This is a genomic window from Vibrio pomeroyi, assembly GCF_024347595.1.
In the GTDB taxonomy this organism is placed as follows: domain Bacteria; phylum Pseudomonadota; class Gammaproteobacteria; order Enterobacterales; family Vibrionaceae; genus Vibrio; species Vibrio pomeroyi.
In genome coordinates this window covers 173015-288357 of sequence record NZ_AP025507.1, presented here as the reverse complement: position 1 = coordinate 288357, position 115343 = coordinate 173015, and the positions used below count along the sequence as shown (strand labels likewise).

Below are 115343 nucleotides of genomic sequence, written 5' to 3'. Positions count from 1 at the left end.
AAGTCAGGTCAGCTAGAGAACGGTCTTACCTATCATGTTTATCCTGATCATGAAGAGTCTGTTTCTGTACGTTTAGTCGTGCACGCGGGTTCGATTCAAGAGACTTCTCAACAGGAAGGTTATGCTCACTTTGTCGAGCACATGGCATTCAATGGCAGTAAAAACTTCTCTCAAAACGATGTAATCCGTCTGTTTGAAGATGCCGGTTCTAGCTTTGGTGCGGATATTAACGCCTACACCTCTTATGAAGAGACGGTATACCAGTTAGATTTGCCCGATAACATCGAGTTGCAGTCTGCCTTGACGTGGATGCGTGATGTGGGTGATGGCCTAGACATCGCAAGCTCAGAAGTTGAAAAAGAGAAAGGCGTGATTCTGGGTGAGTTTCGCATGGCTCGTCTTGATGACAAGTCATTCGGAGAGGTATTTTATGACCACTTGATTGAAGGCGGTCCGTATGAATCTCAAGATGCATTGGGCTCGAAAACATCGGTTGTAGAGGCAACGCCGCAAGGCTTATCTGACTTCTACCAAACTTGGTATCAACCTCAAATCGCCGAGTTAGTGATTTCAGGTGATGTAGACATCAAAACCTTGATTCCATTGATTGAAGAGAAGTTTTCAAGCTGGGAGCGTGGCGACACCCCGAGACCAGAAAAGCAGAAAATGACCTCGTTCAATGAAGGTGATTATGTTGAATACGCAGGAAGAGAAGCACCGAGCATCACTCTGACGTTCAACCGCGGTTTAGATAGAGTTGAAACTCATGCTCAACAGCATCAACGTTGGTTAGATGAAACCGCACAACAAATCATTCAACAGCGACTCGAAGCAGTATTCAATGATGCAGCGCTGCCGACGCAATGGGTAGCGTCCGATAACTATCGAATGGGTTCTCTGAATTATTCTTCAATCAGTGTTGGCTTCCCAGCAGGAGGCCGCGAAGTTATCCAACAAGAGTTGCTTTCTACATTGGCATCACTGCGTGACTTTGGCGTGTCGAAAACGGATATCGTTGGCGAGCAGCACTACTACCAAGACTTACTGGATAACATCGAGCATGACTGGGACAAAATGGACAGCGTTGATCACGCGAACTACAAAGCCAGTGCGCTTGTGACTGATCGAATCGTCCAATCTCAGAAAGACTATCAAGCTAGTTTAGAAACCTTCATTGCGAACCTAAACCTTGAGGCGATTAACGACAACATCAAAGACCTGCTTTCTGATGATTACTTCCTTGTTATCGGATTGGATGATTCTGAAGACAGAGCTGCGATCATCGACTCGCTAGATAGTTTAAAAGCGACTTACAGCGAAACGGGAATACAGCCGCTCGCGATTGCGACAGCGAGTGCTTTTGCTGTACCAAGTTCGCAGGGCGAGGTTGTGCTTGCGGAACAAATGTCTGTCGACCCATACATCCAAAAGTGGACGTTAAGCAATGGCATCGACATGTGGTACCTGCGTGATTATGTGGCAGGTGATGATGTTGGTGTGATGTACATGAGCCTCGGCGGAAAAGCCGCTTTGGATCCAAACTTATACCCAGCGGTCGAGGTTGCGTTACCCACTTTCGCTCGAAGCGGTGTTGGTGAATTTACGGGTTCTGAGCTTTTAGCGTACTTGGATCGTGAAAATATTCGTGCTGATTCCTTCATTGGCAACACTCGTCATGGTATTGAATTTAATATCACTAAAGACGGCCTTGAAGACACGTTTTCTGCGCTTTATACCTTCATCATGGCTCCTAAAATTAACCCTGAGCAATTAGACGCGGTGAAGCAGGAGTTTGCACAGGGGCAAGAATCTTTCTTAGACAGTCCTGTTGGTCAGTTTGAACGAGCAATCAACCAGAACATCTATGGTCAGGACAGTGGTCACCTGTTTGTTGATAAAGAGCGTGTTGAAGCGGTTTCTGTGGAAGACATCGCTAATCTTCATCAGCAGTTGTTTGGTCAAATGAGACATAACCAATTGGTGGTCGTGGGTGACATCGACCCTAGTGTGTTGAAGCCTTTAGTTCAGAAATATCTAGCTTCGATTCCATTGGAACAAGCGGCTGTGCCGGACTTTAAGGTGGCTTACAAGCAGCCATCAGAATCACGCATTGATCTCGCCATCAACAATGTGAACAGCGCAGAGTACGTCTTACGAGTCATCTCAGAGCCAGCAACCGAAGCCGGTCAAGGAGCAACGGCAAAAGATATCTTCACGGAAAGCTTGCTAGAACGCCTGTTGGCGACTCGTTTAGATACTTATATTCGTGAAGAGTTGAGCTTGGATTACTCGCCTTATACGTATTCAGCGTCTGCAGACGGCGAGCTGAGTCATGAGTGGGTCATCGGTGCGATGATAGCGCCTGAAAACGTTGATGAAGTGGAAGTGGCGATCGATAAGGTGATTGCAGACCTTCTACAAGGTGTCTCTGAGGAAGAAATGCGAGCGGTTGTGAAACAGTTTGAAGCTGACTTCACGCCTCTTGAGATGAGCTCTATTGACCAAGCGTGGTATGTGTCTCGTTATCTACTTCATGGTTACGACATCGAAGCTTTGTCGCAAGTTGAGGGTGTTGCGAGGTCGATTACTGCGGAAGATATGAATGTGTTAGTTCAACGCATTTTTGGTGACAATAGCCGTAAAGTTAAGAACATTATGCGTCCTAAACTTTAATAATTACAATTGCTTAATTCCTACATTATTTAAAGCCAAGCCTTGTTGCTTGGCTTTTTCTTTTCTTTAGAAAGACGGCGCTTAATCGGTTGCATCGTATCATTTTCTAAAAAAATGTTTTAAATCAAGACAGCGTTTCATTTGTATTGTAGATTGACGATCTACGAGAATGTTGTTTGGATATTAGATTGCTTAAACTGGGTACCCGATTAGTCTTAATGTTGTTTTTACTGAGCTTTGGCTTAGTGAATTCTAACGGCTATTCGTTTCCTTCTAAGCCGTTTCAAATCGACTCAGCTCAACAGCAATCCTTCGCAAACAAACAGTCTTCTGCGGAAAAACAATGTAAGCAAGCCGCGGTTGATGATCCATCAGCCTATTTAGAGTGCGATAAAGTTCAGTTGGGTGCCGCGTCCGTTGGCGACAGTTCTAACTACCACGATACTGAATCGAGCCTTCAAGCGACCACTTACCGACGTATATTAACCAATGAGCAAGAAAGCGGGGCCGATCTAGAGCCTTCTTATCATCTGCTTATCGATTTTTCTCCTCCTTCTTTGCTGGCCTCTCTGTTGGTCAACACACCTCTGTTGGATCAAAAACAGCACTGGACCAGTATTGTGAGTTCTCCATCTTCCCGGCTCTCTGGGTGGAAAGAGGGCAACATACAATATTCCCACTTTCGAGATCTTCTTAGCTAATCGTTTGACCCCAAATTGGTCGTTTCGATGGTCATTTGTGCCCGTTGAATCCGCCAGTTAATCAGATATAGCGACACATAATTTTAGCCTCACTATCGTTCAATTAGCTTGTTCTGGTTGCCGCTAGTGGTCGCTCGTGTTCGCAAAACATTAGTTCAAATAAGAGATCTTGACTGTGAAAAAGCGCATTCCAAGAAAACAAATCAACCACTACGCAAAGTGGAAATACGTGGTGCTTATCGCCACCATCATCATCATGGTTCTAAGTGCTCTACCTTCTTGGTATGGCGAGAACGCTTCGGTTCAAATCAGTAATCGTTCTGAGCAAACTATCGACGCTACTCAGGTAACTCAATACCTTGCGAGCGAAGGCATCCAAGCCAAATCAGCCTTTCAAAAAGACAAACGTTTAGTGGTTATCTTAGAAGATGCCGAGCAACAAGCGAAAGCCAAAGAAGTGCTTAATGAGCGCCTATTAGACAACGCAACTGTAGCTCTCGCGATGGAGCCAGCAGCACCAAAATGGTTGACTGATATGGGCTTCGCACCGATTCAGCTAGGCCTTGATTTACGTGGTGGTGTGCAGTTCTTATTAGAAGTGGATATGGAGCCGGTTTACCACGCACAAGCGCAAGCTATGGTCGATGAGATCACCAGCGAAGTGCGTTATGCCCGCGGTAAAGTGGTGAACAACCAAGTGGAATTCAATTTCCGCACTGACGCGGATTTCGAGAAAGCACAAAAGCTGATCCGTGAAGAGTTCCCGCAATGGCTACGTGATAGCTCAGACAAAAAGCTGACTCTAACGCAATCTGAAGATGAACAAAGAACGCTACGCAACCTAACGGTTCAACAAAACCTGCAAATCATGCGCAGTCGTATTGAAGAGCTGGGTATCACAGAGGCTTCAATTCAACGCCAAGGTGAAAGCCGTATTCGTATCGAACTTCCGGGTGTACAAGATCCAGCAGCAGCGAAAGACGTGATTGGTGCAACGGCATCATTGGCGTTCTACTCTGTTTACGATAACGCAACGCGCAATACTCAAACGCTAAAAGATACAGATGGCAACCGTGTCGTTGTTGCTCGCAAAGCGGTACTGAGCGGCGAACATATTATCGATGCTCGTAGCGGCATTGGTGAGATGGGCAGCGCAGAAGTAAACATCACGCTGGATTCGGCGGGCGGTAAGAAAATGTCTGAGTTCTCTCGTCATAACATCGGCAAGCCAATGGCAACGGTGTACAGCGAGTACAGCCGTGACAGAGCCGGTAACAGCGAGAAAACCAGTGAAGTGATCAGTGTGGCGAACATCCAATCTCAATTGGGTAGCCGCTTTAGAATCACAGGTGCAGGCAGCATGGCTGAAGCACAAGAACTGGCTCTATTGCTTCGTGCGGGTTCATTGACTGCGCCAGTGACCATCATTGAAGAGCGTACCATTGGCCCATCTCTGGGTGCTGAAAACGTCACTAACGGCTTTGCTGCTTTGGCACTTGGCCTTGGTCTAACTCTCACGTTTATGGCGCTATGGTATCGCCGCCTTGGTTGGGTTGCGAACGCTGCATTGGTCGTCAACATGACCACACTATTCGGTTTGATTGCGATGCTCCCGGGTGCGGTATTAACCCTGCCAGGTATTGCGGGCTTGGTATTAACTGTCGGTATGGCGGTCGATACCAACGTACTTATCTTCGAACGTATTCGAGACAAAATGAAAGAAGGTCGCAGCTTTGCGAGTGCCATCGACCGTGGCTTTGATAGCGCGTTCTCTTCAATCTTCGATGCCAACGTCACTACCATGATTGTTGCCGTGGCTCTGTACACCATTGGTAATGGACCGATTCAAGGGTTTGCACTGACCCTAGGTTTGGGTCTTCTAACCAGCATGTTTACAGGTATTTTTGCGTCACGCGCGATCATCAATTTGGCTTGGGGGCGTGACCAACGCCACGATGTAAGGATTTAAGCATGAGAACTTCAACAAAAGTGACTAATTCAGACCGCTATATTTCAGACAGCAATATGACTCGTCTTCGTAAGGTGATGTCTGTGATTTCTATCGTGCTGTTCATGAGCTCTGTAATGCTGGTGGCAGTAAAAGGTTTTAACTGGGGCTTGGACTTTACTGGCGGTGTGGTTGCCGAAGTTCAGCTTTCTGACCAAGTAACCAAAGACGATTTAAAAACAAAACTGGATGCCGCTTTCCAACAAGACGTGCAAGTTGTTGGTATGGCAGAGCAAGACCGCTGGACACTGCGTTACAGCCAATTGACGGATGCACCACAGCCTAATCTAGTGGATGTTTTGTCATCGGTGAGCGACCAAGTGCAAGTGCTTAACAGCAGTGTGGTTGGCCCTCAAGTCGGTCAAGACATGGTTGACCAAGGTGGCTTGGCGGTATTGGTGTGTTTCCTAATGATCATGCTGTACCTGAGTGTACGATTTGAATGGCGCTTAGCATTGGGTGCACTTGCTGCGATCATCTATGACGTGACGCTTATTTTGGGCTTGTTCGCCTTTACTCAGTTCGAGTTCAACCTAACGGTATTAGCGGCGGTGTTAGCGATTTTGGGTTACTCACTCAATGACTCAATCATCATCGCCGACCGTGTGCGTGAGATGCTGCGTGGCAACCCTAACGGTGACACTGATAACTTGCTTAACGAATCGGTGAAAGCGACTTTCTCGCGCACCATGGTGACGTCAGGCACTACGCTAATCACTGTATCGGCGCTTTGGTTGCTTGGTGGCGCGGCACTGCAAGGATTCGCAATTGCATTGGTTGTCGGCATTGTTAGCGGTACGTGGTCTTCCGTTTCAGTTGGTATCACTCTGCCTAAGTTGCTTGGCCTACAGCCTTGCCACTACCAAGTAAAAGCACCTGTAGAAGTTGAGGGTGAGTATCCTTAAGGTGTTTATTCGTTAATAGTACAAGTTAACAAGTAACCTCAGTAAAGCCCTTCGTTTGTAATAAGACGAAGGGCTTTATTTTTTATAAGAGTCAGACAGTTAGTCAAAAGAGAGGCTATTTCAAAAAACGATAGATTGAGCAGGAAAGCCCTCAGGATATGAAGTATGTTTATATGACGTCAGTAGAAATGAGGCAAGGGAATGAAATATCGACATCAATGTCATGTAGGCGACCACGGTGATGCATTGAAGCACCCCGTATTGAGTGCTCTGGTTCAGTCATTAATGCAGCAGCATTCACGCCTCAATGTTATCGACACACACTCAGGGACAGGCTGTTACGACCTAACAACCGCACCAAGTAATCACGCGGGCGAGTTTGCCGAAGGGGTTGGGTACTTATGGCGAAACAAAGCTTATCTTCCAGAATCATTCACGTCTTTTATGTCGGTGCTGGAATACTACAACCCTAATCAGCTTATCACGCTGTATCCCGGCTCTGCGGCCATTACCTATCAACAAGGTCGAAGCCAAGACAGCTTCTATTTTTCCGATATTCAGCAAGACGAAGCCGACTTACTTCAAACCAATATTGAGAAGTTGCAACGCGATCTGGATGTCTCAAGCAAGCTCACCATTACCGCGGGCGACGGGCTTAAAGCGCTGCCTGATGATGTAGCTAAACATGATAACCATCACCTGATTGTTATTGACCCACCCTATGAAACCGATGCTGAATATCTCGCAGTGATTGACGCCTTGGTGAAGGCTTATCAACAATCTGAGAAAGTCTCTGCGCTGATTTGGTATCCGCTCTACACCGATGACAAAAGCTCACTGATTTTGAACCACTGCGTGACAGCGGTGAAAGATGGCTTACTACCAAGCCCAATTAAATCGGAGTTGCGACTGCGCGATCCAAAGGGCGATGACCGACTCATCGGTAGTGGTTTGTTGCTATTTAATCCGCCACAAGGCATCGCCGGAAAGGTAGCTGACACGCTCGATTACTTACATAGTCAGCTCGCAACCAATGGTGAGGGTTATTGGCAAATGAGAAGTCTATAAATCTGATTTATATGGGATTTATGATGAATTTCTAGACGCTGTTCACTAAACCACTGTTATTTATGTGGTTTAAATTGACCAAACGCTAACTTTTATCGATTGATTAATTGCAGTGAATCATTTAAAAATAGAATATCAATGCGCACAAGTGCATAATGGCTCATAAGTTAAATAATTAGTCTCAGATTAATACCAGATTGTGGTTTACCCCCTAAACTGCATTAGGCTCGCACTAGTCATGCGAGCCTTTCTTTTGCCTGAAGGAAAACTTAAGGCATTGTTAGCACTTCAAAAGCCACTACAAAGCTGGATAATCGATGTAGCCTTTTTCGTTGCCGCCGAATAGGGTGGCATCATCAAGTACTGATAGTTTGCTGCCGTTTTGTAGACGTGATACGAGATCGGGGTTGGCTACAAATGGGCGGCCAAATGCAACGAGATCCGCGTAGCCTTTGCTTAACACTTCTTCGGCGCGATCTGGTGTGTAGCTGCCAGCGACGATGATGGTATTGGAAAACAACTCTCTCAGTTCGACTCGGAAGCTTTCGGGAATAACGGGTGCGTCATCCCAATCGGCTTCTGACAGGTGCAGATAAGCGATCTCACGAGCTTGCAGCGCCTTTGAAGCTTCTAAAATCGTTGGCACGATATCTGGGCAGTTCATGTCTTTGAAGGTGATGAATGGAGCTAAACGTACGCCCACTTTGTCCGCGCCAATTGCATTAATGACGGCATCAACTACTTCAATTAGAAAGCGAAGTCGGTTCTCGCGGTTGCCACCGTAGTTGTCGGTTCGCTTGTTTGAGTTCGTTCTTAGGAATTGATCAATGAGGTAGCCATTTCCTCCGTGGATCTCGACCCCATTGAACCCTGCCTCGATGGCTTTCTTCGCTGAATTCGCAAAATCTTGAACCACACGATCGATGTCTGCTTGGGTCATCTCTCTTGGTTGGATGCAATCGACCATGTTGCCGTTACCATTCTCATCGGAAATCCATACTTGAGTTTCTATTGGAGCCAAAGCTGACGGTGCAATCGGCAGTTCGCCCTTTTGAAAGGTAGGGTGAGACACGCGGCCGACATGCCAGAGCTGACAGAATATTGCGGCACCTTGTTCTTTTACGGCTGTGGTTACAGGTTTCCAACCCTCGATTTGCGCATCGGTATAAACGCCGGGTGTGAATGAGTAGCCTTGAGAGTCATCTGAGATCTGTGTGGCTTCGGTGATGATTAAACCTGCACTGGCGCGCTGCTGGTAGTAGGTCGCCATCATATCGTTTGGCACGTTTCCAGGTTGGCTAGTGCGAGCGCGTGTCATGGGTGCCATAACAACACGGTTTTGCAGTTCTAGGCCTTTGAGTTCTGATGTTTCGAATAATTTGTTCATGGTATCTACCTTGTTTTAATTCTGTGTTCTTGAATTCAGTGCTTTTAGTTTTTTGTTCGGGCTATAAGTCGCGTTATTTGCTTTCTGCTGGGCTGAAAATAGAGTTGCTTTGAGGTTTGTCGGCTCGATTGGCTTTAGCGATAAGCAGTAAGCCGATGACAGGGACAACAACGGCTGCGAACGGAATTATTCCTGCGCCTAGTTGGCTGTCGAGTACCATGCCACCAAGGAATCCACCGAAGGCATTCGCTAGGTTAAAGGCTGAAATGTTCGCAGTAGCAGCAAGTTCTTGTCCTTCGCCACCGTGGTTCATCACTCGAAGTTGCATGGCAGGAACGTTCGCAAATGATGCAATACCAAAGACAAATGCCGCTGCAACGAATAGGATTTTGTTGTCTACCACTAGGCCAACCACAATCAATGAAGCGATCATCGCGACTGCCCAAAACATGGAAGCTTTGCCTAGATCTTTATCTGAAGAGCGACCGCCCAAGGTGTTACCTATGATTAAGCCGACACCCACAATCACTAAGATCCAAGTGACCGATTCTTGGCCGTAACCCGTGATGTGCATGGCGATAGGTGCTAGGTATCCGTAGAGCGTCATGAAGCCAGACCAAGCAAAAGCGGTGATCGCCAAGCTGATAAGCAGCATTGGATTTTTGAACGCCATAAGCTGAGTTTTGATGTCTTTCGCTTCGCTATGACCCGTTGATTTGATTGACGTTAAGATTGAAATCATCGCAACTGTGCCAAGTGCCGCCACAGTAAAGAAGGTGGTGTGCCAACCGAATTGCAAGCTCACCCACGTACCTGCGGGAACGCCAAGAACGTTGGCCAGCGTTAAGCCTGCGAACATTTGACCAACGGCGCGACCTGCCATTTTTTCCGATACTAAGTTGGTAGCGACAACGGCACCGATGCCATAGAAAGGACCTTGCACTAAGCCTGCGATAACACGGCTCGCGAGGAGTAGAGGATAGCTTGGTGCGAGTGCAGACAAGACATTGCCAATAATGAACAGCGCCATTAATCCAATCAGCACCATCTTCTTGTTAAAGCGTGCAAGGTAGATGGTTAAGATTGGCCCGCCGATAACGATAGCTAGCGCATATGCACTGATTAGGTAGCCCGCTTGGCCTTCTGTGATCGAAAGGGAGGTGGCAATTTGTGGAAGGATGCCTGCGATAACAAACTCAGCGGTGCCAATCGCAAACGCCGCGAGTGTCAGTATCCAAACTTGGAATGGGATCTGTTCTTGTTTCATGATGAGTTACCTATGTAAATTCTTGTTTGTTAGGACGTTTAGATACACGTCCTAACGATTGTTCTTTGTGTCTTTGCGAGATGTTTTAGCCGAGCAGTGCACCGCCATCGATGTCGATGATTGAGCCAGTCACGTATGGGTTATTAATCGCGAGCAGGTAACCCATCGCGATTTCTGAAGCTTCGCCAACCTTGCCTGCGGGTAAATTGTTTTTTGCGTTGTCGTACATGGCTGAGCGAGCTGTGTCGTCCATGTTTTTGTAGGCTGTTGTCATGGTTAAACCTGGGCTTACGGCGTTCACTCGAATTGGTGCGAGTTCTTTCGCAAGCACCTTAGTTACGCTCTCAAGTGCGGCGTTGATTGCTGTTTTTACATAAGTGCCAGCGACGACTTTGCGTGACAACATGCCTGTGGTGAGTGTGATAGAACCGTTGGGTTTCATGTAACGCGCAGCATGCTTAGCTACGTTTAGGCTGCCCCAAAACTTGGTATCAAATGCCGTTTTTGCATCTTCAAGAGCAACGTCTGTCACTTTTCCCGCTGGAGCGGATGAGCCCGCTGTCACCACTAAATGATCGAAGGGACCAATGGATTCGAAGTATTCGCAAATCGACTTTTCATTGCTGATATCAACACCTGTGTGTCGACTGGCAATGTGTACTGTGCTGTTGTCGTTTCTCAATTGCATTGCTAGTGCTTTGCCGATGCCTGATGTGCCACCAATGATGACGAAAGTGCGCTTTTCTTGGTTCGCTAGTGTGTTGTTCATGGTCTGAATTCCTGCGTGTTCTGCTGATGGTTGTCATTATATTTGTTCGACTAAATTTGATAATTGGGTAAAATATAAATTCATTATTCGGTTTAAATGAACAATAAAGCGAGAGCACGAATAGCATGGATAAGTTTTCAGACATGGCGATGTTCGTCAGTATCGTGAAGCACCAAGGGTTGGCTGCCGCTGGGCGTGAACTGGGTTTATCACCCGCAACCATGACAGCAAGGCTGCAGGCACTTGAAGAGCATTATGGCGTGAAGTTGCTGAATCGAAGCACGCGACATGTGTCTTTAACTGACTCAGGCGAGCTGTATCACAAGGCGTGTTTGGAGATATTGGATAATGTCAGCGAAGCTGAAAACCTGATTCAAAATGGCGTCAAAGAGGTCAAAGGCCCATTAAAGATTGCGGCACCAAAAGACATCGGCAAGCAGTACATCCTGCCAATCTTGTCGGAGTTTTGTCAGCAGTATCCTGATGTGATTCCTTATCTGTATTTGAACGACAACCTGTCGAACATTGCGGAATCTGGCATGGATATCGTGATCCGCTATGGCGAATTGGTCGACAGCAGTTTGATATCCAGGCGCTTATCTCCGAGCCGACGTGTACTGTGTGCCTCGCCTGAATATCTTGCTGAGCATGGAACGCCGTTGACGCCACAAGATTTGGTCGAACACGACTGTTTAGCGATGCTGCGTAGTAATGAAGAGCTCAAGACTTGGCACTTCCAAGATCATGATATGAAGAAGTCGATTACTGTTGTGCCAAAGCGATTCTCAGATGATGGCGAAGTGATTCGCTACTGGGCATTAAAAGGCGAGGGTATCGCCCTTAAATCGGTGCTGGATGTACAAGACGACATCAATAACCAGCGCCTGGTGACTCTGCTTAATGGCTACATGAAGAACTTTAACATCTCGACCTCTGTATCAAGCGCAGACTTGAATGTGGTGTACATCAGCAAGAAATATCAGCCGAAGCGTATTCGACTCTTTTTAGATTATCTTCTTGATAATTTCAGTGGTTTAGTTGAGAGATCAGACAAAGAATAGACGCTCATCTACGTATGACGGATCTCTCGAACTCGGCGTCAGCTTACGGACAGAGATCATTGAACTGGTTATGATACCTGCAACATAAGGACGTGATTGGAGAGAGAAATGAAAGTCGTCGGTAACACGGTTATCCAACCTTTTCACAAAGCCACCTGCCACTGCGGCGCGGTTGAATTAGAGCTCAGCCTGCCTAACGGAATAGAGAAGCCGCGTCGATGTGATTGCTCTATCTGTCGTCGTAGAGGCGCGATTGTTGGCTCTGTGGCGCTTGATGGCGTCAAGATCATCAAAGGTGCAGAGCATCTCAAGCTTTATCAATTCAACACCAATACCGCTAAGCATTACTTTTGCTCAAACTGCGGTATTTATACCCATCATCAACGCCGTTCTAGCCCGAATGAATATGGTTTTAATATCGGTTGTTTGGAAGGGGTAAACCCTTTTGATATTGGAGATGTGGTAACCAACGATGGTGTTAATCATCCTGCCGATCGTTAATTTATTGAGCATTAAAAAGGGAAAGGATTATGTCTGAATATGGAGCGATCATTCGCTGGCAAAAAGCGCAAGATGAAGCCTTCAGCGACAATCAATACAGCCGCGGCCACACATGGGAGTTCGATGGTGGTGTTACTGTACCTGCTTCATCCTCTCCACATGTTGTGCCACTACCGCTGTCGGTTGAAGCGAATGTTGATCCCGAAGAAGCGTTTATTGCAGCACTTTCTAGCTGTCATATGCTGACCTTTTTGGGCATCGCGGCTAAACAGAAGTACGTAATTGAATCTTACGTGGATGATGCGATAGGTGTGCTTGAGGAAGATGAGTCAGGCCGTTCGTCCGTTACTACCGTGACTCTACGCCCTAAGATTGTGTTTATTGGTAGCAAGGTTCCAACCCGTGCTCAACTCGACAAGCTGCATCACTTAGCGCACAAGAATTGCTTTATCGCGAATTCGGTTAAGACTGAGATAAAGGTTGAGATGCGAGATTAATTTTTATTTTCAGATTATTTTCTAAAAGCTTCGTCTTTTTGATTTTGCCATCGTCTTAAGGGCATTAATGCAATCCCAATGATTGTAAAAAAGACTGAAAGAATTATTTGAGGACACCTTCATGACAGCGTTTAAGAGTACGTCGAGCTACGGTGAAAATGCGTTTATCAAAAGCAAACCGCAGATGCTACAGAACATTTATAACACCACGGATGTATTCCCATACTGGGTTGCCGATATGGATTTTCAGGTAGCAGAACCGATCACTCAAGAGCTGAATCGTTTGGTTGAGCGCGGTGTGTACTCTTACGAATTTAATGAGCAAGGGGTGTTTGAAGCGCTGTCGCAATGGTATTCAAAGCGTCATGGTTTAAACCTTTCTGCGGACAAGTTTGTGCAAGTGCCGGGTGTGCTTTCTGGTATCGCGTTGCTATTGCGTCAGTTCACCAACGAGGGTGATGGGGTGCTTATCCATACGCCAGCGTATCACCAGTTTTCTAACTTAGTGAACAAGGCTAATCGTCAAGTCGTGAATAGCCCACTTATCAACGATGAGCAAGGTTACCACATTGATTTCGATGGTATGGAACAGCAGATCATCGACCAAAAAGTAAAAACGATGATTTTCTGTAATCCACATAACCCAACAGGTCGCGTGTGGACACAGCAAGAAGTGACACAGGTTATCGAGATTGCTAAGCGTCATGATGTGTTGATCATCAGTGATGAAATCCATTCAGACATTATCTTTGAAGGTCACGCTTTTACGAGCTTGACCAGCTTTGATTACGACAAAGTCATCACCTTGATTGGCTCTCCGGCGAAAACCTTCGGTATGCACAGCATCTCAAATGGCTATGTGTACACCAATAACAATCAGCTATTTGAAGCGTTCAAAGCCAACGTAGCGGCGATGTATCTTGATCATGGCAATGCCTTGACCACGTTTGCGACCATTGCAGCCTTTGAAAAGGGTGAAGAGTGGCTAGACGGCATGTTGGTGTATCTTCAAGACACGGTTAAATGGATCTCTGAGTTTGCTGAGCAGCGTATTCCTCAATTGAAAGTGTTCCAACCGCAAGGTACTTACCAAGTATGGTTTGATTTTTCTGAGTTAGGTTTCTCGGAAGAAGAACTAAAGAATGTGGTGTTTGAGCAAGCTAAAATGGGGTTAACGCCGGGCGGCTGGTTTGGCGCTGAGAGTTATCATTTTATGCGAATGAACATCGCCACTTCGCGTGACAATATTGAGCAATCATTTACTGCGTTGGCTGATGCGATTGATGGCTTTGAGCGAGGCTCTGTGGTGAACTCAAACTGCTGCGACAAAGGCAATTCAAAAAGCTGCTGCTGAGTTCAATCTTAAACGGCAAGCTTTGAAATCCGATTAGAATAAAATAACCGCGAGTCTGCATGGCGCATGACTGGCGGTTTTTTTGTGTCTGTGTAATTCTACTCATGGTTTTATTGAGTTGTGATTGAAGTGCTGAGTTGCAAGTACATAGCGCTTCAATGATTGATAGAGGTTGGTTGGCAGAGAGTTATGTTTAGCGTCCCACTGAATAGTTTTGTACATCGTGTGAGTGATAAAAGCCAAGTGATGGCGAATGCGACTGAGTGTGGATGCCAGTTGAAGCGAGTGCGTCGTTCACGTAATTGGTTATTGGTGGCTCAAGAGCAGCAACTCATTGAATTTAAAACTCTGCTCACCAATGAAAAAGACGGTTGGATCGCCATTGCGATAGACAAAGCGCTGCCTAAACCTATGGTGTGTTTGGCTTCGCTGTTAGCGGCGACACCCTCGATGACGGTCGCTCAGTTGGTGATGGAATCTGGATGTTCAATGGCAGAAGCAAGGCGTGCGATTGATGAGCATGAAGGGTTGTAACCGTGAGTCTTAAGTAAGCCGATCGTGTTGTGAAAAGAGAATTGAGAGCAGCAAAAAGCCCGTAACGATATTGCGTTTTTCAGCGGAATATCGTTACGGGCTTTATCATCTGTGCTGCCGTTAAGCTAAGCCATGTGGCTTATGAAGCGTTACTCGATTAAGAGTTCGCTACTTTTACACGAATCGTGTTTTTGCCAAGCTTAGTCATGTTCAGCTTGTTTAGTGCCGCTTTAGCTTCTTCGTGCTCTGGCATTTCAACAAAAGCAAAGCCTTTTGAGTCGCCAGTTTCTTGGTCTAACACTAGGCTGCACTCTTTTACTGAGCCAAACTCAGAAAACAGCACACGGATGTCTTGCTCAGAAGTAGAGCGCGATAGGTTACGAACTAGAAGTTTCATAATAAACCTTGAATATGAATTTACGCCGAGCATTGTCGCACACTTTCATGCTCACCCTCACAAATAATTGTCTCGTGACTCTATTTCCTTGTCGCTCTGTCTAAGCACTAGCCGCGGCCTATCGTGATGTCTGATACGAAGCCATGCTCAGTACTGGTTAACGCCTGTTGCAGCATGTGAGCGGCTTCTTGAGCGGTCATAAAGCTAGAGGTATCCATTGCTTTGCCACTCGTTCCCCAAAACTCGGTCGCCATTCCGCCGGGATAGACAGCAACGATTTTCATCGGGTGACCTTTCAGCTCCAATCTTACTGATTCGATAAAGCCTTTCACGGCCCACTTAGCGGCACAATAAGTAGACTCTTCTGCTTTAGCGCCTTGGGCTGCCGTCGACATGACCACAGCAATAGTCACGGGCTGATTTTTGTAACGCTGAACCAGTTCTCGAATCAAAAAGATCGACGATTCGATGTTGTTTTTCAACATGTCACTGATGGCTGCAGGGTCCTGTTGTTCTATCTTACCGAAGTAGCCACTGCCAGCACTGTGAATCACGAGCTTAGGCATTTCTGGCAACGCATCAAGCATCTCGCTCACGGAGTGAGGGTCACAGAGGTCACACGCGTGGCTAATGGTATTCGCCGGTAGGTTTTTGGCTACCTCAGCTAAACGTTGTGCATTGCGACCCGTAATGGCGATGCGTTGAGCGTCTGTTGCAGTGTTAGCGTATTGTGTCGCGAGCGCTGCGCCTAAACCGCTGCTTGATCCGGTAATTAAAATCATACTGTCTTAGATTTGTAGAATTGAATCGAGATAGTAAGGGGCTGAGACGAGTTTTTCTGAGATCTAGGGCTAAAGTTGGCGGATGGCTTGATTGATTCACTGCTCGGTAAAGCTGAGATTAGAGATTAGAGACGAGTGAGATGAAAGGGAAAATTAATGCGCATTGAGAGAGTTAAGTGCGTCAGAAAGTAAAAGCGCCAGCATAGAGCCAGCGCTTTTGAGCAATCAGAAGTGATTATTCGTCGTCGAACTGCTTAACAGTGAACGCGTCTTCGATTCGGTTAAGCTCTTCTTGTTCTTTAACTCGCTTCTCTTCTTGGAGAGTCGCTTTCATCTCGTTAAGGCGCTTTTTCTCTGACTTAGTCAGGAATTTCACTGCTTTTTTGTTGGTCAGTGCGTAAGCAACTACGTCTTCACCTTTTTCTCTGCGGTCGTTTACGCGTTGTGAGAAACGTTCATTGTCGCGAGCTTTACGCTCCGCTGAGGTCAACTTGCTCATGCTTTAAAGCCTTTTCAATTAATCATGGTAGGGAATCTACGCTAAGCGAAACAAACAGGAACTACTGAGTATGAGTCTAGCCCATTTGTATGCTGGTGGCGCATCTTAGCACAGAGGCTTGATCTTTCAGGTATGCAATTCGCGGGAACAAACAAAACAGCCCACAACATGTCGTCGTGGGCTGTAATTAAAGGCTAACCAAATCATGTGAAGCTAAGGCCCAATCATCAGATTTTCTCGATGTACAAGATAACCTCTCCGACCTTAAAACCGAATTTAGACATCTCGGTTTTATTGAACAATCGTTTCTCATCCATTAAGAACATCCAATCATCTAAGACGACTTCATAAGTGCTGCCGTCGACTTCTATTTCTAAGTCGTATTTCCAATACAGAGCCGAACCTTGGGTCTCGCCGTAAGCGGTACCTACTACATCATTGGCAGTACCGGAATAGGTGTTTTCGCCGGTTTTTATCAGGTTCCAAACTCGGGTCGAACGCTCACCATCGGCGAAAGAGAACCACTCTTTTATCTCTCCGTTGTCACCGTCCCATGTGGCGATAAGCTTGGCGTCGAAGCGGCGCAGTAAATTGCCAGAACGGTCGAGCACGATGCCGTAGGCCATTAACTCGCCATTGAAGAAAGTTTCAAGTTTGAGCTCGGGAGTGGTGTCTACGTGGTTATCTAAACTTGCAGAGCCACAACCCGCTAGCCAAGTGAGAGAAAGCAGTGCTAGAGCGTATTTTATTATTTTTGTTTTTGGACTCATTTATTTAGACCTAATAGTTGTTTGCGAAGACCGGGTTCGGATGTGTTTTCAGATAACCAGATAGCTAAGAAGGCCTCGCCGAACTGTTTGTCTTGGATTACCCCGATAGGTTGCTCATCAAAGTAAAAGCGGCTTACATTGTCTTCAGCGACACGAATGGTGAGCGTGCTTCCTACTTCTACGTTTGGCCACATCGCGTACAAAGGCTTCAACCAACGCTGAATGCTGTTATTTGAGTAGCCAAGTTTGTTCCATTGGTCTTCGGTAGCATCGACTAAGTCTTTGCTGTCGATAGCGCGGTAATATTCAAGCTTGAGTGCCCGTTCAGAGTTGGTTGGTGTGGTGTAGAACTCAGCAGAGTAGAGCGTCCAAAACAAATAGCTCATTTCGCCTTGGCCGCGTTTGTTTAAGTCATCGACCGCAGAGGCTTTCGCGCTTGCTGTGAATATCAGCGCGGCAAAGATTAAAGATAGAGTGATGAAGCCGAAGAGTTTGCTCTTTGTCTGTGAATGAGCGGTCTGCGTATGAGTAGTTTGAGTATATAAGTTTAATAGTGCACCAACGCGACTAGTGCCGCTCTCTGATTTGAACGCTTGTGCAGGGTTGCGTGAATAAGCCATAAGTCACCTCGTTGTGCTTGCCATTTCAGGTTGTACTAAGTTGGAGTAGGCGGCCACCAGTAAGGGCAACAAAATCCCCCAACTCATTGCAAGGGCAGCAACTACCGATGCATCTGGCCAAGTAGTAAGAAGGGCGCCTGCTTTGATGCCTCCCCAATAACTACTAGTACCTGCTACGAACCCTATGGCGAACAAGATCACTTTCGAGCATTTTAAAAGCCAATTAAGGCTGTGATTGAAGCTAATCAAAAACATGATCCATAGGCAGATGAGCCACACAGGAAACCATGATTGATTGGCAATTTCAGAATCGACGGCAAACACGCCGAAGTGGAGCATGAGGCTATCGAGTAATAGCCCCAATGGAAGTAAACAGAGTATTTTCAGATCGCGATTGCGGGTTGGGGAGAGCACGAAGTGCACGGCCACAATCAGTGGCGCGATGAACGTGGCTTGCGCGGTAAAAAATGCACTGCAAACCCAGGTCGCTTGAAACAGAACGAGATTAATAATCCAAAACCGTTTCATCTTTTGCTCCAAAGTAACGAGGTTTTCTGGCTACAACATGGTGAGTGCTTATCACGCGTTCTAAGAATGCGCCTTCACAGTAGCAGAAGTAGAAGATCCACAGGCGCTTAAACTCTTCTGAATAACCCAGAGACTCTAGCTCTTCCCAACTATTTTCAAAGGCAACATTCCAGTCGTTCAGTGTGCGAGCATAGTGCAGGCCGATGTCGTCAACTTCTTGAACCACAAGGTCAGTGCTGGTCGCAAGATGTTGGGTCATGACTGAAACGGAAGGTAAACAGCCACCCGGGAAGATGTACTTCTGAATAAAGTCGACACCTTTACGGTACTTCTCATAACGACTGTCAGCAATGGTGATGGCTTGAATCAACATCTTGCCTGAAGGTTTCAGTAACGAAGAACACTTCTCAAAGAAGGTTTGCAGATATTCGTGTCCCACCGCTTCGATCATCTCAATAGAGACCAACTTGTCATACTCACCAGTGAGGTTACGATAATCCTCTTTAAGCAGGGTGATTTTGTCGGTTAAACCAAGCGCTTTCACGCGTTGTTCAGCAAGCTCGTGCTGAGCGTCTGAAATGGTAGTGGTCGTCACGTGGCAGCCATAATGTTGAGCCATAAATATCGCTAAGCCGCCCCAGCCAGTGCCTATCTCAACCACGCTATCCGATTCTGAAAGTTCTAAACGCTCACAGATGGTTTTCATCTTGTTTTGTTGGGCTTTAGAAAGGGTTAACGCGTCTTTGCTGTAGATAGCCGATGAGTATTGCATTGAGCTGTCTAGGAATCGCTCGTATAGTTCGTTTCCGATGTCGTAGTGAGCGAGAATGTTGCGTTTAGATCCTTGCTCGGTATTGGCATTCTTACGGCGCAGTAGCAGATTTTTTATGCGAGATATCCACTGAGTCTTGTCGTCCAACTCGTCTAGTTGCGCTTGGTTGCGCGCCATGATTTGGATAACACGAGTCAGATTCGGGCTAGTCCATTTACCATCAATGTAGGCTTCGGATGCACCAATACTGCCGTTGATGACAACATCTCTAAAAAAGGTCGCATCATGAATCACGATTCGACCTTTCAAGTCTGCTTCTCGATCACCAAACACTGAATGCTGATCGCGCTCAATGATTTCAAGCGTTGCGAATTGCAGGCGTTCTAACACCTTGAAGATTAAAGCTCGATATTTACAGTTGCTTGAAACAGCAACGGCATTAGCTTGTTGTTCAATGTTGTTGTTTTGTTTTGCAAGCTGTTCCATGTAAACCTCGCTGAGAATTCATTCTAACTTTTTGCCAACTAAAGTCGGGTGCTGTTCTTTGGTTTTAGCTCACCCGAGTCGCTAATTGAGCTGTACTATTTAGTTACTGTGAAGCGCTAAGACGTTGAGTCTGGGTGCGCCACGAATGGTACTTTTTTCAGGAATAATTTGAGAGCCTGATAATAGATTCCCATCACGACTTTTATCGTCATTGCCGGAATCTTGAATACCGTTCGTCTAATGTTTTTCTTGGTCACAGACTGCTTAGTCAGTGCCAGTGTCGCATCGAAAATTTTGTCGCTTCTGCGGCTTTCGATGTGAACGAGTGTTCGTTTCGCTGGTGGCTTAATCTTCCAAAAATAGGTCATGTTTAAGTCCATGAACGGCGAAACGTGAAACTCTTTCTTTACCTTCAGCTCTTGGTGCATGTCGATGAGGTAGTAGTGTCTTTCTCGCCAAGGCGTGTTACTCACTTCAGCCAACATATATTTGCAATCGCCTGTTTCGTCATAACAGAAGAAGCAGTTGATTGGGCTAAAATAGATACCTAGACAGCGGCACTGAGCCAGCATCGTCACACGGTTTGAATCAGACCAAACCCCACCAAGTTGTTGCACTTTGGAAGCTATACGTTGCTTGAGTGATTTAGGTTCATCCGTTGAGACATTTTCTTTTTTTTCAGCGAGATAATCCGATTCGACAAAGCGAATCGGGTTATACCATCGAGTTCCGAACAGCGCACTGCGCACTGTGGTTTGGGGCAGTTCATCAAGATCCAACCCCATCATATAAAGCTGGTAACTGAACTCGTGGGTGATGTCGCCAAAACGGCGGTGTCTTACGTTACCCCAATAGATCCCGCTGAGCTCTTCACTCTTTTCGGATGCGATCCCCATGTCGGATGTCATGGTGTGCGTGTTCATAGTGCTGAACTCGTACTCAAATCTAGACCGAAGCGTTTTGTCACATCGAGTGCGCTGTGGACGCCATCTTCATGGAATCCGTTGTACCAGTAGGCGCCTGCAAAGTGAGTCTTATTTTGGCCGCAGATTTTTTCACGTTGTTGCTGTGCGTTCACCGTGTTCGAATTCAGAACAGGGTGGTGATACACAAAGCTTCGAATGATTTTCTCTGGGTCAATCGCTTCACTCTGATTCAAGGTCACACAGAATGTGTCTTGGGTTTCGATACCTTGCAGGATGTTCATGTTGTACGTCACACAAGCTGGTCGTTGGCTGTTGCCGTCGAGCATGTAGTTCCAGCTCGCCCACGCTAGCTTTCTGTCTGGCAGCAGGTTGGTGTCTGTGTGCAGAACCACTTCATTGCGGCTGTAAGGGATCTCGCCCAGTACCTGCTGCTCATGTTCGGTCGCGTCACCAAGTAGGCGTAGGGCTTGGTCTGAGTGACAAGCAAATATCACTTCATCGAAGTCTTGCGTAACGCCATCTTCAAACTCGATGGTAATGCCAGACTCTTGGCGGGTGACCTGCTTGATTGATGTATTCAACGCGACTGGTTTGTTCAAACGCGAAAGGATGATCTCAACATAAGAGCGAGACCCTTTAGGGATCACATACCACTGCGGGCGGTTAGCAATGTCGAGCAGGCCGTGGTTGTAGAAAAACTGAATAAAGAACTTAAGCTCAAACTCTTCCATCTCTTCTAAGCTTGTCGACCAAATAGCGGCGCCCATCGGCAGAATGTAGTGCTGGCTAAAGAAGTCAGAAAACTGGTTATTACGCAAGAAACTGCCAAGGGTAACGTCGGGAGTAAACACATTGCTTTCGAATTGTGCTTTACACAATTTGTTGAACTTAAGAATGTCAGAAACCAACGACCAGAACTGCGGTTTGAAGATATTACTTCGTTGAGCAAACAGAGAATTAATGCTGTGGCCGTTGTATTCAAACTTGGTGGTTGTGTTGTGAACGCTGAAACTCATCTCGGTGGGTTGCCTTTCGACGCCTAGTTGTTCGAGGAGTTGATTGAAATTTGGATACGTTCGATCGTTGAATACGATAAAGCCAGTGTCGATAGAAAACGCCGAGCCTTGATGTTCAATATCAACGGTGGCGGTGTGCCCCCCAACGTAATCATTTTTTTCGAATACTGTTACGTCGTGGTGCTTATCTAATATGTGCGCGCAAGTGAGTCCAGAGATACCTGAACCAATAATGGCGATTTTCTTCATTGTTATACCATCCTTGAAGCGAGTTTTTGCCAAACTGGAGTTGGAAGCATTCTTAATAGCTTCATCAACATGATGAATCGTCTTGGGAAATCGATCTCACTCTTTCCTTGAGCAATACCGGTTACGATTCGCTGAGTTGCGGCCTCACTACTAATAATCATAGGCATAGAGAACGTATTTCGCTCGGTTAATGGCGTTTCTACGAAGCCAGGGTGCACAATTGAGACATGGATATCGTGCTGAGCCAAATCAACCGAAAGTGTTCTTCCTAAATACGTGAGTGCCGCCTTTGAAGCGCCATAAGCCTCGGCTCTAGGCAAAGGCAAAAAGCTGGCGCTGGAGCTTACCAAAACCAAGCGACCGCCGGGTTTGATATTTTTGAGCCACGCTTTTAAGGCGTAGCCAATGGAGATTAAGTTAATGTTGATGACGCGCTCGAAAAGCTCGGCATCAAAATTCATTGGGTCATCGATGTACTCACAATCCCCCGCGTTCAAAATCAACAGGTCGAGCGGCTGGTCTTGGTCTAGCTCAGGGAAGTTGTGGTGGTCGGTTAGATCAAAACAAAGTGGCTCTATCGATGAGTGGGATAAATCCGTCTCGTGGGAATCGACTAAGGCTTGTAGCTTGTCTGGGTTGCGGCCACAAGCAATCACCTGATGCCCTTGTTGAGCATAATCGAGAGTCAGTGATTGGCCGATACCTGAAGTCGCGCCTGTGATCATAATACGCATTATCGGCTCGCTCTTTTCTTGATGGATTTGATTGCGCAGCCCAATACAGGAATGTGCTCATACAACATAGAGCCGACGTCGAGATAGTCTCTGTGATAGATCACTTGGTCATCGAGCATCTTCAGGTGGCTGTGGCCTTGAACTTCGATAGGCTTTTGACCGTTCAACTGCTTGTGAGCGAATTGCATCGTCCAATACACCGCGGCTTCGCCATTGGCTTCAAAAACGTGCTCGATGTGGAAATCACAGCTGGTCACTTGCGTGTAGATGTTCTCGAAGTAATGAGTGAGCGCAGCAATTCCGCTGACATGATGCAGCGGATCTTGGAATTCGATATCAGGGTGATAAACCGTCTTTAGCACGTCGAAATTGTCGGTTCCGAGTTCTCGATACATGTTGAGAAAGTTATCAAGCCATAGAGAGTTATCCATAATGTTCACTCTAATTATTTGAAAAAGGCTAAGGCTCTCAATCGTGCTTCTTTGTGTTCAACGATGGGTTGCCAGTATTCGCTGTTAATTCCATTTTTTGCAATGTAATCATGTGGGAAATGCACATGCTTGTCTGGAATATTTTGCAGCTCTGGTATGTACTTACGAATAAAAATTCCTTTCGGATCAAACTTTTCACTCTGGGTGATTGGATTGAAAATTCGAAAGTAAGGTTGAGCATCACAGCCAGTACTTGAAGCCCACTGCCAACCACCGTTGTTAGCGCTGAAATCGCCATCGATAAGGTGCGTCATAAAGAATCGCTCACCCCAACGCCAGTCAATCAGCAGGTGTTTGGTCAGGAAGCTCGCCACCACCATTCTTAGCCTGTTGTGCATCCAACCTGTATCAACCAATTGGCGCATAGCAGCATCAACTAACGGATAGCCGGTTCTCCCTTCACACCAAGCTTTGAAGCTTGGGTGATCCTGATACCAATCTAAGCCATTGTACTTTTGTTGAAAGTTAGCGCCTTTAACCAGTTTAGGATGATGAAACATTAAATGCTTATAAAAATCTCGCCAAATCAATTCATTAAGCCAAGAAAAGGCAGGCAATTGCGAGTCAAACAGCAGATCTGGTTGTTGCTGAATCAATTGAATTGCTAACCATCTTGGGCTCACTGCACCGATCGTTAAGTAAGGTGACAGGCCAGAGGTGCCTTTGACGGAAGGGATGTCTCTCAGGTGTGCATAATCGTTGACTTTGTTAGCCAAGAAATTAGGGATCACGCTGTTTAGTACATCTTCGCTCATTGGCCAACGATTTGAATCAACGCGAGGGAAGTCGAAGTCGTAATCATCGGCAAGTCGATAGGCAGAAAGGCTGTCAGGTAACTGCGTTTCTGAACATTGGTATCGAGGGCTTTGAGCTGGCATCACTGGAGCATGGCTGCATTGGATGCCTTTAGCTTGAACCTGTTTTAACCAAGCGTTTTTGAAGGGAGTGAATACCTTGAACATCTCGCCTTGCTGGTTAAGTACGCTACCCAATGGCAGCATCACGTCGCAATCGCTGATTTGGAGGTTCACACCGCGTGAGATGAGTTGTTGGTCGCGAGCTTGCTCATCCACTTCCGGTTCTGAATTGGCGTAAATAGACTGAGAATCGAGCTGTTTGCACAAGTCGATAAGCTTTGTGGCTTGGTCGTAAAAATCTGTGGCTTTGAGGTGCAGTAGGGTGATACCGAATTCCGCGAGCTGCGATTCGAGCTGCTTGAGGTGACGGTAAATGAAGTCTGCTTTTATTGGAGCAAGGTGATGTTGTTGCCATTGCTGCGGAGTTGAAATAAAAACGGCGATAGAGACGCCGTTTTCAACTGCAGAGACGAGAGCTGGGTTATCGTGAATCCGCAGGTCTCGTCGTATCCATAGAATGTCGCTCAATATCCATATCTCAGTTTAAGTTCTTGAGGGTGAGGGTTGAGATAAACCTGTGATTCTAGGTACTCGTTCGGATATTCCATCAAGTAGTGGTTGATCAGTGTCAATGGCACTAACAGGGGAATAACGCCCTCTCTGAATGAAGCAATTTGGTTCGCAAGCTCTTGCTTGTGAGCGCTGCTCAGTTGCTTCTTAAAGTAGCCTTGTAAATGCTGCAGAGTGTTGGCGTGACTGCCGCGATTTGCGTGATGTGATAGCGCCGTCATCAAACCTTCGATGTATTGGTCTGCAAGCTCGTTAATGTCGAGTTCGTTTCCTGCTAAAAGCTTACCAAGGCGTTTATAACCTTCTACGTGGTGACACATCACTAGGTATTTGTGAGCACTGTGGAATTGAATCAACTTGTGCTTGGTAATGCCTTCGTCTACTAAGTCTAGCCACTTCTGGTAAGTGAACACTCGAGTCATGAAGTTCTCACGCAGAATTGGGTCGTTAAGGCGACCGTTTTCTTCAACTGGGAGCAGCGGATTACCATCCATGATCTGCTGGGTAAACATACCCACACCTGTTGATTCAGAGCCACGACCATGATGGTGATACACCTTCACGCGCTCCATGCCACAAGTTGGGCTCTTCTGACACACGATGAAACCCGCGATGTGTTGATTGTTCTTCGAATAGTTTTGACCGAATTCGATTAACTCATTGGTCACATCACCAGACCCGTCTGGGCGAGAAACGTGGATAATGTCGTCCAGCATTCTTGTTTGACGAATGGTTGGGCGTGGAGTTGGAAGACCTACGCCCATCTCTGGACAAACGGGTTCCAATTCAACGTAATCTGCTAGGTCGTCTGTACAAAAACGAGAGCGTTTATGACCTGTATCGAATCGTACTTTGTGTCCAGCTACACATGCACTGATACCTATTTTAATTTTCTTTTCCATTGGCCAACTCCTTTGCTCTTGCTCTGAGCTCTTTCTTATATTTCAACATTGCTAATCGTACTTACAGAGCTGGGTGTGTTTTTGATTTTTACACCGTAGATGTTTTTATTCAGATGTTTGGACGATATACAGGGTAGCTTCATGCCATCCTGTATATTTATAGCCTGCAACTGGGTTAATAGATATATTTTCCTAGTGGATTGAATATTTGACTTACACCTTTTGTGAAGTAGAGCGCGTCACTTGAAACGGTCAAACACACACAACCCTCTTTGGTTGCAGGTTGGTGAGTATGATTACCATCCAACCAGATGAAATCACCTTTGTTGTAGACGCCCATTTCGTCTTCGAAACTGCCTTCTAAAAGCAGCGTGATCTCGAAGCCTTTGTGAGTGTGGCAAGGCACTTGCCCGTCTTTATCGATGTGCAGCAAACTGGTGTGGTGTGCTTCGTCATCGAAATCGAGTCGTGCTCGTGAAATTTTGCCTAGGTTCATCCAATCTTTTCTCGCCACTGAATTCAGAGCGCGGGGGATTGTGAACGTGGTATCTGCAACGGTAACCTGTTCTACCCTTGGCTCAACCTCCACTGACTGAGATAAATCAGCAGTAATCTGCTCGATTGCATCAAAGTCGAAATCCATGTCGTCCATTGAAAAGCTGTCTGATTCTTCGCTCGCGAATGCAGGTTCTTTATCAAAGGCATTGTTTGCCGCTTCGGCCGTCAACTGTTTCACTTTCTCTTGGCAGTGTTCACATAGCTCTACATGGCTCGACACAATGAGAGACACTGAGTCAGCAAGCGTGCCGTCAACAAAATCTTTCAAAATTGCTTCGTTAGGGTGATGTTTAATCATGGCTTTGTTCCCCCATGTGAACCTTGAGTTTGGCTAAAGCGAGTCTTAGACGTGATTTCACGGTTCCAAGCGGGACGCCAAGTTGTTGTGCAAGCTGCTCTTGAGAGAGTTCTTGAAAATAAACGCCTTTGACAATGGTTTTCTGAGCCAGAGGCAGCTTCTCTATTTGAGTCATCACGTGTCGGCTCATCAAATGATCGCCAAACGGTAATTCATCGCTTTGAGATTCAGCAACCATTGCGTCGATAGGCCAGATGTCATCTGCGATTGTTTGTTCCGCTTTGGCTTTTACTTTACGCAACATATCAAAAGCGGCGTTTCGCATAACGGTGTAGACCCAAGTCGTTGCAGCGCCCTTGTCTTCATTATAAAGGTGGGCTTTCTTCCAAACGTTGGTCATGGTGTCTTGAACCAGCTCGTTTGCAGCGGCCTCACCGCCTAATTTGCTAATTCCAAAACGCTTTATCTTGGGAGCAAAGAACTTAAACAAACAGGTAAATGCCTGCTTGTCTCTGTCTGTACCAACCAAGATCAACCAGCTTGAAAGCTCTGCTGGTACCTTGGATTCGGTCGTTGTTTTTTTGTCTGGGATAATGACATGCTCCTTGCCTTTCCCTGAACTTCTACTTTCGACTTGCATAGTAAATAACCATCATGCGAATTTGAGTGGCACTACGTGAAGGTTGAAGGCCGGGATCACTTTAATTTAAATTAATTTCCACTATACAAAATTATAGTGAAGAAAAGTGCTTATTGCCCCGTAATGATTTGATTCAAAAAAGGAACTAAAGAAGGAAAGCTAGCGGGTTCGGTGAACTCTGTTTTCTTTTCCAAAGGGATAGGCATCATTTCGAGTAGTCGCGCGCAAATCCATTGCGGGCTTTCGAAATCAGGAGTGGGATAAAGGGTTCTTATCGAATCGTGGTCGCGAAACAGTTGAACCAAAAATGCTGTAAACACGTTAGGTACGTCGTATTCGAGTACTGGCCAATGGGGAAGTGGTCTGAATTTACTTTTGATTAAGCTATCGGTATCTCTATGAGAGGAGTGAAGCTGCACAAGCTGCTGACCTTCCACATCGATCTCCAATATCTGATCATCAGACATATTAAAGTCGACGATGGATACTTTCGTTCCCCAAGAGCTGAGATGTTCTGACTTTACGTTGTCTTGAGTGGCAATGATAAAGCCATCGCCCTGCGCTGCGTGTGCGACCATCGCAAGGTATTTAGGCTCGAAAATGCGCAACCTCTGTCTCCCTCCTGGTAACAGGAAGACGGGAAGGGGAAACACAGCGAGTTCTAGAGAAGACTCTACGGGTGTTTCTGTTTCGGCTTTTGTCCGTGTGGTCTTCCTAGGTGTATTAGGCACATAGCACTCCTTAGTTCAGATGTGATTCAAGGAGATATACGGGCAGTGACTAGGGTTCGATCAATTCGCTGTGGCTGTAATTGTTTGCTGCTATTAAGTGAGGATATGTTTTTTGTTGCACCTGTTCATAAATTCATTGTTTTAACCTTCTTTCATCGACGGTATTAGGTACTATATGTACAAATAGTAAGCGAATGGGTAGTGGCTAGACGATGCTGCTATCTAACGTTCTTCTTTACCTGACATCGCATCAAAGGAATGGTCATGATTGTTATCTATGGTATCAAAGAGTGCTTAAATCCAATTAAGTTGCAACTCTCGAACGTGTTGCAGCAGTGTTTAAACAGTGAGATGGGTTTACCTGATGACAAGCGCGCACATCGGTTTGTGCCATTAGAAAGAGACGATTTCTTTTACCCTGAAGGACGGACAGAGGCCTACACCGTTATTGAGATCAATATGATGGAAGGTCGAGCGGTGAACACCAAGAAGCGCCTAATTAAGAAGATATTTTCTGAAATAGAAAAGCAGTTGGCTATCTCTCCGATTGATATTGAAATCACCATCAAAGAACAGCCATCGCACTGCTGGGGATTCCGAGGCATGACAGGCGATGAAGCCCAAGATCTTAAGTACAAAGTGAAGGTCTAGGGTTTATGCTCTTAACACATAAGACTTAAGCCTATCTATCAAGACGGCTTTGGAATTTGATGCCAAAGCCGTTTTGTCTCGTTCTCGACACTAACCTTTAAGCTTCGTCACTATCTTTTAAATACTGATGCCAATTCTCTGTAATCACATCAAAGTGCTCGACGCAGAACTCCTTTCTGTCTTTCAAATAGTCGTTTTCCACTTCATCGAGTAAATTCTTATAGGCTTCAGGGTCGCTGCCATACACCAAGCACAGAGTAGAGAAGTAGCGTTGCAGATCAAAGCTGTGCTCATCGATGTATTCACCTAAATCATAATATTCAGGACGGTCTTCAGATTCGAAGGCAAACATGTCGGCCGCGCTGATCGCGGCATCAGCGCCGTGTTCCACGTAGTTCAGCAGCAGGATGGTTGCTAGGTTGTCGACCGCATCTTCCTCTTTGCCCAAGATGGCAATCTTTTGGTCTTCGATATAAGCATGCCCTGCTTCGTGAAGTAGGGTGTGTAGCAAGGTATCGACAGCCCCGGTTTGTGCCGATTTCCCGTACTCTTTTTCGTATTGGTTCTTCTCAAAGTAATTAAGGGATTCGGCGTAAAAACCGTATGGGATGAGCACCTGATGGGTTTGTGGATCGTAGAGTGGGCCATCGTCGCCACCGTATTGAATGACCAAGGGCTGCTTGAACATGAATAGTTGATTCGATAGGTCAATCACGGTGTCATTGACGCCACTGAGCTCAATCTCTTGCTTGATCTGCTTTTCTTCATCAGTTTGAGGCGTTGCATATTCAACGATCAGATTGTTAGCCAGTGTATTGTTATTGGATGCTTCACTGGACGCATAAGTTGTGGCAAACACAGAGCCAATGGCTAGGCTATAGATCAGTGCTTGTTTCAGGTGTGTCATCGCGGGTCCTTGTGATTTGTTTGAATGTTCAGCTCCGGATTGATTCGCGAGCGACTGAAGGTGGATTGATAGACAGTTTAGGTTAGATTTCATCCCATTGGTGATTTTTAAGATAAATTTCGGTTCACGTAAACCCTTGTGCTATACTCCGCGCCCCAATCCGAATTGGCTTGCTTAATCTTAGGAAATTATTATGAGTGCTAAAAACGAACTTCAACAAATTAACAACCGTCTAGACAAGTGTCGCCACAAGTTAGATGCTGCTAAGACTCGTAATGATCGTCCTGTTGTTCGTCAGTTTGAAGAAGAGATTAAGAAGCTAACGAAGAAAATTGCCCAGCTTAAGCACAAGCAAAGCTTCGATGTGAATCAAGAGCGTAAGTCGTTGCTTGATATGCCATTTAGCCGTGAAATCACGAAAGCTGAGCAAGCAGATATGGGTAAACTGAAAAAGTCTGTAAAAGGATTAGTGGTTGTTCACCCAATGACGAAGATTGGTAAAGAGCTTCGTATTGAGGTTATGACGGGTTACGCACCGAAAAAATTCTAATTACCAGCGATGGTGATAAAAGAGGAGCTAGCAATAGCTCCTTTTTGCTTTTTTAGGCATGCAGAAAGCGGAAATTCGACAATAACATTTGTATCAGCCTAGACTTATTTGGAGGTGATTGTTGTCACAAAACCTTCTATCTCCTATAAAAGTTAACGTGCCACTAACATGACACTAGGCAGACGCAGTAATGTGTTCGGCTTTCAAATCCACAATTTCTTACCGATTTGCATAAATATAGGTAGAGCAGCACAAACAATTACAGATAAAACTAGACTCATTAGGGAAGATGAGAACGTAAAAAAATAGAGGTTATATGAATCAATTAATTTCAATAGGGCCACTAGAATCCTTCCTAATCGCGATTAGTGTTTTGTTTCTAGGGCATTTTGTAAATGCAAAGCTACCGGTTCTCAAAAAGTACAACATTCCAGAGCCCATCGTCGGCGGCTTGATCGTCGCTTTTGCTATTACAGCCCTACATTTTAACGGCGTTGATCTTGAGTTCTCTTTGCCTTTACAGAACACATTCATGTTGATGTTCTTTGCAACGGTTGGCCTTGCTGCTAACTACACCCAGCTTATAAAGGGTGGTGCAAAGGTGTTCTTGTTCTTAGGTGTCGCTTCGGTTTACATCATTATTCAAAATGGTGTGGGCGTGACACTGGCAACCGCCCTAGGTCTTGAACCTTTAATGGGTTTGATAGCGGGTTCTATCACGTTATCTGGCGGTCACGGTACAGGCGCGGCTTGGTCTCAAACCTTCGCAGACACGTTTGGCATTGCTAACACCTTAGAAATCGCGATGGCTTCTGCCACCTTCGGTTTGATCATTGGCGGTATCATCGGCAGCCCTGTGGCACAAAAGCTGATTGATAAGAACAATCTTGAATCTGAATACGGTACCGGCACGCAAACGCACGAACGCTTCCCTGAACTGGTTACTTATAACGAGTACGAAGAAGACAAAGTGACGGCGAAGAAGGTGATTGAAGTATTGTTCATCCTTCTTATCTGTATCACGGGTGCGAGATATCTAGAGCAATGGGTAGCGACCTTTGAAATTTCTTGGTTGATGATTCCTGACTTCGTTTACGCGTTGTTTATTGGTGTGTTCATCACTAACGTTTTTGAAGTGACTAAGCTGCATAAAACCGACAGCGAAACGGTCGATATTCTGGGTACTGTATCATTGTCACTGTTCCTAGCGATGGCGCTAATGAGCCTGAAGCTGTGGAACATCTTTGACCTTGCGATTCCGTTCTTGGTCATCCTTGCAGTTCAGGCCGTTGTGTTAGGTATCTTCTCTTACTTTGTGACGTTCAAAGTGATGGGTTCGAACTATGACGCTGCGGTTATGGCAGGTGGTCACTGTGGTTTCGGCCTAGGTGCAACACCAACAGCAGTAATGAACATGGGTTCTTTGGTGAACCGATTCGGTCCGTCACCACAAGCCTTCATGGTTGTGCCAATCGTTGGTGCCTTCTTTATCGATATCGTTAACCTGATTATCCTACAAGGGTACATCTCGTTTATCGGTTAATGTGAACACCACGTTTAACGTATAAAAAAGCCAGTCTGTAGACTGGCTTTTTTCGTTTTACAGGGCACCGATTATGTTATCAAGCTTATGCGGGTGAGCTGGCTTGTAGCTCTTTAAGCAGAGGGAAAGCGGCTTTGGTGTGCTCTCCCGTGACAATGAACCCTACCAACTGCTCATCTTCATTAAAGCCTTTTGCGATAATGCCTTTCGGGTCGAAGCGCGTTTCCCAGCTCTGCGCGGTTTGAATATCACGTCCGGCAAGCTGAATTGGGTAACTTGGCGTTTTCACCTTAGTAATGATGTGAGGCAAGCTGAACTTACCTTCTCCCGCCATGAGCTTATCTTTATCCATAGAGAGCTGCTTAGCCAACACGTTTGCCGACAAAATAGCAGGCTGTAGATAAGCCATCACACGCCCTTCTATTTCGGCGCAGTCACCAATCGCATACACATTCTCGGCACTGGTTCTGATGGTTTCATCGACCACTATCCCTCTGTTTACGTAGATGCTCGCTTGTGTCGCTAACTGCGTGTTTGGTCTTAGCCCTGCTGCTGCAATCACGATGTCGGTTCGTATCAAGCGAGAAGCGGTAGTTTGCAACCTGACGCCATCAGTTAGATAAGTTGCTCGACACACCGCTGAATCGGTTTCAACGGTGACGCCTGCTTTTCTTAGTTCTCTTTCCAATTCTAAAGACACGAAAGGGGGCACTAAGCTATTGAGCAAGTAACTCGCGGGTTCGATGATAGTGACATCTTTGCCTGCGGTTTGAAGGTCGAAGGCGAGCTCGACCCCGATTAAGCCGCCGCCAATCACAGTGACTCGCTGTGCATCATCGACCTGCGCTTTGTGTTTTTCGAACTCTTCCAAGCTGTTGAGTGTAATCGTCGCGCTGCGTTTTAGCCCTTTCGCTGGTGGTATGAAGGGTGTTGCGCCTGTCGCTAATACCAACTTCGAATAATGGATAGTTTCTTCATCAACATGAATACATTGCTGTTTAGTGTCTATCTCGCTCACCCGCGCTTTGGTCTTGATAACGACGTTGTACTGCTCAGCCAACTGTTTCGCACTATGGATTGCCAGTGTTTCAGGCGTTTGTGCCTGACTGAACGCATGCGAAAGGTTTGGCTTGCTGTACTCAACGCCTGCATCAGCGGTGATCATGGTAATCGCAATATCTTGGTCGAGCTTACGTACCATTTTGATGGTTTGAAGGGCAGCGAAACCGCCGCCCACAATAACAATGTTCGGCATGTTACTTCTCCACAAACACTTCTTTGCCTAAATGGCACTCTGGGCAAAGGAAATCATCAGGTACTTGTGCCCATGGTGTTCCCGGTTCAACGCCTTGGTACGGTTCGCCTAGTTGTGGGTCATACACCCATTCACACACGGTGCAACGCCAGCAAGTGCAATCTGCGCTGTGGACAGGCTTATCTTGCGTTTGCTCTAGGTTCTGTCCTGCCGTGTCTTTTAGCTCTGTTGGGGTGCTTGTCGGTGCTGATTCAATGCGTTGAACGTTGCGCTCCACTTGCTTAGGTTGGCTAACCTCAGTTTCATCAGCGCGCCAAACCTCAGCCAGTGTCATGCCGTAATCGATGCATTGGCGAAGGGCGTCTGTATCTGGTTTCCAATGGATGTGTTGTGGTGCACTGACTTCAAAATTCGCTTCACGTAGGCGAGCATCGATGCGTTTTACTGCGCCTCCTGTCCAACCTGAAGATCCGAAGGCTGCGGCTCTTTTTTCTGCAAAGCGCAGGCCGTGTATCTCTTCAAGCAACGCTGCGATCTGCGGCATCATGACGTTGTTCATGGTTGATGAACCAACGAGAACACCCTTTGAACGGAAGATATTGGCTAGGATGTCATTCTTGTCGTGCTTTGATATGTTGAACACCTTGATTGCCGTTTCTGGGCTGCCTTTGCGGATCCCTTTGGCGATAGCATCGGCCATCATACGAGTGTTGTTCGACATGGTGTCGTAAACAATCGTGATGCGATCTTCTTTGTAGGCTTTTGACCACTCGTAGTATTGCTCAACGATTTGGGTGGCGTTGTCGCGCCAAATACATCCGTGAGAGGTGGCGATAACATCGATAGGCACACCCAAGCTCAACACCTCTTCGATTTTTGCTTTCACTAGAGGTGCAAATGGCGTCAGGATATTCGAGAAGTAACGCAGACACTGCTCGTGCAGTTCAACTTGGTCTAGTTGGTCGTTGAATAGGTTCTCGTCACAGTAGTGTTGGCCGAAGGCATCATTACTAAACAGGATTTCATCGCCAGTTAGGTAAGTCGCCATTGAATCTGGCCAGTGCAGCATTTTCATCTCAACAAAGATAAGTTGCTTGCCGTTACCCACATCGAGCGTGTCACCGGTTTTAACGGTTCTGAAGTTCCAGCCTGGCTGATGGTGATGACCAACAATCGAGTTAACACCCGCTTCAGTGCAGTAAACAGGTGTGTTTGGAATTTTGGCTAATAGCGCAGAAAGGGCACCAGCGTGGTCTTCTTCAGCGTGCTGACAAATGATGTAGTCGATGTCATTGATGTCGATTTCCATCTCAAGGTTTGCAAGGAATTGCTCAGTAAAGCGATGATCAACGGTATCAACAAGCACCGTTTTCTCTTCACGGATCAGGTACGAGTTATAGCTGGTACCTTTGTTCATGTGGTATTCCTTACCGTGGAAGTGCTCGGTTTCCCAGTCGTGGACACCAACCCAATGAACATTTGATTTAACGTGAATAGTCATAATGATAATACCTTATTTAAATATCTAAGGTCATCATTTGCACTAGTTATGCCATGTTTTTAACCTATTGTTTTATATGGGTTTGTTTGGTTTTTGAGCTTGTGCTTGTGTCTTTATGACTTGTGTTATTTTGTAATCAATATGAGCTGTAAGTGTCAAATGGACATTGAATTGCTTACAGCCTCTTACAGTCTGTGTTTAAACAGCATGATAGTTTTAGCTCGTTTAAATAATGTCTGAATAGGAAAAGAAATGTTGAAGAAATTACTTACCTTTGTAGCTTTATTGCCAAGTGTTGTTTTTGCTGAATCGACGGTATATCTAGGAGGTGACTTTCTGACGAACGACTCTAAATATGCCTTTCAATATGGCTTCTATTTTCCAGCGAGTGCTGAGCTAGATTTTGGTTATGAGCTCGAATACGCAAAGTACAGTGGTGACGTTCATTCGTTTGGTGTGAATATCAAGCCACAGTTCCCATATGGCAATTTTTACTTCGCGCCAATTGGCGGTATTCATTATTTCAATGACGATATTGATACGGCTTTTGTTTACGGAGCTGAACTGGGTTATACCCATGGCGCGGTAACGTTAAAGACGGGATATAAAGAGGCATCTGAGGATTTTGAGTACAACGATAATGTGTACGTGGGTCTCGCGGTGAACTTTTAATTTTGGAGACGCTAGGTTGTTTCAGATAGAAAAAAGGCCAGACGAGAGTCTGGCCAAATAAAGCAGTGCGATTTTTTTAACTATTACAACGTAGTAACGACTTCATCAAGAGCTAGACGCGCTTTTGGTTTACCGTGGTTGTAGTCTTCGCCGTCTTTGTGGTAGCCGATAGCTAGTGCTACATCAACAACGTGACCTTCTAGTTCTTCAGCAAACTCTTCGCCGATCATAGCAGCGTCTACGCCTTCCATAGGAGTTGAAGCGATGCCTAGGCGAGCTAGTGTGTGCAGTGTGTTACCTAGTGCGATGTAAACTTGAGACTTAGTCCAGTTACCGTTGAAACCTGTTTCGTCTGTGTTCATTTCTGCGAATGCGTAAGCACCTAGGAATTGCTCGTACATTTCAGCTGGTAGGTGACCAGAGCTTACTTCTGTATCAGCACGCTTAGCGAATTTCTCTTTAGTGTACTTAGGATCATGAGCAAATAGGATCGTGTGTGACGCTTCTTTCGCATGTGGTTGGTTAAACTGGAACATGTTCTCGAAAGTGTTGTGGAAGCGCTGTTTAGCTGCGTCGCTCTCAATGATGATGAATTTCCAAGGCTGAGAGTTAATTGAAGAAGCAGACAAACGAAGTGCTTCTTTGATTACTTCCATGTCTTCCGCAGAGATGCGTTTTTCTGCATCGTATTTTTTAGCTGTGTAACGAGTGTTTAGATCAGTAATGATTGGATGAGTCATGTTGAATCCTAATATCTATCAATAATAAATGTTGTAGGGTGTTATGTTCGGTAACGTCAACAATAAACAGATAACGCATTTAAACGAATCTCAATAGATTGAACGTCTAAATAGTTATCGAACATGCCCCAATTAAATCGAGTATCTGCGGTAGCTCAAGTCGATGGATGTAAGATAATAGAAGATGGGTTGGGGAAAAATAGCGAACATATCAAATCACTATGGTAAATAATATCCATAATGAGTAATTAAATGTGATCTTGATGTGTTATGGCGCGCTAAGATCAGTCGCTTAGTACGCCTTGATGCCATATTGACGCAATAATGGTGGAAGTACGCTGTCTAGGTTTGGGATATCTTCTGGAGTGAGTTCAATTAAGCTGAAGCCGTGTTCTGCGTATGTTTCTCTCGTTTCAACGCGTTTATCTTCAGCTATTGGGGCAGAGTCGGTTCCCCAGAACTGGATGTATACCTTGCCATTTGGCAGATAAAAATCACTGATAACTTCTTTTGATATTGGTAGTGGACGCTCATACGCATGCACCACTCCTGCCATATAAAGCCAGTTATCGATGATCAGCTCTCCCTTTGAACGAACATAGTGCCCATCTAAGGTTCGGTGTTTCGCCTCAAATTTCTGACGGAAGCTAGAAAACGACACATCGGTCGAGTGGCTTTCTGCATCGTGGCCCAAGAACTCGACAACAGATTGCTTTAATCGTTTATTGCGGACCAACGAGTCGTGCCACACCACGAACAAGTTCTCAGTCGTTTTGTCTTCTCTTTGTTCACCTCCGGCTTTTAAGCCTGTTGAGGTGACGTGCCAGCCATCTTCTTCTTTCTTTATCCACCCAAGTTCATTGAGCAATAAGTTGATCTTCTTGGCGCTGAGCTCAAAGGCGTGGCCAAGTTGCGTCGCGGTTAATGTTTTGCCAGAGAATGACTCTAAGTCGATAAGCAGTTTTTCTGGCCATACGATAAAGACACCAAATTTTTTGTGCTCCACATACTCCCCACCAAAACTTTCCCCTCGCTCTGTCAGTACCCAACGCTCTTGTGAACGCACAATATAGCCAGCGGTTTTTAGATCACTAAATAGCGCTTTGGCTTCTACGCCTTTCTGTTTCGCGAGTGCTGATGTGGAAATTTTGTCTGACATAGTCTTTTCTCAAGAGCAGAGCGATCTGCTGATTCAGGTTGAGGCGGTGGTGAATATGAATAGGTAAATACAATAACACATCTCTTGTCGCTGACAGCAGTGCGTTGTGCTCAGCTTTTGCTGAAAGAGTGTGGTGAAGTTGCGCATGATGCACAAGCCGATGGTGTAATCGAGAAGATGCGATAGGATAATTTTGAGTGTGATCTATATCTCATTGATTTTGTAATTAAATTACACAATACCAATTGATACTCAAGAGTGTGCGTATATTTCACGCTTTGTATGGCGTTCTTTTATACGTGGTTTATAGTTTTATGGAGTGAACTTTTATTAAGTGTGATTTTGATCACTATTTATTTTTTATGGTTACAGGTAAAAGTGTGATCTTGATCGTGTGTTAATGAGAGTTATTCTCACTAATTTTGCTTTGTAATTTAAATTCATGACATTTTTGTGATCTAAGGCGTTACTGTTAACCCCAAAGTGTTTTTTGTGTGTGATGTTTATCACGAAAGTTGGGCTGGGGTGCATTTTGGGAATGTTGTGATACATTTTAATCAACTTTTGAGCACACACTTTCGGTCATTTGACCAACCAATACACTACGGGGTTCTACCTATGTTATCACCAGAAGCTAAGATCAAGGTTCAAAACTTTGGTCGTTTCTTATCTAATATGGTAATGCCAAACATCGGCGCATTCATTGCGTGGGGTTTCATTACTGCACTATTCATCCCAACAGGTTGGTGGCCTAACGAAACGTTAGCATCAATGGTTGGTCCTATGATTACATACCTTCTACCACTATTGATCGGTTACACCGGTGGTAAAATGGTTGGTGGTGACCGCGGTGCGGTAGTCGGCGCTATCACAACAATGGGTGTTATCGTTGGTACTGATATCCCAATGTTCATGGGTGCAATGATTGTAGGTCCACTAGGTGGTATCGCAATTAAGAAATTCGATGAAGCTGTTCACGGTAAAGTGAAGAGTGGTTTCGAAATGCTAGTGAACAACTTCTCTGCTGGTATCATCGGTATGATCTGTGCAATCATCGCGTTCATCGTGATTGGTCCTGCAGTTAAAGTTCTGTCTTCTGGTTTAGCGGCTGGCGTTAACGTGATGGTTGAAGCAGGTGCACTACCTCTTGCATCTATCTTTGTTGAACCTGCGAAAATCCTATTCCTAAACAACGCAATCAACCACGGTATCTTCTCTCCACTAGGTATCCAGCAATCTGAAGAAATTGGTCGTTCAATCTTCTTCCTAATCGAAGCGAACCCAGGTCCTGGTTTTGGTCTTCTACTTGCTTACATGGTGTTTGGTAAAGGTAGCGCGAAGCAATCTGCTGCTGGTGCTTCTATCATCCACTTCCTAGGTGGTATCCACGAAATTTACTTCCCTTACGTTCTAATGAACCCACGTCTAATCCTTGCTGTAATCGCAGGTGGTATGGCGGGTGTATTCACTAACGTAGTGTTCGATTCTGGCCTTATCTCTCCAGCATCTCCAGGTTCTATCTTCGCAGTATTGTTGATGACACCTAAAGGCTCTTACATCGGTGTGATTCTTTCTGTTATTGCTGCAACGGCTGTGTCTTTCATCGTAGCTTCAATTCTACTTAAGACTTCAGCTCAAGGTGACGACGAAGATTCACTAGAAAAAGCCTCTGCTCAAATGAAAGACATGAAAGCGTCTTCTAAAGGTGCAGCAGCAGAAGCAAACGTAAACCTAGCGGATGTAAAAGCGGTCTACGTAGCGTGTGATGCAGGTATGGGTTCGAGTGCAATGGGTGCTGGTCTACTTCGCAAAAAGGTAGCAGCAGCAGGCCTAGACATCGAGGTAACCAACTACGCAATCAACAACCTACCTGCTGATTCGCAAATCGTTATTACGCATAAAGACTTAACAGACCGTGCACGCAAAACCGTACCGGGTGCAATGCATATGTCTCTGAACAACTTCCTAGACGGTGGTGTATACGACCAGCTAGTTGCTGAGCTTACCGACGCTCAAAGTGGTGAAGCAAAAGTAGAAGCTCCGGCTCCTGCAGCGGCTCCAGCACAAGAAGGCAACAAACTTGCACTGACTGACGACAGCATCTTCCTTGGCCTAAAAGCGACTCAAAAAGAAGACGCAATCAAGTTCGCTGGCGACCAACTGGTAAAACTTGGCAACGTATCACCTGAATACGTAGCTGGTATGTTTGCTCGTGAAGAGCTTGTGTCTACCTACCTAGGTGAGTCTATCGCAGTACCACATGGCACAATCGAAGCGAAACAATACGTACAAAAAACCGGCATTGTTTTCTGTCAGTACCCTGAAGGTATTCAGTGGGGCGAAGATGAAGATGATATCGCTAAGATGGTTATCGGTATTGCCGCACAAGGCGATGAGCACAACATGGTGCTGATGGCTATTACCAATTCACTTGATGATGAAGAAGCTGTGGAATGCCTACAGAACACAACAAACCCTGCTGATGTTCTACGTATTCTCAACGGAAACTAAAAAGCTCTAGTTAAGCTCCTGAGTGAAGGAGGCCGGTATCCCCCTACTGGCCTCATTTTCGGTCTTAATCTCTCTAAGAAGATTCAGTCTGAATAGCTTACTGCTTAATGCCTAGGGCACATCGTCAAGGCATGTTGTTGAGCAGTTAGCTATCTAGATTCAAATATTTATAAGGTCAAAATTATGAAAGCGTTACATTTTGGTGCAGGTAATATCGGTCGTGGTTTCATTGGTAAGCTTCTTTCTGACGCTGGTATGAAGGTTACGTTTGCTGACGTAAATGAAACGGTTGTAAATGCGTTAATTGAACGCCAAGAATACCCAGTTAAGATTGTTGGCGAAGAGTGTGTTGTTGAAGTAGTTAAGAACGTGACAGCAGTAAACTCGGCAACAAGCGCAGTTGTAGATTGCATTGCTGAGTCTGACATTGTGACGACCGCTGTAGGTCCTACTGTTCTTAAAATCATCTCTAAGTCTATCGCTCAAGGCATTGAAAAGCGTGCAGCAGCAAACAACACTGCACCAATGAACATCATCGCGGCAGAGAACATGGTTCGCGGTACTAGCCAATTAAAAGCAGCGGTTCTAGAGCACCTTTCTGATGAAATGAAAGCCTTCACTGAACAGCACATTGGTTTTGTTGATTCAGCGGTTGACCGTATCGTTCCACCGGCAGAAGCTGGCGAAACAGACCCACTAGCAGTAACGGTTGAAACGTTCAGCGAGTGGATTGTAGACCAAACGCAATTTAAAGGTGAGATTCCAAACATCCCAGGTATGGAATGCACGGATAACCTAATGGCTTTCGTTGAGCGTAAACTGTTCACACTAAACACAGGCCACTTGGTAACGGCATACCTTGGTGTGCTTGCGGGTCACGAGACAATCAAAGACTCTATCGAAGACGACAAAATCCGCGCTGAAGTAACAGCAACGATGGAAGAGAGCGGTGCAGTTCTGATCAAGCGTTACGGCTTCGATCCTGAAGCGCACGCGGCATACATCCAGAAAATTCTTGGTCGTTTTGCGAACCCGTTCCTACGTGATGAAGTGGATCGTGTTGGCCGTCAGCCTATTCGTAAGCTGAGCCCACAAGATCGTCTAGTCAAGCCATTGAACGGTACGCTAGAATACGGCCTTCCTAACGCACATCTAGTAAAAGCGATCGCAGCTGCGTTCCATTACAAGAATGAAGATGACCCACAAGCGGTTGAACTTCAGGCAATGTTCGCAGAAAAAGGTTTTGCTGAGACATTAGCGCATTATTCTGAGCTGAATAGTGACTCAGAAGTTGTTAAACTAGCGGAACAAGCTTATCTAGCATTGAAATGATAAATCATCAAAGTGCCACACCTGTGGCACTTTCTTATTACCGAGCCGTTATGCCAATACATCCTAGCCACGAAACTGAATTACTCGAAGCCCTATCAGAAGCTGAGAGCGCTGGCGCCTGCCTAATGGCAGCTTATGATGCATTGGATGACACGGTGGATGCGGTTTTAAAAAACATTTTCAAGAAAGACGACACGGCGATTAAATTCGTTGTCGAGCCACTACTCAACAGTGGTGGGCCTTTAGGCGAGATCATGGTTCGCGGTAAGCTTCTATTAGGGCTTGGTGTGATCAGCAAAGAGCTTTATGACGATTTAGAGGTTTTCGTAACCTTGAAAGAGTGGGCGAAAATACAAGGTGAAGACACCAGCTTCACGGAAGTTGACGTTATTTTTGAGCTTAACAAGGTACACGCTATTCAGCGTATTATGCCTATCGAATATGATGCAGAGATGGTGGAAACCATGTCTGGCCCTATGCTTCAAATGTTCTTGGGCAGACACCATCAGAAAGTGAAGTCGACGATCGTTTTGGCTATCACGGACATCATCAATACCTTATGCCGCGATAACGCTTTGAGTTCTTAGTTTTCGTTATTCAGCGTTTTCTTTACAATTCGGCTCGCTACAACCTGTTTTACCCATCCTAGAATTTACAGTTATTGCGATTTCTCTTGCTAGAGGAGTCGCTTTTTTGTATTTGCTTCAGTATTTATCTTAGTTTTTTATCCGACCTTCTTAGTTATCACTCCCTCCAACTATTAATTCTATTCCTTAATCATAATCTTTTGGTTGCTCGGTTTACGGACCGTGAATTTCAGGCACAAAAAAAGCCACATACAGTGGCTTTTTTGATTCAACAAAACCTTAGATTATAGGTCTTGGATGTTTTCAGCTTCTAGCTCTTGGAAGTAGCGTAGAGTCTTAACTTTAAGCTCTTGTTGAGCTGGCTCATCAGCAACGATGATAGCTTTACGGTGCATCTGTAGAGCTGTAACAGTCCACATGTGGTTTACAGAACCTTCGATAGCCATTTGAAGCGCTTGCGCTTTGTTGTGGCCTAGAGAAAGGATCATTACTTCTTCAGCGTCTAGAAGAGTAGCAACACCGATAGTTAGTGCGTATTTAGGAACTTGGTTGATGTCGCCATCGAAGAAACGAGAGTTCGCGATACGAGTGTCTTCAGTCAACGTTTTGATACGAGTGCGTGAAGATAGAGAAGAACCTGGTTCGTTGAATGCGATGTGACCGTCGATGCCTACGCCGCCCATGAATAGGTTGATTTTGCCGTAAGAACGGATTTTCTCTTCGTATGCTGCACAATGAGCATCGATGTCTTCAGCTTGACCGTCTAGCAGGTTGATGTTTTCTGCTTGGATATCAACGTGGTTGAAGAAGTTCTCGTGCATGAATGTGCGGTAAGACTCTGGGTGATTTGGTTCGATACCAACGTACTCATCCATGTTGAATGTTACAACGTGCTTGAAGCTAACTTCGCCAGCTTTGTAAAGTTCAATTAGCTCAGCGTAAGTAGTTAGAGGTGTGCTACCAGTAGGAAGACCTAGTACAAATGGACGCTCAGCAGTTGGAGCGAACTTGTTGATAGAATCTGCGATGTGACGAGCAGCCCATTTACCTACTTTAGCTTTGTTGCTTAATGGAATAAGTCTCATTGATTTTGCCCCTAGAAATTAAATTTTATAGTGTTCTGAAACATTAATTCGCATTATAAAATAAGTTATCGAGTTCCGCTATTGTTTTAGGTCAAGTTTTTGCTTTTTTCGTCGTATCTGTGACTAGAACTCTCAAAATTGCACAATAATTGTATGGATATTTGGTGGCGTTAAACAAGATTAATACGCTTGTCATATACAGAAATGTTGATTTGATTCAGTGCCTGAAAGGGTCTGTGCGTTTCTGCAGATCTATAAGCTTTGGCTCATTAAAGAGCTTCAGCGTGCTCACGGGCTTTGAGAGTATCGTTGAGGCGTGAAAAATAATGATGGCAATGTGCCACTATCGTGATAAAAGGAAGTTGTTAAGCGAGGTTAGAAGAATTTAGCTGGGCTAGATACCCACTTGAATGGCTAGGGATAGATGTTGATTCACGCTATCGCTATGAATTATCTATAAATATTGGTAAAACCGAACAGGTTAGCTAAACTTACCTATTACGAAGAAAAAGCGAGCTTGAAGTGTAAACCTTGAAGACAAAAAAAGCCCAAAGTGATGAGGTATCACCTTGAGCGATTTTACTAATCTTCTAACACTAACTCACTTTCGTATTCTTCCCTAGGCACTTCGCCGCGTTTGCAGCCGTTTAGGGTATGAAAGCGACGGCGTCCACGAGCCAGTTGAATGTACTTCAACCAAACACGCTCTAACTTGGACTTTGCCTTATGAGGGTGAGACAACACTTTGATGAAGTGCTTTTCTTCTGCATTGGTTGGTGTTAATTCACCAGTCTCAAGTGCAAGCATAGTGTCACCAAACAAGGTTAGGATTTCCTCTTCTGACAGAGTAAAATCACCCGACTTAGCGAACCCTCGTGGGAATTTAATGGTGTCATAAAAACGTTTTTTTCCGTGACGGAATTCGGTCTCAGACATATCAGCCTCAGTAATGTGGTTAGATAGAAATTAGTGTTTATTGCTCACGCGAAAATATTGTTAAAAGGCTAAAATAGGAAACAAAACGTTTTTGCCTTTACGATAAACAATCCTAGATCGGCTAGTTAGCAGATTTATTACAGAGATGTATTTGATGGATGTGAAAGTATTTAGAACCTTTCTTGAGGTTGCAAGGGTGCGTCATTTTGGGCGTGCAGCTGAAAACTTGTATTTAACGCAAGCGGCGGTGAGTGCGCGAATCAAACAGCTTGAAGGCTATTTTGATACTCAACTCTTCATACGTGACCGTAATAACATCAAGCTCACATCTTCTGGTGAGCGTTTGATTGGTTACGCTGAAGTGATGGTGTCCACCTTACAACAAGCCAAATTTGAACTGTCTTTAGAGAGTGGAAAAGCCTTACAGCTAACACTCGGCGGCACACCTAATATTTGGGATGCGTATTTGCAAAATTGTTTGAGCGTGGTGACCGATTCTTTTGGTGGTTACGGCTTCATGGCAGAGGTGATGGGGCGTGAGCAACTGAACCGTAATTTGCTAGAGCGAACCTTAGATATGGCTTTCGCTTTCGATCAGATCAAAGCAGAAGAGCTGAACTGTAAAAAAGTCGCTGATCTGGTGTTGGTGTTGGTATCGACACAGCAAGATGACCTGGAATCTGTGTTCCAACATAAATACGTTTATGTTGATTGGGGCACGCGCTTTGGTTCTGAACATGCAGAGCGTCACCCTAAAGTGCCCGCGCCATACCTACGTACTTCAACCGCGCGTATTGCCCTCGATTTCATTTTAGAGAAAGGGGGCAGTGCGTATTTGCCAGTCTCTCTAGTCGAACCTTTTATCGATTCGGGCCAGCTACATAAGGTGAAAGGGGTGGAAGACTGGTATCGCCCAATTTACCTAAGCTACCGTAAGAGCAGCACCTCGGTGGATGCGATCATGCAGGTTGAGAAATTGGTTAATGAGATTGACCCATCGACCGCTTACACGTTGCAACAAGCCGCTGAACAGACGCCAGAGTAATGGCACGCGCAGCCAGCAATATGCTTTGTTGACGAGATAAAAAAATGGCTCCTAACTAGTTAGGAGCCATTTTTGTTTTAAACCAGAGATGTACTTCTTTTAGGAACTAGAGTTCATTTCTCATTCCAATAAAATCGTTTAAGCCTGGTATACCTAGCCCTATTTAAAGGCTCTATAGTGTTAACACACTTATAGGTTCATTAGATTCTCAATAGACTCTTCTAGAGAGTGTGACATGTACGAATGGATTGTGTGGCCATCCGTTGCGTCAATCTCAATCTTAGAAATCCCGTTATCTGCTTTGCCTTCAAGAAAGCTTAGAGACTGTTCGACTGATTGACTGGTGAGAACCTGTTGGTTTGATAAAACAATACGACACGTGTGAAGAACCATAGCCTTTTCCTTTTTATATTCGATAGGTCTCTGCATCTTTGGCGTGCTAAGTACCTATCGTTGACGTTGTGAGAAGAATGCCTTCTCTAGGTTAAATTTAGTCGAATTGAATAAAATTAAAACCCTTTTTTGTGATTTATATAACCTTCGCTTCCGAAAGTGGCTAGCGACTCTGGTCGTTCACGGTAAACTTTTAGTTATCGGAGCCAAAATTATGGCAAATGGGAAGAACACATCATGTCGAAAAATATCCATCACAACAGTACCTTAACGAGTGAGCAGTGCCATTTAGCTCGATATGCGCGAGATTCTCGATTTGATGGGATGTTTTTTACGGCGGTGAAAACGACCGGGATTTTCTGTCGTCCTATTTGCCCTGCGAGTCCGCCTAAAGAAGAAAACGTTGAGTATTTTTCTCATCAAGCTCAGGCACTAAAGGCAGGTTATCGTCCTTGTTTGCGTTGTCGACCAGACAGCGCGCCTTTCTCTCCAGCTTGGAAGGGCGTTGAAACTACTTTCTTGCGCGCCTTGCAGTTGATTGACAACGGCGCACTGAATACGGGCTCAATCGTCGACCTTGCGACCCGCTTAGGCATTTCCGACCGTTACTTGCGAACCTTGTTCGACAATTACATCGGGGTGTCACCTAAGCAATATAGCCTGTATAGCCAGTTGATGTTTGCTAAGCAGTTGCTGCACACCAGTAGCATGAGCATTACCGATGTCGGCTTTGCGAGTGGCTTTAATAGCACGCGCCGCTTTAATGATGCCTTTCTAAAAGAGCTGAAGCTTTCGCCAAGCCAAATCCGACGCTCTAAGCCAAACAACAACTTGAGCAATCACATTCAGCTTGGTTTTCATGGTCCGTTAGATTGGAAACACCTGTTGGCTTTCTATCGACGAAGAATGATTGAAGGTATAGAAGAGGTCGGTGAGGACTATTACCAGCGCACGGTGAATGTGAACGGCTCGAAGGGCTGGTTCAAGGCCACTTTAGTCAAAGGTAACCGCTTGGATATTGAGTTTGAGTTAGACGATATCAATCAACTAAGAAGCTTGATCGCCAATATCCGACGCATGTTTGACCTAGATGTCGACATTGCAAAGGTCGAAGCCTTCTTCACAACTATCGACCCTAATTTGGTTGCTAAAAGCGGCATTCGTATCCCTGGGGTGTGGAGTGCTTGGGAGGCCGGAGTAAGAGCGATTCTCGGGCAGCAAGTTTCGGTCACCGCAGCGATTGGTCAGCTTAACCTGTTGGTTAGAGAGCTTTCTGATACAGATAAGAAACCTTACTTCCCAACACCAAAACAGATCGCTGAGGCGGATGTGAGCTTTTTAAGAATGCCGGGAAGTCGCAAGGAAACCCTAAAGCGTTTTGCCGAGTACATGGTCGACAACGAAGCCGAGCATCCTTCTAAGTGGATTGAACTAAAAGGCATTGGCCCTTGGACGATTCAATATGCGCTGCTTCGGGGCTTGAGCGAACCTAACCATTTGTTAGTCGGTGATTTGGTTGTGAAGAAATTCATCGAGCATCGTCCTGATATTAATGCACAAAGCGTGTCGCCGTGGGGCAGTTACGCCACATTCCATTGTTGGAATCAATCTTAATCGGAATACTAAGCTAGGAGATATCATGGCTAATCGTTTTACTTATTATGAGAGCCCATTAGGCATCATTACTTTGCAAGCTAATGAGCAAGGCTTGCTTGGCGCTTGGTTTGAAATCCATACCACGAAGCCAGAACAGTTGGGCGAACAAGACGATAACTTTCCGATCTTTGAATTGGTCACTGAACAACTTAATCGTTATTTTGCTGGTGAGGTTATTCAGTTTGATGTGCCGATCGCCGCCAAGGGAACGCCGTTTCAACAATCGGTTTGGCAAGCTCTCACTACCATCCCTTATGGAGAAACATGGAGCTACGCTCAACTGGCTGAAGCGATCGGCAACCCGAAAGCCGTGCGTGCGGTGGGCTTAGCCAATGGTAAAAATCCAGTGTCAGTGATTGTGCCGTGTCACCGCGTTATTGGTAAAAATGGCAAACTGACAGGGTATGCGGGCGGTGTAGAACGCAAACAGCGCTTGTTGGTTATTGAGGGAAGAGCAGAAGAATAAACCGTTATTCAATGGGAATGACGGGTTAAGTTGAGTATTAGTCGCTAGTGAGTGCTAGGAGTTCTGTAAGCGTTACTTTGCAATAAAAATGCGACTTTGCAATAAAATCGTCACTTTGTGGAAAATACCTATTTGGTTGCATATCCTTTAACCATGTTCTCTAGGCAAGGATGCCCAAATGAATAGCCATCACTTTCTGATAATTGGCTGCAGTAGCGTGCTATTGCTGACGGGTTGTTTAACCGATACCAGTCGCCCCTTCGAAGTCCCACAACTTGTCTTGTTCAAGGGCATGTATGAGAATGCCGATAATGACAGCTATCTGCTTTTTGAATCGGGACAAGTGACCTATCAAACCACGGATAACACAGTTACACGCAGTTATAGCGTCGACGATGACTTGATTATCATTGAGCTGAACTCAGGAAGTAGCAGAACGGATTCAGATTTGGTGATGCGAATTCAGCATCAAGGTGAAGTGCTTACATGCAATACGTGTCCAGCGATGCAATTGAGCAATGTCTGGACACGAATTGAGAAGCCGAACAAAGGTTCATCGAATTAGAAAAGAGCACCATTCAGCCATAGGTGAGCGGCGATACTGACCGCGTAGCCAATCATGATCACTGGCATCCACTTCAAGTGACCAAAGAAGGTGTATTTACCATGCGCCGCGCCCATTAATGCCACACCAGCGGCACTACCAATCGACAATAAACTACCGCCGACACCTGCCGTTAAGGTAATCAATAACCAGTTGCCGATCGACATTTGTGGTTCCATGGATAGCACAGCAAACATCACCGGAATGTTATCGACAATTGCAGACAAGATCCCAACCATGATGTTCGCCCAAATTGGATCCCATTGGCTATACATCACGCCAGAGGCCAGCTCTAAATACCCAAGCAAGCTCAAACCACCGACACACATGACAACTCCGTAGAAGAATAGCAATGTGTCCCACTCGGCATGTGAGACTCTTCGAAACACATCAAAAGGCACCACCGAGCCGAGTCGCTTCAGGGCACCTTCATCGTTATTGGCAATCGCCACCGCTTTTTTCTTCGCTAAAGAATTAGGTAGAGTTTTACGCAAGAAATAGCCAAAGAATTGTAGATAGGCGAGGCCCATCATCATGCCCATGACTGGCGGGAAATGGAGTACAGCATGGAAAGCAACCGCGGTCGCAATAGTCATGATGAAGAAGAACACGATGCGTCTTGCGCCACGCTTGAGTTCGACATGTTGATGCACGGTGTCGGGCTGAGTTGTGGGAACAAAATACGACATGATTAAGGCTGGTACCAAATAGTTCATCACCGATGGAATGAACAACGGAAGAAACTCAGTAAAGCTCACGTAACCTGCCTGCCACACCATGAGCGTTGTGATATCTCCGAACGGGCTGAACGCCCCGCCAGCGTTGGCAGCAATCACGATATTGACACAGGCAAGGTTGACGAATTTAGGGTTGGATCCCGCGACCTTGAGAACCACGGCACACATCAAGAGAGCTGTGGTGAGGTTATCTGCAATAGGGGAAATAAAGAACGCCAAAATACCGGTTAACCAGAACAGCGAACGGAAGTTAAAGCCTTTTCCGACCATCCACGCTTGCAGGGCATCAAACAATCGTCGTTCTTCCATGGCGCTGATATAGGTCATGGCCACTAGTAGGAAAAGTAGCAGCTCGGCGTATTCCAATAGGTTGTGTTCGAGGGCTTGCTTAGCCACTTCAACAAGGTTGTGTTCTTGGTAGGTGAAACCAATGATGATCCAGATGAGACCTGCAGCGAGCAGCACAGGCTTGGACTTTCGGAGCTTAAGATATTCTTCCATCATCACGACTATGTAGGCAATGACGAAAATGGTCAGTGATAGGTAGCCAGCAAAGGAGCTGGTGAGCTTGAGAGGTTCTCCTAACTGCGATGTGGCAGCGCCCGCTACTGTAGAAAAGAAAAACAAAGAGAGAACAGCAGAAAGCTGGATACCTAGCATGGATTACGCTCCGAAGTTAATAAGTCATTAACACGGGTAAAAGCGTAGACCTAAATAACCATGTGGGGTGTGATAGATATCTTAATAATTCAACAGATTATGGTGAAAAAAGTAGATTAGTTTGGAAACCGTCGATCGGGTCGAAAAGCACAGAACGGAGTGAAAATTGTCGATCAGAGGAAAATAGAGGTTAGGTGAAAAAGCCCTACCGAACTCGGTGCCGATAGAGCTTATTCGACATTGCCAATATTATGCAGCATCGAGCTCAAACGTCATTGTTTGCTCTGCAGCACATACTTCAACAGGCCAGCCGTAGGATTGGTATTCCAACGCAAGTTTGTCCGCTACTACGCGAGATACCGTTGCAGTGATCCACATGCCTTTGCCCATTACTTGATATTTAAGTGTTCTCATTTCCATAGTAGTCACCGTTCTCCTTCTATATTGGCAGCGCGAAGTCTATAGCACCTCTAATGGCTGGAATTTCGAATCAAGCTCAAATCCTTTATAAAATGGCTCATCGCTTTAGCTCGGCTCAAAACTCAATTAACGAGAGGCAAACGGTTGCATTTTGGAAGCGAAATCACGATTTAAGTATTTGTATTATAATAAAATATATTTCATTGCTGAAACCTATGTAAGAGATCTCTCACATAATTATCAGAGATCGGACTGTGGATAGGTTTTTCTCTTGAAGCCTGATTTGTGTGTCGATTCTGTATGTTTTCGGTTGCGCTGTTGAAGCGGATTATGATTAGTTTTGTATTTGAAATATGAGAATTTTGTCAGTATGTATTTCTATATCTAAACCATAATCACAGTTTTATATGTTGTTGATGTTCTTTCATTCAAACTTATACGCTATTTGATTTTGGTCATTAACCTTTTGCTCATTAGTTTGCACTATCTATACGTGTTCTGTTCCACATAAACTAGATGTATAGAGGTCCTTATGACTAATCCAACCAAAACCGATCGTAAAGTCACGATCGGCAGTTATATCGCACTCGCCTTTGCGATTGTGTTCTTCTCCGGCTTAATGCAGTCGAATGAATGGTATGGCGTGTTCGATTTTACAACGCTCAACGGTTCATTCGGTAAGGTCGCTTACGATGTGAGTGAAACGGCCGATGGCATCCAAGCGGCGACCACCTCTTTGCGTGGTAAAGGCGGTAATGGTGCTCGCGACGGTTTCATTTTTGCTTTGACACTTATTCCGACCGTGATGTTTGCACTGGGTATGATCAACGTACTTGAGCACTATGGTGCGCTGGATGCGGCTCGCAAACTGCTTACTCCTCTACTTCGCCCTCTAATGGGTATTCCGGGTAACTCTGGCTTGGCATTGATTGCTTCTCTGCAAAGTACCGATGCGGGCGCAGCGATGACGCGTCAGCTAAAAGACGAAGGGCATCTAACTAAGCGTGAAACCGATGTCTTTACTATGTTCCAGTTCACGGCGGGTGCCGCGATCGTTAACTTCTTCTCGTCGGGTGCCGTGTTGTTCACTCTAACTGCGATGGATGGCTCTTTGGCGGTAACCTCGTCAATCGGTCTTGCTGTAGCGGTGATGTTCATCTTCAAGTTTGTCGGTGCAAACCTGTTCCGCATTTACCTCAACATTACTGAAGGCAAAGAAGACAAACCAAAATCAGACAAAGAGCAAAAACTGGAAGAGGAAGTAGCATAATGAGCGAAGTTAAAGCAAAGAAACCTATGGTTACTGATATTTTCGTTGAAGGTGCTAAGAAAGGCTGGGTTATTGCGACCACCTCGACCGTACCAAATGTTCTGATGGCGTTTGTTATTATCAAGGCATTGCAGATTACGGGTGCGTTGGATCTGATGGGTAGCGTGTTTGCTCCAATCATGGCGGTGTTTGGTTTACCAGGTGAAGCAGCAGCAGTATTGATTGGCGCGTGGATGTCGATGGGTGGTGCAGTAGGTGTGGTTATCACGCTGTTTGACCAAGGTATCTTAAACGGCAACCACATTGCTATTTTGGCACCAGCTATCTACTTGATGGGTTCTCAGGTGCAATACATGGGCCGTATCATGGGACCAATCGGAACTGAAGGTCGTTACATCCCAGTGATGATCGCGATTTCGGTATTGAACGCATTTGGCGCGATGTTCTTGATGAACATCATCCTGTAGTCTGACTTCTGAATCTTTATAAGTTTTAGAAAAAGGAAAACCCGTTTGGTTTTCACCAAACGGGTTCTGTTCTTTTTCGTAGCCATCCTGCTACTGACGTTGTTACTTATTTTTCAATAAGGTAACGCATGCTCCCTGCATCGTTCCTTGACTTGGCTAAATCCTTTAACCTATCCAATTCATCGCCGTCCTAGCGGTGTCCTTACTAACTCATCATCCTGACAAGTGACTCTATCCTAGAGCATAACTTCCTTGCTGATAACTCATCCTAAGTCATCAAATCTTCGTCCTGAAGATACCTAATCCGTTAGGCTTTTTCCTGTTCCTGCCAACTCCCTGTCGACATGTGTATTAAACCCTCTAAGGGCTTTGGTCGCAATTCACCTTGGTAAATAAATATCCTCGCTAACCAAAAGAATTATGCGTGGATTCATACAAAACAAGGGCTTGGGTTTGTATTTTAGGATTTTTCTGCGAAGCTTGATTGTGATCTCTTACGTTTGATGTGAGAGATCTCTTACAAGTGTTCGGGCGTGAATATCCTTCTATGTTGACCCCTCCCGTCAATCGGCAGGTGAAACACACCCAACAAACTCCAAGTAATAGGAAAATATGATGGTAACAGCACTTTACGCAGCCTTGCTGACGGTCGTAATGATTTGGTTAGCGATTGAAGTTATTAAGCAGAGGCGAATCAATCTTGTTGCTCATGCCGATGGCGGTGTTGAGTCGTTGCAGATAGCACGCTCGGCACAAAGCAACGCAATGGATTACATCCCAATCACGGTTATCTTGATGGGATTGTTAGAGATGAATGGTGCCGATGTATGGCTTATTCATGTATTGGGTGTGGCGTTTATTCTAGGGCGAGTGATTCATGCAAAAGGCATTTTGGCAAAGAACTTCAAAGGTCGAAAAGTGGGGATGGTGTTAACGCTTATCTGCATGATCTCTTTGATTGTCCTAAACTTAGTTTACCTACCTTTTGATAAAATGTTCTAGGGAGCATTATGGCATTGCGCCTTCCTCCTGCTTGGGCGATTGTCCTCGCAGGTCTCATACTCAACGTCATGGCGATTGTCATGTCGAGCTTGGTGCTCGATAAAATTGAAGCGGAGAAAGCGGAATACAACGATCGCAGATACGGCAATGTGTATTCGATACAGTTGGCTTGGAACACGATCGAAACCCTAGAGCGCAAGCGTGAAGCGATTCTGATTCACCTTGATAAACTGTCAACAGAAGCGCCTCAACCCGCCACTGTGCTCAATGAAGCTCTGCGTGGGCAACTCAGACGTTGGGTAAGTGATGAGGTGCCGACGATCTCTTTGGATAACTTACCTAAGCTGATGACGCTGATAAACAGCGCCCAAGAATCGCAGCGAACTCGAATCGATGATTACTATTTGGATAACCTAACTCTGGTTGAGTTGATCCAGAGGCTCGATGAGAAAATGGCTTTCTACAAGAACATCGCCTTGTTTCTGCAGGTGTTTGGCTTGGCACTTATCTTAGCTCGAGACCTCGCAAGAAGACCTTAACTACAAACCTTAGTGGTTTCCTCTTTCCATTATCTGTATCGCTAGCGAGACTCGCTTGGCAGGTTCGGGTGCTGTTGGCCTTGGTACTTGGGTAGCTGCTCTTTTAACCCTTTAAAGGTGCTCAGGGCACTGCCTATCGATAACTTGTTCATAAACCAATTTGGCAAGATGCCGCCCGCATTCGCATAAGCGGTATAGGTGATGTAACTGTTGCCATTAGTGAGCGGTTGCAGCGTCCAAAGCGCATCCACATCGTAGATTCGAATGTATCCCGACTCTTTCGCCAAATAGTTGGAGGCATCCTTAATCTCTAATACAAACTGACCATCTTCAACACGGTATTTGGAGTAGGTCACCATGTCTCTATCTCGGGCTGGCCATGGCGCTTTGAATTGGGTATAGACGATGTTTTCCGCATCAGAAATCTGCATCAAGACACGACTTTCCGCTACATTTTCTATCCAATTCGGTACGTTCTCACTGTCTTCCAATAACAGTAAAAAACCGGAGTAAGTGGTGGGCGTTTGCATTTGGGCTCGTATTTCTACCAAGCCTTCACTGTGTGGTCTTTTATGAATGGCGATGCCGTCTTCACTTTTGACGAACTGCCACGGGGCAGCATAAATGCTCGTTGATAACGTGTAGAGCCCGAGTACCAAAATCCTAGGTAATATCATTATTCTTCCATGAAAAGAAAAGCTTATCTGTTAGGAGTATAGAATATAAGTAGGTTTTGTACGTATTGCCAATAGCTTGGGCGTTGACTATTTTTGGACATCTACAATGAAAACGGAAGCGTTCGGTCGCTTCCGTTTTTATTATTGGGCAATGGATAAACGTTGAATGCTAGAACTTAGAACTTAGAACTTAGAACTTAGAACTTAGAACTTAGAACTTAGAACTTAGAACTTAGAGCTTATAAGCTTCGACAGTTTTGATTGTGGTCCAGTTGCTGTTGGCGTCTTGGATGAACTCTTGTGTGTTCTCCAACCAACGCTTTTGAACCGACTTATCTAAGTTCAGGTATAACTTTCCATCTTCGACTTTCCAAGCTAGAGGGTCGGTCTCAAATTTCTTACCCATTGCCACACCAAAGGCGCAGTAACCACCATATTGAGGCGCATAAGATTGTGGGTCTTCGCGGAATTGGTCTCGGTTTTCACTGCTCACAAACTGATAAATGGCGTTTTTGTACGTGGCTGTGAATTCAGGTGTGCCTTTCACTGGCCCTTTATTGTCGAAGTAAGCCACTGGGTCATAGCCTTTAATCGCGAGATCGTTGCTGTCGACGCTCATATCAAGGTCGGCTGCCATGATGGAAAAGCTCGCACCTAGTAACGCGGCCATTAGAGTGATTTTTTGACTGGTCGATTTTAAATGTGACATATCAAGTTCCTTGTCAGTATTAGTTAACTTGTATGAAATAAATTAGCCGACTGCTCCGGTCTATAGAGGGACAAAAGAACTAAAAAGTAAGCGAATCGTTCGGAGGATGCATGGATCTGCTGTCACAACTAATGGAACACTTCTCGATACGCACCGGTGTTTTCTATTCTGGAAACTTGTGTGGGGTATCGTCATTTAACGCGCAACAGGGCAAAGAAGGGCACCTTCATGTATTGAGTGCCGGTGAATTGACTCTGTCGAGTTCGAATACAGGACACAGGAAGCTCTCCCAGCCTTGCATCGTCTATTTACCCAATAGCACACCACACGCGATTGAAGGGGTTGGAGACGGTGCAGAAGTTGTGTGTGCGAGTGTGGAATATCGTTCAGGACAGATGAATCCGTTGTTGTCTGCGCTTCCTGACGTGATCGTGATTCCTTTTGAAGACGCGCCTAACCTTATGCCGGTGATTGAGGTGCTGTTTCGAGAATCGAACCAAGAATCATCAGGTCAGCAATACCTAATGGATAAGTTGAGTGACGCGCTAATGGCTTTGATTTTCCGCCATCTCATTGAACAACAGCAAATCGATAAAGGTGTATTCTCTGCGCTGGCTCATCCGCGACTTGCTCCGGTCGTTACTGCCATTCACCTAATGCCTGCTCGTCACTTTTCGATAGCGCAAATGGCTTCATTAGCGGCGATGTCTCGAACCCAGTTCATCGAAGCGTTTAAGCGCGAGGTGGGCGAAACCCCGGGTGATTATGTCCAAAAGTGGCGTGTGTCTGTTGCTCAGTCTTTGTTGTTACAGAATAAGCCCATCAATTGGGTGGCGGATGAAGTGGGATACAACAGTTATTCTGGATTCTCCCGTGCTTTTCAGCATGTCGCGGGAATGTCGCCACGTTTATGGCTAAAGCAAAATGTGTCGTAAAGCGTTGGCTAACCCAACCTACAATATGGCTATTGGCATGAGACTGGCCTATGTTGTAGCGGAAATTGAGCGTAGTTTGTTCATTTCTTGAATGACGGTGTAAAAAGGTGGACTTTATAAGCTTGTTGTAACATCCTGCCCGTCCTATTTTATCAGACATCAATGAGACGAAGTGCCTGCTGAACATTATTCAGCCTCCCGTATCTCATTAAAGCACTAAGGAGTTCCACTTGAACCTATTTGTAAGAGACCTTACCGTTATCGATTCTTCATACATCTGTGAACACAGAGGGGTCGTAGGAGATAGTTGGATTTTAGATGTCACCATGTCTGGTGAACTAAACGAAATGAGCATGGTGCTGGACTTTAGCCGAGTCAAAAAGCAGATCAAACAGCTGGTTGATCAACATGTTGACCATCGCTTACTGCTGCCAATGAAAAACGCTGCAATCGTACATCAAGCAAGCAAAGCCGGTTACTCTAAGGTGGATGTGCTGCGTGGTGACAAGAGCCTGCACCTGCACTGCCCTGATGAAGCATACTGTCTGATTGACGCTGAAGCGATCACCATCGAGAGTGTGACCGCTCATGTTTATGATATTCTTCGCGACAACCTTCCAAGTAACGTCACAGGGTTAGAGATTACCCTTCGCCATGAAAACATTAATGGCGCGTTCTACCACTATACTCATGGCTTGAAAAAGCACGATGGCAACTGTCAGCGCATCGCGCATGGTCACCGTTCTCCAGTCGAAATTTTAGTTGATGGTCAACGCGACGAACAACGCGAGCAGGCGTTTGCGCAGCGCTGGGAAGATATTTATTTAGGTTCTAAAGAAGACCAAGTTGCGGTTTCATCACTTAACCTGAGTGAACACGCGCAAAGTGCAGATGATGAAAGTCACTATGGCTTCAGCTACACGGCGCCACAAGGTGAATTTGAGCTAGCGATTGCTAAGAGCGAAACGGAAATCTTACCAACTGATACCACGGTGGAATTGCTGGCAGGCTATATCGCGGATCAAGTTGCCCCAAGCTTGGCAGAAAACCAATCATTACAAATCGTGGCTTATGAAGGGGTAGGTAAAGGCGCGATGGCGTTCTTATAACACCTCACGAGTGAGATAACCTCAGTTCCAATATGATGAAATAAAGGCAAGATATTAAGTTATCTTGCCTTTATTTTTTGTTGCTAGTTAAACCGAGAAAGTTCTTTGCGCCATTTTTTGGTGCTAACGAAGTAGCACGCGTCGTAATGGTGTTTTTTCGATTCCAACAACTAACCCGAAGCTCAACAATGCAGTGCCAAAGAATACGGTCACGTCTTTTGCTAACTCAGTGATACCCAAAACTCCACAGACATTGAACAGCACGATAATGACCAGCAAATGGCAAACATAGATGCCTAGCATTCGATTCGAGATCGCGCGGACCCACGCGTAGTCGCCGATGTTTGGATTAGCCAAAAGCCACATAAACACGCCCATTCCCCATAGTGCCGTACCAAACAAGAAATCATTCATGTTGAATCCGACGTCGAACGTGGTTAGCCATGCCGCCTCAGTAAAGTGAATCAACATGCCTAACGAGAGTAATCCCAACGCTTTAGTTGATGACACCTTCCATTGATTCTGACGAATGAGGAAGCCTAAGGTCACCATTAACGTGCTAAAGAACGGGCCGTTACGCGTGAAAAATGGAGCGCTTAGGTCGGTTAAGCTCGCGTAGCTGCCTGCCAAGACACCATAGACGTAAAGTCCAATCGCCGTTGGTAATAGCAGTTTGTCGAGTTTCATTTCGACCATTAGAGCGATGATCAAAACGGCACATACGAGAGCGGGAATAAACCATAAATGAACCAACCCACCCTCTAAGAAAGAGTTGAGCGGGGTGTTCATTAAAAAGCCCCAATAGCCTTGGCGTTCGCCTAAGTAGCCGAACTCTTCCACCTTCGCGAGGTTGAATGGCATGACTAGACAAATAATGCTCCAAACCAACCAAACCTTAAGTAGTGGTTTAGAGTAGTTGACCACGGTTGTCCAAGGCGATGCAGTGAGCTTAGGTTGAATCAGATAACCTGAAATAAGGAAGAACAGAGGCACAGCGAAGCGAGCGGCTTGGTTAAGCACATAACCAATCCAAGGCACTTCATCGATTTGCCAATAAGTAAGTGCCATTTGGCCGTGTAAGCCAATGATCGCCAAGATAGCAATCACTCTACCCAACTCAATACTGGCGATGCGTTGTGAAGGCGTATGTTGAACGGAAGACATATCAGATCTCTAAGAAAATTTTCGTAGAATCTAACAGCCTTTTTATTGAACCAGTTAGCGCTAAATCAAGGGTTGCGAGCTTTGTTTTAAGGCTTGTATTGATTCTTTGAAGCCTGTCGCAGCTATATTAAACCCATTGCAGTAAGTACGAAAATGCCAAGCGTGCAAGTGATAAGTGAAACGACGGTGGTGAGTGCGATAATGTTGGCTGCCAATGTTGAATTTCCACCCATCGCACGTGCCATAACATAGCTCGCAGCAGCGGTCGGTGCGGCGCTCATCAAGAAGATAAGACCAAGATCTAATCCTTTAAAACCGAAGAACAGGGCAGCTAGCGTGATCAGTAGCGGAGCCAAAACCAGTTTGTATCCGGTAGAGAACCAAGTCGGGCCCTTATCTTTTTTCAGAGAGCGTATATCAAGCGACCCTCCCGTGCACAAAAGGGCTAACGGTAACGTCATATTAGCGAAATATTGTCCTGCATCAGTCACCATTTTCGGTACTGGAATCGACAGTAAGTAGAACAGTACACCTAAGGCGATCGAGATAATAAGAGGGTTTTTGGTGAGTGTTTTAACGATGACTTGAATGGCTTTGTCACCCGACTCTTGGCCCTTTGGAGTGAGCGCGATAACGGCCTGAATATTATAGAGAACCGTCAAGGAGGCGACATAAAGAGCTGCGAGAGCGACACCATCGTTGCCGTATATATTGGCAACGTAAGCAAGCCCGATAATAGCGGTGTTGGCACGAAAGCCACCTTGCACGATCACACCTTGGTCTTGAGGCTTTTTAAAAGCCATTTTAGTGCTGACAGTGGTGAATACGAAGAAGGCTAGGTTGGCTAACAAGCCAAAAATGACCAGCTTTCCACTTGCGGCAAAGTCGTGGTTAGACTGAACAATGCTCAAAAACAGCATTGCAGGCAGGGTGACTTGAAACACCACCTTGGATGCGACATCAATGAAGTTGTCATTGATTAAGCCGATTCGCTTGAGCATCACACCAAGAAACAGCATTAAACAGATGGGGCCTGTTACTGACGCCGAAAACGCAAACTGTTCCCAAAGTGTGTTCATTTTTTTTCCTTTGTTAGTCGATTTCAATTTCCTTTGAATACTGTCGCATTTTTCCACAATTCTTTGAGAAGAGAAATTGAATCCCAATAGATAAGTAAAAATCTTTGAAAAAAAGAACGAACGTGCTAAAAATAACGTATCAGATTTGTTATTGGTGAATAATGAGCAAGGGAAAGATAACCAAAGAGTATATTTTGAGCCATGCGTTCGCGCTTGCGAGTGAGAATGGGCTCGAGAGTTTGACGATTGGCGAGTTAGCCAAGCAATGTGGCATGTCTAAGAGTGGCTTGTTTGCGCACTTTAACTCTAAAGAGAACCTGCAGCTCTCTGTACTCGAATATTCCAACGCCATATTCACTGAAAGAGTCATCATTCCTGCGCGAGAGCTCGGTGATGGTGATATTGAAGCGAAATTGAAGCAGTTGCTCGATAACTGGCTGGGTTGGAACCATTCGTTCCAAGGCAGCTGCATGTTTATTGATGCTTGGAAAGATGCAGGCAGTGAAACGTCTGTGATTCAGAAAGCGCTGCAGAAAACCATTTCGGTTTGGATTGATTACTTGACGATTCAGGTAGCAAAAGCAGTTGAGAGCAAGCAGTTCAGATCCGACTTAGATCCGAAACAGGCAACCTTCGAGTTATACGGTCTCTACCTGAGTGCGAACTTGTTTTACTCGTTAAGAGGCCAACAAGCGAGCCACACGCATTTTTGGAGCGGTGTAGAGCGCTTAATCGCTAGCTGGAAAGCGGTTTAACGAGTAAGCCGCTTAGTTCGTAAACTACTTAGCTCGCAAAACATAGAGTTAGAAAAGCATGTGAGCTTTGCTGATGTAAGGTCTAACAATTTTAAGAGAAGTGGCGGCAAGCAGCTTTAAACAGCTTTGCCCCATTTTTTATACCAACAAATAGCACGGTCGTTCGATTTTAGGGTCGAGCTCGACCCGCCAATCAAGATGGCGATACAAGGAACGGTCATGAGTGACAAAATCTATTTTAATACATCGAACAAATTCAGCTTCAAGCGCAGCCTGATTGGTGCAACAACCAACCTGCATTACATTCTCGCACCGAGCCATGCAAAGAAAACAGCGCGTAAGTTATTGCTTACTCCAATGCGTACCGAGCAAAAAAATGCTGATCCTAAAGGGCTGATCAAGAGTGAAATCAAAGGCCGTGATGGCGTGCTAAAAACTTACTCTCTGGGTACTGGCCCAGTTTGGGTGCTGACTCATGGTTGGTCTGGCACTGCGAGTCAGTTCTTTCCTCTGATGGAACATATCGCAGCTAAAGGCTTTACGGCTCTGGCTTACGATCATCCAGCTCATGGTGGCAGTGATGGCGTACATGGTCATATCCCTGCATTTGTGAATGGCTTGGAAGCGATTCTAGATTCGGTTGGTGAAGTAGCAGGCTTGGTTGGTCATAGTATGGGTACGGCTTCTGCGTTGGAATGTAAGCATGTTAAGTTGGAAAACAAACCATTGTTGCTGATTGCACCTGTATTGGATTACCTCGAAAACCTATTCGGCAGCGTGGCTCGTTCTGGTTACTCAATGAAGCTTTTCGAGGCGGTAGTCGGTGAAGTGGAAGAGCAATTTAACTACCCAATTCAGTCTGTTGATCCTTATGGAAAACTGGCGCTTCGTGAGTCTCAAACGATCATCGTTCATGATGAGAAAGACAAGTTTACTAAGTTTGATGTGTCTCAGCGTGCGGCGACTGAAATGAACCGTGTTACCTTGATTGCCACTCAAGGCCAAGGTCACGGTCGAGTGATGAAGTGCCCGCAAGTATTCGAGAGCTTTGATAACTTGATTGGTTAGGTTTAACTACTCAAACAAGCAGAACGTGGGTTAAGAAAACAAACACGAAAAAGGCCAACCAGATATTCTCTGGTTGGCCTTTGCTTTTAGTTGCCTAGTTGCCTAGTTGTCTAGTTAGCTTTAACTAATCTTGTCCTTAGTTAGCACAGCTTGCTGGGCCGATCTCTTTCCACACGCCCCATTGGCCTGTCGTTGTTGGGTCTTCACCTGTTGTCCACCATTTCGCTTCCCAAACCTTACCGCCTTGAGTCACTTGGTCGCCACCAGTGTAGACTGCACTTGAATCCCAAGCGTTAGTACACGTACCACCGCCTGTGGTTTTCTTGAGGACTTTCACTGAAGTAGCCGCGACTGATGTATCGGTACCATCACTCACTGTCACTGAGAAGTTCAGCATCGTGTCTTGCGTGTATTCAGCCGCAACAAAGCTTACTGAAGCGCCTTGTACTGTTGCGTTGATACCTGCTGGTACATCCCACGTGAAGGTTAATGTGTCTTGATCCGCATCGCTAGACGCTGACGCATCAACCACAACAACGTCACCCGCATTGACTTCAGCCGGGGCCGTAACCACTGCAACTGGTGCTGTGTTGACTGGGCCTGTGTCTTTAGGATTTACCGTTACAACAACTGTGTCAGTTGACGTTGCGCCTTCGTTGTCTGTTACGGTTAGGCTGAATGTTAGAGTCTCTTGCTGTGCGACTTCAACAATATCGAAGCTTGCAACAGCTGCATTGGCATTAGCCAGTGTTACGGCAGTTCCGCTCACTTGTGACCAAGCGTAGCTAGCAATTGTGCCGTCGCTGTCTTTTGAAGCACTGCCATCCAGAGAAACAGAAGCTGGGCCTTCAACGGATTGGTCAGGACCTGCTGCAGCAGTTGGTTTACGGTTTACAGGATCGGTGGTACCACCGGCTAGACCTTCATGCATTGCATTCAGAATATCGCCGTTATCTGCATCAATTTCCCAAGAGAATAGGCCTGCAAGACCAAGGCTACGAACGTACGCGCCTTTTGCTTTTACAGAGCGGTCATCATCAAATGTGATCAGCTGACCTGAAGTGCGGTTCCAAACGTAAGGCGCCTCTGCCATTTCGTCGTAACCGTATTCGAAGCCATTGATACCTTGGTTGTTCGCACCAAGCATGTTCGCCTTTATGCCTTTGTAATCGATAACACCATCTTCCCAGACTCCTTGCGCAGAGCTGCCTTTCAGTTTTCCGTTACCAACCCCTGTCATAGGGTCGCTAGGATCTGAAAGTGATGATGGTAATACGCCTTCCCAACCACGACCGTACATCGCTGTACCAACAACAAGTTTGTTGGCTGGAACACCTTGCTCAAGAAGCAGTTGAATGCCGTTGTCTGTGGTGTAGGCAGGGCCTGTGTATGGTTCGCCATTTTCATCAAGTCCTGTGCCATCACATTGACCAGAGCGCATGAAGTTACCGCAGTTCAATGCGGTTTGGTGACCCAACACGTTATTCCAACCGCCGTAGAAGTCGTAAGTCATTGCGAAGATGTAATCCATGTATTGGATAGCATCGCCGTAGTCCACGTCTTCAATTTTATCGTGACCAACACCGATCGCTGATGTGAGTTCGTAAGTACGACCATTTTCAGCTTCTAGCTCATCTAGCATCACGCGTAGTTCTGCCATCAGTGCAATGTAAGCAGGGCCATCGTTTACAGGGTCACCAAGGTCTGGCGCAGCACCGCCGCCACCAGGGAATTCCCAGTCGATATCCACACCGTCATAGAATTTCCATGTGTTAAGGAATTTCTTAACCGATGCGACAAAGGTGTCACGGTTTGCTTTGGTTGTGAAATCGAAGAATGGGTCAGACAGCGTCCAACCACCAATCGATGGGATGATCTTCAAATCAGGGTTACGCTGTTTGAGCGCCATCATCATTGCGTAGTTACCCTTGATTGGTGAGCTGTATTCGTGGCCCGCTTGAGGGAAACTCTTCTGGAAAGCGGCCCATGGGTCATGAATCACTACTTCGTAATCATTCACACCCTGACAAGCTGTCATTAGGGCGTTGTAGCTGTTTCCACCTACCGATTTTACTGATTCGTTAGGACCACAAATTGGGATGAAGCCGTAAAGGATGTGGGTCAAGTTATCAACGGGTAGGTTATCTACCGTGTAGTCACGACCATAAATACCCCATTCAACAAAGTAAGTACCTACTACCGTGTTTGGATCTGTGTTGTATGACTTGTTGTTCGGATCCACATTCATCGCAAGTGGCGCTAAGTGTGCGCCATCGGTATCGGCAATCGTGATTTTAGCGGGTGCGCTTTTGCTACAACCTGTTTCGTCACACGCTTCAATTTCCATATCGAACAAGCCGCCTTGGCCGTATTCGAATGAGGCCGTGGTTTGGCTACCAGTGATTGGGCCCGTGGCTACTTTAACGCCATCAAAGTAGATGTTGTACGTGTTTCCTGACGTTCCGCTCCATTGGTTGAACTTAACGTCGACTTTTGCTTTGTCGTGATATTTAACCATCTGGTTGTAGCCAGAGGTGGTTTCCATCGCGAGTTCGATTTTTGAAAATTGTAGGTTGTTGGAACCGTACATGTCGATGCTAGGTGCTGTCGGAGCAGCTAACGCTGTACCAGATAGCGCTAGAGCAATGCTTGCAGCACAGGTATTTATACGAATCATACTATTTCTCTCATTCCTTGAAGGTTACGAGAACCAAATGGCCCCATAAACGGCTCCAGTCAGTTTTGAAGGAGCTTCCTCGTCAGTATTCGAGAGAGTTTTAATTTCATAACTGAAAATAAATCCGTTTTCGATGGACAACTAAAAAATTGTATCTTGTTACAATTTTGTTGCTTAATGAGTGAGAGGCTGAGTCCATGTTTTATAAAATAAAACATCATTCAGTAGGAAAATCTCATAAGTGAAATTACACGACATGAAGTTATGTAAAGGTGCGACAAACTATATGAAAATATCGCAAGCTTGAAGCAGTATCACAAAGTATTGAACGTTAGGTGAGGTATTTAAAGTGTGTTGAGAAAGTGCTTAAAGCGTATCGAGAGCTCTTAGGAGGTGATGGCTATCTTTTGAATTGCTCTGCCAGTGAAGCGCGTCGTTGTTGCATGATGCTGTGAGTGTCACCGGTTGCGGTATCTTCATAACCTTCTTTGATGAACTGCTGAGAGGGTGTACTCGGTACCAATCGCTTTAAACGAGGTGAATCGTAGGTACCACTAATAGTGTAAACCGTTGGTCCAGAACCTGTATTGATCGTGACAACCTTACCATCAAAATCAAACGAAGTACTGATGAAGCGATGGTTCATCATCACGCCATTGTCTGAAAGCGTCAGAATATCGGTTTTGTAAGGGGGAGCACCAATTTCTATCCATGTGCCATGGACATTGCTTGGACTGACAGATTGCTGGTGGGCTTGATAAGCAAAATAGCCTGCGGTGAGGGCAATCATAAAACCGGCTAATAGGAAGCCGTAAAGTAGCGAGTTGGCAAATAGATCTCTGCTTTTAGTGGGCTTTTTTGCCATTATCTCTTCATTTCCTCACATGTACCGTTCTTAAGTCTATAAATTAAAATCTTAGTTTGCAAAGATTGTTATAAGAGTTAGAAGCAGGATCGAATGTTCTAGATAAATGGGTTGCTTTGGATAATTTTCAGTTTTCCTGGTCGTATTTGTTCAATCAATGCATCTCAATTGTCGAAATGCTTAAGCTATGCGTATTTATTTCTTGTGGGAAGGCCGTGAATTGGTTAAAACAATTATCACCTAAATTTACGCATAGGCTTATTCGTTGAGCCCAATAACTGCAATTTGAAGATAACAAGGAAGTACAATGATTAAAGAAAACACATACTTTGAAGGTGGCGTTAAGTCGTTAGCGTTTAACCAATCTGGTGCTGATGTGAGTGTTGGTGTGATGGCGGCGGGCGAATACACATTCGGTACTGCAGCTCCTGAAAAGATGACCGTGGTTAAAGGCGCTCTGATTGTAAAGCGTGTTGGCGATGACGATTGGACTACATACCAATCTGGTGAGTCTTTTGACGTTGCGGGCGATTCTTCTTTCGACCTGCAAGTAAAAGAAGCAACGGCTTACTTGTGTGAGTACCTATAAGAAGCCTGAAATAGCTTCTGCTCAATAAGAAAAAACCACGCTCTAGGAGCGTGGTTAAATAAGTGATAGTAACCGGCAGTGGATAGTGTCACTTGTTTTTACAGTCATCAAATGGACGACCAAAATTCGTTGTTCGTTGTTCGTTGTTAAGCCTCTTCAGTACTCTTTTCAAAGCTCATCAAAGTTCAAAGCACGGGCATTAGTAAGTCTCAAAAACGCCGTTGTTGTAGTCCTGAATAGTCTGTTCAATCTCTTCCATCGAGTTCATGACGAACGGACCATAATGCACAACAGGCTCATCAATCGGTTGACCAGCAAAAATCAACACACCGGAATCTTCTAAGCTACTCAAAGAAAGTAGTTCAGCTTTGGTCAGTAACGCAAGTTGACCTTGGTTGATAGCCTTACCACCGATCTGAATGCTGCCTCTGTACACGTAAGCCATGGCATTGTGAGTCGCATCAGTTTCCAAAGAAACTTCTTGGCCTGAATGAGATCGCCAATCCGCAACACTTAATGGCACACCTGTCTTTTGTAGTGGACCTTGTGCTCGCGAAGTTTCTGAGTCAGCTTGTTTATGTAACTCAAACCCACCGGCAATTACGCGTAACAAACCGCATTGTTCACTTTGATGCTCAGTAATAGTTTCACTTTGGAAGTCATGGTACTGCGCAGGCTGCATTTTGTGTGTTGTTGGTTGGTTTATCCAAATCTGAAAGCCGTGCAGCGCACCTTCTTCCATCATTGGCATTTCACTGTGAATGACACCACGACCTGCGGCCATCCATTGTGCACCGCCGCTGCGAAGTTCTCCGACATTGCCCATGTGGTCTTTGTGCTGGAAGTGACCTTGGAGCATGTAAGTGAGTGTCTCTATTCCACGGTGAGGATGAGGAGGAAAACCGCCAACATAGTCTTTGCTTTCATCCGACTTGAGTTCATCAATCATCAAAAATGGAGAGAAACGCGCGTTATTGAAACCAGCGACTCTTTGGATTTTGACGCCATCACCATCCGAGGTGGCATGCGCTGAGATTACATGCTCTACGGTTCTTACATTCGACATATTGAAACCCTCGTAAACTTGAATAGGGCTAGTTTATGGAATTTGATTTGAAAAGAAGATGGCACAACGTTGAGTGACTTATTCGAAAATCTTGAACAGGTAACAATATGAAATTAAGTCTATACTCAATATAGATGAGATCGCCAAGGAGGCCGCTATGGCAGTACAACAAAAACATGGCGAAAGGCACGGTCGAATGGGCTTTGATAATGATTTTACAACGGAGCAAGGTCAGCGTTTTACTGAAGTAGCGAATAACGCTGTAAAGCGACGGGGGAAAAAGCGTGAGGTGGAAGCGGCTTTTATGCATTCGGCGAAACAAGTCGCCTTTAAGCCAGTTGCTAGATCCAAGCGTATTAACCCAGACCGTACTCGACAGGTTGTATGGATTATTGTGATTGGTCTAGTAAGCCTTTGGGTTATGTATATGGCAGGCTAACGTTTACGTGTTTTTAACAGCGTTACATTGTTCCCTTCCACTTTCGTTTCAAGACACTCTTCAAGTTCAGAAGACCCCGATTCTGAACAAGGTAAATTCGTCGGTAATTCTTCTATCAATGTCGATACTGGGTTGTCGTGATAATAAGCATATCGGTTCTTCCCAGAATGTTTGGCAACGTACATTGCTTTGTCGGCACACCTTGTTAACTCATGTAATTCTGTCGCATCTTGTGGGTACAAAGACACACCAACACTGAGTGTCAGTTCTTTGATTCTTTCGTTTGTCTGGCAACCGCTCTCAAATAAGCCACATATTCTATCGAGAATACCGTCGAGGTCCTTTCGAGTTGGAATATCGTAGAGCATCAGAACGAACTCATCCCCGGCAAAGCGCGCAATTGAATAGTCGTATTCGTGACTCTTTCTATCTCGGGTTCGAATATTGTTGCTCAAGCGGTTGGCAAAATGCTGTAAAACGCTGTCGCCCACATCGTGCCCATAGCTATCGTTAATGGCTTTAAAGTCATCGATGTCCAAAAAGACCAGTGCGGTAAGTGATCGCTTACTATCGACGGTTGCAAGCTTTTCTACAGCCCAGCGTTCAAAGCTCCAACGGTTTGCTAACCCTGTCAGCTGATCTCGGTAGGCTAAATCTTCAATGCCTTCTTTGTACAAACGTTGAATATAGCTCACCGCTTTTGTGTAGTAATAAGCCGAGGTGTGACACACCAAACTCATGGTAAATAGACTGAGAACGAAGCGATGAGTGCTATTAAAAGGCAGAGAGAAGTTGTTAGGCAACGCGGTAATCAGCGTACTGATAAACAGGCAAAACGATGTGCTAAAGATGATGCCTATTCGGAAGTCGTTGATAAAAATCACCGCCGCCAGAATAGGGTAGAGCCAAAGGATTCGATCGGGAATGGCGTGGCTGTACAAGAATAGAATCACACCCTGAACGAGCAGTACACCACTTAGAATCAGTTCCGAGTAGTCAGGGTTTATAACCTTTCTGACGTAAAAGGCATTCGAGATAGCGATAATCGCAAAACACAGCTCAAAAACCGACAAGGTGTAATGCTGGCCCTGAAAGTAAGCCCACGTGTAGAAAATGAATAGTGCCGCGGCAGTCAGTGAAAAGGAGTAGACAATTTTCTGTTTTCGGGTGGATCGTATGTCCGCCATTTCTTCTAGGTGTCTACCGACCAGCCTGTTCATGTGATTTGTGCCACTAATTTTGATCATGGTATTAATAGTAGATTAAATAACAAGCTACGCAGAGACTTAGATACCTATTTAGTGTGACTACTATCAAGGTTTCATATGAAAGACTGATTAAGACATTATTAATAGTGATGTATATCACCGACGGTGCAGATTTCTTTTAGGAAGTAGTCGCCAACGATCAGGTTGGTGGCCGTTCTTTGATGATTATGTACTTGCTTTCCAATGATTTACTCAACATAGTCTGTAGACAATCGAATTTGATAGAGGCTCATTATGTTAATTACGTTTAGTTGCAAGGCTCATGCTAGCGTCACCATGTTTGGTGAGATCGGTCTTCAGTTCATCAAAATGCTTGGACATAGTGGCACTATCCCTGGTGCCATTGATGCTTCAGAGGTGCCTCAAGCTCTAAATAATTTACGCGCTGCGCTTGAGGTCGAACAAAAGCAATCAGTAGAGCAGAACGATGCAGACGACGATAACGAAGATGAAGTTATTGAAGCGCCAGTGAATATCGGTAGCCGTGCATTTCCGCTGGTAGAGTTGTTAAAAGCAGCCATCAAAGAAGAGTGTGAAGTGATGTGGGAAGACGGCAGCGGTAAGCGTTTGTAAGGGGTTTTATTTCTATTCATTGCAGCACAGGCTTTAGAAAATAAGTGATATAGCCTTTGCAGCGAAGAATAGGGCATCATGTTCAAAGCCAGCATTAAACCATTGCTCAATATTGATAGTATTGTTGAGCGAAGTGGTTGTGCTGGCTTTGTTATATCACTCTATTAGCTCGCTTTATTGAAGCGGATAGATTGTAGCTTCTTCTCAGAACCATCGATGTATGCGTAGCTGTCGATAATCCATAGCTTGTCACTCACCATCGCTAGTTCTAGGCGAACATCAGCACTGTTCACGTCTTGGTAAATGATGTCTTGAATGTTGGTTGGGTAGAAGTTGTAGCGATTCGCTTGTGGTTGATGTTCACCTGCGAAGTTAACCGTTACGTCAGTCGCGTCGTTCATGACATCCAGTTGATAACCTTGCTCTGCTGTATAAGAAAACTGTGCAGATAGCTCAACGCCCTGTTGGTTTCCAATATTGATGTTGGCTTGGCTAATACTCGCTAGATTACCCGTCGCTTGAAGGCTGTCGATATTGCTGCTGGTATCAACATGGTTACGAATGGTTACGTTCCACTCGCCAATGAAGTTATTAAGCTCTTGCCAGTTTTGTTGAGTTGTTTCAGTGCTCGCTGGGCTTACTGCTTGCGTGCCACCAGTTTGTGCAATGGCCTCGTTACGGCTGTCGTGACGGATGTTTTCACGATTGTTCTGAATATCGTTACTTGCACCTGCGACACCACCGGCTAGGCCACCGACCATCGCTCCTTGAACCGCTAAATCCGCTTCACCTGTTAATGCCCCAAGTGTTAACCCAAGTAACGCACCACCTACAGCACCTTGCTTGGTGCTTGCATTTGGATCATCTTCACCCGGTGTCACACACCCAGCAAGTAGTGGAAGACTGATAGCTGCAGTCAGCGAAGCTTTAGTAAACGAGTTCATAAGTTTGGCCTTAAAATGTGCACAAATAAAGAGCATCGGACTTTATCAATACAATGTCAGGAGATGATTGTGAACAGTGTTTTATTTGTTGCGAAGTGTTTCAAATATTACGGGTAGAGTCATATCTTGCGATGAAAATTCAAATACTTTTATAGGCATAACTACACATATTTTTAGTAATTAAAGTAAACTGGAACAATAATTTATATTTATAAAAACACACTGAACTAAAGGATATTTGATGAGTTTCTATTCTCAAGCTCGTGGTTGTGCCAGTTTACTCAGTTCTCTTTCGCTGGCTGTTTTGTCAGCGCCCAGTTTCGCCGATATCTCGACAACGCCTGTTATTGGTGGCGTATTCAGTTCTAGCGAGGTGTTGAAAAATCAGGTGCTTTCAAGCCTGAGCTACTCGGCTACGCTTACTCGCGATGCGACACTTTTTACCATCGGCGGCGTAACGTTAGATGCGTACATTCTCGCACTGCCTTTAGATGCGAAAACGAAAGCACGAGTGATCGCTCAACTATCTAACCCAACTTATTCAATTCCTTTGGGCTATTTTCTCTATAGTTACTATGACCGTTATTCAGGTTTGAGCAGTGAAGATGTATTCAAAGCATACCTGTCGACAGTCTATGATGAAGAGGTATTAAAAGGCTTTGAACATAGCCTCTATTATGTCGGTGACGAGCCAGTATCAGAACATAAAGAGCCAGATACCTCGACTGAAGCAACTGGTCACCATGAAGGTATTCGTATCGATGAACACTTCATTGCCAATATGGTCGTTATCTACGATGCGCTGTTTGAAATTGGTGTTTGGCAAGACATGGAGACCCTCCCAGAGAGTTACACCTACTTAATCAATAGCCCTGAAGATTTAGCGATCATCGCTCAGATTCAACCGATCATTGTTGATCTAATAGGCAAAGCCGCATCCGGAATGGATGAAGGTGATATGAAATCAGCAATGCTTGCGATTGCAGAAGATGGCAAGCCTGAAAACGCCGATAAGCCGAACAATAAAGCGCAAGCCCTTACTATCACACTCATTGATTTCGTGCGCTTAAACTTGCTTAAAGCCTACCGACAATTTGTGTTTAAAGAAGAGCGAGCAGAAGCGCTCGATGATTGGATGCAACAAGCATTTAGTGAAAAGCCAGAGCAGCTCATTCAATTTTTAGACTCTCAACAGAACAAGCGCTTTGCGGTTCAAGTGACTGTTGATGGTCTACAACAAGGCTTAATCGAAGGTTTAGTCGATGAGAGTACGCCTTTCATCTCGGTGGCTTATCAGAATCATAAAAATCGAGCGCAGTACAAGCCTCAAGCAGAGGAGGTGATTGAACCAGAGCATCGACAACAGGTGCGGTTCATGGAAGTTCTATCTGAACAAACCTACCGCGACCCGCACTATCTACCTTTCTTCAAAAAGCTCTATCAAGAGCATCGTGACAATATTAGTCGAGTCGGTATATCTTCTACTCCGACGATCAGCGTACGTAACCTGCCAATAATTAAGACTGGCGCAAAAGTGTCGGGACAAGGTGGTACTGGCATTCCCAACTTCCATTTTGTTGATAGAGAGATCGACCGAGCGTATTACTTCTTCGGTAATGATGCGTTGCAGTTGGATGTATTGATGGCAGACAACAAAGTGCAAACCATGTTTGATCGTCTTGATTACCTTAAAACGCTGAACTGTAACGCTCAATATGACTGGAATGCGCACACGACTTATGACGGCCTAGTGAATTTAGGCTTGGGGGAGTCGTTACGTGATTATGGTGAGAAACGCTGCGTTAAAGAACTGCAAGAGCGTTCTGAAGTTGAAGTGACTCTACGAGAAAAGCGTGCAGCCTTGATTGAAGATATTGAAGCGTATCAGTCTATATCTGGCTTTGATTTCTTCACCAAATATTCAAAGAAAGTTCAGGTGAAGCAGGACATCACTCAGTACGCTGACCTCGATGGAAAAGGGATGCCGGACTATACCTTGGTTTATAACCCATGGCCGGATCACTTTGCACACTTCACGGGGCCTTTTAGTGACGAGATCTTAATGCCGACTGGCGAGCTAAACCGATTAGATTATTGGATTCGTCAAATTGAAGCGACTTATCGTAGCGCAGGTGTTTACGATAAAACTCTATGGGGTATGGCAGGTGATCATGGATTAACGCCAGTGTTTTATGCGCTTAACCCTGAGAAGCAAGTATTTGAAGGATTACAAGCGGATCTGGATTACCCAATAGTCGTTAAGAAAATATCATCAGACGAAGGTGAGGGGCCTAAAATTACCAATGCTCTAAGCTATCCGAGCTCGAAGGACATTGATGTTGTTGTGGCCTCGACTGCTGGTGGCAACTTTATGATGGACTTCTTTAACTCAAGCCAAGGCTGGCAGGCGCAGCCCATCTATCAAGAGCTCAAACAATGGGCGCCACTTGCAGCGCCGAAAGATGAGAACATTGATGTGATAGCTCAGATAACGCAGCGCTTGCCGGAAAGCCTCGATTACATGGTGGTCAGAGAGAGTGCTTGTGACCCGCAAAGTTGCGCAGTTCGTGTAATAGGTAATCGCGACTTAAAACGAGTTGATGAATTGATTACACGCGAAGGTGACAAGCTTTTCTACGAATCTTTTGGATGCCAATCGACCTCCAATTTTACTCAACACCCAAACGCTCAATCCGTATTTAGCGGCACCAAGCAAGGCTGACTTTTCTCATTATTCCAAGCTAGTGGAAAAGTGCATAAACCGCGCAATCAAGGAAGATCTCACAACTTGGTGTAGCAGTGCGCAGTGGACAGAGTTAACCCAACCGACTCCTCGACCAGACTCTGTCAATCAACTAGCCAATATCTACCTTGAAGATAGAGCTGGTACGGTTAACCTGTTCCCGAAAGCTGGAATTGGTTATAACACTAAGGTACCGGGTCGTCATGCTGGTGAAGACTACTTAGAGAAAGATGCATTCATTGGTTTCTGGGGCACGCCAATTGGTGAAAACTCACAACCATTAAAAATCCAAGCCAATGGCTCGTTAGCACCGACGCTTTTTGAATATTTAACCGGAGAGGCTGTAGTCGAAGGTGAGAACGGTTGGGGTTATCCTTCGTTGCTCAATCATCTGGATGTTCCTAAGAACAACTAAATCGAAGCCTCAATGGCTTAGGTTTTGAAACTGGAAAACGGGTCTAATGTGGCTTTCATTTGCCACATTAGACTTCTACTAAACATTTCTATGAAATAGGTATTTGGTTGCTCAGAACGGAGCGAGCATGGCTTGAATGATGGCTTATCTCCAAATCTTCCTAACGATATAACACATTTTAAACAAAGTGATACTCTTCACGTTTTCATGATGCCTTATTCTGAACTAAGAATTTTTCCTAGTTATTCTAAGACCCTCTCTCATGTGGTCGCTTTTTAGACTCCTTATTATTTCAATTATCAAATTGCAAAGAGTGCATGGTCTGTAATATGCCGTGCAAACCTCATCAATAATAAGAGAGTTTACAATGCTAAAGTTCCTAGATCAGGTTAGAAAACCGACACTGGATCTTCCTGTCGAAACCAGAAGAAAAATGTGGTTCAAGCCCTTCCTACAATCTTACCTAGTGGTGTTCATCGGTTATCTAACCATGTATTTGATCCGTAAGAACTTCAATGTCGCACAAAACGACATGATTTCTACTTACGGTTTGTCGATGACGGATCTTGGCCTTATCGGTTTGGGTTTCTCAATTACTTACGGTATCGGTAAGACGGTTGTTTCCTATTATGCCGACGGTAAAAACACCAAGCAGTTCCTGCCATTCATGCTTGTTCTTTCAGGTATTGCCATGTTGGGCTTCAGCTTCAGTATGGGCGGAGGTAGCGCGAGTTTATTCTTGATGGTGGCTTTCTATGCGTTGAGTGGTTTCTTCCAAAGTACGGGTGGACCTTCAAGTTACTCAACCATCACTAAATGGACCCCTCGTAACAAGCGTGGTTCTTATTTAGGCCTTTGGAATATGTCACACAACGTGGGTGGCGCAGGCGCTGCTGGTGTTGCTTTGTTTGGTGCTAACTACCTATTTGATGGCAACGTGATCGGTATGTTCGTATTCCCATCAATCATCGCGATTGTGGTTGGTTTTATTGGTATGCGTTTTGGTAATGACTCTCCAGAAGCATACGGCCTAGGTACGGTTGAAGAGTTATTTGATGAAGAAGTCAGCGAAGAAGACACGGCTGCTGAAGAAAATCAGATGACCAAGAAAGAGATCTTTGTTGAATACATCCTTAAAAACAAAGTGATTTGGCTGCTCTGCTTCGCGAATATCTTCTTATACATTGTTCGTATCGGTATCGATCAATGGTCTACCGTTTATGCGTATCAAGAGCTAGGTCTATCAAAAGAAACCGCGATTTCAGGCTTCACGCTGTTTGAGGTTGGCGCTCTGGTCGGCACGCTAATGTGGGGTTATTTATCTGATCTTGCGAACGGACGTCGTGCTTTGGTTGCTTGTGTGTCGCTTGGTCTGATTATCGTTTCTCTAGAGTTCTACCAGCACGCAACGAGTGAGTTCATGTACTTAGCATCACTGTTTGTGCTGGGCTTCCTAGTGTTCGGTCCTCAGTTATTGATTGGTGTTGCTGCGGTAGGTTTCGTGCCTAAGAAAGCAATCAGCGTTGCGGATGGTGTGAAAGGCACGTTTGCTTACCTAATCGGTGATAGTTTTGCAAAACTTGGTTTAGGTATGATTGCGGACGGAACACCTATTTTCGGCTTAACAGGTTGGAAAGGAACATTCGCTGCACTCGATACCTCAGCGGCTATTTGTATCGTATTGCTATTATTCGTTGCAGTTGCCGAAGAGAAGAAGATTCGCCACGCGAAGAAAATGCACTTAGCGGCTCAAAACGCGTAGCTTGTCTGGGTACTTGTTCTCGAAAGCATAGTTTCGGGTAGATAGTCTCACGTGATTTATTGGTTTAAAGCACGTGAGATCATACCAATCGTTAATTCGATTCAGTATCATCTCTATCAATAAACTTAATTCTATATAGCTCCTATTGGGGCTATTTTTCTTTCTTACTCTTAATTTTGGTTACTATCATGATTAATGTTGCGCTTGTTGATGACCACGTTATTGTTCGATCTGGGTTTGCTCAATTACTCAGCCTTGAAGCTGATATTACGGTAGTAGGTGAATTTAACTCTGCGGCAGAAGCTCGTCTCGGATTACCAAGTTGTCATCCTGATGTGGTTATCTTGGATATTTCAATGCAGGGTGAAAGTGGCCTGAGTTTGTTAGAAGAGATACCGTCAGGCATTGCTAGCATCATGTTGAGCGTTCATGATTCTCCTGCGATGGTTGAAAAGTCATTAGAGTTAGGCGCCAAAGGTTACCTCAGCAAACGCTGCAGTCCTGATGAGTTAATCCAAGCCGTACACACGAGTGCAAATGGTGGCTGTTATCTCACACCCGATATCGCTATCAAGCTCGCGTCACCAGTAAAGAACAAAGCCTCTGTAAATCAGCTTACCCGAAGAGAAAGTGAAGTCTGTCAGCTATTGGCAACAGGGCTCGATGTGAAATCTATCGCCGTAGAATTGGGTGTCAGCCATAAAACGGTACATGTGCACCGCGCTAATGCGATGGATAAACTCAATGTTAAAAACAACGTTGAGTTAGCGAAACTGTTCACGCAAGAACAATATTAATGCGCTCCTATCTGGCCACTTCCATATGTGGCGTCTTCATGGCTGGCTGTGCATGGTTTTGCTTATGGGTTATAGCCTTCTATTTTATTAACGACTCTGAGTTAGCCATTCTGCTGTTCCCATTCTCGTTAAGATTGGGTATGACGCTGCACACTCGCACTCACTATTGGCCTGCCATTTATGTTGCTGAATGGGGGCTCGCGATCGCTTTGGCTCTATTACTGGATGAACCCCAATGGTTAACTATATTAATCGCCAGCGGATTAAGCATTCCAGCTACTCTATTTGCCAAACGGTATTATTACGGTGACCAAAACCGTCACCTGTTAGTGATGGCGAGCTTAATCATGGTCACTTCACTGATTAATGTCGCCGTGGTGGGCTCTCATGTCCCAGCCGTTTACATGGTGTGGTTGGTGAGTATCACAGGTGGTTTGATGTTGGTGCCGATGTGTTATCTGGTCTGGAATTATCTATTCCAAAACAAGTGGGCGCCACTGAGCTCTTACTTAATCAACAATGTCATTGAGTTCAAAATCCGTCACATCGCTTTATACAGCGTCTTGTTGGTCGCCAGTATTTTGATACAAACCAGTTTGCCTGATGAACTAAGGCGCTTCGCCCCGTTCTGTATGGCGATTCCTATTATCTTGCTCGCCGTTCGTTACGGGTGGCAAGGTGCTTTACTGGCTACTCTATTGAACAGTGTCGCGTTGATTGCAGCCCACAGTGGCACATCTAAACTCGAAATTACCGATTTACTATTGTCTCTTTCCGCTCAGACCATCACAGGTATCTTGCTTGGTTTAGCGGTTCAAAAACAAAAAGATCTCAACGCAAAATTACGAAGTGAGCTCTCTAGGAATCAAAACCTTTCCCGTCAGTTAGTCACCGCTGAAGAATCGGTTCGCCGTGATATTGCCCGTGAGTTACATGATGAAATTGGACAGAACATCACGGCAATTCGGACTCAAGCAAGCATTATTAAACGTGTCGATGCGGCTGAAATGAGCGTTCGCTGTGCTGGTACGATTGAATCATTGTCGTTGAATGTTTATGACACCACCAAGCGTTTGCTAACGAAGCTAAGACCAAAAATGTTGGATGACCTTGACCTGAAGGACTCCGTTGAACAGCTCATACGTGAAATGGAGTTCTCGGATCACGGTGTTGATATTCAGTTAAATTGGCAAGGTGACTACTCATGTTTGAGTGACACGCTCAAGGTTACTCTCTTCCGACTGTGCCAAGAGTCTTTAAATAATGCCCACAAATATGCTGAAGCAAGTGAAATTAGGATAGAACTGATTTTAGACGATCAAGCTTATCTTCGAATTACAGACAACGGTGTTGGTTTTACAGCACAGGATCTTCTCAAAGGAATGGGTGTTCGTGGTATGCAAGAGCGTGTTCAGGCGCTCGGTGGCAAGATGACAATCAACGCTAATGGCTCTTCTTCGGGTACCAATATCAGCGTTACATTACCTAAAGTGTGAGAACGAATATGTTTGGATTTCTGCGCTCAACAATGTCAAAAAGTCATACCTTAAGCGATGATGAGGTCAATCAAAGTTATCGTTATTGGCGTCTCCACATCATGATAGGAATGTATGTTGGCTATGCAGGTTTTTACTTCACTCGTAAAACTTTTAATTATGCCGCGCCAGCAATGATCACTGATCTTGGATTAGACAAAGGTGACATCGGTTTAATTGGCACACTCTTCTATCTTTCTTATGGTTTGTCGAAATTTATCTCAGGCACTATCTCGGACCGTTCAAATCCTCGTTATTTCATGGGACTTGGCCTAATCGCGACAGGCTTGATCAATATCGCGTTTGGTTTTTCTAGCTCGTTGGCTGCGTTTATATCTCTTTGGGTGTTTAATGCATGGTTCCAAGGTTGGGGATGGCCATCGTGTTCCAAGCTATTGACGACTTGGTATTCTCGCTCCGAAAGAGGCTTTCGCTGGGCAATCTGGAACACAGCACACAACGTTGGTGGGGCACTAATTCCTATTCTTGTGGGCTACCTAACTCTTCAATTCAGTTGGCGAGCGGGGTTTATTTGGCCGGGTGTGATTGGCGTTTTTATTGGTCTCATCGTTTGTTGGCGTTTGCGAGATAAACCCACCACAATGGGGCTTCCGACGGTAGGGAAGTGGCGCAATGACCATCTAGAATTGGCGCAAGAGAGTCATGGGCAAGGGTTAAGTTATCGAGACATCTTGAAAACTTACGTGTTCAGCAATAAATACATTTGGTTGCTCGCCTTTAGTTATGTGTTGGTCTACATCGTAAGAACCGCGGTTAATGATTGGGGCAATTTATATTTAACCGAAGAGCACGATTACAGTCTGATAAACGCCAACGCTGCATTGTCTCTGTTCGAGATTGGCGGTTTCGTTGGTTCACTTGTTGCTGGGTGGGGATCGGATAGGTTATTTGGTGGCAACCGTGGCCCGATGAATATTTTGTTTGCCATCGGCATATTTCTTTCAGTTTCTGCCTTGTGGTTGATGCCATTAACCAACTTTGTGTTTCAAGCCGCTGGGCTATTTTGTGTTGGCTTTTTTGTTTTTGGCCCTCAAATGCTTATCGGTATGGCTGCCGCAGAATGTTCGCATAAAGATTCTGCCGGGGCGGCTACAGGTTTTGTCGGTTTATTTGCCTACATGGGGGCGGCACTTTCTGGTTATCCATTAGCTCTCATTTTAGAAACCTACGGTTGGAGTGGTTTCTTTATTACTATCTCAACTTGTGCGGCCGTTATTGGATTACTCTTACTGCCTTTTTTACAAGCTCAATCGCCTCAGAAAAGTGCAGAAGCTCGCTCTGTTTTATAAGGTACTTTTTTGTCAATAAAGTAGCTGTTTATGGTCCTATGGTTGTTTGCAGCTATTTTTGTCTTCAGCGTCTTTATACGTAGTATTCAAATGTGATTCTTTTCACGCTTTTTATCTCTCTCATCTGTTTCTAAGAATTTTTCCTATTGCGTCTAAGACCCCATCTCATGTGGGTTCTAGCTGCTCTCTGTAGTCTTTCTAATTATTCACGTTATTAGAATCAGCTCTCTTGAACTGTCTTCAGAGGGCTCACTACGGAAAAAGCCATGTCACTCAGTCACTTCTCAGAACACTCATTTTTCCCAATGGAAAACACTATCCAAAACTATGCATGGGGAAGTACCTCCTCGATACGTGAACTGTTTGGCTTCAAAAATGAGTCACAACAACCACAAGCGGAAGTTTGGATGGGGGCACATCCCAAAGGCTGCTCCATGGTGAAGCTTGACCAACACTTAGTGCCTCTATCTGAGCTGATTAACAAGAATAAACCGGCCTACCTATCAACTGATATTGCGCAGTCGTTTGGTGAGCTACCGTTCCTATTTAAGATTTTGGCGGCAGAAAAAGCGCTGTCTGTACAAGTTCACCCAAACAAGCGACAAGCTGAGTTAGGTTTTGCGAGAGAAGAGCAAGCGAAGATCCCTCTGACTGCAGGTCACCGTAATTACAAAGATTCTAACCACAAGCCTGAATTGGTTTACGCGATCACTGAATATCAAGCGATGAATGGTTTTCGAGAGTTCGATGAAATATTAGGCCTATTCAGACAATTGAATTCTAGCGAGCTTGCTGATTTGGTTGAAGAGTTTGGCAACCACCTTGATTCTCTAGGTTTAGAGGTGTTTTTCCGTGATCTATTAACGCTGAATGACCAGCGTAAACATCAAGCATTAGAGCAGCTTCTGACTTACGCAGACGCTCACCAAGACCAAGCTGAGTTTGCTTTGGTTACTGAGCTGAGCCATCAATACCCGAACGATATCGGTCTGTTTTGTGTTCTGCTACTTAACTTGATCACACTGAAGCCAGGCGAAGCGATGTATTTGAATGCGAACACTCCGCACGCTTACATTAACGGAACCGGGCTCGAGGTTATGGCAAATTCAGACAATGTGTTGCGTGCGGGCTTAACGCCAAAGCATATTGATGTTGCTGAGTTGGTAGCTTGTACAGAGTTCATTCCAATTCCGTTTAACCGTTTGTTGTTAGCGCCCTCAAAACTGGGTCAATGTGATAGTTATGATATCCCGGTCAGTGATTTTAATTTCAATATTTTTCATAGCCCAAAGCAAGAAAAAGTCACCACAAGCGGTGCTGAAATCTTGATGGCAATAGATGATGATTTAACGCTAATGAGCCAAAATGGTGAGCACTTAACACTCACTAAAGGGCAATCGGTATTTATCCCTGCCTATATCGGTCATTACGAACTGAGTAGTGAAGGACGAGTGGCTAGAGCTTTTAATTAAGGAAGTAGGTTGTTGTCTAGATAGATTGCCATCCCCACGAAATCCCCATCACTATCATCAACAACCTGATAGCCAAGAGCCTGATAAAAATTGATGGCGCGGGCGTTACTTCTAAAGCTGGAGAGGGTGACTTGATTTCGTTGCTCTCGAAGGGCTTTGTTGTGGATGAGTGACATTACTTCTTTACCGAGCATCTTGCCTTGGTATTGAGGGTAAATGATCAGAAGGTGGATATGGTATGCATTGTCGTAAGGTTTAAAGCAGACGAGTCCGATTCTTTCCTTTTCGCGATATATCCAATGAAACCAAGAGGGATGGTAGTCGTTTAACAGGCGGTTACGTTGAAACTCGTCATCCCAGCCAAACACATTGTCGACGTGTTCGAAAACACCTTGTTTGACGCAAGCAAACAGCTCTTCAAATTCTGAGTTTGCAACGAGTTGGAATTGTAGTTTGTCTTCCTTGACTGTCACTATTTCCTCTTCCTTATTCTGAGCTTCGTATAAGCAATAATACCAATAATAGATTGATAGACGGATTAAACGAAAAAGCCACGCGATGTGCGTGGCTCTAAAAGTCATATTTGTAGAACTCGTTTAAACGAGCTTAAGCGCGTGATGTCGAGTGAGCTGCTTGTGAAGTGAGTCTTTTAGCTCCATGCGTTCTACTTTGAGGTTGTGCATACTGTCGTCATCGATAGGGCTGCCAGAGATTTCTAGTTGGCGAATGTCGTAGTCAAGTTGGTGGTATTTCTGCATGTCTGCTTTGAATTTTTCGTCGTCGTGGTTGAGCTGAACAATGTCTAATTTAAGATCTGGGAAATCTAAGATAAAGGCATGGTTTTCATTGAGCATTGGCACTTCCTCTCTAGTCGAATTTTTAGGGCGTGTTGATCTTTCGAGCTTGTTTTTGCGGCGAATTGCTGGGTATTTCTACAAGGCAGAGGCTTTGATGTGTAGCTAGCCTACATGAGAGGCCGATAACGCAGTAGAAATAACCAGCAAACGCTGCCCGAAGGGTTCGGCTAAAAGCGTTTTACTCTTTGTTGAGGGAGATTTGCTTAGAATGACTAGGCTACTTCTCCCTCGCCTCGATTAAACCGCTTTTATCTCGAACAAAATCTAATCGCGGAAGGTCAACACGCCCTGACAGTATAGAAGCAATTTATCGAAAGAAATGTGGTTCAAAACACAAAGCAGTAAAGCGATCAAAAAAGGGCGCAAACTCGAAGAATCATCTTCGAACTTGCGCCCTTTTTTCGACTTATAGATATGTTTATCGAGAGAACGTTACTTCGCTTTTTTACCAGAGCGCTGTTGCTCTTTGTGCGCTAGCTTCTCTTTCTTGCGTTGCTCTATAAGGTGAGCGGCTTCGCCACCGACGTGGGTTTCGCCACGGGCATTTGAAAGTTGAACTTGCTTTTCACGCTCGCGGAAACGCGTTTTCTGTTCGTCGGTGTGCTTATCAATACACTTGGGGCAGCTTACCCCTTTCTCGAAGTGTTCAGACGCTTTGTCTTCATCAGTGATTGGCAGACGGCAAGCATTACACACATCGTAACCGCTCTTTTCTAGCTGGTGGTTAACCGCAACACGTCCATCAAATACGTAGCAGTCGCCTTCCCACATGCTCTCTTCTTCTGGCACTTCTTCTAAGTACTTAAGAATGCCACCTTCAAGGTGGTAGACTTCATCAAAGCCTTGTTCTTTCATGTAGGCTGTTGATTTTTCGCAACGAATGCCGCCAGTACAGAACATCGCGACTTTCTTGTGTTTCTTAGGGTCGAGGTTTTCTTCAACGTACTGAGGGAACTCACGGAAGGTTTCCGTGTTTGGGTTTACTGCATTTTTGAATGTGCCGATATCGACTTCATAATCGTTACGAGTATCCACCAAGATCACATCTGGATCAGAGATGAGGTCGTTCCATTCGTTTGGCTTAACGTACGTACCGACAACGTGGCGAGGGTCGATACCTTCAACGCCCATGGTTACGATCTCTTTCTTAAGCTTAACCTTAGTGCGGTTGAATGGTTGTTCTTCGTTGAACGACTCTTTGTAAACGACATCAGCCAAGCGAGAGTCTTGCTTGAACCATTGAAGAAGGGCATCGATAGATTCGCGCTTACCAGCAACAGTGCCGTTGATGCCTTCACTCGCAAGTAACAAAGTACCGCGAATTTTGTTGGCTTCTAGCAACTCTGTGAGTGGCTGGCGAATTTCTTGGTAATCATCAAGTGCTACGAATTTATACAGAGCACATACAACATATTGAGACATGGTTTTTCCTTTCTGCGAGCTGGAACGTAAATCCAGAGCGTTGCCTTTTATGATACAGACTGAGTTTGATTCACTCAGGTTTGCCCATATTGGCTTATTAAAATCCGCCGCAGTATAACCAAGCCAATGTAGGACAAAAACCAACCAAAAGTAGGGCTATTTATCATTTTGATTTGTGTGGTTTTAGGCTTGCAAAGATACATGCTCATGAAGTGGGATGAATAGGTAAGAGGATTACGACATGCAGGCCTGCCAAAGCGTAATGATTGGCAGGCGAGTAATGTATTGAGTCACTTAATCTTTTACGACTCAATTATAGGTGAGTAGGTAGCGTAAACTCTTGAGTTTCAGTGGCTTCATTGAGTCGCTCTCTCGTTAATCGCATCGGCGTTACGGGCATACCATAGAAGTCGAATTTGTCACCTAAAACCTCTCCACCCAGTCCTTTTACGATATTGACGGTTGTGTCGCGCGCTTCGATATAGATTTCGTTGATGTCTTTCGACGCCTGAACCAATGAGTAACGAGCCAATGCTTTTCCTATGCCAAGGCCGCGGAATCGGTTGTCGACAACAAAGCGCCCCCAGTGCCATTCTCCATCGCTCTCCCATGCCGCTACGGCGCCTAAAACATATTCTCCTGAACGTGCTAACCACCATTTCTGAGGAATGTCAGGGGATAATGGTATGAGATGTTGTGGGATACTTTGTTCACCCGAAAAGGTATCTCTGATCAAACTGTCGATCTCAGTGCGGTATACCGAAGTGCAAGCTTCGAGCTGAATTCTGGCTTTGTTGTGTGTGGCGTTTTTCTGAAAAGCGCTGAGTCGTAATGTTCTTAGTCCATCAATCACATTTTGGTTATCTTCTGGGCTCATTAGGTTCAGCAATTGCGACAGTTCATTGTTTGCTGACTCATCGGCTTCTTCTAACCTTTTCAATCCTTCAGCTTTGAGTGAAAAGTACTTCTGACGTTTATCCGTCTCACTCAAAGATGGTTCGATATATTGCTTTTCAACCAGAGAGTTGAGGGTTCGGCTAAGAGAGGCTTTCTCGACGCTGAGCTGTACGCTGAGCTCAGAAAAGGGCGTGACTCCATTCTTACGCAGGTAGGTAAGAAGGTGAACTTGCGTGAGTGATAAACCTGAATTTAGGCAGTTCTTATCCAATAATCCAAGTTCGCGAACGAGATAACGTAGCTCGCTTCTGATCTGCATAACCGATGACATGTTCTCTCCATAGAAATATACGTTGATAGTATCAACAATAATCTCAAGGACGGTTTGTTGTCAATAATGTTGATACTATCAACGAATGTTATGGTTACTTGCTCACTGGTTCTAACAACACCTTAGTCACGAACAGTCGAACCGTTGGGGCAACCACAGCCAATAACAATAATGCGGATGGAAGCATTTGACCGACAGCGGTTAGCCAAGCGTCAAAAAACACGCCGCCTTGTGGGAGGTTTTTAGCAACCATGATGGCAGGCATGCTGAGTAGCATGGTTGGCAGTACCATAGAAACCATTAGTGGGTATTGGAATTTACGTGGAAATTTTTTCATGATGTGCTCCGATTGACTCATTGATGGCACTATTCTAATCTCGGTAGTAACAATCAAAAATAGACAGTTTTGAATCTGAATCGTGCATATATGAAAGCTAAAGATATCTCCAATCTATACCTGTTTTGTCAGTCTGTTGAGTGTGGTGGCTTTGCCGCTGCAAGTTTGCAAACTCATGTGTCTGCGCCAACGTTATCAAGAGCCGTGGCTCACCTTGAAGATAAACTCGGAGAAAAGCTGGTGCACCGCAACGCTAAGCAATTCCAACTGACGACGGCGGGTGATGAGTATTATCAACGCTTTGCTTCGCTATTTTCTCAGCTTGATCATGAGTGGACTCAGCTGTCCAATAGCCAGCCAGTGTTAACCGGTGAGATTCGAGTGTCGTGCCCAGAGCCATTTGCCGATTACTTTTTGCAAAAGATCGCGATTGAGTTTATGGAGATGCACCCAGAGGTGAATATCTCGATTCATTTCAGCGCAGGAACCGAACGATTTTTTGATGAGCAGATCGATTTAGCCTTGGTAACTAGCCCTCCGCATGCCACACATCTTATCCAACGCCAGCTGTTTGAATCGCCATTGGTGTTAGCCGCTTCCCCAAGTTATATCGAGAAAAACGGTACGCCAAACAGTGCTGAAGAGCTGGTGTCACATCGGCTGTTGTCTGGAAATAACATGCCTTACTGGGATTTGAAGCAGCAAGGTAAAACCATTCGTGTGCCTTACCAACCTAAGTACTCGGTCAGTAGTTTAAGGCTCAACATTGAGGCGACCCTATTGGGGGCTGGGATATGCTTGATGCCGAAGTCGTCATTTGAGCGCTTTGCATCGCAAGATAAATTGGTGGAGGTGTTACCAGACGTGGAATGCCCGACAGGAAAAGCCTTTATGCTGTGGGCAGATAGAAAGCTGATAGCAAGCCGAGTGGTGGCGTTTAGGGATATGATCTTTGAGAGGTTTGAGAATTCTGCTGAGTTTTTGGTTTCGATTAATGAAGACAGAAACGAATAACGCCAGACTAAGCTGGCGTTAAGGTTCGAACTATTTAGATAACGTTTATTTGTTCTTGTGGTACAGATAAGCATTGAGCCAAGCTAAACCAAGGATGATCAACGTCATCACCGGCGGTTTCGATTGCAGTGGTAGCACTTCTGCAGGCACGCTTGGCAAAAGGTGGACGTATACTGCAACCACCATGATCGCGGTAGTCAGCAGTGTTGAAGCGAGCATCGCCTTGTTACGTAATTCGGCGTTCAGCTTGCGTCCGCCAATCATAATCACCAACAGCAGCACACCTGCCGTCATTTCACCTAACTGACCTGCCCAGCGAGAAAGCGTTGGGAAGGGCAGTTCACTCAGCGCAATCTGCTTTGCAAACATAGTGGTGAACGGGTCAAAGAACTTTACCGTACCTGCCATCAAAAGGAATGCGCCCAGCAAGCCAGTCAGAATTTTTTGTGCTTTCAGAGACAGCGCGTCACTTGAGTTATATGAGCGAAATAGGAAAAAGCCGGTGATTAAAAACATCGATCCGATTAACGTAAGCTCAAGAATCAGTTGTTGTGTACTCATAGTCATAACCTTTCAGTGATAAGTGGTGTTGTCGTTTGATGTGCTTATCTTATGCAGGTTCTTAGCATTCAAAAATAGACAATGTTGAACGTGATAAATGCATATTTGAAAGATTGAAAGATTAAGCTGTGAAGGTGCCAAACAAAAAAGCCCTGCTGTAAAAATACAGCAGGGCCTTGGTATTAATCAGGCTTATCTAGTCAGCGATTGCGCTTGGTTAAGTACTTCCGCTAAGCGTTTCACCGCTTCGGTCAATTCTTCTGGGGTGGCATTAGTGAAGTTTAAGCGGAGTGCAGCTTTTGCTTCATCAGCCTTTGGATAGAATACTGGGCTCGGTACAACGGCTACGCCATTCGAAAGTAGAGTTTTAGCCAGCTCGAAGGTGTCACACTCTGGGATTTCTACCCAAATGAACATTCCACCATCTACGGATTTTAATACGCAGTCAGCAGGCAGTTGTTTCTCTAGTTCTGAAAACAGCACTTCATAACGAGACTTGTACAGGGTGCGAATGTTTTCCATGTGCAGATTGAAATCTTCATGCTTTAGAAGACCAACAAGCAGCGCTTGCATAGGTACACTTGAGTGTAAATCTGCACCTTGCTTCACTTTAATCAGTGGCTCAAGGTAGCTGCGTTTGCCGGTTACTGCGCCAATGCGTAAACCTGGCGATGCAATCTTAGAGAATGAACGAAGAACGATAGAGTTGTCTGGGCAGAAAGACGATACCAACGGCAGCTCTGTTCCTGTGAAGCGCAGCTCACGGTAAGGCGCATCTTCAATGAATGCTACGTTGTATTTGATACACAGCTCAGCCACTTTTTGACGAGTTTCCGTTGTCCAACAAACGCCAGTCGGGTTATGGAAATCTGGTACGGCATAGAACATCTTTGGCGATTGCTGTTCAAAGCAAGTCTCTAGTTCGTCTAGGTTCGGGCCAAATTCAGTTTGAGACACAGTCACAATGTTAGCCTGAACCAAACCAAACACTTGCATCGCACCCAAGTAGCTTGGCGCTTCCATTACAACTACATCATTCGGATCAACATACGCACGAGCAATTAAATCCAAACCTTGTTGAGAGCCAGTACAGATCATGGCTGTGTGAGTCTCTGGTAATTGGTAGCTTTGCGTTAGGTGTTCAAGCAATGGGCCGTAACCTGCAGTCGAACCGTATTGGAAAACTTCAGGCATGTTCGCTAGGTTTTCTAGCGTTGGCTTCATCAAATCGATAGGAAATGTTTTCTCATCCGGTAAACCACCGGCTAATGAAATGACATTTGGATCGCTTGCGGCTGCGAGGATCTCTCGAATGTATGAAGATTGAATCTGTTGTAATGACTGTGCGATTTCCATGTGTTGTGTCTCGTCGTTTTTCGTTTTTATTCTATCGCTTGATATTACACGGCAATTGTAAAAATAAGCGTGTCCGTTTATGCTCTTAAACATGTCCATTTATGCTATTTAAACGATGTCGCGTCAACACATATCTCGAATCAATGATGTTCTGTTCTATATTCACCAAGACATTAGCCAGCCTTTGTCGGCCAAAGCGCTCTCGGAGATTGCAGCTTATTCCGAGCAGCACTTTCATCGCACCTTCAAAAGCGTGGTTGGAGAGTCGTTACATCAATACATTCGACGCACCCGAATGGAGTATGCCGCCAACCAGTTGATGTTCGATACCACGTCCTCGGTGGTGGAAATCGCCAGTAAGTGTGGCTTTAGTTCGGTGTCTTCGTTTAGCCGCGCGTTTAAAGCAACCTTTAACATGTCGCCAGGTGAGTGGCGGAAGCACGATTTACAGATTGCCGAAAAGCCCTACTTGAAAGATCCTGAAGTAGCAGCGGGCTATTTGAATGTCGCGCAACGAGTGCTACCTGAACCTAAGATCATTGAAGTGCCTGAGCGCATGGCTGCCTATGTTCGACATACGGGTTATAACCGCTCCATTCGCAACGCTTGGCTGATATTGAAAGCGTGGGCGAACTCAGAACAACGTGATTTCTCGAGCCAATTTGGTTTGCATCACTCGAATCCTGCTTGGGTTGAGATGGATCAGTGCCGCTACGTGGCGTGTATCGCGATTAATGAGCCGATAAAGTATCGTAGTGTGGTTAATCAGATGGTGATTCCGGGCGGCTTACATGCGGTGTTTAGGCTGAATGGCCGTTATGGAGAACTGCTACCACAGATCAGCATGGTATTAGAAAAGTGGTTACCTACGTCTGGCTTTAAGCAGCGTTCCACTCCGGCTTATGTGCATTATCATCAGAATCACTTTCTTAACACCGATGAGGTGTTCGAGCTCGATTTCTACCTTCCCGTGAGTTTTTATTAATCGATGGTTGTGCTGTTTTGTTGAACCAGATTTTGATCTTTTGTTGAGACAAATTAGCACGACTAATAGCAGCCAACGATTCTATGCAGGTGGACTAAGATAAAGGTGTTTTGTTGATAATTTACCCCAGTAAATGATGACAACGTACGGATTAAGCGATAGCATCCATTTCTAATTGCAAATAGTTCTTAATATCACTCGTTAGAATATGACCATTACCCACAAAGATTATTTAAAAATCGCTTTCCCTTTCATCATCTCAACGGTGACTCAGCCTCTGCTTGGTGCGGTGGATACCGCCGTGATTGGTCAGCTTGGCATCGCTGAACTGATCGGTGGTGTGGCGATCGGCACCATCATCATGAACACCATGTACTGGTTGTTTGGCTTTTTCCGTGTCAGCACGACAGGGCAAAGTGCGATGGCATTGGGGAAAGGGAATCGCTCTGAGCTAGCGGGCAGCTTGATGCGCCCATTTGTGCTGTCTGGTTTGGTGGGGTTAATCTTTATCTTGATACAACCCCTCATCTGGCAAGGTGCGATGTGGGTGATAGAGCCTGAAGCGAACGTGGCTGAGCAAGCACATATCTACTTCAGTATTTTGATTTATGGCGCGCCTTTTGTACTGCTCAACTACACCATTATCGGTTGGTTGATGGGGCAGGCGAAGGCCAAAGAAGTCCTTTACACACAAGTGTTTGGCAATGTGTTGAACATTGTCTTGGATGCGGTGTTCGTACTCTATTTCGACTTAGGTGTTGCGGGAGTGGCATACGCAAGTTTGATTGCACAAATCACCACCTTTGCGATTGGTATGACGCTGGTTATGAAAACGAGCAACATCTCGGTCTCTGAGTTCCTGCAAGGCTCGAAGATGACCAAGAAAGACCTGTCGACAATGATCTCTTCGAATACTGACTTACTGTTACGTACAATTTGCATCTTGGTGTTCTTCAACATGATGGCGCGTACTGGTTCTAAATTGGGTACCGATGTTCTGGCCGCTAACGCGATTCTGATGCAGGTGACCTTTATCGTCAGTTACATGTTTGATGGTATTGCCAACGCATCGAGTGTATTTGCGGGTAAAGCCGTGGGGCAGAAAAATGCGTCGATGTTGGATCGTGTGTTAAGGCTTAACTTCCAATGGACAGCTGGTTTCATTGCTGCGCTGACGCTTTTAACCTTGATGTTTAAGGACATGATTGTTTTCTTGTTTACCGATATTCCAGCGCTGGTTGCCTTGTATCAAGAGATGGCTCCGTGGTTGATTGTGTTCCCGCTGGTGGCAGGCTTTGGCTTGACGGTTTACGGCATCTTTACCGGAACAGGAACCACACGTCCGGTTCGAGATTCTAGTATTGCTACTTTGTTGGTGTTCTTGGCTGTTCAAGCGTTTGCGGTTGGAGCGTGGGGCAATCATGGTTTGTGGCTAGCGTTTACTCTGTTCTATCTTGGGCGTATCGCATTCCTGTACCCGTTTATCTCTCAGGTTAAACAAAAGTGTTTCCCAGCAGAAGATACCTCAGCGGCGTGTCATTAATTTAGAACGCCCACCGCCATTTCTAAGACTTTATGAAAGCGCCTGACTATCGTTATACGATAAATTTAGAGGGCGCTTTTTTGTATCTGTAAAAATCAGCTCGAAAGGTCAACTCGCCCTAACGAAAACTGGTCAATTAAATAGCAAATAAAATGCGATACGGTTCAATGTTCTCTTTTCATCACTTCAGCTAAATGATAAAGTTGTTATGTTATAACATCTATCTATGAGTATCTGCGTGAACGCCCCATTATTGTCTGTTGACCGACTAACGATCAAAACCTCTTCAAGAACACTTTTCCAAGATATCCACTTCGATGTGTATCGAGGAGAACTGTTGGCGATCATGGGTCCTTCAGGCATTGGTAAGTCGATGCTTTCACGTGCGATCGCGGGCTTTATGCCAGAAACGGTTGAGGCTGAAGGGCATATCTCTTTATCTGGCGAAGCTGTGTGTGGTTTGCCGATGTTGCAACGAACGGCAGCACAAAGGCCAGCGGTTATCTTCCAAGATGCACTTCAAGCGTTAAACCCTCTTGTTTCTATTGAAGGCCAACTCAGTTTAGCTTTGACGGGGACTCGCACTAAGCTTAAATCACAAGACAAAACCAAGCTCACCGAACTGTTGGTGAAGTTAGGATTCCCAAATCCAGAAACCATCTTGCCGTTGTATCCGAGCCAAATCTCTGGAGGACAACGTCAACGAGTGTGTATTGCGATTGGCTTGTTGAGTAACGCCGATATCATCATTGCAGATGAACCGACTAGTGCGTTAGATCCGGTCACAGAGCAAGAGATACTTAAGCTGATTCGAGACAATGTAAAGCAACGCCAAATTGGTGGTTTGCTTATTACCCATGACCTGCACAGCGCCTTAGCGTGTGACAAGTTATTGGTTATCGATGATGGCGGTGTGGTGGCTTATGGTGCACCGAAACACGCGCTTGAATCGAGCTCTCACGCTTTCTGCTGTTCATTGAGAGACCTAATCGAATGAGCTCGACCTTATCACTAAATTCAGAAGCTTCACCATCAATGCCTGTGATTGATTCAGAAACACAAACACCGATTGAGATTAAGTTCGAGAATGTCGGGGTTCATTATTACTCAGTGCCAAGTTGGTTGGGTGGTAAGGCGTTCAAAGCGCTACAAAACATCGACCTCAATGTTGAAGACAAAAGCCTGGCTATTGTCGGGCGTTCTGGTGCCGGTAAATCTACGCTGATTGAACTGCTGTTTGGTTTGAAAGCGCCAACTCTCGGTAGCATCAGCTTGTTTGGTCATTCGCTGCCTATTCGCAATAGCAAAGCGCAAGCCATTGTGTGTCGCTTGATCCAATTGGTGCCACAAGAACCACATACTAGCCTCAACCCCTACTACACTGTTCGACAGATCTTGGCCGAGCCGCTAAGCAACCTAGATGTTTCTGGCAATCATGAAAGCATCATTGAAGAGACGCTGTTGGACGTTGGCTTACCTGCCACATTACTATCACTGAAGCCTAATCAGCTTTCTACAGGCCAAGCTCAACGTGTGGCTATTGCTCGGGCGCTTGTCGTTAGACCCGCAATATTAGTTGCCGATGAGCCAACCAGTAGCCTAGATCCTGTGAATCGTCAGAGGCTACTCGACTTATTGAATTCATTAAAAAAGAAGCGCGATATGCGCCTTATTTTGGTGACACACGACCTAGGCGCAGCACAAGCGCTTTGCGAAGAAATTCTGGTTCTTGACCATGGCGAGATGGTTGAGCATGGACCGACACCTCAAGTGATGAGCGAACCTGCTCATCCAGCGACTCAGATGCTGATCGAATCTCAGCCTCTTTCGAAATCTACTTGTTAAACACAACCTTATTTATTACGAAATACCGTTTATTAACAAAATACAGTTTATTAACGAAGCACAGCTTACAGAGAACAATAACTATGCGTTTTAATTCAATCAAACTGGCTTGCGCTCTAGCGCTGGCTCTGCCTTTGACGGGCTGTTTTGACTCTCAATCTGAGTCGAGCGAAGCTGCGGTCAAATCTGAAATTCGTGTTGCGATGATGCAGCCACCAAGAACAGGTCTATCACCACTTTCTGATGACGCGTTCAAACTATCGCGTTGGAGCACGGCTGAAACGCTAGTTAACCTGAGCCCAACTTCAGAAGCTGAGCCAATGCTGGCAACGGATTGGAAACACGTTGATCCACTGACTTGGCAATTCACGGTTCGCCAAGGTGTTAAATTCCACGATGGTTCGACATTAACAGCAGAAGCTGTTGTGAACTCACTACAGAAAGCGCTGGAAGCTGCTCCTAAGCCACGCATCCTCGATGGTGTAGAGCTAGAAGTGAAAGCGATGGACAATTACCGCGTAGAGATCAAAACCAGCTTCGATGACCCTCTTCTACCAAGTCGTTTATCTAGCCCTCAATTAGCGATCCTAGCAGCAAGCGCGTATCAAGAAGATGGTCGTGTTAGCCCAATTGGCACGGGTACTGGTCCGTTTGAATTGACTGAAATTAACGGTACGACCAGCGCGAAACTAAAACGTTTTGATGGTTACTGGGGTGAAAAAGCGCAAGTTGAATCTGTAATTGCAGAATACGTTCCTAATGGCTTTGCTCGTGCTGCAGCTCTAAGAACCGGTACGGCTGACATTGTTGAAGCTGTGCCAGTTTCACAAATCGCGACCATTGATTCGAACCTGCTTTACGAAGTAGCTATGCCTCGTACCAACACGCTTTACCTGAACAATAAGTCAGGCGTATTTAGCGATATTGAACTACGTAAAGTCGCTGCTGCTGCGGTAGACCGTGAGCAAATCGTGAATACTGTTTATGAAAACCACGCGGATATCGCGCAAGGTCTTCTAGGTCCTGCACTTGCTTGGGCTGAGCCGATTCGACCTGAAGGTCAGGCGGTAGACAAAACGCTAAAAGCAAACGGTGAAAGCATTGTTATCGGTACCTTTACCGACCGTGCTGAGCTTCCAGAAGTGGCAGCACTACTTAAACAGCAACTTGAAGCGGCTGGTTTCAAAGTTGAGCTGGATATCCGTGAATACGCTCAGATTGAAAACGATGCACTATCTGGCAAGTTTGATGCGTTCATTCTTTCTCGCGCGACCGTTCTAGATTCTGGTGACCCAGTGGCGTACATGATGAGTGACTTTGGCTGTAAGGGTTCATTCAACCTTGGTCAATTCTGTTCTCAAGAAGTAGACCAAGCACTGACTCACGCTGACCTACAACCACTAGGTGCGCTGCGTCAGCAAGCTATCATCGAAGCTGAGCAAAAAATCCTGAACGACTTCGCTGCTATTCCACTGCTTCACGAACGTGTGATTCAAGGTGAAAGCGAGCGTGTAAGCAATGTAGTTCGTGACCCAAGTGAACGTCGCTTGGTTGATCAAACTACACAGGTTAAGAAAGCGACACAAGTTAACTCGGCAACACAGGTTAACTAAATAAATGCTATCTGCTGAGACTCTGCGTCGAACCTTATTTATCTTGACGCCTTGGCTATCAAGAATCGCCTCACTGATCGTGGTGGTGATTCTTGTTGGCTTGATGCCTGACATTGCCGGCATCGACCCAAGCCAATCCATACTGCGTGCGAGAGCGGGGCAACAACACCTGCTTACGCCTGAAGCTTTAGCGGCGGTACGTGCTGATCTTCAGCTTGACCGTTCTGCAAGCGAGCGCCTGATCGACTGGATAGGAAGTGCCTTTTCCGGTGATCTAGGTAAATCCTGGATTGATGGCTCTTCGGTTGCATTAGGCATTCAAAAAACAGCGTCTACCTCTCTGTTTTTGATGTCGAGTGCATTGGTGATGACTTTCGTACTGTGCGGTGCAGGCTTACTGGCTACCTTACGCAGTTGGAAGAAGGGTAAATTAGGGCAGAGTTACAGCAGTTTAAGCACCGTATTAATATCGTTGCCAGAGTACGTGGTGGCCTCGGTATTAATACTGGTGTTCTCAATCTGGTTAGGTTGGCTACCACCGTATGGTTGGCAAGGCTGGCAAGACATTTGGCTACCGAGTTTAGCACTCGCACTGCCTGCTAGCGGTCTGTTTAGTCGCCTACTCAGAGACAGTTTACAACGCGTTCTTAATGAACCTTGGGTGATCACTTGGCTTAGTGCCAACGTTCACTCCAATCAAATTATTCGCTTTGCGCTGAAAAGAGCGCTGAGCAGCCTGATACCACAAATCGCGATGATCGTGATTGGTTTAACTGGTGGCGCAGTCGCGGTTGAGCTTATCTTCTCGATTCCGGGTATCGGGCGCATGATTCTTGGTGCTGCAAAGGCGCAAGATCTGCCGATGTTACAAGGCGGCTTACTGGTATTGCTGCTGTTTTCGATTGCAGTAAGTAGCATCAGCCTGTTTGTTCAGCAGTTGATTCTAGGCCACAGCCTGAAAAGCGGCAAGCTCATCAGTAGTCACTCTTCGTTTCGTTTTACGCAGAGCCGCGCTAAACGTGTCACTGCTTTTGCAATCTTCTCATTCCTAATTGCTATCGTGGTATGGGCGGTATTCCGAGACCCATACACCAGCCAATTCGCGCGCTTGGCATCACCGAGCTGGCAAGCGCCTTTGGGTGCAGACGGCATCGGGCGAGACCTGTTAGCGAGAATCGGTTCTGGTATGGTCGCGACCTTCCAAGCGGGCATTCTGGCAACGTTCCTGAGCTTGGTGACGGGCATCATCATGGGCTTCAATACTCGTTTTAGCCAAGGCCTTATCGAGATCACTAAGGGCATTCCTTACATCATTGCTGGCCTCTTGGTTGCGGGCTTAACAGGGATGAATCCGAACAGCGCATTAATCGCGATTGTATTGGTATCTTGGGCGCCATTAGCGGCGCACTGCTCTAGTTTAATTGTGGAAGCCAAGGCTCAACCTTATACGCACCTCGCGCCATTGTGGGGTACTAGTAAGCTGAGAATCTTCCGCTTCTATTTGCTTCCGTATGTGTTACCGCCGTTGCTAAGGCACGCCTTGTTGAGGCTTCCTGTAATCACTCTAAGCCTGACTTCGTTGAGCTTCATCGGGTTAGGGGCAAAACCACCAACACCGGAATGGGGTTTGATGATTGCAGAGAACTTGCCATACATTGAGCGTGCACCACTGGCTGTCATGGGGCCTATTATTGGGCTGATCTTATTGGGCGTTGCCATCAACATGATGTTTGATGATTAACGAAGAAGGAAGAGGGCTTAAGTTTTCGATTAGCTGAATATGATGTAACCTTAAGCCTGCTTGTAGAACTGCTCGAAAGTTCAATAGACCCTAGTTAAGTGTAAAGGATTCAACATGTATCTCGTTTTGTATTGCCACAATATTGGTATGACTGACTTTTCTTTCTTTGAAACGGAAGATTTTGACAAAGAAGATGGCTATATCGTGCGAGGTAAATGGCCAAATGAGAAAGCGTTTCGTGATTATTTGACCAAAGAGTTTGGTGATATGAGCGAGTTCCAAGTGATTGACCTGATCGCCAAAGGCGCAGAAGCTGAACACTACTCGCCAGAAAAGTTGATGCGCTTAGCTCTCTAACTGTAAGCTCAATAACATCTAGCTCAACATCATATTTAAATTGAACAAAGAAATGGCAGCCTAGTTGGGCTGCCATTTTTCGTTTTAAGCTAGAGCATGTCGCTCGCAGTATGAATGGAGCTACTGCGCCACTTCGTCCACCAAGTACAAGATTGATTGATACGGAATGCCACTGTGATGTGATAAACCGATCTCACAGGTTCGGCTGTTACTGAAACCACGAGTACAGTTGCTCGGTACTTGTTCCTTAAGTGGATGCACAGCTGCCTCATTCAACTCTGGCGTAGTAAAGCCTTTGTCACCTGCCCAACCACAACATTGTATATGCTCTGGAACAATCACTTCTTCGGTACAGGCTTGAGCAAGGTTTAACATTGCACCTTCTAAACCCATTCGGCGAGAGCTACAAGTGACATGCAGCATTACGGTTTCTTGCAGTGGTTCAAGGGTCAGGTGTTCAAGCAAATATTGATTCACAAACCCTGTCGGTTCTAGCACTTCTAATGGCTTGGTGAACTGCTCAATACTGCGCTTGGCACATGGACTAGTGTCCATTAATACTGGGTATTCACCCTGACGACTCGCTTGCCACAACACTTCTTCTAGCTGTTGTGCTTTAGATTGGGCTAGGTCGGTCATGCCTTTGCTGTCGTAAGGCATACCACAACATTGGTCATCTAATTTCTTCGGCAGAATTACCTCGAACCCCGCCTTGTTAAGTAGAGACATGGTCACTTCAGTAAGAGGGCGTTGATCTCCCGCATCGCTCTGTTGCCCCATGGTTCGACTGGCACACGAAGGGAGGTAAACCACCTTCTTAGTGTTATTCGATGTTTCGGCTGTCATTGTTGAAGCTGTGAGTGAGTGGCTGTTGGATTGCGGCATCTCAGGCATCCAAACTGGTGTTGCGCCTTTGGTCATTGAGCGCAAGCCATTGGTGAGCTTGCCGACCGTATTCGCGCCTAGTACTTTGCTCGCTACTTGATTGGTTTTGAGCCCTGCCTTGGTCAGCTTAGTGGTGGTCGAGAAATGATCTGCTGTCCACTTAGCGATTGGTGTGAACTTCTCATATTTGGCAACACGAAGCTTCTTCACTAAGTCGCCGGTGTTAATGCCTACCGGACAACGCTCGGCACACAGGCCAGTTGCCGCGCAGGTATCGATGCCTTGGTATTCAAAGGTTTTCTCTAGTTCGCTAGCTTCTATCTCTTCCCCTGCTTCTCGGCGGCGTTGTAGCTCTCGGTACAACACAATACGTTGGCGAGGTGATAAGGTCAGTGTGCGAGACGGGCAAACAGGCTCACAGAATCCACACTCAATACAGCGGTCAACAAGGTCGTCGGCAGCAGGCATCGGTTTTAGGTCGGTGATGTGGGAGTTTGGATTGTCGTTGATAATAACGCCGGGGTTGAGCAGTCTTTCTGGGTCAAACAGTGCTTTGATTTGTTGCATCAAGGTGTAACCATCTTTGCCCCATTCCAACTCGACGTACGGTGCCATGTTACGGCCTGTGCCGTGTTCCGCTTTCAGAGAACCTTGATATTTCACGGCGACGAGCTCGGCTACGTCATCCATGAATCCGCCGTAACGGTCGATCTCTTCTTGGCTGTCAAAGCCTTGAGTAAATACAAAGTGCAGGTTGCCTTCTAGGGCGTGGCCGAAAATGATCGCCTCGCTGTAGTCGTATTTATCAAACAGCTCTTGGAGCTCTCGAATACCGTTCGCAAGGTTCTCTACTGGGAAAGCAACATCTTCAATGATGACTGTCGTGCCGACTTCACGCACAGCGCCAACTGCAGGGAACATGCCTTTACGGATGCCCCAAAGCGTCGCGACAGTTTTGGGATCGGACGTGAAAGGGACAGATTCAACAATCGTGTAATCAGTTAATGCATCCAAAATTGATTTACATTGTAAATCTAAGTCCTGCTGGGAGCTGGCGTGTGATTCAACCAGAATAGCGGCCGCTTCTAAATCCAAGTTTGGCATAAACGTAGGCATACCCGGTTTATCCGCGACAGAACGTAGCGCTCTGCCATCCATTAACTCAACAGCAGCAACTGGCGTTTTTGATAGGGTAGTTACGGCTTTACTAGCTTGCTCGATGTCGGCGAACACCAACAGAGCTGAGGCTTTATTTGGGTGTTCAATCACCGTGTTGTAAGTGATCTCGGCGATGAAGCCTAGTGTGCCTTCGGAGCCTATCATCAGGTGTTTAATGATTTCGATTGGGTCGTGGTAATCGACCAATGCATTGAGTGCGTAGCCCGTGGTGTTTTTGAGGCGGTACTTGTGGCGGATTCTGTCGGCGAGTTCTTTATTCGAGCTGGTTTGACGGTGCAGTTCAACAATGCCATCAAACAGCGTTTTGTGTGATTGCTTGAATGCCTCAACGCTAGCATTGTCTGCGGTATCGAGCAGGGTGCCATCGCTCAATACAACTTTCATGCTCTCGACGGTGCGATAGGAGTTCTGCGCAGTACCACAACACATGCCACTGGCGTTGTTCGCCGCAATACCGCCGATTTTACAGGTGTTGATGGAAGCCGGGTCTGGGCCGATTTTACGTTGGAAAGGGGCAAGATATTTATTGGCATCAGCGCCAATTACACCGGGTTGAAGGATGATTTGATTGCCGTTATCGACAATCTCATGGCCGCGCCAGTCGTCGGTCAGGGTGATGAGTACCGAGTCTGAAACCGCTTGCCCTGAAAGGCTGGTGCCTGCCGCGCGAAAGGTAAAATGAATACCGAGTTCACGACAGCTTTGAATCGTGAATATCACTTCGTCTAAGTCTTTAAGCCTTAGAACCATTTTCGGCACCAAGCGATAAAAACTCGCATCGGTGCCGTAAGCCAAGCGCTTCGCCTCTTGCGTGACAATGCGTTCCGTTTCTATTTTTTGAGCCAGTATAGCCTCAAGCTGCTGATAAGCTTTGGCATCTATTACTCGCTCATGGGATGTGTTTGTCTCCATCTTTGCTTCCTTGTGCTTCTATTTGGCACTGGTTAGGGCGTGTTGACCTTTCGTGGTTAAATTTTGTTCGAGATAAAAGCGTTTTAATCGCGGCGAGGGGGAAGTAGCCTAGTCACTCTAAGCAAATCCCCCTCAACAAAGAGTAAAACGACTTTTAGTCGAACCCTTCGGGCAGCGTTTGCTGGCCATTTCTACTACGTTATCGGCTTCTCATGTAGGCTAGCTACACATCGACGCCTCTGCCTTGTATAAATACCCAGCAACTCGCTGCAAAAATCAGCTCGAAAGATCAACACGCCCTAGCTTTTTATTTTATTTTCCAGTGCTTAAACGGTGTCACAACGGCAGTGGAATTGCTGTGACACCGATTGAACTTCAGTCTAGGTAGACCAAAGCATGAGTCTGAATCTGAGTCATGGAGATTTAATCTAGCCCCACCAAAGATTCACGAGTTAAGTCTTTGATTGTCTTTGCGCCGGTTAGTGTCATCGCAACGCGCATCTCTTTGTCGTAAAGGTCGAGTAGGTTTTCAACACCTGCTTGTCCTTGCGCTGCTAATGCGTAAACGAAAGATCGGCCAAGCAAGGTGCAATCTGCGCCCAATGCCATCATTCGAACTACATCCAAGCCAGTGCGAATGCCTGAGTCGACAAGAATCTTGGTGTCGCCTTTTACCGCGTCTGCAATCGCAGGTAATGCTTTAGCACTTGATAGAACACCATCAAGCTGACGGCCGCCGTGGTTTGAAACCACAATGCCGTCTGCGCCAAATTTCACGGCATCTTTTGCATCTTCTTCATCAAGAATGCCTTTGATGACCATAGGGCCGTCCCAGAAATCACGGATCCACTCTAGGTCTTTCCATGAAATTGATGGGTCGAAGTTATCGCCCAACCAACCGATGTAGTCTTCCAGTTTGGTTGGAGAACCACGATAAGTAGAGATGTTGCCTAGGTCGTGTGGTTTACCTAACAAGCCAACATCCACCGCCCAACTAGGATGACGCATCGATTGGAATACACGACGAACAGCGGCGTTTGGGCCACTCATTCCGGAATGCATGTCACGGTAGCGAGCGCCGGGCACGGGCATATCAACCGTGAAGACTAAGGTGGTCACGCCTGCTGCTTTTGCGCGTTCAAGCACGTTCTTCATGAAGCCGCGATCTTTGAGCACGTAAAGCTGGAACCACATTGGGCGCTCAATCTTAGGCGCGACTTCTTCAATCGGGCACACCGACACCGTCGACATCGTAAAAGGGATGCCTTTGTTGTCTGCGGCTTTTGCTGCTTGCACTTCACCACGTCGCGCGTACATGCCTGTTAAACCCACAGGAGCCAGTGCGATTGGCATAGCTAGCTTCTCGCCAAACAACTCGGTTTCCAAATTCAGATCTGACATGTCGTTGAGTACGCGCTGCTTTAGCGCAATCTCAGCTAGGTCAGCCGTGTTGCGGCGTAGGGTATGTTCTCCGTAAGAACCACCATCAATGTAGTGGAAAAGGAACGGTGGTAATTTCGCTTTTGCTGCGGCGCGGTAATCAGTCGATGCGGATATGATCATAATTTCAGTCCTAAATTCTTGGGATGTTGCCCTTCTATGAGAGCTTGGTTTGGCTGCTTTAATTCTGAGAGTCTGTGTTTTGTCTTTCTTAAGCTTTGAAACAACTAAGCTTTGAAGCAACGAATCTATGAAGCAAATAAGCTGTGTAACTGCAAAGCGGGAAAATGGCGTTAATACCCGAGGGTGTTGATGTGCTCTAGTATCCATCCCGGAACTCATCAACTGTCTTATTAGACGGTGTCGCTGTCGGGGAATTGAGTATTAACGCCAAGTGCTTTTGGAACGACTTATGGCTTACATAAGTGCGTCTGTCATTTTGAATCCGTAGATAACCACTAGGCCGATGATGCCTGTCATTACCAAGTAATAGAACGTCGGAATGATTGTCTTACGTAGGGTTGCACCTTCGCGTCCTAGCAAGCCAACGGTTGCTGATGCGGCTACCACGTTGTGAATCGCAATCATGTTACCTGCTGCTGCACCAACGGCTTGTAGGGCAACGACAACCGCACTAGAGATAGTCAGAGTCTGCGCTACTTCGAACTGGAATTGGCTGAACATCATGTTTGATACTGTGTTCGAACCTGCAATGAAGGCACCTAACGCACCTACTGTTGCACTTAAGGCTGGGAATGCGCTGCCAACTAGGTCAGCTGCGAAGTTTGCAGTGGTTACTGGCATACTTGCTAAATCTGCACCGTTCACGCCAGAGTTAATGAAGATACGTACCATCGGGATGGTGAACACCAACACAAAGCCGGCACCAATCAGCGTTTTACTTGATTCACCAAAGGCTTTAGCCAGTGGCGTAGCACTACGAGATTGCATGAGAACCGCAACCAACGCGACGAAGACTAAGATGCCGCCTGGTAGATACAGAGGTTGAATCGCTGTGCTTACGCCTGTCTCACCAAGGATGTTGCTGAATGAAAGGCTAACGCTCTTCAAGAGACCTTTAAACTCAGGGCTCACGCGGCTCGCAACCAAAGTCACAGCCAGCAGTACGTATGGTGCCCATGCCATCGCCATGCTCATCTTCTTATGGCCTTGATTGTTGTCATCAAGGTCAATTTTCAAAGAACCTAGCCATTCAGCTGGCCACTTGTCTTCGCTTTCGAAATCCCATTTTGATTTAGGTACTAGGAAACCACGTTTTGCTGCAGTAACCACAATCGCTAGGCCAACCAGACCACCAATCAGTGATGGAAACTCAGCGCCTAGGAAAACACCAGTCAGTGCGTAAGGAATTGTGAAAGCTGCACCAGCGAATAACGCAAACGGTAGGATGTCTAAACCTTCAGTCCAGCTTTTGTTCTTACCGAAGAAGCGAGTCAGCATCATTGCCATCAGTACAGGCATCATCACACCCACAGAGGCATGAATTAGTGCAACACTTGACGTAATTTGTTGTAAGTAAGCATCCCAAGTAGAGCCGTGAGCAATCAGGCTTTCACCGATGTTGTGCGTGTCCAAACCTTTGTTCACACCTACGATAATTGGAGTGCCAACCGCGCCGAATGATACTGGCGTAGATTGGATCATCATGCCCATCAGTACCGCAGCAAGTGCTGGGAAACCGATAGCAACCAGTAGCGGAGCGGCAATAGCTGCAGGTGTACCGAAGCCAGATGCGCCCTCAATGAATGAACCAAAACACCAAGCAATGATGATTGCCTGAACGCGACGGTCAGCGGATATATCCGTGAAGCCGTTACGAATAGTGGTGATAGCTCCGGTGTGCTTCAAAGTGTTTAATAAGAAGATGGCGCCGAACACAATCCAGAGAACCGACACGGTAATGCCGAAACCTTGGAATACAGAAGCCAACACGCGAGTGCTAGACATATCCCAAGCAAATAGGGCAATAGCAACGGTTAGTGCAAATGCCACTGGCATCGCTTTTTTTGCTGGCCAGTTAAGGCCAACCAGTAGAATCGCTGCAACAACTATTGGCGAAAAGGCCAATAAAGCTAGTAGAGTTTCACTCATGGGTACTTCCTCGTACTGTTTTCAAACGTTCATGTTTGAAGTAAAGATCACGTTATGGTTTGTCGTCATTTGAGTCGCTTTGGCCTCTAAACGGGCACCTTATTTGGGCGACTCTTGTAATTGGAATGACTGTTTTTGTAATTGTTTTGTTAATTTGGCGTGAATTTACCCCTTTATTTTTTATTGATATAGGGAAATAATGAAAATAATTAATTCCAAAATTGGCATAATCAGATGCGAGCAGACGATTTGATCCTGTTTTCACAGGTAGTTGAACTGGGTAGTTTTAGTAAGGTGGCAGAACAAAATAACCTTACAAATTCGGTAGTTAGTAAGAGAATTGCACGCCTAGAGGAAGAAATTGGCGTGCAATTATTATATCGAACTACGCGTAAATTGACCCTGACCGAAGCAGGCAAGGCAATGTTACACAGCGCCAAAAATGTGAAGCAGGCGGCTCAAGAGGCTATGGACTCAGTTTCAGGCTTTGGTGAAAATGTCAGTGGTCATATCAAAATGTCAGTGCCTACTATCTCCGGAGATTTGATACTCGCAGACGCCGTTGCGGAGTTTTGTAATATGCACCCAGGTTTAACGGTCGATATGTCTCTGAACAATCGCTTTGTCGATTTGGTTGAGGATGGCCTCGACTTGGTGATTCGTACGGGTTATCTGGAAGACTCAAGCTTGATTGCTCGTCATATATTGGATTCGCAATGGGTGGTGTGTGCGTCGCCATCTTATATTGCTAAAAACGGTAAGCCGATGCTGCCTAAAGATTTAGTGCAGCACAATTGCTTGCAATACGCCTATCAAACAACGGGTGCCAGCGAATGGCAGTTCCTGCACAGTAAAGATGGCTGTACCGACAACGACAAATACATTGTGCGTGTCTCGGGTTCTTTCTCGACCGACAACGCGACGGCGCTAAGAAAAGCCGCATTGGGTGGACATGGCGTGGCGTATGTGCCGCGTTGTCTGGTTTATCACGACATTCGCAATGGTCAGCTGGTGGATATCTTCCCTGACTTAGTGGGCAAGAAGCTCGGTATTTATGCGGTGTACCCTTTTACGCGCCAGCCGCCCAACAAGATTAAGTTATTGATTGAACACATCAGAACTCGTTATCTGACGATTTCACATTATTTTTAATAAGGATCACGATGAGCTATTTAAAAGAGTATCAATATCCAATCACCAATAAGCAGATCGTCAGCGATGACTATTTTGGTCAGATAATCGAAGACCCATATCGTTGGCTAGAAGACGACAGAAGTGACCAAACTGCGGAGTGGGTGGCGAGCCAAAATGAAGTCACGTTCGATTACCTCGCTCAAATCCCGTATCGCGCGGAACTGCGAGAGCGTTTAGCAAAAGCGCAAGACTACAAAAAGAGCTCGCAGCCGTTTGTGCGGGGTGACTATACCTATTTCTATAAGAATGATGGCCTGCAGAACCACAGCATTCTCTATCGTGAGAAAGAAGGCTCGCAGGTTGAAGTATTCCTAGATCCGAATACTTTCTCGGAAGATGGCACTACATCACTGGGTTCGGTGTCATTTTCGAAAGATTACAGCTTGGTGGCGTACAGTATTTCTGAGGGTGGTAGTGACTGGCGCAAGATCTTCGTGATTGATACCGAGACTAAGCAACAGCTCGAAACGGAAATCACTGACGCCAAATTTACTGGTATTTCTTGGTTAGGCAATCGTGGCTTTTATTACTCCAGCTACGACAAACCAGATGGCAGTGAGCTTTCTGCTCGTACTGAGCAACACAAGCTGTACTTCCATGAGTTGGGTACAGAGCAAGCGAGCGACAAGGTGATCTTCGGTGCGAACAACGACGAGCAGCACCGCTATGTGTCCGGCTACACCACCGAAGACGATCGTTACCTAATTATTCTTGGCAAAGAATCGACGTCGGGTAACAGACTGTTTTATATCGACTTAAACTCACATGAGCAATTGTTGAACATACTGATTGATCATGTGGATAGCGACACTTATCTCATCGACAATCAAGATGAGACCTTCATTCTATACACCAATCTGGATGCACCAAACGGTAAGGTTGTGAGCTTTGATACTGGCACTCACCAGTGGCTAGATATCATTTCAGAAAAGCCACAGCCGTTAGACATCAGTACTGGCGGCGGATATTTGTTTGCGCACTACATGGTGGATGTGGTGTCGAAAATTGAGCAGCTCGATTACCAAGGTAACCGAGTTCGTGAGATCCATTTACCCGGTCTGGGAACGGCCAGTGGATTAGGTGGTAAAAAAGAGCAAACTCAGCTTTATTACACCTTCACCAACTATGTTACGCCGCCTACTATTTTCTCTTTTGATGTTGAATCTGGCAGATCAGAAGTCTATCAGCGCTCTGAGTCACCGTTTGAATCGGATAAGTTTGAGTCTAAACAGGTCTTTTATACCTCGAAAGATGGCACTCAGGTTCCGATGCTTATCTCTTATAAGAAGGGACTAAAACTGGACGGCAATAACCCAACCATGTTGTACGCCTATGGCGGCTTTAATGTCAGCCTAACCCCGTCTTTCTCGGGGACGGTGGGCAGTTGGTTGGAATTAGGTGGTGTGTATGCGGTGCCTAATTTGCGTGGTGGTGGTGAATATGGCAAGGCGTGGCACAAAGCGGGTACTCAGCAGCAAAAGCAGAATGTATTTGATGACTTTATCGCTGCAGCAGAATTCCTAATCTCAGAAAACTACACCAGTAGCGACAAGTTGGCGATTCGTGGTGGCTCTAATGGTGGCTTGCTTGTAGGCGCCTGTATGACTCAAAGGCCCGAGTTATTCCAAGTGGCTTTGCCAGCTGTTGGGGTGTTAGATATGCTGCGTTACCATACCTTTACGTCTGGCGAAGGTTGGGCGTACGACTATGGTACCTCCGCGCAAAACAAAGAGATGTTCGAATACCTGCTTGGTTACTCTCCGGTTCATAACGTTGTGCGCGGTGTCGACTACCCAGCAACTTTGGTCACGACCGCCGATCATGACGACCGTGTGGTACCTGCCCATTCTTATAAGTTCATTGCAGAGCTGCAAGATAAGCATGAAGGTGGTGCGCCTGTGATGATTCGTATTGATGTTAATGCGGGTCACGGTGCGGGAATGCCGCTGAGTAAAGCGATCGATCTCACTGCCGATATCTATGCATTTACGCTGTTCAATATGGGCATTGAATCTCTAGATTCGTTTTAGATAATACTTGATTCTAGATAATTGGGTGTTTGACTCAGACCAAAAAGCCTCAAAATCGACCTTAGATTTTGAGGCTTTTCATATATGTGAAAATCAATCAAAACTGCACCATATTTCCTTCATTTTCATACACACTTTTCCGTGATAGACCCCGCCATTATTGATGAAATGAAAGCGATTTCAAGCTGATATTTTACGCATTATTCAATCTAAATTACTGATCTTTAATTAATACTTTTGGCCATGAATTTTCTAAAAGTTTCATGGCTCTCAAGCTAATTTATCAATGTGAACAGCGGCTAACTTTTCAACGCTTTCATTGCTTAATATTTCCCTGTTCGATGAAAACTCAAAAAAATAATAGGGAATTACAATGCAAAAATTTAAGCTTTTGCCAATAACGGTCGCAGTGGCGGCTTCGCTTGCTTCACTCTCTTCTTTTGCTGCAGAAACGGATCTTGCTGCTCTAGAACAACGAATCTTAGAGTTAGAATCTCAAGTTGGTGACATCAAGTATGTTGATGATCAACAACAAGCGGTTCTAACGGCAGAAACGAATGTACCAGACGGCATCGTCTTCTCTGGTTACGCTCGTTACGGCGCTCACTACAAAAGTGGTGATGAGCGTTACGTAGACATCGGTACAACAGGCCGTTCTGTTGGTCGTTTGGGTAACGAAGCTAACGGTGGTGAAGTTCAGTTAGCTAAGCTCTTCCAAGCTGACAACGGCGCTATCTGGGACATCGTATTCATGGCTGACCACTGGGAAGCTGACTCGTGGGCTGACGACGGTGGCCTGAGCATGAAAAAAATGTACGCTGGTGTAACCAATGTATTTGAAAGCCAGCCTGAGCTGTACATGTGGGCTGGTCGTGACTTCCATCAACGTCCGCAACAAGGTTTGAACGATTACTTCTGGATGTCTCACGATGGTCAAGGCGCTGGTTTTAACAACCTAGATTTTGGCGGTGCCAAGCTAGACATGGGCTTTGTTGGCCAAGTGAAAGGCGGCCTAGTGAACGACAACGGTCGATACGCAATTACTTCTAAGCTTCATTCAATTAACGCGGGTATCGGCCAACTAGACCTATATGCGAACTATGGTTTTGCTTCAGATGAAGCAGACTCTGACGTAGCGGGTGATCCAAAAGTCAGCGATGAAACGGCATACCTAGTAGGTGCAACCTTAGGTTTGGGTGAGTCTAACAAGTTGGTTGTTAAGTATGGTGACGGTGCAGACTCATCTGTATTTGAGCTGAAAGGTGATTACCAAACCTTCTACGCAAGTTTGGAAGGTAGCTACGCAGCATCTGAGCAATTCATCATCGATTACTTAGTGTCGTATAAAGACAACTCTGGTTCTGATCTAGACCGTGAGAACACGGAATACGCTGGTATCGTTCGTCCACAGTATCAATGGAATGATGTTCACTCTACATGGTTAGAAGCTGGCTACGGCATGGTTGATTACGATGACGATGGTGAAGAGAACGCGTGGAAAGTCACGCTGTCTCAAAACGTTTCTCTAGGTGGCTTACCTTGGAGCCGTCCAATGCTTCGCTTCTACACAACTGTGGGTGATGTAGAAACTAAAGGCAACACAGTGAAGACAACGAATGTTGATACATTGTCGTTCGGCGCAATGTTTGAAGCTTGGTGGTAATCACCGATATAGAACGCTCAGCTCTTTGAATTCGGCATATTTTCAAGGAGCTGTGCTTTCGAATATCCATGCTTGTTAAGAGCACGTAATACTGTCCATTTTAGCCCTAAAGGCAGATTGATTAGGGCACGTTATATAACTCCATTCTTGGGCACATTCTTTGTGCCCTTTTTTTCGCCACTAGATCAAGGATTCACTATGAGACTTTCTTCCATCGTGTCTCGAGTATATTTAGGTTTCTTCGTACTGATTGTGATCATGCTGGGTTCTGCATGGTTAAGCATCAGTAGCAATAAAGACATAACGACTCGAATCGAAAATATCACCCAGCAAGCCACCCCATTAATGCTTCAATCCTCTGCGCTGACGATTCGATTCTTGGACATTAATCGCGGCACCACTCCCTACTTATCCGCCAATTATATTGATGAACTCGAGCCACTGAAACAAACCGTCTTAAACAACATCGAACAATATCAGCAGCAATTGAACTGGTTCGAAGGCAAGGGTGAGGCTGGTTCACAAATGGAAGCCATGCTTAACAACATCACTCAAACCGGCATGTCGACTATCGATCAGATAGAGCGGGTATTGGAACTTTACGTTGAGTATTTGGATAGCAAAGATCTCGGTTCGATGGGACAAGCGCAGTTTCAATCTGTGGTAGGACAGCTTAATAATACCTTGGTGAATCAACTCGCGAGTGCAGATTCAGAACAGACACAAAAGGCGATAGAGGCTTTACTGGTGCAATTGAGTTTGATTGCGGCGGAAGCCAACGAGGCGTTTTCACTGCAAACATCTTCGGAGGTTCGTGGGGTAGAGCGTCGCCTGCAAAGTCGAAAAGAGCGATTCGAACAAGCGGTAGCAGATTTAGATAACCTAGACTCATCTTTGCTGCGCCGCAGTAAACAGTCTTTATCACTGCTCTCTTCACATGCGTTTTCAGATAATGGTTCAGTCGCTACCCATAAAGAAACCGTTAAACTCGATGAGTCTATCTCCCGCCAAAAGCAGGAAATTGAACAGCTAATTGATCAGCAGTTAAGCCACTTTGATGAGCTCTCAATGTACGCTGAAGACACAGCGACGCGCTTGTATCACGAATCGATGAACTCTTCACAGCAAGCCCTTGTGATGCAGGGCGTTATTGCACTTACTTCCGTACTTATTGCTCTGTTGATCGGGTTGAATATTGCCAAAGGGATTCGCAAACCAAGCAAGCTGCTGCAAAGTGCACTAGACCAAGTTGCCAATAAAGACTTGAGCGCGATGGTGCAGTATCAAGCCAATAATGAGTTCGGTTCAGTGAGCGACAAGGTCAATTTAGTGATCAGTCACCTGACTCAAATGATTGAGAACATGCGTCAATCGTCGACGCGCTTAAAAGAGGCGTCTTTAGAGAACCAAAGCACGAGCCGTTCATTGAGCGAGGCGATGCAAGACCAAACCAATCAGACGGTGATGGTGGCAACAGCCATGGAACAGATCGAGTGTTCGGTGACGGAAATAACTCAAGCCGCGAATCAAACGCTAACGCTTGTGACCGAAGCGGTGTCCAGTTCCAGTGATGGCCAGAAGACGATGGATAAAAGCGTCGAGTTGATGGGCAGTTTAGAACGTAAGTTGGCAGAATCAACAGCGACCATTGGCCAGCTTGAAAGCGAAAGTGCCAGCATTGGCTCGATTTTGGATGTGATATCTGGGATCTCTGAACAGACAAATTTGTTGGCATTGAATGCAGCCATTGAAGCGGCGCGAGCAGGAGAACAAGGACGCGGTTTCTCCGTGGTGGCCGATGAAGTTCGCGTGTTAGCAGCCAAAACCAATGCCTCGACGCAAGAGATACACAACAAGATTGAACAGTTGCAAACTAGTTCTAAACTGGCGGTGGAACAAATCAATCAATGTGTGGTGGGGATGGTTCAATGTGTTGAGCAAACGGGCGAAGTGAATTACTCAATATCGACGGTCTCTGATCTGCTCAATGAGGTCGAGCAGAGGAGTCATCAAATCGCGACCGCGACCACGGAACATCAAGTGGTCGCCTCTCAAGTTACACAAAACATCAGCCAAATACACACCTTGGCAGAAGATAACTCTCAACGATCTCAGGTTCTGTTCTCCCATGGGCAGCAGCTTGAAATCATGTCGCAGCAGCAATTCTCACTAACTCAAGAGTTTAAGCTCGCCGAGCAATCAGAAAACAAGGTTTAGAGGAGACTCTAAACCCAAACCCTTCCACAGTTTCACGCCCAGCCTTTGCTGGGCGTTGTTGTTTTAGGTTTCGGTTTCTGAAAAGCGAATTCGAAGTGCTTATGAAATGTTCCCATACAATTTTGCATAGCCACTGAAATAATAGGGTCAATTTCGCCCCGTATATTACCGTCTGCTGCGGGTTCATCTCCGAACTGTGCTTCTTGAATAACGGAGTTTAAGCATGCTTGTTAGCACTCTGGGAGTAAGTAACCGAGCGCCATTTTGATAAGGTGAGCAAGAATCTCATGAAACAGTTTCATGGCGTGAAGTGAATCTGTAAGCGCTTTCAAGATTTCCAAATCCAGCCTTTTTACCTCCAAGTTTAGTGTGATGACACTCACTTCAACTAAAACGTAATTTCTTAATAATCGTTTTGTAAGCGGTTACAAGCTAATGAAGTATCGAGGTTCGAGTGGCAACAATTAAACACGTATCAGAACATGCAGGTGTGTCTCAAGCGACGGTGTCTAGGGTTATTAATGGCACGAGTAGAGTGAGTCATGACAAGAAGTTAAAGGTTGAAAAAGCGATCAAAGAATTGGGTTATCGCCCGAACTCTATCGCTCAGGCTTTGGCTTCAAGTCGTACCGGAAGTGTGGGTGTTGTTGTTCCAGAGCTGGGCGGATCTTTCTATTCAGGCATCTTGCATTGTATAGAGGAAAACCTACGCCGCTTCGGTTACCACGCTGTGGTTACAGCGGGTTCGAACACCGAACAAGGGCAGCGCGAGTCTGTGGAGTTTCTGTTGGGGCGTCGTGTCGATGCTTTGATTCTTCATACTCAACTGCTCAGTGATGACTATTTAATTGAATTGGAAGAACAGGGGACCCCTGTGGTTTTGATTAACCGCTTCATCCCAGAAATGGCGATGAGTTGCATTGATATTGATAACGAAGTCGGGGGGCTACTCGCTACTCAATATCTTTTGCAAAAGGGACATACAGATATCGCGTGTATTACCGGGCCTTTAGATAAAGCGGACGCTAGGGGGCGTTTGCAGGGTTATCGCAAGGCACTGGAAGAAGCCGGTGTGCCATACGATGAAGCCTTAGTCTCTGAGGCGGGATTTACTGAAGAGACTGGCATCAGCGCTATGAAGAAGTTGATCAACAGAAAATGCCACTTTACGGCGGTATTTGCTTCAAACGATCACATGGCATTTGGCGCATTCGAAGTTTTGCATAAAGAGGGACTGTCTGTTCCGAGAGACGTTTCTCTTGTCGGCTTCGATAACACCATCTTCGCGCGTTATCTGACCCCTAGTTTGACCACCATTAATTTCCCCATTGAAGAGATGAGCATCGAAGCAGTGCAGCTCACTCTACAAAAGCTAAAAAAAATCAAACATGACGTGAACTTTAAATTGCTGCCGACGTTGGTCACTAGAAACTCGGTATCGGATTTACTCGTTACCCTATAAAAATATTAAGGATAGAACATGAAATTTAAGACCTTGGCGCTTTCATGCGCGGTTGCTTTAGGATTAGGTACAACAGCGGTAAACGCGGCTGACAAAGAGATTCGTTTCGACGGTTTCCCTGATTTCGATAGCAGCCTGAAGGTATTACTGCCTGATTTCGAAAAGGAAACAGGGATCAAAGTTGATTACCTTATGAACAACCATGGTGACCACCACACAAAACTAACCACTAACCTAGCAACGGGCTCAGGTGCGGGTGACGTGATTGTTGTGGACGTAGAGAAAATCGGTCCATTCGTTGGCTCTGGCGGCCTAGTTAACTTGTCTGAAAACTACGGTGCCGATAAATACGAAGAACGATTCGCACCTTACGCATGGGCACAAGGCAAAGGCGCTGACGGCGACATGTACGGCATCCCTGTCGACCTTGGTCCAGGTGTTATGTACTACCGCACCGACGTGTTTGAAAAAGCGGGCATCAATGTAGAAGACGCAATTAAAGATTGGGATTCATACATCGCTGCGGGTGAAAAACTGAAAGAGCAAAATGTACAACTTATCGCTTCAGCAGCCGACGTGGCACAAGCGATCATCTTCACCACGGTTCCTGAAGGTGAAGGTCTTTACTTTGATAAAGATGGCAACCCTGTTGTGACATCTGAGCGTTTTGTTCACGCTTTTGAAGTGGCAAAAGAGATTCGCGACAAAGGCTTAGATGGCCGAATTTTGGCTTGGTCTAACGAATGGTACGAAGGCTTCCGCAACGGCACATTTGCAACTCAACTCTCTGGCGCTTGGCTACTTGGTCACCTAAACAACTGGATCGCTCCTGAAACCAAAGGTAAATGGGCGGTAGAAAACCTACCTGATGGCATCTACGGCAGCTGGGGTGGTTCATTCCTATCTATTCCAACTCAATCAGACAACCCAGATGAAGCTTGGGCGTTGATTGAATACATGACGACGGATCGTGACGTTCAACTTAAGCACTTCGAAACGATTGCCGCTTTCCCTGCGAACGTAACCACGTATGACGATGAGTTGTTCCAAGAAGAGATGGAATTCCTAGGTGGTCAGAAAGCGCGTCTTCTGTTTGCTGAAGTGGCACAGAACATCAAGCCAGTATCTCCAGCTCAAGGCGACCACGTTGCACGTTCTATTATCTTAGAGAACGCATTGATGGAAGTGCTTGATGAAGGCAAGGACATCGAGACAGCACTTAAAGAGGCAGAGCGCCTAATCAAGCGTCGTACGCGTAATCTTTAATTTGTTATTACTTTGAGTAAGTGAGGAAGCGTGGATAACGCGCTTCCTTTTTTAAGAGGTCGTTACTATGAATCATACAGCGAGCACAACGATAGAACCTTCGGAGCCAAGCTTTTTTTCTCGTCTAAATTTGAAAGCGCTTACACCGTATGGATTTCTTCTGCCGTTTCTGATCATTTTTTCTGTATTTGGGATCTTCCCGCTGTTGTTCTCTGTTTACCTGTCGTTCCACGAATGGAACCCAGTACAGGGCATGGACGCAATGCAGTTCGTTGGTTTTGAGAACTATCACATTGCCTTGACTGACCCGTGGCTATGGCGTTCATTAAAGAACACATTGTGGCTAGCAATCACATCGGGTGTGGCTCAGCATTTAGTTGCCATTCCAGTGGCTTACATGTTGGTTTCAATGGGTGACCGTATGCGTCACTGGCTAACATCGGCGTACTTTTTACCGTTCATCACATCAACGGTCGCAGCGTCACTGATTTTCTTCAATATGTACTCTCCTAACTCAGGAATCATTAACCAAACGCTGATGGCACTGGCTGATAGCACACTGTTTGGTTGGGCATTTGCTTGGGTTAACGATTTTCAACCAATCCGCTGGTTAGACGATGCCACTATGGTGAAGCCGTCTATCGCGATCATGGTTTTCTGGAAATACACCGGTTTTAACATCGTCCTTTACACCACAGGTTTAATGACGATTCCTAAAGACATTTTAGAAGCTGCTCGTATGGACGGTGCTAACGCTTTCCGCCGCTTCTGGAACATCTCACTACCAATGATTCGTCCATTCATCTTCTTTGCAATCACCATGACCATCATCGGTAACCTGCAAATGTTTGAAGAACCGTTCGTTCTAACGCGTGGCACAGGTGGTACGGGTCAATCTGGTTTAACTATCTCTATGTACCTCTACAAAGTGGGTTGGGAATGGTTAGAAATGGGCACAGCGTCAGCGATTTCATGGCTTCTGTTTGCACTCATCGCGTCTTGTACTTTGGTTCAGTTTTTATTCTTCGGTAAGAAAGGCTTAGGGGAACATTAAGATGTCGACATCAATTAAGACAAATACCTCACCACTAAGTGGCCTAATGCCAAGCGAACGCACCATGTACATCATGACTAAGATCTTGATGGTCATGCTCGGCATATTACTGATTGTTTCCGCAATCATTACGGTGTTCCCGTTTGTGTGGTCAGCTCTGCTTTCAACTCGTGACCGTTCGGAGATCTTCGGCTCGGGCATCAGCTTTGCGATTGGCGATAGCCTGATGGTGAACTACGCAAAACTGCTGGAAATCATGCCGTTTTGGAAAGCGATGTTTAACTCGATCTACGTGGCTTTCTTAGGCACCACCATCTCGCTGCTGTTTTGTAGCATGGGTGGCTACGCATTTGCTGTGTTTAAGTTCCGCGGTAAGAACGTGTTGTTCGGCATGCTGGTTGGCTCAATGGCGATTCCGCCTGTGCTTAGCCTGATCCCTTACTTCATGATCGTGAAATTCTTAGGCTTGCTGGATAACCACATGGCGGTATGGCTACCGTTCACCACCACACCATTTGGTATCTTCTTGATGCGTCAGCACGTGATTGCATCGATTCCTAAAGAGCTGCTAGAAGCGGCGAAGTTAGATGGCGCAGGTGAGTTCAGAACGTACTGGAGTGTGGTGCTACCACTGATGAAACCAGCACTAGCAACACTCGCTATCGTGCAGTTCGTCTTCTTCTGGAACATGTTTATGCAGCCTCTTGTAGTGCTAAACAACCCTGACAATTACGTCATCACACAAGCACTACGAAGTGTTCAAGGTATTCCGAATACGCCATGGGGCGCGGTAATGCTAGGTACCACAATTTCTATTTTACCACTCGTGATTACATACCTGTTCGCATCGAAACAGATGATCAGTGGTTTAACGTCCGGCGCAGTTAAAGGTTAGGTTTAAGGGTTATAACAATGAATAAATTTCAACTTCCAAGTGATTCAAAGTTACGCAGTAAGGAATTTGTATTCGGTGTCGCGACATCTTCATACCAAATTGAAGGCGGCGTTGAAGAGGGCGGTCGTACACCGTCTATCTGGGACACGTTTTGTAAGAAGCCGGGTAAGGTAGATAACGGCGACAATGGTGACGTGGCGTGCGATCACTACCATTTGTGGCAACAAGACATAGAGATGATTCAAGGCTTAGGCGTTGATGCTTACCGCCTTTCCATTGCATGGCCACGTATCCTGCCGCAAGACGGTGTGGTGAATCAGCAAGGCTTAGAGTTCTATGAGCAGATCATCGATGAGTGTCATGCTCGTGGCATGAAGGTTTACGTAACGCTTTATCACTGGGATCTTCCGCAATATCTTGAAGACAAAGGTGGTTGGCTAAACCGTGAAACATCTTACAAGTTCGCAGAATACGCAGAAGTGGTGAGTAACTACTTTGGCGACAAGATTGATGTTTACACAACATTGAACGAACCGTTTGTGTCTGCGTTCCTAGGTTACCGTTGGGGCGAACATGCGCCAGGCATCAAGGGTGAGAAAGAGGGCTACTTAGCGTCTCACCACCTAATGTTGGCACACGGTTTGGCTATGCCGATTCTGCGTAAGAATGCGCCTCATGCTAAGCATGGTGTGGTATTTAACGCGACGCCGGCTTACCCATTAACACCACAAGACCAAGGTGCTGCAGACTACTGTGAAGCTGAGAACTACCATTGGTTCATCGACCCAGTATTGAAGGGTGAATACCCACAACTGGTTGTCGAACGCCAAGCGATGAACATGCCGATGATTCTAGAAGGCGATCTAGACATCATTAGTGCTCCTGTTGATTACATCGGTATCAACTACTACACACGCAATGTCGCTCGATTCAACGAGAACGGCGACATTGAATCAGTAAAACAGACTGACGCTGAACACACCTACATCGGCTGGGAAATTAACCCACAAGGTTTAACCGATTTATTGGTAAGACTGGATGCTCGCTACGAAAACATGCCGCCTATCTACATCACAGAGAACGGTGCTGCAGGTAACGATGAGCGTGTTAACGGACAAGTGATGGATGACCAACGTGTTCGTTACTTCCAAGGCCACATCGAAGCGGTTCACAACGCAGTTGAAGCCGGTGTGAAAGTGGATGGTTACTTCGCGTGGAGCCTGATGGATAACTTTGAGTGGGCATTCGGCTATTGCCAGCGTTTTGGCATTGTTCATGTTGATTACACCACCCAAGAAAGAACACTGAAACAGAGCGCAATTGCGTACCGAAACATGCTTCAAGAGCGCGCTGAGGAGAACAGATAATGGCTAAAGTAGAATTTAAGAACATCAAAAAATCATTCGGTGATGTTGAGGTTGTAAAAGAGTTTGATTTTACGGTTGAAGACGGCGAGTTCGTGGTTTTCCTTGGCCCATCTGGTTGTGGTAAGTCGACCACACTACGTATGCTTGCAGGCCTAGAGAGTATCAGCTCTGGTGACATCGTGGTTGGTGGCAAAGTGATGAACAAGGTCGATGCTAAAGACCGTGACTTAGCGATGGTATTCCAAAGCTACGCGCTGTACCCACACATGACGGTTTACGAGAACATCGCCTTTGCACTAAAACTGAAAGGCATGCCGAAAGCAGAAATCGATGTAGAAGTACTAAAAGCGGCGAAGATGCTAGAGCTTGATCCTCTACTGAACCGTAAGCCGAAAGAGCTTTCTGGTGGTCAACGTCAGCGTGTAGCAATGGGCCGTGCGATGGTTCGTACACCGAAAGTGTTCTTGTTTGATGAGCCGTTATCTAACCTCGATGCCAAACTGCGTGGCGTGATGCGTGAAGAGATTAAGCACCTACACCGCGAGCTTAAAACCACAACGATATACGTAACACACGACCAGATCGAAGCGATGACGCTAGCAGATCGCATCGTGATCCTGAAAGACGGTTATGTTGCTCAAGTGGGTACACCAACCGAGGTGTTCCAACGCCCAGCTAACAAATTTGTCGCGCAATTCATTGGTAACCCGTCAATGAACATGTTGGAAGCGAAGCTGATTGAAAAAGAGGGTGAATACTTCGTTGAACTTGGCGATGTTCATATCCCACTGCCGGAGCGCTTTAAGTCTCTGGCGTCTAAAAACCTAGCGCTGCATTTTGGTGTTCGTCCAACAGACATTCACCTACGTGCCGAGCAAGTGGATCACGATCGCGTACTGCCATTCCCTGTGAAAATCAAAGACAAGGAACTGTTGGGCGCGAGCATTCTTCTGAAAACAGAAATCGGCGGCCAACCGCTGATGGTTGAAACCCAAGCTGCTGAGGTAGATGTGAAAGAGCTGACTCTTTACTTGGATTTGGATGCTTTCCACCTGTTTGACGCACTGAGTGAGAACTCGCTAGCGAGCTAGCCAGTTAATTTAAATCAGCCAGTGAGCTGACACCAACCAACTTACGACAAATTGTTTTGGCTCCTCCTGATTTGGGAGGGGCTAGGGATAGTGATGATGAAATTCGGATATTTTGACGATAAAAACAAAGAATACGTAGCAACCACACCATGCACACCGATCAAATGGTGTAACTATGTGGGCACATTAGATTTTGGTGGCATTGTTGATAGCAACGGCGGTGTGTTGTTGTGTAAAGGTGACCCTGCACTGAACCGTATTACCAAGTACATTGCACAACTACCAAACTCAGATTTCAAAGGCTCGACCATGTACCTTAAGGTGCGTGATGAAGCAGGTAACGTAGAGGTGTTCTCACCTTTCTATACACCAACCTTGAAGCCGCTTGATAAGTTTGAAAACCACACAGGCTTGTCTTACACCACCATCATTGCAGAAGCGTTTGGTGTGCGTTGTGAAGCGACGTTCTTCGTACCGAAAGCTGACCAAGTACTATTACAAGACATCAAAGTCACCAACATTTCAGACAAAGCGCTACACGTTGATGTAGTGCCAGTCTACGAATTCACACACTTCGATGCACTTAAGCAACTGTTGAATGCCGATTGGGTTCCACAAACCATGACGTTAAAAGCACACCAACAAGAATCGGGTCACACCGTACTTGAGCAGTATGCCTTCATGAAGCGCGACTACGCCGTAAACTTGATGACCGCGGATCGCCCTGCGACTTCATTTGACGGTGACCGCCAATCATTCCTAGGCCAGTTTGGTTATGGCACTTGGGCTGCGCCGCAAGCGTTAGAAAACGACGAGCTTGGTAACACCGAGTGTTTGCGCGGCGACAATATAGGTGCACTAAATCTGCGTTTAGGATGGTTATCTCCAGAGCAGACAGAGCGTACGGTTGTACAAATTGCACAAGAAGAGAGCCTAGACGCTGCATTGCCTCTATTGGCTAAATACCGTGACCACCAAGTGGTCGATTCGGCCTTCGCTGAACTGGCTGAACACTGGGACTCTTACCTACAAGCAGTTCAGGTTGAAACGCCAGATCCAGCAATGAACTCAATGCTTAACGTCCACAACCCGCGTCAGTGTCACACCACCAAGAATTGGTCTCGTTACCTGTCTTTGTATCAACTTGGCTATGGTGCACGTGGCATCGGTTTCCGCGATTCTTCGCAAGATACGTTGGGCGTGATTACTCATATGCCAGAAGAGGCGCGCGAGTTCATTGAGCGTCTACTGTCCGTGCAAAACACCAATGGTTCTGCGATGCACCAGTTCTTCCCGTCAACGATGGAAGCGAACGCGGGTGACTCGCGTGAAGAAGAAGATCGCCCTGACTATTATGGTGATGATCACTTGTGGATCATCTACGCGGTGACTCAATATGTGAAAGAAACGGGCAACGCTGACTTCTTGAACAAAGCGATCCCGTTTTATCAAAAAGACAAAGCGGGCAACCCAGTTGAAACTGGAACCGTGTGGAATCACTTGTGCCGCGCGATTGAGTTTACTTAC

Annotated in this window: 104 protein-coding genes and 1 pseudogene (2 of these 105 running past the window's edge); 57 read left to right on the top strand and 48 right to left on the bottom strand. The window is 45.7% G+C overall.

Features of this window, described 5'->3' with window-relative positions; translation table 11 throughout:
• From OCV12_RS17480 to rlmJ, 5 genes are all read left to right on the top strand, one after another.
• Window positions 1–2673, top strand: partial view of a M16 family metallopeptidase gene (locus OCV12_RS17480; RefSeq protein WP_261886699.1) — the 3' portion only. It extends 102 nt beyond the left edge of the window; 2673 of the gene's 2775 nt are visible here — the last part of the coding sequence; the start codon falls outside the window, past its left edge; it ends in the stop codon at window positions 2671–2673.
• Between the two features lie 218 nt (window positions 2674–2891).
• Window positions 2892–3374 carry a hypothetical protein gene (locus OCV12_RS17475; protein WP_261887139.1) on the top strand — a complete coding sequence of 161 codons (483 nt, stop codon included), beginning with the start codon at window positions 2892–2894 and terminating at the stop codon, window positions 3372–3374.
• A 169-nt stretch (window positions 3375–3543) separates the two neighbouring features.
• Window positions 3544–5343 (top strand): protein translocase subunit SecD, encoded by a 1800-nt coding sequence (gene secD / locus OCV12_RS17470; RefSeq protein WP_261886698.1) that lies wholly within the window; start codon window positions 3544–3546, stop codon window positions 5341–5343.
• A gap of 2 nt (window positions 5344–5345) precedes the next feature.
• Window positions 5346–6287: a protein translocase subunit SecF gene (gene secF, locus OCV12_RS17465; RefSeq protein WP_048660573.1), complete on the top strand. Its 942-nt coding sequence runs from the start codon at window positions 5346–5348 to the stop codon at window positions 6285–6287.
• A gap of 201 nt (window positions 6288–6488) precedes the next feature.
• Window positions 6489–7355, top strand: coding sequence for a 23S rRNA (adenine(2030)-N(6))-methyltransferase RlmJ (gene rlmJ, locus OCV12_RS17460; RefSeq protein WP_261886697.1), 867 nt, complete (start codon window positions 6489–6491; stop codon window positions 7353–7355).
• A 298-nt stretch (window positions 7356–7653) separates the two neighbouring features.
• On the opposite strand, the gene OCV12_RS17455 is transcribed toward rlmJ, so the two are convergent.
• The 3 genes from OCV12_RS17455 to OCV12_RS17445 all read right to left on the bottom strand — a co-directional run bounded on the left by OCV12_RS17455 (window position 7654) and on the right by OCV12_RS17445 (window position 10778).
• Window positions 7654–8742 (bottom strand): alkene reductase, encoded by a 1089-nt coding sequence (locus OCV12_RS17455; protein ID WP_261886696.1) that lies wholly within the window; start codon window positions 8740–8742, stop codon window positions 7654–7656.
• A 73-nt stretch (window positions 8743–8815) separates the two neighbouring features.
• Window positions 8816–10009, bottom strand: a complete 1194-nt coding sequence (locus OCV12_RS17450; RefSeq protein ID WP_261886695.1) for an MFS transporter — start codon at window positions 10007–10009, stop codon at window positions 8816–8818.
• A gap of 85 nt (window positions 10010–10094) precedes the next feature.
• On the bottom strand, window positions 10095–10778 hold the full coding sequence (locus tag OCV12_RS17445) for an SDR family oxidoreductase (protein WP_261886694.1): 684 nt from the start codon (window positions 10776–10778) through the stop codon (window positions 10095–10097).
• A 125-nt stretch (window positions 10779–10903) separates the two neighbouring features.
• On the opposite strand from OCV12_RS17445, the gene OCV12_RS17440 reads away from it, so the two are divergent.
• The 5 genes from OCV12_RS17440 (at window position 10904) to OCV12_RS17420 (ending at window position 14725) form a co-directional block, all read left to right on the top strand.
• The gene (locus OCV12_RS17440) at window positions 10904–11839 is read left to right on the top strand and encodes a LysR family transcriptional regulator (protein WP_261886693.1); all 936 of its coding nucleotides are present in this window, start codon (window positions 10904–10906) and stop codon (window positions 11837–11839) included.
• 108 nt (window positions 11840–11947) lie between these two features.
• Entirely contained in the window at window positions 11948–12340 is a 393-nt protein-coding gene (locus tag OCV12_RS17435; protein ID WP_261886692.1) for a GFA family protein, read from the top strand.
• A 29-nt stretch (window positions 12341–12369) separates the two neighbouring features.
• Complete coding sequence (locus tag OCV12_RS17430; protein ID WP_261886691.1) at window positions 12370–12837, top strand: OsmC family protein; 468 nt, start codon at window positions 12370–12372, stop codon at window positions 12835–12837.
• Window positions 12838–12958: 121 nt separating this feature from the next.
• Window positions 12959–14191 carry a MalY/PatB family protein gene (locus OCV12_RS17425; RefSeq protein ID WP_261886690.1) on the top strand — a complete coding sequence of 411 codons (1233 nt, stop codon included), beginning with the start codon at window positions 12959–12961 and terminating at the stop codon, window positions 14189–14191.
• 189 nt (window positions 14192–14380) lie between these two features.
• Window positions 14381–14725: a ribosome recycling factor family protein gene (locus OCV12_RS17420; RefSeq protein WP_261886689.1), complete on the top strand. Its 345-nt coding sequence runs from the start codon at window positions 14381–14383 to the stop codon at window positions 14723–14725.
• Window positions 14726–14882: 157 nt separating this feature from the next.
• Here the strand turns inward: OCV12_RS17420 and OCV12_RS17415 are convergent, their stop codons facing one another.
• The 16 genes from OCV12_RS17415 to OCV12_RS17340 all read right to left on the bottom strand — a co-directional run bounded on the left by OCV12_RS17415 (window position 14883) and on the right by OCV12_RS17340 (window position 27551).
• Window positions 14883–15122 carry an RNA recognition motif domain-containing protein gene (locus OCV12_RS17415; protein ID WP_017057644.1) on the bottom strand — a complete coding sequence of 80 codons (240 nt, stop codon included), beginning with the start codon at window positions 15120–15122 and terminating at the stop codon, window positions 14883–14885.
• A gap of 107 nt (window positions 15123–15229) precedes the next feature.
• Complete coding sequence (locus OCV12_RS17410) at window positions 15230–15904, bottom strand: SDR family NAD(P)-dependent oxidoreductase (RefSeq protein ID WP_261886688.1); 675 nt, start codon at window positions 15902–15904, stop codon at window positions 15230–15232.
• Window positions 15905–16139: 235 nt separating this feature from the next.
• Complete coding sequence (locus OCV12_RS17405) at window positions 16140–16403, bottom strand: hypothetical protein (protein WP_048660586.1); 264 nt, start codon at window positions 16401–16403, stop codon at window positions 16140–16142.
• A 227-nt stretch (window positions 16404–16630) separates the two neighbouring features.
• Window positions 16631–17173 carry a DUF3833 domain-containing protein gene (locus OCV12_RS17400; protein WP_261886687.1) on the bottom strand — a complete coding sequence of 181 codons (543 nt, stop codon included), beginning with the start codon at window positions 17171–17173 and terminating at the stop codon, window positions 16631–16633.
• Window positions 17170–17793 (bottom strand): chalcone isomerase family protein, encoded by a 624-nt coding sequence (locus OCV12_RS17395; RefSeq protein WP_261886686.1) that lies wholly within the window; start codon window positions 17791–17793, stop codon window positions 17170–17172. Before OCV12_RS17395 ends, OCV12_RS17400 begins: the two co-directional genes overlap by 4 nt.
• Before the next feature lie 3 nt (window positions 17794–17796).
• Complete coding sequence (locus OCV12_RS17390; RefSeq protein ID WP_261886685.1) at window positions 17797–18321, bottom strand: DUF2878 domain-containing protein; 525 nt, start codon at window positions 18319–18321, stop codon at window positions 17797–17799.
• The gene (locus OCV12_RS17385) at window positions 18299–19579 is read right to left on the bottom strand and encodes an SAM-dependent methyltransferase (protein WP_261886684.1); all 1281 of its coding nucleotides are present in this window, start codon (window positions 19577–19579) and stop codon (window positions 18299–18301) included. Before OCV12_RS17385 ends, OCV12_RS17390 begins: the two co-directional genes overlap by 23 nt.
• 116 nt (window positions 19580–19695) lie before the next feature.
• Window positions 19696–20502 (bottom strand): DUF1365 domain-containing protein, encoded by an 807-nt coding sequence (locus OCV12_RS17380; protein WP_261886683.1) that lies wholly within the window; start codon window positions 20500–20502, stop codon window positions 19696–19698.
• Window positions 20499–21770, bottom strand: a complete 1272-nt coding sequence (locus OCV12_RS17375) for an NAD(P)/FAD-dependent oxidoreductase (RefSeq protein ID WP_261886682.1) — start codon at window positions 21768–21770, stop codon at window positions 20499–20501. The genes OCV12_RS17380 and OCV12_RS17375 overlap by 4 nt, the downstream gene beginning before the upstream one ends.
• A 2-nt stretch (window positions 21771–21772) precedes the next feature.
• On the bottom strand, window positions 21773–22504 hold the full coding sequence (locus tag OCV12_RS17370) for an SDR family NAD(P)-dependent oxidoreductase (protein WP_261886681.1): 732 nt from the start codon (window positions 22502–22504) through the stop codon (window positions 21773–21775).
• A complete protein-coding gene (locus tag OCV12_RS17365; protein WP_239848093.1) occupies window positions 22504–22935 on the bottom strand; it encodes a nuclear transport factor 2 family protein in 432 nt (143 codons plus the stop codon). Before OCV12_RS17365 ends, OCV12_RS17370 begins: the two co-directional genes overlap by 1 nt.
• 14 nt (window positions 22936–22949) lie before the next feature.
• A complete protein-coding gene (phrB, locus tag OCV12_RS17360) occupies window positions 22950–24380 on the bottom strand; it encodes a deoxyribodipyrimidine photo-lyase (protein WP_261886680.1) in 1431 nt (476 codons plus the stop codon).
• Complete coding sequence (locus OCV12_RS17355; protein WP_261886679.1) at window positions 24377–25324, bottom strand: YbgA family protein; 948 nt, start codon at window positions 25322–25324, stop codon at window positions 24377–24379. Before OCV12_RS17355 ends, phrB begins: the two co-directional genes overlap by 4 nt.
• Before the next feature lie 175 nt (window positions 25325–25499).
• Entirely contained in the window at window positions 25500–26180 is a 681-nt protein-coding gene (locus OCV12_RS17350; protein WP_261886678.1) for a ChrR family anti-sigma-E factor, read from the bottom strand.
• Window positions 26173–26820 (bottom strand): sigma-70 family RNA polymerase sigma factor, encoded by a 648-nt coding sequence (locus tag OCV12_RS17345; RefSeq protein WP_239848097.1) that lies wholly within the window; start codon window positions 26818–26820, stop codon window positions 26173–26175. The genes OCV12_RS17350 and OCV12_RS17345 overlap by 8 nt, the downstream gene beginning before the upstream one ends.
• Window positions 26821–26930: 110 nt before the next feature.
• Complete coding sequence (locus OCV12_RS17340) at window positions 26931–27551, bottom strand: LON peptidase substrate-binding domain-containing protein (RefSeq protein WP_261886677.1); 621 nt, start codon at window positions 27549–27551, stop codon at window positions 26931–26933.
• A gap of 264 nt (window positions 27552–27815) precedes the next feature.
• Between OCV12_RS17340 and OCV12_RS17335 the strand changes: the two genes are divergently transcribed.
• Window positions 27816–28202: a tautomerase family protein gene (locus OCV12_RS17335; protein ID WP_017070218.1), complete on the top strand. Its 387-nt coding sequence runs from the start codon at window positions 27816–27818 to the stop codon at window positions 28200–28202.
• A 97-nt stretch (window positions 28203–28299) separates the two neighbouring features.
• Here OCV12_RS17335 and OCV12_RS17330 read toward each other — a convergent pair whose 3' ends face one another.
• A complete protein-coding gene (locus tag OCV12_RS17330) occupies window positions 28300–29109 on the bottom strand; it encodes a DUF4344 domain-containing metallopeptidase (RefSeq protein WP_261886676.1) in 810 nt (269 codons plus the stop codon).
• A 193-nt stretch (window positions 29110–29302) separates the two neighbouring features.
• On the opposite strand from OCV12_RS17330, the gene OCV12_RS17325 reads away from it, so the two are divergent.
• Together OCV12_RS17325 and gltS are read left to right on the top strand one after the other, a co-directional pair.
• Window positions 29303–29659, top strand: a complete 357-nt coding sequence (locus OCV12_RS17325; RefSeq protein ID WP_132761598.1) for a YibL family ribosome-associated protein — start codon at window positions 29303–29305, stop codon at window positions 29657–29659.
• A 316-nt stretch (window positions 29660–29975) separates the two neighbouring features.
• Window positions 29976–31202, top strand: coding sequence for a sodium/glutamate symporter (gene gltS / locus OCV12_RS17320; protein WP_176679011.1), 1227 nt, complete (start codon window positions 29976–29978; stop codon window positions 31200–31202).
• 85 nt (window positions 31203–31287) lie between these two features.
• Here gltS and norW read toward each other — a convergent pair whose 3' ends face one another.
• Both norW and norV read right to left on the bottom strand, forming a co-directional pair.
• Window positions 31288–32457: an NADH:flavorubredoxin reductase NorW gene (norW, locus tag OCV12_RS17315; protein WP_261886675.1), complete on the bottom strand. Its 1170-nt coding sequence runs from the start codon at window positions 32455–32457 to the stop codon at window positions 31288–31290.
• Window position 32458: 1 nt separating this feature from the next.
• Window positions 32459–33958, bottom strand: coding sequence for an anaerobic nitric oxide reductase flavorubredoxin (gene norV / locus OCV12_RS17310; RefSeq protein WP_261886674.1), 1500 nt, complete (start codon window positions 33956–33958; stop codon window positions 32459–32461).
• Between the two features lie 252 nt (window positions 33959–34210).
• Here norV and OCV12_RS17305 point away from each other — a divergent pair, with 252 nt between their 5' ends.
• On the top strand, window positions 34211–34630 hold the full coding sequence (locus OCV12_RS17305) for a hypothetical protein (RefSeq protein WP_261886673.1): 420 nt from the start codon (window positions 34211–34213) through the stop codon (window positions 34628–34630).
• An 83-nt stretch (window positions 34631–34713) separates the two neighbouring features.
• Here the strand turns inward: OCV12_RS17305 and OCV12_RS17300 are convergent, their stop codons facing one another.
• The gene (locus OCV12_RS17300) at window positions 34714–35370 is read right to left on the bottom strand and encodes an NAD(P)H-dependent oxidoreductase (protein WP_161685409.1); all 657 of its coding nucleotides are present in this window, start codon (window positions 35368–35370) and stop codon (window positions 34714–34716) included.
• Window positions 35371–35662: 292 nt separating this feature from the next.
• Window positions 35663–36529: a glycerol kinase gene (locus tag OCV12_RS17295; protein ID WP_261886672.1), complete on the bottom strand. Its 867-nt coding sequence runs from the start codon at window positions 36527–36529 to the stop codon at window positions 35663–35665.
• 618 nt (window positions 36530–37147) lie between these two features.
• Here OCV12_RS17295 and OCV12_RS17290 point away from each other — a divergent pair.
• The 3 genes from OCV12_RS17290 (at window position 37148) to OCV12_RS17280 (ending at window position 40959) form a co-directional block, all read left to right on the top strand.
• Window positions 37148–39040, top strand: a complete 1893-nt coding sequence (locus OCV12_RS17290; protein WP_132969294.1) for a PTS mannitol transporter subunit IICBA — start codon at window positions 37148–37150, stop codon at window positions 39038–39040.
• A gap of 183 nt (window positions 39041–39223) precedes the next feature.
• On the top strand, window positions 39224–40372 hold the full coding sequence (locus OCV12_RS17285) for a mannitol-1-phosphate 5-dehydrogenase (protein ID WP_060469071.1): 1149 nt from the start codon (window positions 39224–39226) through the stop codon (window positions 40370–40372).
• 50 nt (window positions 40373–40422) lie between these two features.
• Entirely contained in the window at window positions 40423–40959 is a 537-nt protein-coding gene (locus tag OCV12_RS17280; protein ID WP_206598100.1) for an MltR family transcriptional regulator, read from the top strand.
• Between the two features lie 284 nt (window positions 40960–41243).
• On the opposite strand, the gene nagB is transcribed toward OCV12_RS17280, so the two are convergent.
• Together nagB and OCV12_RS17270 are read right to left on the bottom strand one after the other, a co-directional pair.
• Window positions 41244–42044 carry a glucosamine-6-phosphate deaminase gene (gene nagB / locus OCV12_RS17275; RefSeq protein ID WP_132969293.1) on the bottom strand — a complete coding sequence of 267 codons (801 nt, stop codon included), beginning with the start codon at window positions 42042–42044 and terminating at the stop codon, window positions 41244–41246.
• A 582-nt stretch (window positions 42045–42626) separates the two neighbouring features.
• Window positions 42627–42980, bottom strand: coding sequence for a DUF413 domain-containing protein (locus tag OCV12_RS17270; protein ID WP_010432477.1), 354 nt, complete (start codon window positions 42978–42980; stop codon window positions 42627–42629).
• Window positions 42981–43134: 154 nt separating this feature from the next.
• Here OCV12_RS17270 and OCV12_RS17265 point away from each other — a divergent pair, with 154 nt between their 5' ends.
• Window positions 43135–44025 carry a LysR family transcriptional regulator gene (locus tag OCV12_RS17265; protein ID WP_017630336.1) on the top strand — a complete coding sequence of 297 codons (891 nt, stop codon included), beginning with the start codon at window positions 43135–43137 and terminating at the stop codon, window positions 44023–44025.
• A 189-nt stretch (window positions 44026–44214) separates the two neighbouring features.
• Here OCV12_RS17265 and OCV12_RS17260 read toward each other — a convergent pair whose 3' ends face one another.
• A complete protein-coding gene (locus OCV12_RS17260; protein WP_017630337.1) occupies window positions 44215–44418 on the bottom strand; it encodes a hypothetical protein in 204 nt (67 codons plus the stop codon).
• Window positions 44419–44655: 237 nt separating this feature from the next.
• Here OCV12_RS17260 and OCV12_RS17255 point away from each other — a divergent pair, with 237 nt between their 5' ends.
• The 3 genes from OCV12_RS17255 to OCV12_RS17245 all read left to right on the top strand — a co-directional run bounded on the left by OCV12_RS17255 (window position 44656) and on the right by OCV12_RS17245 (window position 47105).
• Entirely contained in the window at window positions 44656–46032 is a 1377-nt protein-coding gene (locus OCV12_RS17255) for an AlkA N-terminal domain-containing protein (protein ID WP_261886671.1), read from the top strand.
• Between the two features lie 25 nt (window positions 46033–46057).
• On the top strand, window positions 46058–46540 hold the full coding sequence (locus OCV12_RS17250; protein WP_261886670.1) for a methylated-DNA--[protein]-cysteine S-methyltransferase: 483 nt from the start codon (window positions 46058–46060) through the stop codon (window positions 46538–46540).
• A gap of 178 nt (window positions 46541–46718) precedes the next feature.
• The gene (locus tag OCV12_RS17245; protein ID WP_176679003.1) at window positions 46719–47105 is read left to right on the top strand and encodes a hypothetical protein; all 387 of its coding nucleotides are present in this window, start codon (window positions 46719–46721) and stop codon (window positions 47103–47105) included.
• On the opposite strand, the gene nhaD is transcribed toward OCV12_RS17245, so the two are convergent.
• Window positions 47102–48541 carry a sodium:proton antiporter NhaD gene (nhaD, locus tag OCV12_RS17240; RefSeq protein ID WP_210473463.1) on the bottom strand — a complete coding sequence of 480 codons (1440 nt, stop codon included), beginning with the start codon at window positions 48539–48541 and terminating at the stop codon, window positions 47102–47104. The genes OCV12_RS17245 and nhaD overlap by 4 nt on opposite strands.
• A gap of 249 nt (window positions 48542–48790) precedes the next feature.
• Entirely contained in the window at window positions 48791–48961 is a 171-nt protein-coding gene (locus OCV12_RS17235; RefSeq protein ID WP_176679001.1) for a hypothetical protein, read from the bottom strand.
• 532 nt (window positions 48962–49493) lie between these two features.
• Between OCV12_RS17235 and OCV12_RS17230 the strand changes: the two genes are divergently transcribed.
• The 4 genes from OCV12_RS17230 to OCV12_RS17215 all read left to right on the top strand — a co-directional run bounded on the left by OCV12_RS17230 (window position 49494) and on the right by OCV12_RS17215 (window position 52239).
• Window positions 49494–50231, top strand: a complete 738-nt coding sequence (locus OCV12_RS17230) for a nucleoside recognition domain-containing protein (RefSeq protein ID WP_261886669.1) — start codon at window positions 49494–49496, stop codon at window positions 50229–50231.
• Complete coding sequence (locus tag OCV12_RS17225) at window positions 50231–50698, top strand: YjiG family protein (RefSeq protein ID WP_004737023.1); 468 nt, start codon at window positions 50231–50233, stop codon at window positions 50696–50698. The genes OCV12_RS17230 and OCV12_RS17225 overlap by 1 nt, the downstream gene beginning before the upstream one ends.
• A gap of 615 nt (window positions 50699–51313) precedes the next feature.
• Entirely contained in the window at window positions 51314–51700 is a 387-nt protein-coding gene (locus OCV12_RS17220; protein WP_176679000.1) for an MAPEG family protein, read from the top strand.
• Between the two features lie 8 nt (window positions 51701–51708).
• Entirely contained in the window at window positions 51709–52239 is a 531-nt protein-coding gene (locus OCV12_RS17215; protein WP_213864687.1) for a DNA mismatch repair protein, read from the top strand.
• Between the two features lie 41 nt (window positions 52240–52280).
• Here OCV12_RS17215 and OCV12_RS17210 read toward each other — a convergent pair whose 3' ends face one another.
• The gene (locus tag OCV12_RS17210; RefSeq protein WP_261886668.1) at window positions 52281–52916 is read right to left on the bottom strand and encodes an START domain-containing protein; all 636 of its coding nucleotides are present in this window, start codon (window positions 52914–52916) and stop codon (window positions 52281–52283) included.
• A 232-nt stretch (window positions 52917–53148) separates the two neighbouring features.
• Window positions 53149–53625 carry a YHS domain-containing (seleno)protein gene (locus OCV12_RS17205; protein WP_261886667.1) on the bottom strand — a complete coding sequence of 159 codons (477 nt, stop codon included), beginning with the start codon at window positions 53623–53625 and terminating at the stop codon, window positions 53149–53151.
• A gap of 110 nt (window positions 53626–53735) precedes the next feature.
• Between OCV12_RS17205 and OCV12_RS17200 the strand changes: the two genes are divergently transcribed.
• Window positions 53736–54560 carry an AraC family transcriptional regulator gene (locus OCV12_RS17200; RefSeq protein ID WP_261886666.1) on the top strand — a complete coding sequence of 275 codons (825 nt, stop codon included), beginning with the start codon at window positions 53736–53738 and terminating at the stop codon, window positions 54558–54560.
• Window positions 54561–54790: 230 nt separating this feature from the next.
• A complete protein-coding gene (locus OCV12_RS17195; RefSeq protein ID WP_261886665.1) occupies window positions 54791–55669 on the top strand; it encodes a 6-pyruvoyl trahydropterin synthase family protein in 879 nt (292 codons plus the stop codon).
• Window positions 55670–55792: 123 nt separating this feature from the next.
• On the opposite strand, the gene OCV12_RS17190 is transcribed toward OCV12_RS17195, so the two are convergent.
• Entirely contained in the window at window positions 55793–56833 is a 1041-nt protein-coding gene (locus tag OCV12_RS17190; protein ID WP_261886664.1) for an acyltransferase, read from the bottom strand.
• A gap of 122 nt (window positions 56834–56955) precedes the next feature.
• Window positions 56956–57912 carry an AEC family transporter gene (locus tag OCV12_RS17185; RefSeq protein WP_261886663.1) on the bottom strand — a complete coding sequence of 319 codons (957 nt, stop codon included), beginning with the start codon at window positions 57910–57912 and terminating at the stop codon, window positions 56956–56958.
• Window positions 57913–58073: 161 nt separating this feature from the next.
• Between OCV12_RS17185 and OCV12_RS17180 the strand changes: the two genes are divergently transcribed.
• On the top strand, window positions 58074–58667 hold the full coding sequence (locus tag OCV12_RS17180) for a TetR/AcrR family transcriptional regulator (RefSeq protein WP_123285032.1): 594 nt from the start codon (window positions 58074–58076) through the stop codon (window positions 58665–58667).
• A 219-nt stretch (window positions 58668–58886) separates the two neighbouring features.
• Window positions 58887–59735, top strand: coding sequence for an alpha/beta hydrolase (locus OCV12_RS17175; protein ID WP_261886662.1), 849 nt, complete (start codon window positions 58887–58889; stop codon window positions 59733–59735).
• A 136-nt stretch (window positions 59736–59871) separates the two neighbouring features.
• Here OCV12_RS17175 and OCV12_RS17170 read toward each other — a convergent pair whose 3' ends face one another.
• Together OCV12_RS17170 and OCV12_RS17165 are read right to left on the bottom strand one after the other, a co-directional pair.
• A complete protein-coding gene (locus OCV12_RS17170) occupies window positions 59872–62412 on the bottom strand; it encodes a glycosyl hydrolase family 18 protein (RefSeq protein WP_261886661.1) in 2541 nt (846 codons plus the stop codon).
• Window positions 62413–62812: 400 nt separating this feature from the next.
• Window positions 62813–63277 (bottom strand): DUF2850 domain-containing protein, encoded by a 465-nt coding sequence (locus tag OCV12_RS17165; protein WP_261886660.1) that lies wholly within the window; start codon window positions 63275–63277, stop codon window positions 62813–62815.
• Window positions 63278–63584: 307 nt separating this feature from the next.
• Here OCV12_RS17165 and ppnP point away from each other — a divergent pair, with 307 nt between their 5' ends.
• Window positions 63585–63866, top strand: a complete 282-nt coding sequence (gene ppnP / locus OCV12_RS17160) for a pyrimidine/purine nucleoside phosphorylase (protein WP_017057600.1) — start codon at window positions 63585–63587, stop codon at window positions 63864–63866.
• Between the two features lie 199 nt (window positions 63867–64065).
• Here ppnP and OCV12_RS17155 read toward each other — a convergent pair whose 3' ends face one another.
• On the bottom strand, window positions 64066–64932 hold the full coding sequence (locus tag OCV12_RS17155) for a pirin family protein (RefSeq protein WP_261886659.1): 867 nt from the start codon (window positions 64930–64932) through the stop codon (window positions 64066–64068).
• A 157-nt stretch (window positions 64933–65089) separates the two neighbouring features.
• Between OCV12_RS17155 and OCV12_RS17150 the strand changes: the two genes are divergently transcribed.
• The gene (locus OCV12_RS17150) at window positions 65090–65371 is read left to right on the top strand and encodes a hypothetical protein (protein WP_176678987.1); all 282 of its coding nucleotides are present in this window, start codon (window positions 65090–65092) and stop codon (window positions 65369–65371) included.
• Here the strand turns inward: OCV12_RS17150 and OCV12_RS17145 are convergent.
• On the bottom strand, window positions 65368–66558 hold the full coding sequence (locus OCV12_RS17145; RefSeq protein ID WP_261887138.1) for a GGDEF domain-containing protein: 1191 nt from the start codon (window positions 66556–66558) through the stop codon (window positions 65368–65370). The genes OCV12_RS17150 and OCV12_RS17145 overlap by 4 nt on opposite strands.
• Before the next feature lie 315 nt (window positions 66559–66873).
• Here OCV12_RS17145 and OCV12_RS17140 point away from each other — a divergent pair, with 315 nt between their 5' ends.
• Complete coding sequence (locus OCV12_RS17140; protein ID WP_261886658.1) at window positions 66874–67212, top strand: DUF1840 domain-containing protein; 339 nt, start codon at window positions 66874–66876, stop codon at window positions 67210–67212.
• A gap of 164 nt (window positions 67213–67376) precedes the next feature.
• Here the strand turns inward: OCV12_RS17140 and OCV12_RS17135 are convergent, their stop codons facing one another.
• Window positions 67377–68156 carry a hypothetical protein gene (locus tag OCV12_RS17135; protein ID WP_261886657.1) on the bottom strand — a complete coding sequence of 260 codons (780 nt, stop codon included), beginning with the start codon at window positions 68154–68156 and terminating at the stop codon, window positions 67377–67379.
• Window positions 68157–68397: 241 nt separating this feature from the next.
• Here OCV12_RS17135 and OCV12_RS17130 point away from each other — a divergent pair.
• From OCV12_RS17130 to manA, 6 genes and pseudogenes are all read left to right on the top strand, one after another.
• Window positions 68398–71314: pseudogene (locus tag OCV12_RS17130) on the top strand (alkaline phosphatase family protein).
• A gap of 367 nt (window positions 71315–71681) precedes the next feature.
• Window positions 71682–73076: a hexose-6-phosphate:phosphate antiporter gene (gene uhpT, locus OCV12_RS17125; protein ID WP_102398465.1), complete on the top strand. Its 1395-nt coding sequence runs from the start codon at window positions 71682–71684 to the stop codon at window positions 73074–73076.
• Window positions 73077–73264: 188 nt separating this feature from the next.
• Window positions 73265–73873 carry a transcriptional regulator UhpA gene (gene uhpA / locus OCV12_RS17120; RefSeq protein ID WP_261886656.1) on the top strand — a complete coding sequence of 203 codons (609 nt, stop codon included), beginning with the start codon at window positions 73265–73267 and terminating at the stop codon, window positions 73871–73873.
• Between the two features lie 38 nt (window positions 73874–73911).
• Window positions 73912–75369 carry a signal transduction histidine-protein kinase/phosphatase UhpB gene (uhpB, locus tag OCV12_RS17115; protein ID WP_261886655.1) on the top strand — a complete coding sequence of 486 codons (1458 nt, stop codon included), beginning with the start codon at window positions 73912–73914 and terminating at the stop codon, window positions 75367–75369.
• Between the two features lie 8 nt (window positions 75370–75377).
• Window positions 75378–76718, top strand: coding sequence for an MFS transporter (gene uhpC, locus OCV12_RS17110; protein ID WP_261886654.1), 1341 nt, complete (start codon window positions 75378–75380; stop codon window positions 76716–76718).
• 266 nt (window positions 76719–76984) lie between these two features.
• Window positions 76985–78190, top strand: a complete 1206-nt coding sequence (manA, locus tag OCV12_RS17105; RefSeq protein WP_261886653.1) for a mannose-6-phosphate isomerase, class I — start codon at window positions 76985–76987, stop codon at window positions 78188–78190.
• On the opposite strand, the gene OCV12_RS17100 is transcribed toward manA, so the two are convergent.
• The 5 genes from OCV12_RS17100 to OCV12_RS17080 all read right to left on the bottom strand — a co-directional run bounded on the left by OCV12_RS17100 (window position 78187) and on the right by OCV12_RS17080 (window position 82034).
• Entirely contained in the window at window positions 78187–78663 is a 477-nt protein-coding gene (locus tag OCV12_RS17100; protein ID WP_261886652.1) for a GNAT family N-acetyltransferase, read from the bottom strand. The two genes, manA and OCV12_RS17100, sit on opposite strands and share 4 nt — an antisense overlap.
• A gap of 123 nt (window positions 78664–78786) precedes the next feature.
• The gene (locus tag OCV12_RS17095) at window positions 78787–79044 is read right to left on the bottom strand and encodes a YdcH family protein (RefSeq protein WP_102277184.1); all 258 of its coding nucleotides are present in this window, start codon (window positions 79042–79044) and stop codon (window positions 78787–78789) included.
• A 435-nt stretch (window positions 79045–79479) separates the two neighbouring features.
• Entirely contained in the window at window positions 79480–80469 is a 990-nt protein-coding gene (trhO, locus tag OCV12_RS17090) for an oxygen-dependent tRNA uridine(34) hydroxylase TrhO (protein WP_261886651.1), read from the bottom strand.
• Between the two features lie 313 nt (window positions 80470–80782).
• A complete protein-coding gene (locus OCV12_RS17085) occupies window positions 80783–81697 on the bottom strand; it encodes a GNAT family N-acetyltransferase (protein WP_261886650.1) in 915 nt (304 codons plus the stop codon).
• A 94-nt stretch (window positions 81698–81791) separates the two neighbouring features.
• Window positions 81792–82034 carry a DUF2798 domain-containing protein gene (locus OCV12_RS17080; RefSeq protein WP_261886649.1) on the bottom strand — a complete coding sequence of 81 codons (243 nt, stop codon included), beginning with the start codon at window positions 82032–82034 and terminating at the stop codon, window positions 81792–81794.
• 90 nt (window positions 82035–82124) lie between these two features.
• Between OCV12_RS17080 and OCV12_RS17075 the strand changes: the two genes are divergently transcribed.
• Window positions 82125–83048: a LysR family transcriptional regulator gene (locus OCV12_RS17075; protein WP_261886648.1), complete on the top strand. Its 924-nt coding sequence runs from the start codon at window positions 82125–82127 to the stop codon at window positions 83046–83048.
• Between the two features lie 45 nt (window positions 83049–83093).
• On the opposite strand, the gene OCV12_RS17070 is transcribed toward OCV12_RS17075, so the two are convergent.
• Window positions 83094–83609 (bottom strand): hypothetical protein, encoded by a 516-nt coding sequence (locus OCV12_RS17070; protein ID WP_261886647.1) that lies wholly within the window; start codon window positions 83607–83609, stop codon window positions 83094–83096.
• Between the two features lie 192 nt (window positions 83610–83801).
• Entirely contained in the window at window positions 83802–84965 is a 1164-nt protein-coding gene (locus tag OCV12_RS17065) for an aminotransferase-like domain-containing protein (RefSeq protein ID WP_261886646.1), read from the bottom strand.
• A 115-nt stretch (window positions 84966–85080) separates the two neighbouring features.
• On the opposite strand from OCV12_RS17065, the gene OCV12_RS17060 reads away from it, so the two are divergent.
• The 7 genes from OCV12_RS17060 to OCV12_RS17030 all read left to right on the top strand — a co-directional run bounded on the left by OCV12_RS17060 (window position 85081) and on the right by OCV12_RS17030 (window position 93049).
• Window positions 85081–85950, top strand: coding sequence for an AraC family transcriptional regulator (locus OCV12_RS17060; protein ID WP_261886645.1), 870 nt, complete (start codon window positions 85081–85083; stop codon window positions 85948–85950).
• A gap of 208 nt (window positions 85951–86158) precedes the next feature.
• Window positions 86159–87493: an MATE family efflux transporter gene (locus OCV12_RS17055; protein WP_261886644.1), complete on the top strand. Its 1335-nt coding sequence runs from the start codon at window positions 86159–86161 to the stop codon at window positions 87491–87493.
• A gap of 238 nt (window positions 87494–87731) precedes the next feature.
• Window positions 87732–88490, top strand: a complete 759-nt coding sequence (locus tag OCV12_RS17050) for an ATP-binding cassette domain-containing protein (protein ID WP_261886643.1) — start codon at window positions 87732–87734, stop codon at window positions 88488–88490.
• Complete coding sequence (locus OCV12_RS17045) at window positions 88487–89338, top strand: ABC transporter ATP-binding protein (RefSeq protein ID WP_261886642.1); 852 nt, start codon at window positions 88487–88489, stop codon at window positions 89336–89338. Before OCV12_RS17050 ends, OCV12_RS17045 begins: the two co-directional genes overlap by 4 nt.
• An 83-nt stretch (window positions 89339–89421) precedes the next feature.
• A complete protein-coding gene (locus tag OCV12_RS17040; protein WP_261886641.1) occupies window positions 89422–90951 on the top strand; it encodes an ABC transporter substrate-binding protein in 1530 nt (509 codons plus the stop codon).
• A 4-nt stretch (window positions 90952–90955) separates the two neighbouring features.
• Window positions 90956–92692, top strand: a complete 1737-nt coding sequence (locus tag OCV12_RS17035; RefSeq protein ID WP_139683560.1) for an ABC transporter permease subunit — start codon at window positions 90956–90958, stop codon at window positions 92690–92692.
• 114 nt (window positions 92693–92806) lie between these two features.
• Entirely contained in the window at window positions 92807–93049 is a 243-nt protein-coding gene (locus tag OCV12_RS17030; protein WP_139683559.1) for a hypothetical protein, read from the top strand.
• A gap of 120 nt (window positions 93050–93169) precedes the next feature.
• Here the strand turns inward: OCV12_RS17030 and OCV12_RS17025 are convergent, their stop codons facing one another.
• The 3 genes from OCV12_RS17025 to OCV12_RS17015 form a co-directional block, all read right to left on the bottom strand.
• Window positions 93170–96025 carry an FAD-binding and (Fe-S)-binding domain-containing protein gene (locus OCV12_RS17025; RefSeq protein ID WP_261886640.1) on the bottom strand — a complete coding sequence of 952 codons (2856 nt, stop codon included), beginning with the start codon at window positions 96023–96025 and terminating at the stop codon, window positions 93170–93172.
• Window positions 96026–96448: 423 nt separating this feature from the next.
• Window positions 96449–97588, bottom strand: a complete 1140-nt coding sequence (lldD, locus tag OCV12_RS17020) for an FMN-dependent L-lactate dehydrogenase LldD (protein ID WP_261886639.1) — start codon at window positions 97586–97588, stop codon at window positions 96449–96451.
• A 294-nt stretch (window positions 97589–97882) separates the two neighbouring features.
• Window positions 97883–99577 (bottom strand): L-lactate permease, encoded by a 1695-nt coding sequence (locus OCV12_RS17015; protein ID WP_239848137.1) that lies wholly within the window; start codon window positions 99575–99577, stop codon window positions 97883–97885.
• Between the two features lie 234 nt (window positions 99578–99811).
• Between OCV12_RS17015 and OCV12_RS17010 the strand changes: the two genes are divergently transcribed.
• The 11 genes from OCV12_RS17010 to OCV12_RS16960 form a co-directional block, all read left to right on the top strand.
• On the top strand, window positions 99812–100729 hold the full coding sequence (locus tag OCV12_RS17010; RefSeq protein WP_210448767.1) for a LysR family transcriptional regulator: 918 nt from the start codon (window positions 99812–99814) through the stop codon (window positions 100727–100729).
• An 11-nt stretch (window positions 100730–100740) separates the two neighbouring features.
• Window positions 100741–102801, top strand: a complete 2061-nt coding sequence (locus OCV12_RS17005; RefSeq protein ID WP_261886638.1) for a prolyl oligopeptidase family serine peptidase — start codon at window positions 100741–100743, stop codon at window positions 102799–102801.
• A gap of 373 nt (window positions 102802–103174) precedes the next feature.
• Entirely contained in the window at window positions 103175–104464 is a 1290-nt protein-coding gene (locus tag OCV12_RS17000; RefSeq protein ID WP_261886637.1) for a carbohydrate porin, read from the top strand.
• A 198-nt stretch (window positions 104465–104662) separates the two neighbouring features.
• Window positions 104663–106681: a methyl-accepting chemotaxis protein gene (locus tag OCV12_RS16995; protein ID WP_261886636.1), complete on the top strand. Its 2019-nt coding sequence runs from the start codon at window positions 104663–104665 to the stop codon at window positions 106679–106681.
• Window positions 106682–107135: 454 nt separating this feature from the next.
• Window positions 107136–108143, top strand: a complete 1008-nt coding sequence (locus tag OCV12_RS16990) for a LacI family DNA-binding transcriptional regulator (protein WP_017068575.1) — start codon at window positions 107136–107138, stop codon at window positions 108141–108143.
• An 18-nt stretch (window positions 108144–108161) separates the two neighbouring features.
• Complete coding sequence (locus OCV12_RS16985) at window positions 108162–109409, top strand: ABC transporter substrate-binding protein (RefSeq protein WP_017631102.1); 1248 nt, start codon at window positions 108162–108164, stop codon at window positions 109407–109409.
• 67 nt (window positions 109410–109476) lie between these two features.
• Window positions 109477–110463 carry a carbohydrate ABC transporter permease gene (locus tag OCV12_RS16980; RefSeq protein ID WP_008216694.1) on the top strand — a complete coding sequence of 329 codons (987 nt, stop codon included), beginning with the start codon at window positions 109477–109479 and terminating at the stop codon, window positions 110461–110463.
• Between the two features lie 46 nt (window positions 110464–110509).
• Window positions 110510–111358 carry a carbohydrate ABC transporter permease gene (locus OCV12_RS16975; protein WP_017061568.1) on the top strand — a complete coding sequence of 283 codons (849 nt, stop codon included), beginning with the start codon at window positions 110510–110512 and terminating at the stop codon, window positions 111356–111358.
• Window positions 111359–111375: 17 nt separating this feature from the next.
• The gene (locus OCV12_RS16970; RefSeq protein ID WP_261886635.1) at window positions 111376–112725 is read left to right on the top strand and encodes a GH1 family beta-glucosidase; all 1350 of its coding nucleotides are present in this window, start codon (window positions 111376–111378) and stop codon (window positions 112723–112725) included.
• Entirely contained in the window at window positions 112725–113816 is a 1092-nt protein-coding gene (locus tag OCV12_RS16965) for an ABC transporter ATP-binding protein (RefSeq protein WP_008216689.1), read from the top strand. The genes OCV12_RS16970 and OCV12_RS16965 overlap by 1 nt, the downstream gene beginning before the upstream one ends.
• Window positions 113817–113909: 93 nt before the next feature.
• Window positions 113910–115343, top strand: partial view of a GH36-type glycosyl hydrolase domain-containing protein gene (locus tag OCV12_RS16960; RefSeq protein WP_261886634.1) — the 5' portion only. 981 nt of this gene lie beyond the right edge of the window; the window shows 1434 of its 2415 coding nt (coding positions 1–1434); it begins with the start codon at window positions 113910–113912; its stop codon lies beyond the right edge, outside the window.

Coding starts and splice junctions, on each gene's coding strand:
- OCV12_RS17410 (WP_261886688.1), bottom strand. CDS start 15,904: ATGATTTTAATTACCGGATCAAGCAGCGGTTTAGGCGCAGCGCTCGCG.
- OCV12_RS17255 (WP_261886671.1), top strand. CDS start 44,656: ATGTCGAAAAATATCCATCACAACAGTACCTTAACGAGTGAGCAGTGC.
- OCV12_RS17265 (WP_017630336.1), top strand. CDS start 43,135: ATGGATGTGAAAGTATTTAGAACCTTTCTTGAGGTTGCAAGGGTGCGT.
- OCV12_RS17330 (WP_261886676.1), bottom strand. CDS start 29,109: ATGACACACCTGAAACAAGCACTGATCTATAGCCTAGCCATTGGCTCT.
- lldD (WP_261886639.1), bottom strand. CDS start 97,588: ATGATCATATCCGCATCGACTGATTACCGCGCCGCAGCAAAAGCGAAA.
- uhpB (WP_261886655.1), top strand. CDS start 73,912: ATGGCTGGCTGTGCATGGTTTTGCTTATGGGTTATAGCCTTCTATTTT.
- OCV12_RS16985 (WP_017631102.1), top strand. CDS start 108,162: ATGAAATTTAAGACCTTGGCGCTTTCATGCGCGGTTGCTTTAGGATTA.
- OCV12_RS17180 (WP_123285032.1), top strand. CDS start 58,074: ATGAGCAAGGGAAAGATAACCAAAGAGTATATTTTGAGCCATGCGTTC.
- OCV12_RS17220 (WP_176679000.1), top strand. CDS start 51,314: ATGGTAACAGCACTTTACGCAGCCTTGCTGACGGTCGTAATGATTTGG.
- nagB (WP_132969293.1), bottom strand. CDS start 42,044: ATGAGACTTATTCCATTAAGCAACAAAGCTAAAGTAGGTAAATGGGCT.
- OCV12_RS17405 (WP_048660586.1), bottom strand. CDS start 16,403: ATGAGCAAGTTGACCTCAGCGGAGCGTAAAGCTCGCGACAATGAACGT.
- OCV12_RS17070 (WP_261886647.1), bottom strand. CDS start 83,609: ATGAGTACACAACAACTGATTCTTGAGCTTACGTTAATCGGATCGATG.
- OCV12_RS17010 (WP_210448767.1), top strand. CDS start 99,812: ATGCGAGCAGACGATTTGATCCTGTTTTCACAGGTAGTTGAACTGGGT.
- OCV12_RS17150 (WP_176678987.1), top strand. CDS start 65,090: ATGGCAGTACAACAAAAACATGGCGAAAGGCACGGTCGAATGGGCTTT.
- ppnP (WP_017057600.1), top strand. CDS start 63,585: ATGATTAAAGAAAACACATACTTTGAAGGTGGCGTTAAGTCGTTAGCG.
- OCV12_RS17400 (WP_261886687.1), bottom strand. CDS start 17,173: ATGAGTCCAAAAACAAAAATAATAAAATACGCTCTAGCACTGCTTTCT.
- OCV12_RS17015 (WP_239848137.1), bottom strand. CDS start 99,577: ATGAGTGAAACTCTACTAGCTTTATTGGCCTTTTCGCCAATAGTTGTT.
- OCV12_RS17175 (WP_261886662.1), top strand. CDS start 58,887: ATGAGTGACAAAATCTATTTTAATACATCGAACAAATTCAGCTTCAAG.
- OCV12_RS17370 (WP_261886681.1), bottom strand. CDS start 22,504: ATGCGTATTATGATCACAGGCGCGACTTCAGGTATCGGCCAATCACTG.
- OCV12_RS16975 (WP_017061568.1), top strand. CDS start 110,510: ATGCCAAGCGAACGCACCATGTACATCATGACTAAGATCTTGATGGTC.
- gltS (WP_176679011.1), top strand. CDS start 29,976: ATGAATCAATTAATTTCAATAGGGCCACTAGAATCCTTCCTAATCGCG.
- OCV12_RS17215 (WP_213864687.1), top strand. CDS start 51,709: ATGGCATTGCGCCTTCCTCCTGCTTGGGCGATTGTCCTCGCAGGTCTC.
- OCV12_RS16980 (WP_008216694.1), top strand. CDS start 109,477: ATGAATCATACAGCGAGCACAACGATAGAACCTTCGGAGCCAAGCTTT.
- OCV12_RS16970 (WP_261886635.1), top strand. CDS start 111,376: ATGAATAAATTTCAACTTCCAAGTGATTCAAAGTTACGCAGTAAGGAA.
- OCV12_RS17455 (WP_261886696.1), bottom strand. CDS start 8,742: ATGAACAAATTATTCGAAACATCAGAACTCAAAGGCCTAGAACTGCAA.
- OCV12_RS17065 (WP_261886646.1), bottom strand. CDS start 84,965: ATGGAAATCGCACAGTCATTACAACAGATTCAATCTTCATACATTCGA.
- OCV12_RS17080 (WP_261886649.1), bottom strand. CDS start 82,034: ATGAAAAAATTTCCACGTAAATTCCAATACCCACTAATGGTTTCTATG.
- OCV12_RS17345 (WP_239848097.1), bottom strand. CDS start 26,820: ATGCAAGTCGAAAGTAGAAGTTCAGGGAAAGGCAAGGAGCATGTCATT.
- rlmJ (WP_261886697.1), top strand. CDS start 6,489: ATGAAATATCGACATCAATGTCATGTAGGCGACCACGGTGATGCATTG.
- OCV12_RS17390 (WP_261886685.1), bottom strand. CDS start 18,321: ATGAAACGGTTTTGGATTATTAATCTCGTTCTGTTTCAAGCGACCTGG.
- OCV12_RS17140 (WP_261886658.1), top strand. CDS start 66,874: ATGTTAATTACGTTTAGTTGCAAGGCTCATGCTAGCGTCACCATGTTT.
- uhpC (WP_261886654.1), top strand. CDS start 75,378: ATGTTTGGATTTCTGCGCTCAACAATGTCAAAAAGTCATACCTTAAGC.
- uhpA (WP_261886656.1), top strand. CDS start 73,265: ATGATTAATGTTGCGCTTGTTGATGACCACGTTATTGTTCGATCTGGG.
- OCV12_RS17290 (WP_132969294.1), top strand. CDS start 37,148: ATGTTATCACCAGAAGCTAAGATCAAGGTTCAAAACTTTGGTCGTTTC.
- OCV12_RS17295 (WP_261886672.1), bottom strand. CDS start 36,529: ATGTCAGACAAAATTTCCACATCAGCACTCGCGAAACAGAAAGGCGTA.
- OCV12_RS17170 (WP_261886661.1), bottom strand. CDS start 62,412: ATGATTCGTATAAATACCTGTGCTGCAAGCATTGCTCTAGCGCTATCT.
- OCV12_RS17075 (WP_261886648.1), top strand. CDS start 82,125: ATGAAAGCTAAAGATATCTCCAATCTATACCTGTTTTGTCAGTCTGTT.
- OCV12_RS17250 (WP_261886670.1), top strand. CDS start 46,058: ATGGCTAATCGTTTTACTTATTATGAGAGCCCATTAGGCATCATTACT.
- OCV12_RS17055 (WP_261886644.1), top strand. CDS start 86,159: ATGACCATTACCCACAAAGATTATTTAAAAATCGCTTTCCCTTTCATC.
- norV (WP_261886674.1), bottom strand. CDS start 33,958: ATGACTATTCACGTTAAATCAAATGTTCATTGGGTTGGTGTCCACGAC.
- OCV12_RS17205 (WP_261886667.1), bottom strand. CDS start 53,625: ATGTCACATTTAAAATCGACCAGTCAAAAAATCACTCTAATGGCCGCG.
- OCV12_RS17000 (WP_261886637.1), top strand. CDS start 103,175: ATGCAAAAATTTAAGCTTTTGCCAATAACGGTCGCAGTGGCGGCTTCG.
- OCV12_RS17440 (WP_261886693.1), top strand. CDS start 10,904: ATGGATAAGTTTTCAGACATGGCGATGTTCGTCAGTATCGTGAAGCAC.
- OCV12_RS17145 (WP_261887138.1), bottom strand. CDS start 66,558: ATGGCGGACATACGATCCACCCGAAAACAGAAAATTGTCTACTCCTTT.
- OCV12_RS17210 (WP_261886668.1), bottom strand. CDS start 52,916: ATGATATTACCTAGGATTTTGGTACTCGGGCTCTACACGTTATCAACG.
- OCV12_RS17280 (WP_206598100.1), top strand. CDS start 40,423: ATGCCAATACATCCTAGCCACGAAACTGAATTACTCGAAGCCCTATCA.
- OCV12_RS17430 (WP_261886691.1), top strand. CDS start 12,370: ATGTCTGAATATGGAGCGATCATTCGCTGGCAAAAAGCGCAAGATGAA.
- OCV12_RS17200 (WP_261886666.1), top strand. CDS start 53,736: ATGGATCTGCTGTCACAACTAATGGAACACTTCTCGATACGCACCGGT.
- nhaD (WP_210473463.1), bottom strand. CDS start 48,541: ATGCTAGGTATCCAGCTTTCTGCTGTTCTCTCTTTGTTTTTCTTTTCT.
- OCV12_RS17355 (WP_261886679.1), bottom strand. CDS start 25,324: ATGGAAAAGAAAATTAAAATAGGTATCAGTGCATGTGTAGCTGGACAC.
- OCV12_RS17260 (WP_017630337.1), bottom strand. CDS start 44,418: ATGGTTCTTCACACGTGTCGTATTGTTTTATCAAACCAACAGGTTCTC.
- OCV12_RS17350 (WP_261886678.1), bottom strand. CDS start 26,180: ATGATTAAACATCACCCTAACGAAGCAATTTTGAAAGATTTTGTTGAC.
- manA (WP_261886653.1), top strand. CDS start 76,985: ATGTCACTCAGTCACTTCTCAGAACACTCATTTTTCCCAATGGAAAAC.
- OCV12_RS17365 (WP_239848093.1), bottom strand. CDS start 22,935: ATGGATAACTCTCTATGGCTTGATAACTTTCTCAACATGTATCGAGAA.
- OCV12_RS17270 (WP_010432477.1), bottom strand. CDS start 42,980: ATGTCTGAGACCGAATTCCGTCACGGAAAAAAACGTTTTTATGACACC.
- OCV12_RS17375 (WP_261886682.1), bottom strand. CDS start 21,770: ATGAAGAAAATCGCCATTATTGGTTCAGGTATCTCTGGACTCACTTGC.
- OCV12_RS17245 (WP_176679003.1), top strand. CDS start 46,719: ATGAATAGCCATCACTTTCTGATAATTGGCTGCAGTAGCGTGCTATTG.
- OCV12_RS17045 (WP_261886642.1), top strand. CDS start 88,487: ATGAGCTCGACCTTATCACTAAATTCAGAAGCTTCACCATCAATGCCT.
- OCV12_RS17005 (WP_261886638.1), top strand. CDS start 100,741: ATGAGCTATTTAAAAGAGTATCAATATCCAATCACCAATAAGCAGATC.
- OCV12_RS17450 (WP_261886695.1), bottom strand. CDS start 10,009: ATGAAACAAGAACAGATCCCATTCCAAGTTTGGATACTGACACTCGCG.
- OCV12_RS17085 (WP_261886650.1), bottom strand. CDS start 81,697: ATGTCATCGGTTATGCAGATCAGAAGCGAGCTACGTTATCTCGTTCGC.
- OCV12_RS17030 (WP_139683559.1), top strand. CDS start 92,807: ATGTATCTCGTTTTGTATTGCCACAATATTGGTATGACTGACTTTTCT.
- OCV12_RS17475 (WP_261887139.1), top strand. CDS start 2,892: ATGTTGTTTTTACTGAGCTTTGGCTTAGTGAATTCTAACGGCTATTCG.
- OCV12_RS17325 (WP_132761598.1), top strand. CDS start 29,303: ATGAGTGCTAAAAACGAACTTCAACAAATTAACAACCGTCTAGACAAG.
- secF (WP_048660573.1), top strand. CDS start 5,346: ATGAGAACTTCAACAAAAGTGACTAATTCAGACCGCTATATTTCAGAC.
- OCV12_RS17385 (WP_261886684.1), bottom strand. CDS start 19,579: ATGGAACAGCTTGCAAAACAAAACAACAACATTGAACAACAAGCTAAT.
- OCV12_RS17380 (WP_261886683.1), bottom strand. CDS start 20,502: ATGAACACGCACACCATGACATCCGACATGGGGATCGCATCCGAAAAG.
- norW (WP_261886675.1), bottom strand. CDS start 32,457: ATGCCGAACATTGTTATTGTGGGCGGCGGTTTCGCTGCCCTTCAAACC.
- OCV12_RS17165 (WP_261886660.1), bottom strand. CDS start 63,277: ATGGCAAAAAAGCCCACTAAAAGCAGAGATCTATTTGCCAACTCGCTA.
- OCV12_RS17095 (WP_102277184.1), bottom strand. CDS start 79,044: ATGCTCAATGAAAACCATGCCTTTATCTTAGATTTCCCAGATCTTAAA.
- OCV12_RS17225 (WP_004737023.1), top strand. CDS start 50,231: ATGAGCGAAGTTAAAGCAAAGAAACCTATGGTTACTGATATTTTCGTT.
- OCV12_RS17415 (WP_017057644.1), bottom strand. CDS start 15,122: ATGAAACTTCTAGTTCGTAACCTATCGCGCTCTACTTCTGAGCAAGAC.
- OCV12_RS17230 (WP_261886669.1), top strand. CDS start 49,494: ATGACTAATCCAACCAAAACCGATCGTAAAGTCACGATCGGCAGTTAT.
- OCV12_RS17190 (WP_261886664.1), bottom strand. CDS start 56,833: ATGTCTTCCGTTCAACATACGCCTTCACAACGCATCGCCAGTATTGAG.
- OCV12_RS17025 (WP_261886640.1), bottom strand. CDS start 96,025: ATGGAGACAAACACATCCCATGAGCGAGTAATAGATGCCAAAGCTTAT.
- OCV12_RS17135 (WP_261886657.1), bottom strand. CDS start 68,156: ATGAACTCGTTTACTAAAGCTTCGCTGACTGCAGCTATCAGTCTTCCA.
- OCV12_RS17285 (WP_060469071.1), top strand. CDS start 39,224: ATGAAAGCGTTACATTTTGGTGCAGGTAATATCGGTCGTGGTTTCATT.
- OCV12_RS17425 (WP_261886690.1), top strand. CDS start 12,959: ATGACAGCGTTTAAGAGTACGTCGAGCTACGGTGAAAATGCGTTTATC.
- OCV12_RS17300 (WP_161685409.1), bottom strand. CDS start 35,370: ATGACTCATCCAATCATTACTGATCTAAACACTCGTTACACAGCTAAA.
- OCV12_RS17060 (WP_261886645.1), top strand. CDS start 85,081: ATGTCGCGTCAACACATATCTCGAATCAATGATGTTCTGTTCTATATT.
- OCV12_RS17420 (WP_261886689.1), top strand. CDS start 14,381: ATGTTTAGCGTCCCACTGAATAGTTTTGTACATCGTGTGAGTGATAAA.
- OCV12_RS17395 (WP_261886686.1), bottom strand. CDS start 17,793: ATGGCTTATTCACGCAACCCTGCACAAGCGTTCAAATCAGAGAGCGGC.
- uhpT (WP_102398465.1), top strand. CDS start 71,682: ATGCTAAAGTTCCTAGATCAGGTTAGAAAACCGACACTGGATCTTCCT.
- OCV12_RS17155 (WP_261886659.1), bottom strand. CDS start 64,932: ATGTCGAATGTAAGAACCGTAGAGCATGTAATCTCAGCGCATGCCACC.
- OCV12_RS17335 (WP_017070218.1), top strand. CDS start 27,816: ATGATTGTTATCTATGGTATCAAAGAGTGCTTAAATCCAATTAAGTTG.
- OCV12_RS17235 (WP_176679001.1), bottom strand. CDS start 48,961: ATGGAAATGAGAACACTTAAATATCAAGTAATGGGCAAAGGCATGTGG.
- trhO (WP_261886651.1), bottom strand. CDS start 80,469: ATGTCTCAATATGTTGTATGTGCTCTGTATAAATTCGTAGCACTTGAT.
- OCV12_RS16995 (WP_261886636.1), top strand. CDS start 104,663: ATGAGACTTTCTTCCATCGTGTCTCGAGTATATTTAGGTTTCTTCGTA.
- OCV12_RS17185 (WP_261886663.1), bottom strand. CDS start 57,912: ATGAACACACTTTGGGAACAGTTTGCGTTTTCGGCGTCAGTAACAGGC.
- OCV12_RS17040 (WP_261886641.1), top strand. CDS start 89,422: ATGCGTTTTAATTCAATCAAACTGGCTTGCGCTCTAGCGCTGGCTCTG.
- OCV12_RS17305 (WP_261886673.1), top strand. CDS start 34,211: ATGTTGAAGAAATTACTTACCTTTGTAGCTTTATTGCCAAGTGTTGTT.
- OCV12_RS17035 (WP_139683560.1), top strand. CDS start 90,956: ATGCTATCTGCTGAGACTCTGCGTCGAACCTTATTTATCTTGACGCCT.
- OCV12_RS16965 (WP_008216689.1), top strand. CDS start 112,725: ATGGCTAAAGTAGAATTTAAGAACATCAAAAAATCATTCGGTGATGTT.
- OCV12_RS17435 (WP_261886692.1), top strand. CDS start 11,948: ATGAAAGTCGTCGGTAACACGGTTATCCAACCTTTTCACAAAGCCACC.
- OCV12_RS17445 (WP_261886694.1), bottom strand. CDS start 10,778: ATGAACAACACACTAGCGAACCAAGAAAAGCGCACTTTCGTCATCATT.